The 115,343-nt window shown below is 38.0% G+C and carries 100 protein-coding genes and 2 tRNA genes (2 of these 102 only partly in view); 54 read left to right on the forward strand and 48 right to left on the reverse strand.

The window, feature by feature from the left end; translation table 11 throughout:
- Window positions 1–148 carry the 5' portion of a TonB-dependent receptor plug domain-containing protein gene (locus RI845_RS15245; protein WP_348387030.1) on the reverse strand. 2,480 nt of this gene lie to the left of the window's left edge, so the window shows 148 of its 2,628 coding nt (coding positions 1–148); it begins with the start codon at window positions 146–148; its stop codon lies off the left edge, out of view.
- Window positions 149–387: 239 nt separating this feature from the next.
- Here RI845_RS15245 and RI845_RS15250 point away from each other — a divergent pair, with 239 nt between their 5' ends.
- Window positions 388–1,227 carry a mechanosensitive ion channel family protein gene (locus tag RI845_RS15250; RefSeq protein WP_348387031.1) on the forward strand — a complete coding sequence of 280 codons (840 nt, stop codon included), beginning with the start codon at window positions 388–390 and terminating at the stop codon, window positions 1,225–1,227.
- A 66-nt stretch (window positions 1,228–1,293) separates the two neighbouring features.
- Here the strand turns inward: RI845_RS15250 and RI845_RS15255 are convergent, their stop codons facing one another.
- Entirely contained in the window at window positions 1,294–2,190 is an 897-nt protein-coding gene (locus RI845_RS15255; RefSeq protein ID WP_348387032.1) for a LysR family transcriptional regulator, read from the reverse strand.
- A gap of 166 nt (window positions 2,191–2,356) precedes the next feature.
- On the opposite strand from RI845_RS15255, the gene RI845_RS15260 reads away from it, so the two are divergent.
- Window positions 2,357–3,856 (forward strand): CoA-acylating methylmalonate-semialdehyde dehydrogenase, encoded by a 1,500-nt coding sequence (locus RI845_RS15260; protein ID WP_348387033.1) that lies wholly within the window; start codon window positions 2,357–2,359, stop codon window positions 3,854–3,856.
- Window positions 3,857–3,930: 74 nt separating this feature from the next.
- Here RI845_RS15260 and folD read toward each other — a convergent pair whose 3' ends face one another.
- Both folD and RI845_RS15270 read right to left on the reverse strand, forming a co-directional pair.
- Entirely contained in the window at window positions 3,931–4,794 is an 864-nt protein-coding gene (gene folD, locus RI845_RS15265) for a bifunctional methylenetetrahydrofolate dehydrogenase/methenyltetrahydrofolate cyclohydrolase FolD (RefSeq protein ID WP_348387034.1), read from the reverse strand.
- A gap of 129 nt (window positions 4,795–4,923) precedes the next feature.
- Window positions 4,924–7,113 (reverse strand): diguanylate cyclase, encoded by a 2,190-nt coding sequence (locus RI845_RS15270; protein ID WP_348387035.1) that lies wholly within the window; start codon window positions 7,111–7,113, stop codon window positions 4,924–4,926.
- A 196-nt stretch (window positions 7,114–7,309) separates the two neighbouring features.
- On the opposite strand from RI845_RS15270, the gene RI845_RS15275 reads away from it, so the two are divergent.
- Together RI845_RS15275 and RI845_RS15280 are read left to right on the forward strand one after the other, a co-directional pair.
- Window positions 7,310–9,409 carry a cation:dicarboxylate symporter family transporter gene (locus RI845_RS15275; protein ID WP_348387036.1) on the forward strand — a complete coding sequence of 700 codons (2,100 nt, stop codon included), beginning with the start codon at window positions 7,310–7,312 and terminating at the stop codon, window positions 9,407–9,409.
- Between the two features lie 132 nt (window positions 9,410–9,541).
- Window positions 9,542–9,760, forward strand: coding sequence for an EF-hand domain-containing protein (locus tag RI845_RS15280; protein WP_348387037.1), 219 nt, complete (start codon window positions 9,542–9,544; stop codon window positions 9,758–9,760).
- 562 nt (window positions 9,761–10,322) lie between these two features.
- On the opposite strand, the gene RI845_RS15285 is transcribed toward RI845_RS15280, so the two are convergent.
- The 11 genes from RI845_RS15285 to RI845_RS15335 all read right to left on the reverse strand — a co-directional run bounded on the left by RI845_RS15285 (window position 10,323) and on the right by RI845_RS15335 (window position 23,091).
- Window positions 10,323–11,906, reverse strand: a complete 1,584-nt coding sequence (locus RI845_RS15285) for a hypothetical protein (protein WP_348387038.1) — start codon at window positions 11,904–11,906, stop codon at window positions 10,323–10,325.
- A 90-nt stretch (window positions 11,907–11,996) separates the two neighbouring features.
- Window positions 11,997–13,787 carry a parallel beta-helix domain-containing protein gene (locus RI845_RS15290; protein WP_348387039.1) on the reverse strand — a complete coding sequence of 597 codons (1,791 nt, stop codon included), beginning with the start codon at window positions 13,785–13,787 and terminating at the stop codon, window positions 11,997–11,999.
- A gap of 711 nt (window positions 13,788–14,498) precedes the next feature.
- A tRNA-Phe gene (locus RI845_RS15295) sits at window positions 14,499–14,574 on the reverse strand.
- Window positions 14,575–14,750: 176 nt separating this feature from the next.
- Window positions 14,751–15,068 (reverse strand): DUF1289 domain-containing protein, encoded by a 318-nt coding sequence (locus RI845_RS15300; protein WP_348387040.1) that lies wholly within the window; start codon window positions 15,066–15,068, stop codon window positions 14,751–14,753.
- A 115-nt stretch (window positions 15,069–15,183) separates the two neighbouring features.
- Complete coding sequence (locus tag RI845_RS15305; RefSeq protein ID WP_348389548.1) at window positions 15,184–16,740, reverse strand: SulP family inorganic anion transporter; 1,557 nt, start codon at window positions 16,738–16,740, stop codon at window positions 15,184–15,186.
- A gap of 249 nt (window positions 16,741–16,989) precedes the next feature.
- Window positions 16,990–18,033: a ferrochelatase gene (gene hemH / locus RI845_RS15310; protein ID WP_348387041.1), complete on the reverse strand. Its 1,044-nt coding sequence runs from the start codon at window positions 18,031–18,033 to the stop codon at window positions 16,990–16,992.
- Between the two features lie 25 nt (window positions 18,034–18,058).
- Window positions 18,059–18,670 carry a glutathione peroxidase gene (locus RI845_RS15315; protein ID WP_348387042.1) on the reverse strand — a complete coding sequence of 204 codons (612 nt, stop codon included), beginning with the start codon at window positions 18,668–18,670 and terminating at the stop codon, window positions 18,059–18,061.
- A gap of 53 nt (window positions 18,671–18,723) precedes the next feature.
- On the reverse strand, window positions 18,724–20,022 hold the full coding sequence (ccmI, locus tag RI845_RS15320; RefSeq protein ID WP_348387043.1) for a c-type cytochrome biogenesis protein CcmI: 1,299 nt from the start codon (window positions 20,020–20,022) through the stop codon (window positions 18,724–18,726).
- 53 nt (window positions 20,023–20,075) lie between these two features.
- Window positions 20,076–20,537, reverse strand: a complete 462-nt coding sequence (locus tag RI845_RS15325) for a cytochrome c-type biogenesis protein (protein WP_348387044.1) — start codon at window positions 20,535–20,537, stop codon at window positions 20,076–20,078.
- A 1-nt stretch (window position 20,538) separates the two neighbouring features.
- On the reverse strand, window positions 20,539–21,087 hold the full coding sequence (locus RI845_RS15330; RefSeq protein WP_348387045.1) for a DsbE family thiol:disulfide interchange protein: 549 nt from the start codon (window positions 21,085–21,087) through the stop codon (window positions 20,539–20,541).
- Between the two features lie 3 nt (window positions 21,088–21,090).
- A complete protein-coding gene (locus tag RI845_RS15335) occupies window positions 21,091–23,091 on the reverse strand; it encodes a heme lyase CcmF/NrfE family subunit (RefSeq protein WP_348387046.1) in 2,001 nt (666 codons plus the stop codon).
- Window positions 23,092–23,317: 226 nt separating this feature from the next.
- Here RI845_RS15335 and ccmA point away from each other — a divergent pair, with 226 nt between their 5' ends.
- The 7 genes from ccmA to RI845_RS15370 all read left to right on the forward strand — a co-directional run bounded on the left by ccmA (window position 23,318) and on the right by RI845_RS15370 (window position 29,465).
- A complete protein-coding gene (gene ccmA / locus RI845_RS15340) occupies window positions 23,318–23,959 on the forward strand; it encodes a cytochrome c biogenesis heme-transporting ATPase CcmA (protein WP_348387047.1) in 642 nt (213 codons plus the stop codon).
- A gap of 15 nt (window positions 23,960–23,974) precedes the next feature.
- Window positions 23,975–24,655: a heme exporter protein CcmB gene (gene ccmB / locus RI845_RS15345; RefSeq protein ID WP_405054035.1), complete on the forward strand. Its 681-nt coding sequence runs from the start codon at window positions 23,975–23,977 to the stop codon at window positions 24,653–24,655.
- 1 nt (window position 24,656) lies between these two features.
- Window positions 24,657–25,400 carry a heme ABC transporter permease gene (locus RI845_RS15350; protein WP_348387048.1) on the forward strand — a complete coding sequence of 248 codons (744 nt, stop codon included), beginning with the start codon at window positions 24,657–24,659 and terminating at the stop codon, window positions 25,398–25,400.
- On the forward strand, window positions 25,400–25,609 hold the full coding sequence (ccmD, locus tag RI845_RS15355; protein WP_348387049.1) for a heme exporter protein CcmD: 210 nt from the start codon (window positions 25,400–25,402) through the stop codon (window positions 25,607–25,609). Before RI845_RS15350 ends, ccmD begins: the two co-directional genes overlap by 1 nt.
- A 1-nt stretch (window position 25,610) precedes the next feature.
- Complete coding sequence (gene ccmE, locus RI845_RS15360) at window positions 25,611–26,078, forward strand: cytochrome c maturation protein CcmE (protein ID WP_348387050.1); 468 nt, start codon at window positions 25,611–25,613, stop codon at window positions 26,076–26,078.
- A gap of 459 nt (window positions 26,079–26,537) precedes the next feature.
- Complete coding sequence (locus tag RI845_RS15365; protein ID WP_348387051.1) at window positions 26,538–29,147, forward strand: TonB-dependent receptor; 2,610 nt, start codon at window positions 26,538–26,540, stop codon at window positions 29,145–29,147.
- A gap of 78 nt (window positions 29,148–29,225) precedes the next feature.
- A complete protein-coding gene (locus RI845_RS15370) occupies window positions 29,226–29,465 on the forward strand; it encodes a hypothetical protein (RefSeq protein ID WP_348387052.1) in 240 nt (79 codons plus the stop codon).
- On the opposite strand, the gene RI845_RS15375 is transcribed toward RI845_RS15370, so the two are convergent.
- The 4 genes from RI845_RS15375 to RI845_RS15390 all read right to left on the reverse strand — a co-directional run bounded on the left by RI845_RS15375 (window position 29,462) and on the right by RI845_RS15390 (window position 35,710).
- Entirely contained in the window at window positions 29,462–30,181 is a 720-nt protein-coding gene (locus RI845_RS15375; protein ID WP_348387053.1) for a response regulator transcription factor, read from the reverse strand. The genes RI845_RS15370 and RI845_RS15375 overlap by 4 nt on opposite strands.
- 380 nt (window positions 30,182–30,561) lie before the next feature.
- A complete protein-coding gene (locus RI845_RS15380; RefSeq protein WP_348387054.1) occupies window positions 30,562–32,340 on the reverse strand; it encodes an acyl-CoA dehydrogenase C-terminal domain-containing protein in 1,779 nt (592 codons plus the stop codon).
- Window positions 32,341–32,567: 227 nt separating this feature from the next.
- The gene (locus RI845_RS15385) at window positions 32,568–34,217 is read right to left on the reverse strand and encodes an FMN-binding glutamate synthase family protein (RefSeq protein ID WP_348387055.1); all 1,650 of its coding nucleotides are present in this window, start codon (window positions 34,215–34,217) and stop codon (window positions 32,568–32,570) included.
- A gap of 110 nt (window positions 34,218–34,327) precedes the next feature.
- Complete coding sequence (locus RI845_RS15390; RefSeq protein WP_348387056.1) at window positions 34,328–35,710, reverse strand: PhoH family protein; 1,383 nt, start codon at window positions 35,708–35,710, stop codon at window positions 34,328–34,330.
- Between the two features lie 382 nt (window positions 35,711–36,092).
- Between RI845_RS15390 and rapA the strand changes: the two genes are divergently transcribed.
- Both rapA and RI845_RS15400 read left to right on the forward strand, forming a co-directional pair.
- A complete protein-coding gene (gene rapA / locus RI845_RS15395; RefSeq protein WP_348387057.1) occupies window positions 36,093–39,002 on the forward strand; it encodes an RNA polymerase-associated protein RapA in 2,910 nt (969 codons plus the stop codon).
- Between the two features lie 20 nt (window positions 39,003–39,022).
- The gene (locus RI845_RS15400) at window positions 39,023–39,691 is read left to right on the forward strand and encodes a pseudouridine synthase (protein ID WP_348387058.1); all 669 of its coding nucleotides are present in this window, start codon (window positions 39,023–39,025) and stop codon (window positions 39,689–39,691) included.
- Between the two features lie 6 nt (window positions 39,692–39,697).
- Here the strand turns inward: RI845_RS15400 and glnE are convergent, their stop codons facing one another.
- On the reverse strand, window positions 39,698–42,559 hold the full coding sequence (gene glnE / locus RI845_RS15405) for a bifunctional [glutamate--ammonia ligase]-adenylyl-L-tyrosine phosphorylase/[glutamate--ammonia-ligase] adenylyltransferase (RefSeq protein WP_348387059.1): 2,862 nt from the start codon (window positions 42,557–42,559) through the stop codon (window positions 39,698–39,700).
- Between the two features lie 173 nt (window positions 42,560–42,732).
- On the opposite strand from glnE, the gene RI845_RS15410 reads away from it, so the two are divergent.
- The 7 genes from RI845_RS15410 to RI845_RS15440 all read left to right on the forward strand — a co-directional run bounded on the left by RI845_RS15410 (window position 42,733) and on the right by RI845_RS15440 (window position 47,514).
- Window positions 42,733–43,713, forward strand: a complete 981-nt coding sequence (locus tag RI845_RS15410; RefSeq protein WP_348387060.1) for a hypothetical protein — start codon at window positions 42,733–42,735, stop codon at window positions 43,711–43,713.
- 14 nt (window positions 43,714–43,727) lie between these two features.
- Window positions 43,728–44,630, forward strand: coding sequence for a DUF350 domain-containing protein (locus RI845_RS15415; RefSeq protein WP_348387061.1), 903 nt, complete (start codon window positions 43,728–43,730; stop codon window positions 44,628–44,630).
- Between the two features lie 116 nt (window positions 44,631–44,746).
- The gene (locus RI845_RS15420) at window positions 44,747–45,160 is read left to right on the forward strand and encodes a YjfI family protein (RefSeq protein WP_348387062.1); all 414 of its coding nucleotides are present in this window, start codon (window positions 44,747–44,749) and stop codon (window positions 45,158–45,160) included.
- A gap of 58 nt (window positions 45,161–45,218) precedes the next feature.
- Window positions 45,219–45,908 (forward strand): PspA/IM30 family protein, encoded by a 690-nt coding sequence (locus tag RI845_RS15425; protein WP_348387063.1) that lies wholly within the window; start codon window positions 45,219–45,221, stop codon window positions 45,906–45,908.
- Window positions 45,909–45,987: 79 nt separating this feature from the next.
- Window positions 45,988–46,629 (forward strand): hypothetical protein, encoded by a 642-nt coding sequence (locus tag RI845_RS15430; protein WP_348387064.1) that lies wholly within the window; start codon window positions 45,988–45,990, stop codon window positions 46,627–46,629.
- Between the two features lies 1 nt (window position 46,630).
- Complete coding sequence (locus tag RI845_RS15435) at window positions 46,631–46,954, forward strand: hypothetical protein (RefSeq protein WP_348387065.1); 324 nt, start codon at window positions 46,631–46,633, stop codon at window positions 46,952–46,954.
- A 95-nt stretch (window positions 46,955–47,049) separates the two neighbouring features.
- Window positions 47,050–47,514 (forward strand): potassium channel family protein, encoded by a 465-nt coding sequence (locus RI845_RS15440; protein ID WP_348387066.1) that lies wholly within the window; start codon window positions 47,050–47,052, stop codon window positions 47,512–47,514.
- A gap of 34 nt (window positions 47,515–47,548) precedes the next feature.
- Here the strand turns inward: RI845_RS15440 and RI845_RS15445 are convergent, their stop codons facing one another.
- Window positions 47,549–49,054 carry a CYTH domain-containing protein gene (locus tag RI845_RS15445; RefSeq protein WP_348387067.1) on the reverse strand — a complete coding sequence of 502 codons (1,506 nt, stop codon included), beginning with the start codon at window positions 49,052–49,054 and terminating at the stop codon, window positions 47,549–47,551.
- Between the two features lie 218 nt (window positions 49,055–49,272).
- Between RI845_RS15445 and RI845_RS15450 the strand changes: the two genes are divergently transcribed.
- From RI845_RS15450 to RI845_RS15465, 4 genes are read left to right on the forward strand one after another with little or no spacing between them, the layout of a single operon-like run.
- Complete coding sequence (locus tag RI845_RS15450; RefSeq protein ID WP_348387068.1) at window positions 49,273–49,866, forward strand: TIGR04211 family SH3 domain-containing protein; 594 nt, start codon at window positions 49,273–49,275, stop codon at window positions 49,864–49,866.
- Between the two features lie 6 nt (window positions 49,867–49,872).
- On the forward strand, window positions 49,873–50,940 hold the full coding sequence (locus RI845_RS15455) for a CDP-glycerol glycerophosphotransferase family protein (protein ID WP_348387069.1): 1,068 nt from the start codon (window positions 49,873–49,875) through the stop codon (window positions 50,938–50,940).
- Window positions 50,941–50,960: 20 nt separating this feature from the next.
- Window positions 50,961–51,374, forward strand: coding sequence for an adenylyltransferase/cytidyltransferase family protein (locus RI845_RS15460; protein ID WP_348387070.1), 414 nt, complete (start codon window positions 50,961–50,963; stop codon window positions 51,372–51,374).
- Window positions 51,375–51,430: 56 nt separating this feature from the next.
- Entirely contained in the window at window positions 51,431–52,894 is a 1,464-nt protein-coding gene (locus RI845_RS15465) for a capsule assembly Wzi family protein (RefSeq protein ID WP_348387071.1), read from the forward strand.
- A gap of 106 nt (window positions 52,895–53,000) precedes the next feature.
- Here the strand turns inward: RI845_RS15465 and RI845_RS15470 are convergent, their stop codons facing one another.
- From RI845_RS15470 to RI845_RS15485, 4 genes are read right to left on the reverse strand one after another with little or no spacing between them, the layout of a single operon-like run.
- Complete coding sequence (locus RI845_RS15470; RefSeq protein WP_348387072.1) at window positions 53,001–53,762, reverse strand: glycosyltransferase family 2 protein; 762 nt, start codon at window positions 53,760–53,762, stop codon at window positions 53,001–53,003.
- 12 nt (window positions 53,763–53,774) lie between these two features.
- The gene (locus RI845_RS15475; RefSeq protein WP_348387073.1) at window positions 53,775–54,806 is read right to left on the reverse strand and encodes a CDP-glycerol glycerophosphotransferase family protein; all 1,032 of its coding nucleotides are present in this window, start codon (window positions 54,804–54,806) and stop codon (window positions 53,775–53,777) included.
- Window positions 54,806–55,204: an adenylyltransferase/cytidyltransferase family protein gene (locus RI845_RS15480; protein ID WP_348387074.1), complete on the reverse strand. Its 399-nt coding sequence runs from the start codon at window positions 55,202–55,204 to the stop codon at window positions 54,806–54,808. Before RI845_RS15480 ends, RI845_RS15475 begins: the two co-directional genes overlap by 1 nt.
- 22 nt (window positions 55,205–55,226) lie before the next feature.
- Window positions 55,227–55,829 carry a YrbL family protein gene (locus RI845_RS15485; protein WP_348387075.1) on the reverse strand — a complete coding sequence of 201 codons (603 nt, stop codon included), beginning with the start codon at window positions 55,827–55,829 and terminating at the stop codon, window positions 55,227–55,229.
- 273 nt (window positions 55,830–56,102) lie between these two features.
- On the opposite strand from RI845_RS15485, the gene RI845_RS15490 reads away from it, so the two are divergent.
- The 6 genes from RI845_RS15490 to leuD all read left to right on the forward strand — a co-directional run bounded on the left by RI845_RS15490 (window position 56,103) and on the right by leuD (window position 62,872).
- A complete protein-coding gene (locus RI845_RS15490; protein ID WP_348387076.1) occupies window positions 56,103–56,876 on the forward strand; it encodes a LicD family protein in 774 nt (257 codons plus the stop codon).
- Between the two features lie 12 nt (window positions 56,877–56,888).
- Complete coding sequence (locus RI845_RS15495) at window positions 56,889–57,788, forward strand: polysaccharide pyruvyl transferase family protein (protein WP_348387077.1); 900 nt, start codon at window positions 56,889–56,891, stop codon at window positions 57,786–57,788.
- A 401-nt stretch (window positions 57,789–58,189) separates the two neighbouring features.
- Entirely contained in the window at window positions 58,190–59,776 is a 1,587-nt protein-coding gene (gene leuA / locus RI845_RS15500; RefSeq protein WP_348387078.1) for a 2-isopropylmalate synthase, read from the forward strand.
- A gap of 4 nt (window positions 59,777–59,780) precedes the next feature.
- Window positions 59,781–60,869 (forward strand): 3-isopropylmalate dehydrogenase, encoded by a 1,089-nt coding sequence (gene leuB / locus RI845_RS15505; protein WP_348387079.1) that lies wholly within the window; start codon window positions 59,781–59,783, stop codon window positions 60,867–60,869.
- Between the two features lies 1 nt (window position 60,870).
- A complete protein-coding gene (leuC, locus tag RI845_RS15510) occupies window positions 60,871–62,265 on the forward strand; it encodes a 3-isopropylmalate dehydratase large subunit (RefSeq protein WP_348387080.1) in 1,395 nt (464 codons plus the stop codon).
- A 10-nt stretch (window positions 62,266–62,275) separates the two neighbouring features.
- Window positions 62,276–62,872 carry a 3-isopropylmalate dehydratase small subunit gene (leuD, locus tag RI845_RS15515; protein ID WP_348387081.1) on the forward strand — a complete coding sequence of 199 codons (597 nt, stop codon included), beginning with the start codon at window positions 62,276–62,278 and terminating at the stop codon, window positions 62,870–62,872.
- Between the two features lie 98 nt (window positions 62,873–62,970).
- Here the strand turns inward: leuD and RI845_RS15520 are convergent, their stop codons facing one another.
- Window positions 62,971–63,951: a general secretion pathway protein GspB gene (locus tag RI845_RS15520; protein WP_348387082.1), complete on the reverse strand. Its 981-nt coding sequence runs from the start codon at window positions 63,949–63,951 to the stop codon at window positions 62,971–62,973.
- Window positions 63,951–65,585 carry an ExeA family protein gene (locus RI845_RS15525; RefSeq protein WP_348387083.1) on the reverse strand — a complete coding sequence of 545 codons (1,635 nt, stop codon included), beginning with the start codon at window positions 65,583–65,585 and terminating at the stop codon, window positions 63,951–63,953. Before RI845_RS15525 ends, RI845_RS15520 begins: the two co-directional genes overlap by 1 nt.
- Window positions 65,586–65,720: 135 nt before the next feature.
- Between RI845_RS15525 and RI845_RS15530 the strand changes: the two genes are divergently transcribed.
- Window positions 65,721–66,971: a multifunctional CCA addition/repair protein gene (locus tag RI845_RS15530; RefSeq protein ID WP_348387084.1), complete on the forward strand. Its 1,251-nt coding sequence runs from the start codon at window positions 65,721–65,723 to the stop codon at window positions 66,969–66,971.
- A 167-nt stretch (window positions 66,972–67,138) separates the two neighbouring features.
- On the opposite strand, the gene RI845_RS15535 is transcribed toward RI845_RS15530, so the two are convergent.
- Genes RI845_RS15535 through folB form a run of 3 tightly spaced genes read right to left on the reverse strand, consistent with a single transcriptional unit; the run spans window position 67,139 to window position 68,841 of the window.
- The gene (locus RI845_RS15535) at window positions 67,139–67,936 is read right to left on the reverse strand and encodes an undecaprenyl-diphosphate phosphatase (protein ID WP_348387085.1); all 798 of its coding nucleotides are present in this window, start codon (window positions 67,934–67,936) and stop codon (window positions 67,139–67,141) included.
- Window positions 67,937–67,966: 30 nt separating this feature from the next.
- Window positions 67,967–68,458 (reverse strand): 2-amino-4-hydroxy-6-hydroxymethyldihydropteridine diphosphokinase, encoded by a 492-nt coding sequence (gene folK, locus RI845_RS15540; protein WP_348387086.1) that lies wholly within the window; start codon window positions 68,456–68,458, stop codon window positions 67,967–67,969.
- Window positions 68,458–68,841: a dihydroneopterin aldolase gene (gene folB, locus RI845_RS15545; RefSeq protein WP_348387087.1), complete on the reverse strand. Its 384-nt coding sequence runs from the start codon at window positions 68,839–68,841 to the stop codon at window positions 68,458–68,460. The genes folK and folB overlap by 1 nt, the downstream gene beginning before the upstream one ends.
- A 158-nt stretch (window positions 68,842–68,999) precedes the next feature.
- Here folB and plsY point away from each other — a divergent pair, with 158 nt between their 5' ends.
- On the forward strand, window positions 69,000–69,584 hold the full coding sequence (gene plsY / locus RI845_RS15550) for a glycerol-3-phosphate 1-O-acyltransferase PlsY (RefSeq protein WP_348389550.1): 585 nt from the start codon (window positions 69,000–69,002) through the stop codon (window positions 69,582–69,584).
- A 139-nt stretch (window positions 69,585–69,723) separates the two neighbouring features.
- On the opposite strand, the gene tsaD is transcribed toward plsY, so the two are convergent.
- The gene (tsaD, locus tag RI845_RS15555; RefSeq protein ID WP_348387088.1) at window positions 69,724–70,737 is read right to left on the reverse strand and encodes a tRNA (adenosine(37)-N6)-threonylcarbamoyltransferase complex transferase subunit TsaD; all 1,014 of its coding nucleotides are present in this window, start codon (window positions 70,735–70,737) and stop codon (window positions 69,724–69,726) included.
- A 202-nt stretch (window positions 70,738–70,939) separates the two neighbouring features.
- Between tsaD and rpsU the strand changes: the two genes are divergently transcribed.
- The 7 genes from rpsU (at window position 70,940) to RI845_RS15590 (ending at window position 79,226) form a co-directional block, all read left to right on the forward strand.
- Complete coding sequence (gene rpsU, locus RI845_RS15560) at window positions 70,940–71,155, forward strand: 30S ribosomal protein S21 (RefSeq protein WP_068544693.1); 216 nt, start codon at window positions 70,940–70,942, stop codon at window positions 71,153–71,155.
- 24 nt (window positions 71,156–71,179) lie between these two features.
- Entirely contained in the window at window positions 71,180–71,626 is a 447-nt protein-coding gene (locus RI845_RS15565; protein WP_348387089.1) for a GatB/YqeY domain-containing protein, read from the forward strand.
- Between the two features lie 231 nt (window positions 71,627–71,857).
- Window positions 71,858–73,618: a DNA primase gene (gene dnaG / locus RI845_RS15570; RefSeq protein WP_348387090.1), complete on the forward strand. Its 1,761-nt coding sequence runs from the start codon at window positions 71,858–71,860 to the stop codon at window positions 73,616–73,618.
- Window positions 73,619–73,744: 126 nt separating this feature from the next.
- Complete coding sequence (gene rpoD, locus RI845_RS15575; RefSeq protein WP_348387091.1) at window positions 73,745–75,586, forward strand: RNA polymerase sigma factor RpoD; 1,842 nt, start codon at window positions 73,745–73,747, stop codon at window positions 75,584–75,586.
- 349 nt (window positions 75,587–75,935) lie between these two features.
- Window positions 75,936–76,568, forward strand: coding sequence for an outer membrane protein (locus RI845_RS15580; RefSeq protein ID WP_348387092.1), 633 nt, complete (start codon window positions 75,936–75,938; stop codon window positions 76,566–76,568).
- A gap of 55 nt (window positions 76,569–76,623) precedes the next feature.
- Window positions 76,624–79,023, forward strand: a complete 2,400-nt coding sequence (locus RI845_RS15585) for a choice-of-anchor B family protein (RefSeq protein WP_348387093.1) — start codon at window positions 76,624–76,626, stop codon at window positions 79,021–79,023.
- A 126-nt stretch (window positions 79,024–79,149) separates the two neighbouring features.
- A tRNA-Ile gene (locus RI845_RS15590) sits at window positions 79,150–79,226 on the forward strand.
- An 89-nt stretch (window positions 79,227–79,315) separates the two neighbouring features.
- Here RI845_RS15590 and RI845_RS15595 read toward each other — a convergent pair.
- Both RI845_RS15595 and RI845_RS15600 read right to left on the reverse strand, forming a co-directional pair.
- The gene (locus RI845_RS15595) at window positions 79,316–79,771 is read right to left on the reverse strand and encodes a hypothetical protein (protein ID WP_348387094.1); all 456 of its coding nucleotides are present in this window, start codon (window positions 79,769–79,771) and stop codon (window positions 79,316–79,318) included.
- A gap of 168 nt (window positions 79,772–79,939) precedes the next feature.
- Window positions 79,940–80,335 (reverse strand): group I intron-associated PD-(D/E)XK endonuclease, encoded by a 396-nt coding sequence (locus RI845_RS15600; protein WP_348387095.1) that lies wholly within the window; start codon window positions 80,333–80,335, stop codon window positions 79,940–79,942.
- A 380-nt stretch (window positions 80,336–80,715) separates the two neighbouring features.
- On the opposite strand from RI845_RS15600, the gene RI845_RS15605 reads away from it, so the two are divergent.
- The 4 genes from RI845_RS15605 (at window position 80,716) to RI845_RS15620 (ending at window position 87,326) form a co-directional block, all read left to right on the forward strand.
- Window positions 80,716–82,437 carry a DUF262 domain-containing protein gene (locus tag RI845_RS15605; RefSeq protein ID WP_348387096.1) on the forward strand — a complete coding sequence of 574 codons (1,722 nt, stop codon included), beginning with the start codon at window positions 80,716–80,718 and terminating at the stop codon, window positions 82,435–82,437.
- Between the two features lie 607 nt (window positions 82,438–83,044).
- Window positions 83,045–83,443, forward strand: a complete 399-nt coding sequence (locus RI845_RS15610; protein WP_348387097.1) for a DUF3718 domain-containing protein — start codon at window positions 83,045–83,047, stop codon at window positions 83,441–83,443.
- 227 nt (window positions 83,444–83,670) lie between these two features.
- The gene (locus RI845_RS15615; RefSeq protein WP_348387098.1) at window positions 83,671–85,863 is read left to right on the forward strand and encodes a winged helix-turn-helix domain-containing protein; all 2,193 of its coding nucleotides are present in this window, start codon (window positions 83,671–83,673) and stop codon (window positions 85,861–85,863) included.
- Window positions 85,864–86,558: 695 nt separating this feature from the next.
- Entirely contained in the window at window positions 86,559–87,326 is a 768-nt protein-coding gene (locus RI845_RS15620) for a hypothetical protein (protein ID WP_348387099.1), read from the forward strand.
- Window positions 87,327–87,392: 66 nt separating this feature from the next.
- Here RI845_RS15620 and RI845_RS15625 read toward each other — a convergent pair whose 3' ends face one another.
- The 3 genes from RI845_RS15625 to RI845_RS15635 all read right to left on the reverse strand — a co-directional run bounded on the left by RI845_RS15625 (window position 87,393) and on the right by RI845_RS15635 (window position 90,423).
- Entirely contained in the window at window positions 87,393–87,896 is a 504-nt protein-coding gene (locus RI845_RS15625) for a DUF3016 domain-containing protein (protein WP_348387100.1), read from the reverse strand.
- 93 nt (window positions 87,897–87,989) lie between these two features.
- Window positions 87,990–89,657, reverse strand: a complete 1,668-nt coding sequence (locus RI845_RS15630; protein ID WP_348387101.1) for a formate--tetrahydrofolate ligase — start codon at window positions 89,655–89,657, stop codon at window positions 87,990–87,992.
- 190 nt (window positions 89,658–89,847) lie between these two features.
- Window positions 89,848–90,423 (reverse strand): SAM-dependent methyltransferase, encoded by a 576-nt coding sequence (locus RI845_RS15635; protein WP_348387102.1) that lies wholly within the window; start codon window positions 90,421–90,423, stop codon window positions 89,848–89,850.
- A gap of 308 nt (window positions 90,424–90,731) precedes the next feature.
- Between RI845_RS15635 and RI845_RS15640 the strand changes: the two genes are divergently transcribed.
- Window positions 90,732–92,651, forward strand: a complete 1,920-nt coding sequence (locus tag RI845_RS15640; RefSeq protein WP_348387103.1) for a metallophosphoesterase — start codon at window positions 90,732–90,734, stop codon at window positions 92,649–92,651.
- Window positions 92,652–92,678: 27 nt separating this feature from the next.
- The gene (locus tag RI845_RS15645; protein WP_348387104.1) at window positions 92,679–94,085 is read left to right on the forward strand and encodes an NTP/NDP exchange transporter; all 1,407 of its coding nucleotides are present in this window, start codon (window positions 92,679–92,681) and stop codon (window positions 94,083–94,085) included.
- A gap of 66 nt (window positions 94,086–94,151) precedes the next feature.
- Here RI845_RS15645 and RI845_RS15650 read toward each other — a convergent pair whose 3' ends face one another.
- Window positions 94,152–95,396 carry a DUF3667 domain-containing protein gene (locus tag RI845_RS15650; protein WP_348387105.1) on the reverse strand — a complete coding sequence of 415 codons (1,245 nt, stop codon included), beginning with the start codon at window positions 95,394–95,396 and terminating at the stop codon, window positions 94,152–94,154.
- Between the two features lie 242 nt (window positions 95,397–95,638).
- Between RI845_RS15650 and RI845_RS15655 the strand changes: the two genes are divergently transcribed.
- The 3 genes from RI845_RS15655 (at window position 95,639) to RI845_RS15665 (ending at window position 97,438) form a co-directional block, all read left to right on the forward strand.
- The gene (locus RI845_RS15655; protein WP_348387106.1) at window positions 95,639–96,187 is read left to right on the forward strand and encodes a YkvA family protein; all 549 of its coding nucleotides are present in this window, start codon (window positions 95,639–95,641) and stop codon (window positions 96,185–96,187) included.
- Between the two features lie 299 nt (window positions 96,188–96,486).
- Entirely contained in the window at window positions 96,487–97,134 is a 648-nt protein-coding gene (locus tag RI845_RS15660; protein ID WP_348387107.1) for a LiaF domain-containing protein, read from the forward strand.
- A 160-nt stretch (window positions 97,135–97,294) separates the two neighbouring features.
- Window positions 97,295–97,438, forward strand: a complete 144-nt coding sequence (locus tag RI845_RS15665) for a hypothetical protein (protein WP_348387108.1) — start codon at window positions 97,295–97,297, stop codon at window positions 97,436–97,438.
- Window positions 97,439–97,460: 22 nt separating this feature from the next.
- Here RI845_RS15665 and RI845_RS15670 read toward each other — a convergent pair whose 3' ends face one another.
- Both RI845_RS15670 and RI845_RS15675 read right to left on the reverse strand, forming a co-directional pair.
- Entirely contained in the window at window positions 97,461–98,648 is a 1,188-nt protein-coding gene (locus tag RI845_RS15670) for a GGDEF domain-containing protein (protein WP_348387109.1), read from the reverse strand.
- Between the two features lie 164 nt (window positions 98,649–98,812).
- Window positions 98,813–99,223, reverse strand: a complete 411-nt coding sequence (locus RI845_RS15675) for a VF530 family protein (RefSeq protein ID WP_348387110.1) — start codon at window positions 99,221–99,223, stop codon at window positions 98,813–98,815.
- Between the two features lie 160 nt (window positions 99,224–99,383).
- On the opposite strand from RI845_RS15675, the gene RI845_RS15680 reads away from it, so the two are divergent.
- Window positions 99,384–100,169, forward strand: a complete 786-nt coding sequence (locus tag RI845_RS15680) for a ribonuclease H family protein (RefSeq protein ID WP_348387111.1) — start codon at window positions 99,384–99,386, stop codon at window positions 100,167–100,169.
- A gap of 81 nt (window positions 100,170–100,250) precedes the next feature.
- Window positions 100,251–102,200, forward strand: coding sequence for a DNA topoisomerase III (locus RI845_RS15685; RefSeq protein ID WP_348387112.1), 1,950 nt, complete (start codon window positions 100,251–100,253; stop codon window positions 102,198–102,200).
- A gap of 63 nt (window positions 102,201–102,263) precedes the next feature.
- Here the strand turns inward: RI845_RS15685 and RI845_RS15690 are convergent, their stop codons facing one another.
- The gene (locus RI845_RS15690; protein WP_348389551.1) at window positions 102,264–102,725 is read right to left on the reverse strand and encodes an Lrp/AsnC family transcriptional regulator; all 462 of its coding nucleotides are present in this window, start codon (window positions 102,723–102,725) and stop codon (window positions 102,264–102,266) included.
- A 162-nt stretch (window positions 102,726–102,887) separates the two neighbouring features.
- Here RI845_RS15690 and RI845_RS15695 point away from each other — a divergent pair, with 162 nt between their 5' ends.
- Together RI845_RS15695 and RI845_RS15700 are read left to right on the forward strand one after the other, a co-directional pair.
- Window positions 102,888–104,057 (forward strand): PrnB family protein, encoded by a 1,170-nt coding sequence (locus RI845_RS15695; RefSeq protein WP_348387113.1) that lies wholly within the window; start codon window positions 102,888–102,890, stop codon window positions 104,055–104,057.
- Between the two features lie 7 nt (window positions 104,058–104,064).
- Window positions 104,065–105,183, forward strand: coding sequence for an aminotransferase class V-fold PLP-dependent enzyme (locus RI845_RS15700; RefSeq protein ID WP_348387114.1), 1,119 nt, complete (start codon window positions 104,065–104,067; stop codon window positions 105,181–105,183).
- 25 nt (window positions 105,184–105,208) lie between these two features.
- On the opposite strand, the gene RI845_RS15705 is transcribed toward RI845_RS15700, so the two are convergent.
- The 7 genes from RI845_RS15705 to RI845_RS15735 are packed head-to-tail and all read right to left on the reverse strand — an operon-like array spanning window position 105,209 to window position 112,533.
- Window positions 105,209–105,370, reverse strand: coding sequence for a DUF2986 domain-containing protein (locus tag RI845_RS15705; protein ID WP_348387115.1), 162 nt, complete (start codon window positions 105,368–105,370; stop codon window positions 105,209–105,211).
- A 14-nt stretch (window positions 105,371–105,384) separates the two neighbouring features.
- On the reverse strand, window positions 105,385–106,500 hold the full coding sequence (locus tag RI845_RS15710; protein WP_348387116.1) for a DUF3541 domain-containing protein: 1,116 nt from the start codon (window positions 106,498–106,500) through the stop codon (window positions 105,385–105,387).
- Window positions 106,500–107,603, reverse strand: a complete 1,104-nt coding sequence (locus RI845_RS15715; RefSeq protein WP_348387117.1) for a DUF3541 domain-containing protein — start codon at window positions 107,601–107,603, stop codon at window positions 106,500–106,502. The genes RI845_RS15710 and RI845_RS15715 overlap by 1 nt, the downstream gene beginning before the upstream one ends.
- A complete protein-coding gene (locus RI845_RS15720) occupies window positions 107,587–109,398 on the reverse strand; it encodes a M3 family metallopeptidase (protein ID WP_348387118.1) in 1,812 nt (603 codons plus the stop codon). Before RI845_RS15720 ends, RI845_RS15715 begins: the two co-directional genes overlap by 17 nt.
- Window positions 109,373–110,323, reverse strand: a complete 951-nt coding sequence (locus tag RI845_RS15725) for an alpha-L-glutamate ligase-like protein (protein ID WP_348387119.1) — start codon at window positions 110,321–110,323, stop codon at window positions 109,373–109,375. Before RI845_RS15725 ends, RI845_RS15720 begins: the two co-directional genes overlap by 26 nt.
- 9 nt (window positions 110,324–110,332) lie before the next feature.
- Window positions 110,333–111,829, reverse strand: a complete 1,497-nt coding sequence (locus tag RI845_RS15730; protein WP_348387120.1) for an inactive transglutaminase family protein — start codon at window positions 111,827–111,829, stop codon at window positions 110,333–110,335.
- A gap of 2 nt (window positions 111,830–111,831) precedes the next feature.
- Window positions 111,832–112,533, reverse strand: coding sequence for an ATP-dependent zinc protease family protein (locus RI845_RS15735; protein ID WP_348387121.1), 702 nt, complete (start codon window positions 112,531–112,533; stop codon window positions 111,832–111,834).
- A 239-nt stretch (window positions 112,534–112,772) separates the two neighbouring features.
- On the opposite strand from RI845_RS15735, the gene RI845_RS15740 reads away from it, so the two are divergent.
- Both RI845_RS15740 and RI845_RS15745 read left to right on the forward strand, forming a co-directional pair.
- Entirely contained in the window at window positions 112,773–112,931 is a 159-nt protein-coding gene (locus tag RI845_RS15740; protein ID WP_348387122.1) for a DUF2496 domain-containing protein, read from the forward strand.
- Between the two features lie 84 nt (window positions 112,932–113,015).
- Window positions 113,016–113,648 carry a lytic transglycosylase domain-containing protein gene (locus tag RI845_RS15745; RefSeq protein ID WP_348387123.1) on the forward strand — a complete coding sequence of 211 codons (633 nt, stop codon included), beginning with the start codon at window positions 113,016–113,018 and terminating at the stop codon, window positions 113,646–113,648.
- A 3-nt stretch (window positions 113,649–113,651) separates the two neighbouring features.
- Here the strand turns inward: RI845_RS15745 and RI845_RS15750 are convergent, their stop codons facing one another.
- Window positions 113,652–115,343, reverse strand: the 3' portion of a protein-coding gene (locus RI845_RS15750) for a multiheme c-type cytochrome (RefSeq protein ID WP_348387124.1). Its footprint extends 459 nt past the window's final position; 1,692 of the gene's 2,151 nt are visible here — the last part of the coding sequence; the start codon falls outside the window, past its right edge — the gene reads right to left on this strand; its stop codon occupies window positions 113,652–113,654.

Raw genomic sequence — 115,343 nt, forward strand, 5'->3', positions numbered from 1 at the left:
GAGGTGCGGCGCGTGAGCCTACAACTACAATTTGTTCAATATCTTCATCTGCTACAACTTCCGTTTCTTCTGCAGCATATGCAGGCATACCTACTAACGCCATACCTACAGCTAGCGCTAAGGTTTTTACAGGAAAATTCCTAGACATTTTTTCACTCCCTAGTGATTTTTTTTATATTATTATTGTTGTCAATTATTATAATATTTTTGACTAACTTACCTTTTATATACGACCACGTGTGCATTTACAACATATTAACAAGTTTGTTTACACTTTTTTAGTCAACTTGAACAATAGTACAAGCTCATGAAAAATCAATAAATTACAACCTTTGGAGATAAGTTACGTTATTATATTCACCCTTTTATTTATATGTTGATCCGAAAATGTCAGACGTTGTACAACAATTTTCCATATTAATTACCAATAAAATTTTCTTATCTATATGTGTAGTAATAGGTATGCAATTTATCTCGCATCAAATTGTGAACTTTATTCGCCGTGGTAATGACTTTTTAAATGAACGACATAGAACTTGGATTTCACGCACCAAAAATCTAACAGTAATGATCATTGCGATTATGCTGCTTAGTTTGTGGTGGGTAGAGCTTGAGACGTTCGCGTTATCTATTGCCGCCGTTGCGGTCGCAATCGTTATTGCGTCAAAAGAATTAATTTTGTGTCTTAGTGGTTCTATTTTAAGAGCAACATCAAATGCCTTTGTTATTGGAGATTGGATCAGAGCGGGTGACAATTATGGCGAAGTCATAGAGCACAATATATTGTCCACTGTGGTTCAAGAAATAGACTTTGCCAATAATAATTATAATTACACCGGCAAAACAGTAACGATTCCTAATAGCCAGTTTTTAACTGAGACAGTTAAAAATATGAATTTTATGAAACGCTATGTGTATCACACGTTTTCTATCACCACCGATGCTAGCATTAATGTATTTGCCGCACGCGAGCATATTTTTTCCAAAATGAACGAATACACTCAAGACTTTTTAGAAGTGGGTCGCCGTTATAATAATGTGATTGAAAAACACCTTGGCGTCGATTTACCCGGCGAAGAGCCGTATATACGGATTACGACGACTGACTTAGGTAATTTTAAATTTACCATCATACTGTTTTGTCCAACAGAACAAGCGGTATCATTAGAGCAACGTATCACCCAAGACTATATGGATTTTCGTTTTCAGCAATTGGATCAGAATTGATTTTGATTTTTTCTTACACATTCACTGCCATTAACGAGTTTAACCACTATTTATAGTGGGCCTTTATTAAACTCGTTTGTTGCCCATCAATAACAATTGATTCGCCTTCGCCGTTTTTTTAATAAAATTCCATAGCATTTCAACTCGTGCAATACGTTTTCGATCTGCCTGTGCCATTAAATAAAACTGCCTGACAATATCAATTTCATCATCAAGTAACGGTTTTAGCTCAGGGTCTAAATCAGCGACAAAACATGGTAGTACAGCAATGCCCAACCCACTTTTAACCGCTAAATATTGACTGATAACACTTGAGCTTTTCAAAATTGGAACCACATCGGGCGCCAGGTCTTTTACGTGTGAAAGTTGATCACTAAAATCAAGGTGCTCAACGTACGCTATCCAGCTTTGCTGATTCAAATCTGATTTTTTAGTGATTGGGTGATTTCTTAAATAGATATTACTGGCGTAAAGCTTTAAACGATAATCACAAAGCTTACTAACCACCATTGAAGTTTTATCAGGTTTACCAACATTAATGGCAATATCAGCCTCATAGCGAGTTAGATTTACCTGGCGCGAAAAAGTAAGGATATCAACATTGATTTTTGGTGCGAGATTAGAAAATTCACGCATTTTAGTCGCCAAAAAGAAACTACCAAATGCTTCTGTAGTACCAAGACGTACATTACCGGAATCGCCTTTATTAATGCCTTGCAATGATGCAACCGAAGATTGTAAGTTTTGCTCCATTCGCTTGGCAGTTTGCATTAATTGTTGGCCTTCTACGGTTAACAAATGCCCTTCTGCACCACGTTCAAACAAGCTGACTTCTAATGACTTTTCTAAATAGTGTAAACGCCTGGAAACCGTTGATGAATCAACGTTAAGGTTCCTCGCAGCCAATGCAAGCTTGCCAGTACGGGCAACTTGTAAGAATATTTTTATATCATCCCAATTCATTCATTCAATATAACAAAGCATCACGCCAATGTCTTGCAAATTTGCAAATAGACCTTGCACTAATGACCTTGTTATCACCACAGTATGCGACTATCCTAGATACAATTTTAAAGCCAAGGCATAAATGCAGTTGGCAATTAACTCATATGTTATAAGGGAGCGAGCAATGTCTATTCGCCAAATTCCACTAATTATTGGTGGTGAAAAAGTTATTTCAAAATCTGAGCAATGGCTAGATGTATTAAACCCAGCAACTCAAGAAGTTGTGGCACAAGTGCCAATGGCAACACTTGAAGAAGTAGATGCAGCAATTGAAAGCGCTGAACAAGCTTTCAAAACCTGGAGCAAAACATCAATTACCAAGCGTATGCGTATCATGCTTAAGTACCAACAGTTACTTGAAGCAAATACGGTTGAAATTGCAAAATTAATCACCCTTGAACACGGTAAAACACTACCAGATGCCGAAGGTGAAGTTGGTCGTGCCCTTGAAGCTGTTGAGAACGCGTGTTCTATTTCTCGTTTACAACTAGGTGAAATGGCAAACAACGCAGCCACAAATGTTGATGTTTACACATTAAACAAACCGTTAGGTGTTGGCGCTGGTATTACCGCGTTTAACTTCCCGGTAATGTTACCTGCCTTTATGTTTCCGGCAGCAATTGTTTGTGGTAACACATTTGTATTAAAGCCATCTGAGCAAGATCCATCTTCAACAATGTTAATGGTAGAGCTTGCATTGCAAGCAGGTGTACCTGCAGGTGTTCTAAACGTAGTACACGGCGGCCCAGAAGTTGTTAACCGTATTATTGAGCACGATGCCGTTAAAGCTGTTTCGTTCATCGGTTCTACTGGTGTTGGTACTCACGTTTATAACCATGCAAGTAAACACGGTAAGCGTGCACAATGTATGATGGGTGCAAAAAACCATATGGTTATCATGCCAGATGCAAACAAAGATCGTGCTATTAACGACTTACTAGGTTCGGCTTTTGGCGCTGCGGGTCAACGCTGTATGGCAAACCCAGTGACTATTTTAGTTGGTGAAGCTCGTAGCTGGTTACCTGAGATTGCTGAGCGAGCTAAAACGATGATTGTTGATGCTGGTACAAACCGTGATGCTGATTTAGGTCCTGTTGTCTCTCCTCAGGCAAAACAACGCATCATCAAGTTACTTGATTCGGGTGTAGAACAAGGCGCTAACTTATTAGTTGATGGTCGTAATGTAGTTGTACCAGGTTATGAAAATGGTAACTTTGTTGGCCCTACAATGTTCTCTGGTGTAACCACTGATATGGACATTTACACGCAAGAAATCTTTGGTCCTGCGTTATGTGTATTAGAAGTTGAAACATTAGATGAAGCTATTGCAATTATTAATGCAAACCCTAATGGTAACGGTACTTCAATCTTTACTTCATCTGGTTATGTTGCACGTAAATATGAAAATGATATTGATGTTGGTCAAATTGGTATCAATGTACCAATTCCTGTACCGGTAGCATTTTTCTCGTTCACTGGTTCTCGTGCTTCAAAGTTAGGTGACTTAGGACCTAATGGTAAACAAGTAATACAGTTTTGGACACAAACTAAATCAGTAACTGCTCGCTGGTTTGAACCGGATCACATTGAAGGTGAAAAAGTTCATACAACTATTAGCTTATAACATTTAGCTGGTAACAATAAAAAGCCCGTAACTGCATTGCAATTACGGGCTTTTTTTTTAAGTTAGTAGGTTATCTATTTGCCGTAAATTTTTGCCGCTTCTACGGTGTTTTTCAACAAGCAGGCAATCGTCATTGGTCCAACACCACCTGGCACAGGGGTAATAGCGCCGGCAACTGGTGAAACATCATTAAAGTCAACATCTCCAACAAGCTTAGTTTTACCATCGCTTAATTCAATTCGGTTAATCCCTACATCAATTACAGTAGCGCCAGGTTTAACCCAATCAGCCTTAACCATTTCAGGACGACCAACAGCTGCAACTAAAATGTCAGCTTGACGACACATATTGGGCAAGTCTTGAGTGCGAGAATGAGCAATTGTAACAGTACAATTTTCTTGTAAAAACAAAATGCTAACCGGTTTACCAACAATGTTCGAACGACCAATTATTACTGCATGCTTACCTGATAAATCATCACCTAGATGATGCTTGGCTAAAATAACACAACCCTGCGGAGTACATGGCACTAACGCACCCTTTTCACCATTTAATAAACGACCAGAGTTCATCGCATGAAATCCATCAACATCTTTTTCAGGTTTGATGGTTGCTATGATCTTCTCTTCATTAATATGTTTAGGTAGCGGTAATTGCACTAAAATACCATGTACGGTGTCATCAATATTAAGTTCGGCAAGAATGGTTAACAATGCCTCTTCAGTGGTGCTTTCATCTAACCGGATCTCATTTGAAATCATCCCCACTTCACGAGTTTGCTTTACTTTGTTACGAACATAAACTTGGCTAGCAGGGTCTTCACCAACCAACACAACGGTTAAGCCAGGAGTAATACCTCTCTCAGATTGAAGAGCGTCTACTTCTTTTGCTAATCTGACTCTAAGCTCAGCTGCAGCTTGTTTACCATCTATGTTCATTTTCTACTCCGATATAATCGCGTTCAACACACGTTGTGATAGTTAATATTATTTAAAGGAGTAAATTAACAATTTGTACAAGATTACACCAGTTGAAATTCAGGTCTAAAGTAATAAAACCTACGTCAGTTAAAATTGACCTAAGAAATTTTCTAGCTGAACGTTGTTCCGGCCAGACTTTTTAGCTTTATATAAGCATAAGTCAGCAACTTTTATCCAATCTTTAGCTTCAGTGCTAAAATCAGATGGCGCAATGACGGCACCTAAACTTGCCGTTATTTTAAAACCTTCGTGTTTTTGATTGTACATAACAGTACTAGCAATTACTTTTCGCAGCTTCTCTAGTTTATATGTTAAATTTTTCTCAGAAATTTGATTAATTAATAGAATGAATTCTTCACCACCATAACGAGCGATTAAATCTGTACTTCTGGAAAACTCTTTAGTTATGGTTGCAGCAATAATCTTCAAGCATTCATCACCGATCAAGTGACCATGAAGATCATTCACAAGCTTAAACTTGTCAATATCCAATAAAACAACGGCTAAATTATTATTGCTTCGAAATGCCATTTTTTGAAACAAAGCAAAATGTTCATCAAAATAACGGCGATTGTATATTTGCGTCAATCCATCTTTTTGAGCTAACTGTGTCAGCTTTTCATTAACCGCTTGTAATTCTTTAGTGCGTTGCTCTACTTTTTTCTCCAGTTTGTTGTGGTAATTATTGATTTCTATTTTACTACGCTGAAGTTCATCATAAAGAATGACAATTTCTTTAGCTGAATTATCGTATAGAGGTTTGAACCTGAATCTATTATTACCTTCAAAGTTTTGCAATTGTTTAATGATAAAGTTTAATGGCTTGGTTATTTGTTTACCTATTGTATTTGCCAAGCTGATTGAAATTAAAAATGCGAGAAATAGTAAGTTAAATATTAATAAATACTCTCGTTCGACGTTTGCAATTACCTTGTTTGAATCTAGGAGAACATAAATTTTCCAACCATTTTTAAGCGTATCTTCAGTCAAAAAATAATCCAAATTCTCTTCGGTATTTTGATCAGATAATGCTACTAACCCCGTATTTTCAAATGTTAAGTCCTTCTTTTCAGTATAATTAAATTGATTTAACACATTTAGATTTAATCTGGCAGAAGCATAAATAACCTGATTACTTTTACCCGTTATTACATAAGATACGTCATCAGCTAAATTATCTGGAATAATACGTTCAAATTTAGTTAAGTTGAGTGAGCCTTGAACAATGCCACTTTTATGCTGTTCGTCTTGAAAAGAAAACGACTTACTAATAGAAACGATAGGGTCTTGACCAAAACCTTTACCTAAAATTGCATCTGAAATGAACGCCTCGTCAGTTTCAATACTTACTTTGAAATATTCTCGAAAGTTTACATTAGGCATTTTATTTTTTTCTTTTAATTGCGCTAACATACTTAATGGCGACATGGTCGTAACAAAACCTTCGTTATTACTAATAAACATTGTTCTAAACTCAGGATATAAATCATGATATGTCGATAGAAAATCCTGTTGTTTAGCATTATCGACTTTGCGCTGTAACGATAAATTACTTGCCGCATTTTCAATAGCTTGAACATGTTTATCAATAAACCTATCCGCAGATAATTTTAAATATTGCTTATGCTCTGATATGCTTTTTTCAAGTATTTCATGTTGGCTATTAATCACACTCTGGGTAACAAATATTGAGGTTGCCATGATAGAGAAGGTAATAATAAGTGTTGTAGCATAAACCAGTTGTACTTTAAATGAACGCAACACTCTAGGCTGTTGCCGATATTTAATGGCAAATGTTTTTGGGAAAAAGTAAACAATCAATCCAGCTAAACAGGTATAAACCAATCCATTGAATGCTTGTTTAGTTATGGTTAACAAAAATAATTGATCAGGCATATCGCTTAACTGATTTAGCACAAATGCCGTTAATGGCATGCCTATTAACAACCAGTACAAGAGATCGCCATAAAGGACATACCAGCCACGCTTTCTCAATAGAGCGATAAATACAGCCTCTAGGCCATAAATGATGTAACCAAATGGATGTGCAAAAGAAATGACAAATGCAGTTGCAACTATCATTGCCGATAACAAGCTATATAGCGCACCAAAACGCATAGCAATTATGACAAAGGCAACATTACCAATAATTAAATGGATATTTGAGAATAATGGAATGGGATATAAATTTAATAAAAAACCGATGGCAGAAACCACCAAAACAAAAAGTAACGGCTTAACTTGTTCTTTAAATTGCTTAAATGAGAGAGTTGGCATTTAATTGATTTTCTATTTTATTATTCTATTTAGTATCAAAGGTTTACACCTTATTAAATAACATAGCAGAAAAGTAAACGTTGTTATAGTTAAATTCCTCTAACTTCCTTAAGCTATAATTAACTGTTTATAATAAAGAAAGTTACGTTCTCGTCCTATTAACGTGTATTTATATTGGAATTTATAAGGAAAATAATTGGCTAACAAAATAATAATAGCAATGTTTCTTGGTCTCCTTATAGGGTTTACCACGCAATTCACTTTACCTGTAGTTGAATTAACTGGCCAAGGTTTTGTGATGTTAATGCAGATGACTGCATTGCCGTATATTTCGGTATCTTTAATATACGGCATCGGTAGCATGAGTAGAAAGCAAGGAAAACAGTTAATAAAATTTGGTGGTTCAACTTTGCTTATTTTATCAACTATTGTACTGGTCTTTATTGGCTTATCTCCTTTAGCTTTTCCAGATTGGAGCGCCGCTGCTTTTTATAGCGCTTCCAATCAGGTGACAACAGATGAACAAAACATATTAGAACTATTTTTACCCGCAAACCCTTTCAATGCTTATGCACAAGCCATCATTCCTGCAGTAGTTATATTTAGTATATTTGTTGGACTTGGCTTTATCGGCATAGAAAGTAAAAGGCGTACACTGTATATATTTAAAGATTTACGTGAGGCTTTAACATTAGTAACAAATTTCGTGATGAAGTTTGCTCCAATAGGCGTATTTGCGATTGCTTTGCATGCGTCGGCGACAATAAAACCCGATGAATTAGACGGGTTGATGGTTTATATCGCTACCGCTGCTTGTGTTGTATTACTACTTAGTTTTGTCGTTCTACCTCTATTAGTTGCCATCATTACGCCTTTAACATATAAACAGGTAGTTTTAACGGCAAAAGATGCTCTGATAACCGCATTTGCGACTGGCAGCATTTTTATCGTATTGCCACTAATTGCGCAAAGCGTGAGAAAACAACTCTTTGATTACGCAAAACTGCATAACGACGCAAAACGCATACCTTCTGTTATCGTCCCTATTTCTTTTAGTTTACCTATTGGCGGTAAATTACTGGCGATTTTATTTGTGTTATTTGCAGGTTGGTTTTCTGGAGAGTCGGTACATGTAAGCGACTACCCTGAATTAATGATTTTTGCGGTTATGCAACTGTTTGGTTCGAGCATGATTGCCGTACCTAACCTGCTCGACAACGTGAACATATCAGCAAGTATGTTTGATTTATTTGTCGTTGCAGAGCAATTAATTATTTCTCGATTAGGTGCGCTGCTGTCTGTGATGTTTATCACTGTGATGAGCTTATTGGTTACCTTACTTGTACTAAATAAAGTAAAGTTTTACATAAAACCATTCACTATTTTATCGGTGTCGACCCCTATTGCAACAGCACTGATATTTTTACTATTAAGTTTAACCTTTAATTCTATTAGTCATCCATATCAAGGTTACGAAAAATTCATCAATCGAGACCTTTTATTACCTTCTGCCAAAGCGAGTTACTTAAAAGAGCCGGCCAATATTGCAGGCCCTTTCGGAAAACGTAACCTGACCCTGAATAACATTAAGCAACGCGGCATCATTCGTATGGGGTATTACCGTGACTCACTCCCTTACGCATTTCACAATAAAGATGGTGAATTAGTTGGCTTAGACATTGAGCTGGGCCATCTACTGGCACAAGAGCTAGGGGTAAACATAGAATTTGTTCGTATTTATCGCACGCAAACCAAAGAGTTATTATCGAATGGTTATCTGGATATAGTCTCTGGTATTCCAGTTACGCCGAAGAATTTATTGGAATACACGTTAACTTCCTCATATACAGCTGAGCCGTTTTCATTTTTAGTGCGCGACAAAGATAGACGAAAATTTACCTATTGGAAGGATATAATCGATAATAAAGCGTTAACCATCGGTATTCCCGAGGCTTATTTTTACGAACAATCAATTCAAAAAAACATGCCAAATAATAAAGTTTGGGAATTATCTACGCCAAGGTTGATGTTCAAGAAGCAGGGCGAAAATATAGATGCGATGATGTATGGTGCGGCTGGTGCCTCAGCTTGGACCTTATTGTACCCAGATTATGCTGTTGTTATGCCTAAACCTTTAGCTCCGGCCATTGACATAGCTTTTCCTGTTGCAACTGGTGATTTGGCTTTTGAACGATTTATTAGTCATTGGATTGCGATGAAGAAACGTAGTAAGACAATTGATGCGTTATTCGCATATTGGATTGAAGGCAAAGAGCCGAACATATTTATAAAATGATAATACCAAGTCTGTTAATTGAGCAAATTGGTATTATTTTACTGGTATAGTAAGAATTGTTACATAATCGCTATTCCAATTTATAATGAATCACTATACATTAAGAAAAAAGCATTATTGCAAGGATATAACATGCAAATTAAAGAATGGGCAGATGAATTATTTGAAGTATTTGATGAAGATAAAGACGGGGTAATTAACCGCTCTGAATTTGTTGAATTAATCGACTGTCTTTTAAAAGAAAAAGGTATTCGCATGTGCGAAACAATTTTCCACAAGTTTGATAAAAATCACGACAATTCAATCTCTAAAGATGAGTTGATCGAGATGCTCATCGACTTAGCGTTATAAAAGTCATAAATTTCAGCCAATAGTAGCCTATTGGCTTTAATCTGTACGACAAAATGAATAACTGCTAAACCAGTGTGGAAACCCTGATAAGCAATTTGCCACCTCACCTAAAACCAGCCAAATATAAAGCCAATAAACGACAAACCCTAAAAAGCTCACATAATGATACCAGGCATAAAACTTAATTTGCCGAGATGGTATTGGAATAACTAATTCCCTGTTAAAACATTTCTGATGAAGATAGTTCAACGGCACGTAGTACAGTTGATATACAAAAGGAATGCCTAATAGAACAAAAATTGCATGGTATATAGATAAATAGAAGCCTAATACCAATAAAGTGAAGCTCAATAAACCATAGCGTATTTTAGTAAACAGCATGCAGCTCCCTTATCATTATTATAAAGCGATACAAACTCTATTTAACCATAGGAAAATTTACCGTCTTTGTACACTTGGCATATGAAGTAAAGGCAAAGAGTGTATCAGAGCCTAACTCGTACAGATATAAAAAAACCAGCATAAATGCTGGTTTTTTGAACGTTCGAAATATCGATAAAAATTATTCTGGAGAACAACCTTCTGCTGGAAGAGAGTTAATCCAAGCTTTAACTAACTCAAGTCCTTCAGCATGTTTAGTACTGCGACCTAATGGTGCCATACGTTGGTTGGCATTAGATGTCGTTAAACGATATAACAAATAAGACTGTTCTGGTGCTTGTGGTACCACATCATACGTTAGCTCTTCTGGAAATTCGTCAAGAAACTCAGTACGGTTGGTATCATCACGATTTGCAATAGGTGCTTTACAGGTACCAAACTTTGACGTTTGCGTTGCATAATCTCGGTTATATTCAAGTTGTAACCCTGTGTACCCAGCAGCACCGGCATAATGTTCATGTCCAGCTTCACTTAGTGTCAATTCAGAACGATGACAATGCGCACAGTTAATATCTAAATAGCCACGAGCAGTTCTTTCTAGCTCTTCTGCTGATAATTGCGACAAAATAGTATCATCTCTAAATAACATCATTTTCTCTAAATTATCTGCCGCGTCAGGTAAACCAACTAATAGACCATTATCAGCCCAGTAGGTAAGTTGATTTTCACTGCCTGAATCATATGCATAATCTTTATTTAAATTACGAGCTTTAGGTCCAATTGGTTTAAAAACGTTTGGACGAATATCGTCAGAATCTTGCGTTACAGGTAAAATTTGATGACACGAATTACACGATGTAGCCTTAGGTACGTTGTAAGTAAATGCCAACTCTTCACCTTTGTGAGTTGTAGTCACATCTAAACTGGCACCGGTGATTGCAAGTTTCGCTGTATCACCAGACGACTCAATAGGATCCCAATAGTATGGTAATGCCATCCAACCATCTGGGCGATGTATAAGTAATCGAGTTTCAATTACCAACTCAGTACCTTCTCTATCGGCTGTATTAGCTGGCATAGTAAAAGTTTTAACAAGGACAGAGCCTACCGGAAAGTCTAAGACTTCATTAGCACTGTAGGTAACCGTCAAACCTTCAGGAATGAACGCATAACGATATTTAGTGGCATAATCGGTAAATAACGGTACCGCCAAATCGAATGGAACGCCACCTGCGTTAGGATTCGTTGTAGGATCGCTGCTATCTTTAAACAAATTGTAAGACGCAATGTCAGTACAGTTTTCTGTCATCAATGCGTTCCAGTTAACACCGTCAGTATTTGCATCACAATTACCATCAGAGCCGTCTGGTGCACCAGCACCATCATTGGGAGTCCAACCTAGATCAGGATCGTTATTATCACCAATGCCATTAGAATTCTCATCTAACCATTCTTCAGCATCAAGTGGAAATGCATCAACATTATCACCAAAACCATCGCTGTCGGAATCTAACCATTCTGTTGAATCATGTGGAAACACATCAGCATTATCACCAAAACCATCGCCATCAGTATCAAACCATTCAGCGGCATCATTTGGAAAAGCATCATTGTGATCGGCATAACCATCGCCATCAGCATCTTGAATAGTTGCTGGAGCATTCTTTGGCAAATCTTCGCTACCTGCGCCACAGGCAGACACTGTGATAGAGAAAATAGCAGCAAGTGAAATTATTTGAACTTGCTTTAACTTAGTTGTTTTCATAAAACACCCGTTACTTAAAATTAACAATTTAGGGTTCAAAAATAAGGTGGGCACAGCCCACCTTTGTTTGGGATACTTATTCGATTGACGTTATAGGTTACATGAGAATGATGATTGGTCATCACCATTACAGCCATATTTCATACCACGAAAAGTAACGGTAGGAGCAGGTAAACGCTCAGGTGTTGTTGCACAAGTAAACGAAGAGTTATCGCCGTGAATTACTTCAGTTTTAAAAATTGGCGCAGGTAAGCCACCAGCGATACCATTAACGGCATCAGCCATCTTCGATGGGAATACAGTACCAATTTTTGCTTCACCAAATTCGTTAAATGAAGCTACAGAATTTGCGTCAATGTTATTTGCTAAACACACACCATCATCAGCTTCATAAGGTAGGAAAGTATCACCAGTTAACGCATATAACGCGGCGAAACTATCGGTTTCGTTGATAACAAACTGACCAATACCATCAAATAAAATTGCAGGCATCTTATTTGCAGTATTATCGATAACTCCGCCAGTAGGAGTTGCTTCAAACGTCATTGGATCAGGAGCTAATTCTAGCGTCATACCAGTAAAACCATTCATAATAGTAAATTGAGGATATGCTTCGTCAATACCAGGAACAAGCACGTAATTTAATAAATTACCTCTTGGCATAGCCCCTGAACGCTCAATATAATTGTCATGAATATAATTTTTATTGTAGTTTGGATTCCAACCAGCCATCATTGTCGCAACATGCTTATCAGAATAGTTATCAAAGTTGTCATCAATTAAGAAATAGCTTGCTAGCTCCATTGAAGCGGTATGGTTATCTCTAAATTCATTATGATAAATTTCAACATTTGACGTGGCTAGATTTAAAAACCCTGTTCCAGGAGGAACTTTACCAACGGTAGAGTTTGGCGGAGCAACATTGTTACCGTTATTGGCGATCATTTTATTATTAAATACACGAACATTCTCACCAAATGCTTTTTCTAAGCCTGGTAAATCAAACACCAAGATACCCGCACTATTTTCTGTAGCAAAGTTTTCATAAACATCAGCATTGGTCGAGTTTTCAATTTCAATACCTGCTACGTTATTTTTAGCAACATTATGACGAACAACAATGTTATTTGTTTGACCTACATAAATACCAGCATCAGCTGAACCATATGAAAAGTTATACTCCATAATCACATTTTGTGAACTAACAGGGTATAAACCATAAGCACCGTTGCTTGAATCTAAAACACCTTCCCAAATAGCGCCCGTATAGGCCATTAAAACGCCATTTGCTTTTTCAACTTTGATGCCGTTCTTTTTAGCTTCAAAAACACTAAAGTCACGAATCTCTAAACCTGAACCACCTTCAAAGCGTACAGCATCGTCAGCCATTGTTGATTTACTGAAATCAAGTTGCGTTTCGTTAATACCATAACCGGTAAAAGTAACGTTCGTCATGTTTTGCAAAAGAATCGTATCATTTACAAAATAGCGCCCTTGTGGAAGCAGTAACGTATCACCACTTTTTAAATCAAAAATTGCCAGGTTAATCGCATCAGTAATGTCACTTTCACCATCAACCAGGTCTCCTTCAAAATAATCACTAACTAAAATAGCGTCATCATAAATTGGATGATCTGAAGTTGTATAAGCAAATGCCGCTGAACCAGAGCCATCTTCTACGCCACTTCCTGTTCCATCTTCACCTGTTGGACCCGTTGGTCCGGTTGGTCCCGTTGGACCTACAGGGCCTTGCATACCTGGAGTACCCTGCGCACCAGTATTACCATCTTCGCCAGCACAACCAGTAAGTAATAAAGCACTTGTGATGGCGGCAACCAATACTGATTTCTTTAAATTCTTGCTCTTGTCATTAAACTTCATTTTCACTCTCTTGTAATTTGTGTTCTAGGTCACTACTGGTTAAACGTGTGCCCAGTAATAATTTGTTAACAATACTGCAACAAAATAGACATTTATTATAATTATCATTGTTCCACTAAAGTTGGTGCGAACAACAACTCAGCCACCAACATGTTGAAATAAAACGAATTTTCAACAAAACCTTTTAAACCAGCATCATTCCCACTGATTCACAGTACTAATTTTAATTATAAATTTGTACAATTTATTTAAGATTTAAAAAGAAATTACCCTAAGTAACATTTAATTACAAACACTATCTGATCGGATGAGCCGATCAGCTGTAAAATAAATGTAAAATTATGATTAACTCCCACTAAATCAAAGCCATGTGTAACAACGTAAGTTTTAAAAATTAAAACAACGCAACATCACAACAAATTAGATTTTCTCTGATATAACAACAAGTTAAAGCTGAGTTTTCACTCAAATACAAACAAAGAAAAGGCAGTGCAAATATTCAACAAAGTGTTTACAAAACGAACAAAGTAGAAAAATAAAAAAAATTGTAACCGAGATAAGTTTTTACCTATAAAAATCAAATATATTTTTTATAAAGATGCATTGGCCAAACAAATACGACAGGTAAAAACATCAATGTAGAGAATTAATGCTAGAGATTAAAGGGGGGCAGAATGAAAAAAGGCCCTGCGTATGCAGAGCCTTAAAGTATGGTGCCCCGACCCGGATTTGAACCAGGGACACGCGGATTTTCAATCCGCTGCTCTACCAACTGAGCTATCGGGGCTTTCAAGTAAAAGATAAAATCTTTTTCTGAAAGAGCGCGTATAATATAGCGCATTTAACAGCTTATCAACTAATTTTTAGATAATAATGATTGCTTGCTTATTATTCAAACGAAGCGATGTATTTACGGCCAATTTAGATTTTCGTTATCAGCTTTCTGTTCATGGAGTATTGGCTTTATAATTCGAAGTCGCCAAAATCATCTTCATCGATTGCATCGCAAATTCGATTGTCTGGCTGGGGGTCTAACAAGGAAGGTTGAACAATGAGTGGTAGTGTTTCTTCAACTTTAGCTTTGGCTGGTGCTGTTCGTCGCTTTTCTCGTTGTAAGCATAACTTTATAACTCGCTGCTTTTCTGAATTATTCAACTCTTTCCAACCAAATCGCTCTTCTCTAGTACGAAAACAGCCCTGACAATAGCCTTTGTCATCTGATTTACATACGCCACGACATGGGCTTGGTACGTCAAAAAAGTCGAGTTGCAAATCTTGCATTAATGGCCTTAACTACTCATTCAGTGAACTGTTTAATTACTACATTAAAGTATAGCCAACAAAAAGGGGCATTAATAGCCCCTTTAAAATCAGTAATGTTCAGCACTTTAAAGCGTTAATCAAGCTTATCTGACATAACATGATAGCTAGGATCTTCAATATAGTTAACTTCAACCAAGTCCCCTGCTTTAGTAAGTAATGTACGACATTCTGCACTTAAGTGTCGAAGATGCAACGTTTTACCACGGCTCTTGTAACGCTCAGCGAGAGTATCGATTGCTTCAATAGCAGAGTGATCTGCAACACGTGAATTTTTAAATTCAACAATAACATCTTGGCTATCACTTTTCGGGTCAAATTGTTCCAAAAAGCTTGAAATAGCGCCAAAGAATAATGGGCCATTAACGTCATAAACAGTCCAACCTTTATCATCGGTTGAACGATTAACAATAACGTGTTTTGCATGCTGCCAAGCAAATACTAAAGCAGAAACAATAACACCAACAATAACGGCTACCGCTAAATCAGATATTACTGTGACACCCGATACTAAAATAATAACGAAGGCGTCAGCTTTTGGAATTTTGCCCATAATACGTAAGCTGGACCATTCAAAAGTACCAATAACAACAATGAACATAACCCCTACCAATGCGGCAAGTGGGATTATCTCAATGAGACCAGACGCAAACAATATAAAACCAAGTAATGCTAATGCTGCCGTTATACCCGATGCTCGACCACGACCACCAGAGTTAACGTTGATCATTGATTGACCAATCATCGCACAACCGCCCATACCGCCAAAGAAACCATTAACTGTATTGGCTGCACCTTGTGCAACACATTCACGGTTAGCTTGTCCGTGTGTTTCAGTAAGCTCGTCAATTAAGGTAAGTGTTAATAATGATTCAATTAAACCAATTGCCGCTAACACCAAAGCAAATGGCAATATAATCATTAACGTTTCAAGGTTAAATGGCACTGATGGAATCGCGAAACTTGGTAAACCGCCAGCCAATGTACTTGCAGGATCACCGGTCATATCGATTACATAATCAATAACCGTACGAGAATCTATATCTGTAAAGAATACAATTGCTGTAACGACAATAATAGCCACTAACGATGATGGAATAGCTTTAGTTAACTTAGGTAAAAAGTGAATAATTGCCATGGTTAAGGCTATTAAACCAACCATAGTGTACATCGCTGAACCTGTCATCCATTCTAACTCACCTACGTCATTTGTTACTTTAAACTGACCAAGTTGGGCAAGGAAAATTACAATAGCTAAGCCATTCACAAAACCGAGCATCACCGGATGAGGCACAAGTCGAATAAATTTACCTAATTTAAACACCCCAAAGATTATTTGGAAGATACCGGTAAGTACAACGGCGGCAAAGAGATATTGCACTCCATGTAATGCCACTAGGCTCACCATAACTACGGCCATAGCGCCAGTTGCACCAGAAATCATCCCAGGACGACCACCAAAGGCAGACGTAATTAGACCAACCATAAAAGCGGCATATAATCCTACTAAAGGATCAACACCAGCAACGAAGGCAAATGCCACGGCTTCTGGTACGAGTGCCAAAGCAACTGTTAAACCTGATAACACATCATTTTTCAGGCTAGTTACTTTACTTGCATGTAATTCAAACATCATAAACTCACGGTAGTGAAAGTAGGTATTAAGACATAAATATAGTCTTAAAACAGAAATATAAGTAAAACACTGTTATTCAACAGAAAGTTAATACCGAGTAGCATTAAAGTTTTTACTCAAAAATTAGTGGCGAGATGTTAAAGATTAATAACGATTTTGTCAATAAAACAGCAGAGAATGAGCAACAAATCCTCTGAACTGGATTTGTACTAATTCTCGCTGATGGGGCAATACTTAGAAAGTGATTTATATGTGTGGTTTGATTAACTCAACAATAGCGTCAATATGATCGTCTCTGTCGTTTAATGCTTTTATATAATTAAATTGTTCACCGCCAGCATCAATGAACACCTTACGGCTTTCAACTTCTAACTCTTCAAGCGTTTCTAAACAATCAACACTGAAGGCAGGGCTGATCACAGCAACCTTTTTAATGCCTTGTGTTGCAAACTCGCTCAAACAATTATCAGTATAAGGCTTTAACCATTCAGCCTTACCAAACCTTGATTGAAACGTTAGCTGATAGTCAGATTCAGTCAAACCTAATTGCTCAACAACCAAGCGTGTTGTTTTGTGACAAAAACAATAATAAGGATCGCCATTAGTATGGAATAACTTAGGCATACCATGATATGAAAATACAAGTTTGTCAGGCTTTCCGTGCTGCTCAATATGTTCACTAATGCTATTGCTTAGTGCATTAATATAGCCGGGATGATCGTGATAACTTGAGATAAAATGTAGTGATGGAACCCATCGCCATTGTTGAATTTCTTTGGTGATAGCATCGAAAGTGGAACCTGTTGTTGGCCCTGCATATTGTGGATAAAGTGGTAAAACAATTATTTTATTTACCCCTTTTGCTTGCATATTTTGCAAGGCCTGAGTAATACCAGGGTTCCCATAGCGCATAGCAATGACTACTTCTACGTCATCACCATACTGCTCGGCTATTTGTGCTGCGACTTTCACTTGCTGATCTTTACTTATACTAAGCAAGGGCGAACCTTGTTCGGTCCAAATACTTTCATATAACTTCGCCGATTTTGCCGGTCGAATTCTTAAAATAATTCCGTGTAAAATGATCATCCAAATAAATTTTGGAATTTCGACGACACGAGGATCTGACAAAAACTCACGTAAATAACTGCGTAACGCACTTGCCGTTGGCGCGTCTGGCGTACCGAGGTTGCAAAGTAACACTCCGGTTTTAACTGAGCCAGTATCTACTGGCCCTTTGGTGACATTGCCATTATGTATATTTTTATTATTAGCAGAAAAGCGCGACATTAAATTACTCTATTCTTTGCAAACGTTAAAATGAACTATCGACAGCCAATTGGGCTTCAATTGCTTTGATCAAGTGCGCTGATTGCGGCTCTGTTTTTGAATTAAAACGCTGAATGTTTTTACCGTCTGCGCTAACTAAATATTTATAGAAATTCCAGTACGGCGATGCGGTTTGTTCGCCTAAATGGGCAAATATAGGATGGGCATCACTACCACGAACCTCAATGGTGTTAAACATAGGAAAGGTTACGCCATAATTTACAAAACATACTTTAGCCGTGTCTTTTTCAAGGTCTTCTTCTTGAAAAAAGTTATCCGAAGGAAAGCCTAAAATAACTAAACCTTGTTCTTTATAATCTTGATATAACGCTTCAAGAGCCTTGAATTGCGGAGTAAAACCACAGTTGCTGGCAGTATTAACAATTAATAAGGTTTTGCCCTGAAACTGCTGACAAATATCAATTGACTGCTTTGAATTTAACTTACGAATTGTATGGTTTAAAAACTCAGGGCAATGGGTTGTAACTAACGTTTGATCTTTTAACGTTTCTACACTTTCATTATTAGCAAACACTTGTTGCGTGAGTGCACAAGAAACTACGCTAGTTGCTAGTATTAATGTAATAAACTTATTCATCTATCATCTCATTTGAAATCAGTAAACAATCTGACTTTATCTAAAGTACTTTATTATTGCACGATTGTATCGATTACTATATTCATCTCTACCGCAGATTTTAATACCACGTTGCTAATTTCGCCTTTAAAGTCGCCCGATTTCATCCCAGGTGTGCCAGAATGTGAAACTACAGCATATACATTTACAACATCTGTTGATGATAAGTTCATTTGTGGGCTCATTGCTTTACTGTTATCTAACGTAACCGATACAGGTAAATCACTGGCTCTTAATTTTACTGCCGCAAGTGGCATTCTTGGACCGTTTGCAGCCGTGGCATAAATAAATACGGTTTTATCTGCCCCTTTGCTGATTTCAGCAAATATATCTGTCGAAAAGCTGACGTTTAATTTAAAGCTTGGGCCTGCGACAGGTGCACTTGCTTGTTGTGCTGAATCTTCTGCCGATTGAGCTACTTGAGGATGCTCATGGTCATGACCTTCGTGCCCAGATTCACCTGCTTTGAGGTTTGCCTCATTTATTGCATCTAACAGTGGCTGAGTATTTGCACCTGCCCCACCATTATCAATAATTTTTTGCCATGAACTCGCAGCCAGCTCGAAACGTTCATTTAAGTAATGATCCATACCAATCAACATTAATGTTGTTGCATCGAAAGGGTCAATCAATAATGCTTTATCAAGTAATTCATCTATTTGCGCGTTACGTTGCTGCTTATTTTTGTAATACATAGACTGAGCTTGCAATGCTAAAACATCCGCCTGCTCACCTTCTATTTCGTTAACCTTGCCAAAAGCTACAAAGGCACTATCAAATTCACCAACTTGGGTAAGAATTTGCCCCATTTGGAACCAGGCATCCGCATTATTAGGATTATCTTGCACTTCTTTATGTAAGTTTTTAAGCTGCGCAATAACAACTTGAGCTTGAGATTGTTCACCTTGAGGATGATCTGCAGGCTGACTTGCTCTTACTTCTACAGCTTCGTAAGCACCATGTTGTAGATAATAGGTTGCAGAAAAGGCAACAATGAACACGGTTATAACGGCCGGCCAAATAAATGATGTAGCCTTATCCTTTGCTTGTTCTTCTTTTTCGGTTGCAGTCATATCTAACAATAGACTGTGATCAAGCTCTTCTTTTAAAAAATCAAAGTTTTCTTGGTCTATGCCACCTTCGCTCAAATCTTTTTCAAGTTCAGCTAAGTGCTCATGATAAAGGTCTTTATTAGTTTGACCACGCATATTGCTTTGATTAGCGCTGTACAGTGAGCTTTTGAAGAAGTGCTGCCAAATAATTGCAACTGCAGCAATAAGTAGTAAACCTGTGATAATCCAGAGTGTAGCCATAATAACTGTTACGTTCCCATAATATTAATTAGTAAATACTAATCAAATTGATATTAATCTTTTAAAATTGATTTTAATTGTTGTTTTTGCTCTTCAGATAAATGCTCTGGTTCGTCATCTTTTCTACGAACGAACATAAACACTACAAAGCCACCGATTAAAACAAATACGATTGGCCCGAACCACAAGGCATAAGTTATTGAACTAACTCTTGGGCGGTACAATACAAACTCACCATAACGCTCAACCATAAACGTCATTATTTCACCATCGCTACGACCATCAATAAGCATGTCATATACTTCTTTACGAAGATCTTGTGCTATTGGCGAGTTGGAATCGGCTAAATTTTGATTTTGACACTTTGGACATCTCAGTTCATAAGTTAATTCATTAAAGCGCTTTTTAGTTACTTCATCTGGAAATGTATAAGTATCTATAGGGCCCGCCTGCACAGCGAAAGCTAATAAACATGATATTGTCATTGTTGAAAAAAGTTGTAGCAATTTAGACATACTATTTACCCTGCATCATTTCAGTTTCAATGGTATTAATTAATGGTAAAAACTCTCGTTGCCATACTCTAGGTTCAAGTACACCAGCAAATCGTTTCCTGATCACACCTTTATGGTCAACAACAAAAGTTTCAGGCGCACCAAATACACCAAGGTTTAGCCCTAAACGACCTGCATCATCAAATATTGAAAATTGATATGGATCTTTATAAAACTTCAGCCATTTTTTTGCATCGCTGCGATTATCTTTGTAATTAATACCGTATAAACTAAAGCGTTTATCTTTACTTAGTTTAACTAAAAAAGGATGTTCTACTTTACAAGATGGGCACCAGGTAGCCCAAACATTGACAAGTTTGATGCCGGGCTTAAAATCAGCATTGCTTAGAGTTTGCTGTTGGTTGCTCAAGCGCGTAAGACTAAATTCAGGAAATGTTTTTCCTACTAAAGCCGACGGCATAGCCTGCGGATTTAAAAATAAACCGCGATACAACAATACCCCTAATAAAATAAATAGCACTAAAGGTATTAAACGAATCAATATTTTCATTAACTAAGCCTCGGCAACATTTGGAACTGCTGGAATTGCAGCTGATTTTTCAGCTTCTTTTTTTTCAACAGCAGTTTTACGACGACGATAGCGTTTATCCAGCATCGCAAATATAGCACCTAAAGCCATAAAGATTGACCCTAGCCAAATCCAACGAACAAAAGGCTTGTAATGCACACGTACCGCCCAAGCATCACCTACTAGTGGATCACCTAAGGCTACGTACACATCACGGAATAGACCTGGATCAATAGCTGCTTCAGTCATGCCCATAGTTTGTACGCGGTAACTGCGACGCTCTGGTTGCAATAAGGCAATGTGCTCTTTATCTTTATATAAATTTAACTGGCCTTGCTCAGCTGAGTAGTTTGGCCCTTCAACATTGGTAACACCGTTAAACTCTATCTGATAACCTGCAACTTCTACAATAGTGCCTGGTGCCATTTTCACATTGGTTTCAGACTCATATGTAGATACTAACGTTACTCCAACGATAGTAATTGCAATACCTGTATGCGCAACAGCCATTCCTAAGTGACTTAAACTCAAACGTGATAGTTGCCAACCACCTTTTGGTAGATGAATTTGGTTTTTAACATCTTTTGCTGCAACAAGTGCTACCCACATTGCCAGAGCCATACCAAAGGCAACCATACCGTTGAACTCACCAGCGTAGAGCACAGGGAATGCTAAACCAAAGATTATTGCAGAAATAGTGATCACATTAAGCTGTTTAGCTAACTCGCCCTTTTTGGCTTTTTTCCAACGAATCAGTGGCCCAATCCCCATGAAAACAAACAAAATACTCATGATAGGTACAAATACCGCATTAAAATACGGAGGACCTACAGAGATTTTCCCCATACCTAAGGCATCAATAAGTAACGGGTACAAAGTGCCTAGTAGAACCGTAACAGCAGCTGCAACTAAAATAACATTTGAAATTAAAATCGCGGTTTCTCGAGACACTAAATTGAAGCGCGAAAAACTGCCTACGTTCGAACCACGTATTGCGTACAACAACAATGAACAGCCAACAGCAATTGCTAACAATACAAGTATGAATGCCCCACGAGTTGGGTCTGCAGCAAATGAATGAACTGAGGTTAATACGCCAGAGCGCACCAAGAATGTACCTAATAAACTTAAGCTAAAAGTGAAAATTGCTAATAATACAGTCCAGTTTCTAAAGGCACCACGCTTTTCAGTTACCGCTAAAGAATGTATTAACGCCGTGCCAACAAGCCAAGGCATAAACGATGCGTTTTCTACTGGATCCCAGAACCACCAGCCACCCCAGCCAAGTTCATAGTATGCCCACCAACTGCCTAATGAAATACCTAAGGTCAGAAACATCCATGCACCTATCGTCCAAGGGCGTGACCAACGCGCCCAAGCGGCATCCATTTTGCCACACATCAATGCGGCAATAGCAAAAGCAAACGCTACAGAGAATCCAACATAGCCCATATATAACATTGGCGGGTGAATAATTAAGCCAACGTCTTGTAATAACGGATTTAAATCTCGACCTTCCATAGGAATATTAGGTAATAAGCGATCAAATGGGTTTGAAGTTAATAACGTAAATGCCATAAAACCAACGGCAATCATCCCCATAATAGCAAGTACACGAGATACAAATGCTTGATCAACATGTTTACTAAATGAAGCAACAGCCATTGTCCAAGCCGTTAATGAAAAAACCCAAAGCAACAATGAGCCTTCATGCCCACCCCATACGGCACTAATTTTAAAATAATAGGGCAAGTGTGAATTTGAATGACCAGCAACATAAGCAACTGAAAAGTCATCGACTACAAAACTGTAACCTAACAGCACAATACTTAGTGTGGTAAATGAAAACATGCCCAACGTTAATGGTTTGGCAAAAGTAATTAAGCGTTGATTTTTTTGGTACACACCAACCAATGGCACTATAGACAAACAAATGGCGAATGCCATTGCGATAATTAGTGCAAAGTGTCCAATTTCAGGGATCATTTAAAACTCCGCTCCTACTTTAATAGGAAAGCTATTTAATTTAGTTCAAACTGATTATACCTTTAATGTCAAAATAAAAAAGCGACATTTTATGACAAACATTGACTCAGATTAATTACTTGTAACTTAATATTTCAAAATGTAAATTATTTCTATATTCATCTTCTACTTCGAGTAACAAACAAGTAGAATCGAGATATTATAATAAATATTGTTAGGCAAAACTTTGACAAGCGAGCACCTACCCCTTTTAACAGCTCAGCAGTTAACCTGTATAAGAGAAGACCGACTATTGTTTGATGAATTAACATTCGACGTTAAGCCCGGTGATATTCTCCAAATAGAAGGGGCAAACGGTACCGGTAAAACAAGCTTATTACGTATACTCGCCGGATTATCACAGCCTTATAGTGGTGATGTACTTTACAAATCAAAAAAAATTGCACATTACCAAGAAGATTTTAATGGGGATTTGCTATTTTTAGGGCATTTACCCGGTGTAAAAGGTGAAATGACCAGTGAAGAAAACCTACAGTTTTATTTCAAATTGCACGGTTTAGACGCCAGTTTAGCTGAGCAGACATTACACGAAGTAAATTTACTTGGTTTTGAAGATGCCCTCGCCTCACATTTAAGTGCAGGCCAGCATCGACGAATTGCGTTAGCAAGATTATGGCAAACGCAAGCTAAAATATGGATTTTAGATGAGCCCTTCACTGCAATAGATAAAGCCGGCGTACAAAAACTTGAGCAACTATTTATAAAACATGCACAAAACGGTGGCATTGTTATTTTAACTACCCATCAAGATTTATCCATTAATAGCAGTGATTATAAAAAAATCATTCTTGAACATCAGTTTTTTTAGAGTGCTTTAATTTATATGCAAATTTCATACAGCCAAACATTTATAACCATTTTAAAGCGTGACTTGCTGATTGCATTTCGCCACCGTGACGACATAATAAACCCACTATTGTTTTTTATTATTGTTGTTTCCTTATTTCCATTAGGAATTGGACCAGCGAGCAACACTCTGATGAAAATAGCGCCGGGCGTTATTTGGGTAGCGGCTTTATTATCAACATTGCTTTCACTTGAACGATTATTTAAAAATGACCATAGTGATGGCTCTTTAGAACAAATGCTATTAAGTCCGTGCCCAACCTTTATTTTAGTACTAGCTAAAATAACGGCTCATTGGTTAATCACCGGGTTACCACTGATCATCATTGCACCATTTTTAGGGGTATTACTTAACCTACATCAAGAAAGTTATGTAGCCCTGATGTTAACGTTATTGCTAGGTACTCCGGTACTAAGTTTATTAGGTGCTATAGGTGTAGCGTTAACCGTAGGTTTAAAAAAAGGTGGTGTATTACTCAGTTTATTAGTACTGCCTTTATACATTCCAGTACTAATTTTTGCGACCAGCGCCATTGATGCTGCGAGTATGAATTTACCTTATAACGGACAACTTGCTATAATAGCAGCGTTGTTTTTTGGGTCATTAACTTTGGCCCCATTTGCTGTCGGTTCAGCATTAAAAGTGAGTACAAATTAAAATGTGGAAATGGCTTCACCCATATGCAAACCCTGAAAGATCCTATCATTTTAGCGGTAAACTAATACCTTGGTTTAGCATTATTAGTGGTTTATTACTGATAATAGGACTAACAATCGGCTTGGCATTTTCACCAGCGGATTATCAACAAGGCGAAAGTGTTCGTATCTTTTATTTGCATGTTCCTGCGGCAATGCTGTCGATGGGCATTTATTTAGGTATGGCGATAGCTGCGCTTTGTGCGTTAGTTTGGCAATTAAAGTTGGCCGAAACTTCAATAGCAGCGCTGGCGCCAATTGGCGCAACCTTTACCGCTATCGCATTACTTACCGGTGCGGCATGGGGAAAACCAATGTGGGGCACATGGTGGATTTGGGATGCAAGATTAACATCTGAATTAATATTATTATTTTTATATCTTGGCGTTATTGCTTTGCAAAATGCTTTTGAAGATAAATCGTTAGCCGGCAAAGCAGCCAGTGTCTTAGCGTTAGTTGGTGTTATAAACTTACCAATCATTCATTACTCAGTGGAGTGGTGGAATACATTACATCAAGGCGCAACCGTATCAAAACTTGAGAAGCCTTCAATGTCTACAGATATGTTAATTCCGTTTGCAATTAGCTTTTTTGGTTTTGCATTTTTAGTGGCTAGTTTAGCCTGTATAAGATTTAGAGCCGAAATAATTGCCCGCAACTCAATGCGACCTTGGGTCAAAGCTTTGGTTAATGGAGAAAGCAAATAATGGTTTTTAATTCTTTTGCCGAATTCTTAAATATGGGCGGTTATGGATTTTACATATGGCTGTCTTATGGTTTTACAGCATTATTACTAATAGTTTTAACCTTTAATAGTGTTAAAATGGAAACTCAAATTATTAAACAAATTAAACAACGATTAAAACGGGAAGCTAAACTTAAACAAGCAGCCCAACGTCGTAAAGAAGGTATGTAGTATGAACCCTCGTCGTAAAAAGAGACTCACTATTGTAACAAGCATCGTTGCCGGTGTAGCAATTGTTGCAGGTTTTACATTGTATGCACTAAGTCAGAACATTGATTTATTTTACACGCCATCAGAAATAGTCAACGGCAAAGAAGACAGCGGCATTAAACCTGTTGTGGGCCAACGCATTCGTGTGGGCGGTTTAGTTGTTGCCGGCACAGTTGAACGTGACAATGAAAGCTTGCATGTCGAGTTTAAGCTTATTGATACTGGACCGATGATCACAGTGACCTATGACGGAATATTACCTGACCTATTTCGTGAAGGTCAGGGTATTGTCGCGCAAGGTATTCTAACGACCCCTACGACGTTAGAGGCTAGTGAAGTATTAGCCAAGCATGACGAAGAATACATGCCAAAAGAAATCGCAGAAGCGGTTGGAAAGAACCACAGCAAACCAACATACGATAAAAACTAACTACTATGTTATTTAAAAAAGCCCGTAAAACTTCGGTTTTACGGGCTTTTTTCTTTACAAAATGTAAAATCCCGCCAATTAAGTGTTGCAAGTTTGCAACAGCACTACTGTTACATTACAAACTGCAACATCTTCCAAAATAAACCAACACTCATTTAACCCCTTGTATTTATTGAATTAAATCAATAGTCACGAAAACATCAACTTGTAACAGATTGTTCATGTGCAATAAATATTTTTGATAATTAATAATAATTACCTAGTTACATTAAATATTAAGCACTTACAAAACAGATACTTACCAACAAAAACAAGCATGATTAACATGCACTTAACAGACCTTGCGCAACTGTTACACCCCATTCTATTCAATAACACTTTCACCATAAGATGTGACCAAGTCGTAACGAGCACATACAAAAAATAAGCTCAACACTAAACTTTCCCCAGGAGTTATATATGTTTAAGAAAAATTCAATCGCATCGGCGATTATGTTTAGCGCAACTGCTTCAACAGCAATGTTTGCTGTTAATGCAAAAGCAGAAGTTACAGAACAAGACGTTGCTGATGTAGAACGTATCGAAGTAACCGGTTCACGTATTAAACGTGCCGATATGGAAACTGCCAGCCCAGTAACAATTATTGGTGCCAAAGAAATCTTAGCGTCAGGTGCTACGTCAATTGACCAAGTATTACAAAAAACAACTGCTGCAAGTGGTGCTATGACCAACCCAGGAATTAACAACGGGTCAGGTGGTAACGCTAGCATTAACCTTCGTGGTTTAGGTTCACAACGTACCTTAGTACTTGTAAACGGTCGTCGTATGATCAACTCAGGTACAGGTGCAGCGTCAACTGTAGATTTGAACTCTATCCCTGTATCAATGATCCAACGTGTTGAAGTTCTTAAAGATGGTGCTTCTGCGGTTTACGGTTCAGATGCTGTAGCCGGTGTTGTAAACATTATCCTTAAGAAAGACTTTGAAGGTTTTGAAATCAACACTAAAGGTGGAATTTCAGGCGAAGGCGATGCGGAAGAAGTAAGCATTGACTTAACTATGGGTACTTCATTCGACAAAGGTAACATTGTATTAGGTATTCAATACATGGACCGTGGTGAAGCGAGCATGGCTGACCGTGACGCAACTAAGTGTGATTACACTGAAGTAACTGGCCCAGACGGTAAACCACAAAAAGTTTGTGGTGGTTCAAGCTACACACCAAATGGCCACATTTGGTCAGGTGATAAGAGTCTACAAGGTAACCCAGATGGTTCTTGGCATGAGTTCAGCAACGATGATAAGTACAACTACAACCCAGTAAGTTACTTATACACACCAATGAAGAAGTTAAACATCACAGGTTTAGGTACTTATGAGATGTCTGACACAACAACATTCTTCGCTGAAACTATGTACGCTAAGCGTTGGTCAGAGCAACAAATGGCACCACAACCAGTATGGTTTGATTTTGAATACACTGAAGAGATGGGTGATTCATTATTAGAGCACGGTATTAACTACGGTGATGATATCTCTTACGGTCGCCGTATGACAGATACAGGTCCTCGTGAGTTCTCTCAAACAGTTGATACTGTACGTGTTGTTGCTGGTCTTGAAGGTGAGTTCGACAACGGTTGGACTTGGGACACAGCGATTAACTTTGGTCGTAACGATTCAGTTGATGAGTTAGCTAACTTACACAACATGGGTCAAATTCAAATGGATATTGAAGAAGGTAACTTCAATCCATTAGATCAAGACGCATGGTCACAAGAAAACCTTGCGGGTTATGTTTACACTGAAGTAAACAGTGGTGGTAGTGAGATGTTAGTTTTATCTGCATCATTAGCCGGTGAAGCGTTTGAACTTCCAGCAGGTTATGTAGGTTTTGCTGCGGGTGTTGAAACTCGTACTGAAAAAGCATGGTTCACTCCAGATTCATTAACTTCACAAGGTATGGCAAACGACCCTAAAGTTGAGCCAACAGCTGGTGAGTACGATGTAAACGAAGCATTTTTAGAAGTTGCTATTCCAGTATTGTCAGATGCTCCTTTAGCTGAGCATGTTGAAATTAGTGCTGCGGTACGTGCATTTGATTACAGCACATTTGGTAGCGATTCTACTTGGAAATTAGGTTTAACTTGGAAACTTAACGAACAGTTAATGTTCCGCTCTGTAGCGTCAACGGCTTTCCGTGCGCCATCAGTTGATGAGTTATACGGTGGTGCTTCACCATCATTTGATAAAGTTGTTCACGAAGCAACTGATCAAGACCAAGCAGAAGTAACTGTTGGTGGTAACGAAAACTTAACGCCTGAAGAAGCCGATACGTTCACTGTTGGTATTGTATATGAGCCATCTTGGTTAGACGGTTTCTCTGTAACAGCCGATTACTACCAAATCGACATTACTAATGCGATCACTAAAGTTGACTCACAGTATGTTGCTGACCAATGTTTAGGTGCTGACGGTTCATTAATCAATACCGACACTGCACTTTGTCAATCATCAAACATCGCCATTGATAATTCAGGTCGTATTAGCTTCGACAATGGATTACAAAATATCGGTGCAGAAAATACATCTGGTGTTGACTTAAACTTTGCATACAACTTTGAAGCATTAGGTTTAGACTGGAGAACTGGTTTAGATACTACGTTCTTAAATGAGTACGAAATCGAAGCAACTGGTGAAGCAGTAGATTACGCAGGTATGATCACTGGTGGTATTGGCTCATACGCTGAAATCAAATCAAACTTATCAGTTAATGTAAGTGGTTCTGATTGGGATGCTGGCTACAAGCTACGTTACATTTCAGGTATGGACAGCGCATCTTGTGTTGATGACCCATCAGCTTGTTATGCACCGACAACACCAAGTGTTGTTTACCATGACGTAACTGGTGCTTACCACTTCAACGAGACTGTAACGTTCTCTGGTGGTATCAACAACGTACTTGATAAAGAAGCGCCTTACTACACAGGTAATAACGACGCAAACACTGACCCGTACACGTACGACACATTAGGTCGCTACTTCTTTGCAAGAGCAACTGTTAAGTTCTAATCAACGATTAGAATGACAAACTTAAGCGATGGCTTCGGCCATCGCTTTATTATTTAAATAACGGCTAAGGCCAAAATCATGATGTTTTTCAAAAAGATCAAGCAAGAAGAAAGCAAGCGTTTTAATACGGCGCCTTACTCTTATGCGATATCTTTATTTTTAATGCTGTTTGGTTTAACGGTATGTACTTGGACAATTTGTGAAGTGTTATTCATAACACAAACTGCACCTAGCTATAGTATGGCGAGTATCATTTCTTTAATTATTAGTTTGCTGATCCTCATTACATTAGATAATGAAGCGAGTAAAAATATTTAGTCATTGGCAGACAATAAATAGCCTTTACCCCAAATTGTTTTAATTTCAGTTTGTGCAACACCTTGGTTAATTAGTTTATCACGTAACCTTGATAAACGAACATCAACCGAACGCTCTGAGCCATCATACTCACGACCCAACAGCAATTTATAAATATCATCTCGAGTTAGTACTTTGCCTGCATTGAACATGAGCAAAGACAATAATTCAAATTCAAAAACACTTAATGAAATTTCATCACCATTGACTTCACACTTCTGCTCGCTTGGTGTCACAGATATTTCACCAACGGTAAGCTTTTGGCGACTACTACCTTGCTTACGATCTTTGGTTCTTCTTAGCAGTGCATCAATATTCGCAGAGATAAGCTGAGGACTTGCCGGTTTTACCAGATATGCATCACCGCCAACATTAAATGCGGCTAGATGCTCAGCCTCACTATTATTGGAAGTTAAAAACAGAATAGGCCCACTATAAGTAGCCCGTAGTTCGTGGCAAACTTTATACCCATCTTTTCCTGGTAAGCCTACATCAAGAATAACCAAATCAGGTTGAATTTTTATTTGGCTTCTAGCAGCATGATCGCCCCTGAACACTTGATGAACAACGTGCGCGGAGTTTTCTAAATATGATTTAAGCAAAGATGATAAAACCTTATCATCTTCAACAATCATAATTGTTGAAAATTCACTAACTGTGTTTGCTGCATTATTCATAAATAAATGTTCGACCTAATAAACCAAAATTGTACAGGTTAAAAATCAACCTATTACAGTATAGACCTGATGGTAATAGAATTTATTCAAAAATACTGTTCTTAATTGTAACCTGAATGTTAATCGTGAAATATTCTAAGCTCTATACTCGTCAGGAGGTCCCACATCTCGCTAGTGCTCGTGATGGGATGACGGGGTTAATTGTTTCTTAGTTATGCTCTGATATGAGTCGACTTATTTGCCATGATTTACATGGATGTAATGAATGCCGTGTTTATAGGATGTGAAGGAACGGTCCATGGCAAGTCGACATTCCATCGTCCCTGATGTAAAAAAAGCACCCGAAGGTGCTTTTATAAGAAGTAATAAGCTATTGTTATTTAGAACAAATCGTCTTCAATGTTGTATAAATGCTCTGCGCCACTTAACGCTGTTGCAGCTAATGAAATACGACGTGGTAATAAACGGGCAAAGTAATGACGAGCTGTTAAGACTTTACTCTTGTAAAAATCATCACTGTCAGCTTTATCTAATGAAGCTTCCGCCATTTTTGCCCACATATATGCAAGAGCAGTGTAACCAAATACATGTAGATAATCAGTCGCCGCAGAGCCTAATTCATTTTGATCATTTGCCGCAGCAGCCAATATACCTGCAGTCAATGTTTCTAAATCGTCAATTGCTGCCGTTAACGGTGCAATAAATTCAGCCATTTCAGCAGATGATGTAGCACTGATGTATTCACGAACTTCTTCAACAAAAATATTCATGAATTGACCTTTATTAGCCGCAACTTTACGACCAATTAAGTCCATCGCCTGGATGCCATTAGTACCTTCATAGATTTGTGCGATTCGAGTATCGCGTACTAGCTGCTCTTGTCCCCACTCACGAATAAAGCCATGCCCACCAAATACTTGCTGACCGGCAATGGTATTTTCTAAACCAATATCAGTGAAGAAAGCTTTTGCTAAAGGTGTCATTAATGCCGTTAACGCATCGCCTTTTTGTTGTACTTCACCGGTCGCGTATTTACTTAAATCTAACTGCATAGAAATGTAAGTTGCTAATGCACGATTACCTTCATTTAAGGCCTTCATGTTTAATAGCATGCGACGAACATCTGCATGTACCATGATAGAGTCTGCTGCTTTATCTGGGTTTTTAACACCAGTTGCGCTTCGACCTTGAATACGATCTTTTGCGTATTCTAGTGCATTTTGGTAAGAGCGCTCACCAGCACCTAAACCTTGGATACCTACACCAATACGTTCATAGTTCATCATAGTGAACATGCACGCTAAACCTTTATTTATTTCACCAACTAAGTAACCTTCAGCGCCATCAAAGTTAATCACACAAGTAGATGAAGCATGGATACCCATTTTGTGTTCAATTGAACCACAAGTTACATTATTTGCTTCACCAAGTGACTCATCTTCATTGACTTTAAATTTAGGTACTACAAATAAAGAAATACCACGAGCACCAGCTGGTGCATCAGGCAGCTTAGCTAATACTAAATGTACAATGTTTTCTGTCAGGTCGTGCTCACCACCGGTGATAAATATTTTACTACCAGTAATGTTATAAGAGCCACTGTCATTCGCGACTGCCTTAGTACGAATAATACCAAGATCTGTACCTGCATGCGCTTCTGTTAAACACATAGAACCAGCCCATTCGCCAGAATACATACGTGTTAAGTAACGTTGCTTTAATTCTTCGCTACCGTGTTTAACTAACGATAAACCAGCACCTGCGGTTAAACCTGGGTATAGTGAAAATGAAATATCGCCAGCACATAACATCTCTTCATGTAATGCGGTCAGCATTTTTGGCATGCCCATTCCGCCGTACTCAGGATCACCACCCAACGCAGTCCAGCCACCTTCAGCATAGGTCTTAAAAGCTTCTTTATAACCCGGTGCAGTTGTTACTACACCATTGTCAAAGCTCACACCAACTTCATCGCCTTCACGAGATAAAGGTGCAATAACTTGTTCAGCAATCTTTGCACACTCTTGCAAAATGGCATCGGCCGTTTCTTTATCTACAGATTCTGCTAATGCAGGAATGTCTTGCCATAACTGTTCCGCTTTGAATACATCAAACAAAACAAAGTTCATATCTCTTAACGGTACTTTATATTCAGCCACGTTGCTCTCCGGTATAATTTAGTTGGTTATTGCTAGTATCGTTGGGAAGAATTAGGTTTTCATAAAGCCAATTCAAACTAACAATTAAAACACTTGTTTGAATCATGCAATATATTTTAAAAAGAGTAAAGGATAAAACTAGGTAATTAGAGAATAATTGTTAAAAAAGAATGAAAAAAATCCTTTTCAGACTGATTATTCTCTGCAATTCGTTGCAACATCAAAGTTCAACCTTGACGTTTAATTCTAAGCTCTGCAGGTGATAGAACATATATATCATCGGCAAAAAAATGATCACTGTTTGCTTGTAACCACCATTCCTTCCACGGTGACTGCAGTTTTTCTTCTGATAACAAATTACCTTGCTCAAGCGGTCCAACTAAACTGCCGGTTGACATTAATAAGCCGTAGGGAGTTCTACGTTTTAGCATTTGCGGCATCAATTTAGCTGGATCATCAAGCCCCATGCTGCCTACTAATTCAAAAAAGCTTTCTAGGGTATTGTGATGGAAGTTTTTAACTCGCTCACTTTTTTCAGCAATATTTATTGCCTTACTTCTTACCGGATCTTGAGTGGCGATACCAGTAGGACAGGCATTGGTATTACAATGACGTGTTTGAATACAACCGATTGACATCATCATAGTACGAGCGGCATTTACAGTATCGGCGCCTAAAGCAATTTTTGATAATAAATCAAAACTTGATGCAGTAATGCCAGAGCCAATAATTTTGATGTTTTCTCTCATGCCAATACCAATTAATGCATTATGAACAAAGCCGACACCTTCAAGGCATGCCATTCCTAATCGATTACTAAACTCTATCGGCGCTGCCCCCGTGCCACCTTCTGAACCGTCTACCGTGATAAAATCTGGGCTTATTCCCGTTTCAATCATCGCCTTACACAAGCCGAGAAACTCAACAGGGTTACCTACACAAAGTTTAAAACCGATAGGTTTGCCGCCGCTTAACTCTCGTAATTTCACCACAAAATTTAATAGTGCTTTTGGTGTTGTACATTCGGGGTTTATTGCAGGGGAGACACAATCTTTATCTTTAGGTATTTGCCTGATCTGGGCAATTTCATCGGTAATTTTAGCCGTAGGTAATACCCCGCCGTGACCAGGTTTCGCACCCTGTGACAGTTTAATTTCAATCATTTTAATTTGCGATTTCGTCGCCATTTTTGCAAAACTATCACCATCAAAGTTTCCATCCTTATCACGGCATCCAAAAAAACCTGAGCCAATTTGCCAGACGATGTCACCACCATGTTTTAAATGATATGGGCTTGCACCACCTTCACCGGTATTGTGAAAACAACCGGCTTTCAATGCCCCTAAATTTAACGCCTCTATTGCATTTGCGCTTAATGAGCCAAAGCTCATCGCTGAGATATTTAGATACGACGCGTTATACGGCAGAGAACACTCTGGGCCACCAAAGCAAACCTGTTTTGCGGAATCGACAACCTCTGTAGGGTGCATAGAGTGCCAGAGACTAAGATAATTTTCTTCAAGGACGTTTCTTTGCGTACCAAATGCAATGGTATCTCTTACATTCTTCGCGCGTTGATAAACCAAAGATCGTTGTTCACGATTGAACGGCCTTTCTTCGGTATCATTGGCGATAAAGTATTGTTGGATTTCTACCCGGTATGACTCAAGAAAATATCGAATGTAAGCAACTACAGGATATAAGCGATTTAACGTGTGCTTACTATAATTGATATCATAATAGCCAATAACGGTATAACTGAGCGTTAGAACTAAAAAGATTGTTGGAATGTGTGAAGAAGAGGTAAGGAAAAAATAAACCGATAAAATATTACCAACGCTTGCTATTAGCCAATAGCACTTTTGCATTATAGTCATACAACCGCTCTTTTATTAATAAGTGTTCTTTAATTATGTTCACAACCAAAAAAAACTCCACTTTAAGTGGAGTTTTTATTTATGACAATCAAACAATTATAAGGCTAAAGTTATAAGTTCTCTTCGGCAAACTGTGCTAATGAACTTCTTACAACACCATTTAAATTAACCGTAGTACTGCCCGGAAAATCTTTAAATCGTTCAACAATAAAGGTTAAACCTGAGGTAAGAGCAGTTAGATAGTTACTATCAATTTGCGCTAGGTTACCAGAACAAACCAGCTTAGTGCCTTCACCACAACGAGTAATAATAGTTTTTAGTTGTGCTGCGGTTAAATTTTGACATTCATCGAGCAATACAATGGCGTTTTGAATGCTTCGACCGCGCATAAAGTTAACGGACTTGAACTGAATATTAGCTTTTTCCATGATGTAGTTCATGCTGCCACTCATACTCTCGTCTTGTTTATGTAACACTTCTAAAGAGTCGGTAATCGCGGCCAACCAAGGCGCCATTTTCTCTTCTTCTGTACCCGGTAAAAAGCCTATAGACTCAGCAATTTCTGGGGTAGAACGCGTTACAATAACCTTATCATAAACGCCTCTTTCAACAACCATTTCTAATGCTGAAGCTAAGGCCAATAAGGTTTTACCACAACCTGCTGGTCCGGTTAAAATAACTAAATCAATATCAGGATCGAGTAGCGCGTCCATCGCCATGCCTTGATAGATATTTTTCGGGTGTATCCCCCAGGCATTACGGCCCATTAGGCGTTCATAACCTAAATCCATAACGGACATTTTGTCATCATCGACGCCAATAATTTTGCCAGCAAAAGTTTCGTCTTCATCAATCAAGTATTCATTAATATAGGCAGCAGGGATTAATGACTTATCCATCATATGTTGTGTATAGCGGCCATCAGTTTCACTTTCGCAATTCGTTACTTGCTGCCAAAAGTCGCCAGAAAATTTATGGTAACCCTTAGTTAAAAACTTAATATCATCAACGAGTTGGTCAGTGCGGTAATCTTCAACAAATGCAAGCCCGGCACCTTTCGCTTTCAAGCGCATATTAATGTCTTTAGTAACCAGCACAACACGCATATCTGCGCGATTTTCTTGCAGGTATAGAGCGGTATTAATGATACGATTATCATTTTCATTGTCGGACAGCGAGCCTGCTTTTTGCTCTAAATTAAAGTCATTAAAGATGGCTAATGTGCCGGGTTCGGTTTGAGTTTCAATTTGGTTGGGTAAGGGTACGCCGGCTAATACTTCTTCAGGACTGGCATCCCTTAATGTATCTTCAAGTGCTCTTATAGCAACTCGAGCATCGCGGCTTACGTCTTTGTTTCTATCTTTTATACTATCGAGTTCTTCCAAGACAGTCATTGGGATCACGACTTCGTGTTCTTGGAACGATAAAAATGCAAATGGTTCGTGGAGAAGAATATTGGTGTCTAAAACATAGATAGTGCTTTCATCATTCATAATTTGTCCTACAGCTGGCTATTGTTTCAACTGAGCATTGTTGCGTAAGATTCATTTATTTCAATAACTTACACATAGCATCACTCGCTAAATTTATTGTTGCGCGTCTGTATCATCACTCCTTTTCCAACATATCCTTAAAACCACTTTCGCAGATTATTTACTTTGTTTCAACACTGAATTATGAATATTTTTCATTTAAATCTATCCTTATATAACGAGTACTTTACTCACACTTTTTAACAGTGAATAACTTATTCAATAAATACAGATAAATGGGGTAATTAATTGATGAAATAGCGATGATAAATCGTTAACATAGCGCCCTTTCCAACCCGAGCAAATACTTTTTTGGGTTAGTGTTTTCATTTGGAGTATATTTATGTCATTTTTTCTAGGTCAACGTTGGATCAGCGATACTGAATCAGATCAAGGATTAGGTACCGTAGTTGATTTAGCCGGGAGATTTGTCACTATTTTATTCACCGCGACCGGTGAGTCTCGCCAATATGCCATAAAAGATGCGCCATTAACTCGCGTAGTATTTAACGAAGGTGATGTTGTACCTTCACATGAAGGGTTTTCAATTACCATCAATGAAGTAGTTGAGAATAATAACTTATACACCTACATTGGCCATCGAGTTGACACCAACGAATTGGTCGATCTTAAAGAAATGATGCTTGATCATTTCATTAAATTTAATAAACCTCATGATCGTTTATTGAATGGCCAGTTTGATCGCTTGGATTGGTACCAATTACGTAAGTCGTCACTAAATTTTCAATACCAACAACAGCAATCTGAATTAACCGGATTAACCGGCGGACGAGTAAGTTTAATTCCACACCAATTATACATCGCCGAAGAGGTTGGTAAGCGATTTGCACCAAGAGTATTACTGGCCGATGAAGTAGGGCTTGGTAAAACTATTGAAGCCGGTTTAATACTGCACCAACAGCTCGTTTCTGGACGTGCCAAACGCGCGTTAATTGTTGTTCCAGAATCATTAATGCACCAATGGTTGGTTGAAATGCTGCGTCGTTTCAATTTGAAATTCAGCATTTTTGATGCCGAGCGCTGCCAGCAATATGAAGAGGGCGAAAACCCGTTCAGTAGTGAACAATTGGTATTAGTTAATTTAGACTTTTTAGCAAATAACCCGGATCAATTTGAAAATATTGCTAATGAAGATTGGGACTTAATGATTGTTGATGAAGCACATCACTTGTCATGGTCGCAAGCTACACCATCGATTGAATATCAGTGCATTGAAATTTTAGCAGAGAGTATTCCAGGCGTTTTACTGTTAACGGCCACTCCTGATCAACTTGGTCATGAGAGTCACTTTGCGCGCTTACGTCTGCTCGATCCGGACAGATTTTATAACTACAGTGAATTTATTAAAGAAGAAGAGCAATATGGCGCAGTTGCCGATGCCGCTAATTCAATATTATCGGGTGATAATTTAAATAGTGCTCAACAACAAACTCTGACCACGTTATTAAGTGAGTCGGATGTAAGCAGTGCGATTAAAACGCTAAGCAATGATGGTGATGATGACCTTAAACAAGCGGCACGCAAACAGTTACTTTCGCAATTGCTTGATCGCCATGGTACCGGCCGAATTTTATTTAGAAACTCTCGTAATACCATTAAAGGGTTTCCAGAAAGAAAATTATTTGCCACCGAATTAGAACTCCCAGAGCAATACCATCAGTGCTTGCAAGAATATATTTGCAGTGACGATGATGAGAGTTTAATCGAGAGCGCTGTAAGTAAAAACATCTTCACTCCTGAAGCCTTGTTCCATTTAAATCATCAAGAGCAAGAATGGATAGACTTTGATCCGAGAGTAGAATTCTTAATTGATTTACTCAATGAAAATCGCCAACAAAAAGTATTAGTGATTTGTGCTCATGCGCAAACTGCAAAAGATTTAGAGCAAGCGTTACGTGTTAAAGAAGGTATTCGCGCGGCAGTATTTCATGAAGGTATGAGTATTTTTGAACGCGATAAAGCCGCCGCCTACTTTGCTCAGGAAGAAGATAGCGCACAAGTACTGTTATGTTCTGAAATTGGTTCTGAAGGACGAAACTTCCAATTTGCTCATCATTTAGTACTGTTTGATTTGCCTCGTAACCCTGACTTATTAGAACAACGTATTGGCCGTTTAGACCGAATTGGTCAAACTGAAACAATATGCTTGCATGTGCCCTACTTTGCTAATTCACCGCAAGCGCTGCTGCTTAATTGGTATCACCATGGTCTGAATGCATTTGAGCATACTTGTGTTACCGCAAGAGCTGTATACGACGAGTTTGGTACAGCGATGATGCAAACTGCTCTGCAAGGATTATGGCAAGAAGATGCTATTAGCAACATTATTAATGCTTCACATGAACTGCATTTGAAAATTAAAGCTGATTTAGAGTCTGGCCGTGACAAGTTACTTGAGCTGAATTCTTCGGGCCAAGGAAAAGCCGAACAGCTGGTGCTTGATATTGACAAGCTCGATAACCAACACGAATTAGCACAGTACATGTTTTCTGTGTTTGATGTATTTGGTTTAGAGCAAGACGATAAAGCCGATAATGCGATTGCCTTACAACCGAGCGAACATATGCTTAGCGCAAACTTCCCGTGTTTACCTGAAGATGGTGCAACAATTACGTTTGACCGCCAATCGGCACTAAGTAATGAAGATTATCAAATGCTGACTTGGGATCACCCTATGGTACGTGGCTCTATGGATTTGATCTTAAGTGATGAGATTGGTAATGCCAGCATCGGTATTTTAAAAAATCCTGCAATTCCAGTGGGCACATTCTTCATTGAGAACATTTTTACCCTTGAAGCGATGGCACCAAGTCAATTGCAATTAGGCCGTTATTTACCAACCACACCGGTTCGTATCCTGTTAGATAAAAACGGCAATAATTTATCAGATAAAGTTGGTGAGAGTGTGTTAGATAATCAGCTGTCACCCGTGAAAAAGCAAACTGGTTTGCAATTGGTTAAGGCCCTTAAGGGACAAATTCCAAATCTTGTTGAAAAAGCAGAAGGCTTTAGCCAACAAAAGATAAATGATATTCAACAAAAAGCATTGGCTGCGATGAACACGGCCTTAGACGAAGAGCACCAAAGACTTACAGCGTTGGCAAAAATAAACCCGAACATTCGCCAATCTGAGCTTGATTTTATTCGTCATCAGCAAACCGAATTAACTCACTTTATCAGCAATGCGCAATTAAAATTTGAAGCGATTCGTTTAATTGTTGTTAGTCATTAGAATATAAGAAGTATCTAAACATGAGCGCCAACCCTGATTTTATTTATGAGCCGCCAATGGATCCTTATCTTGATATTATTTATCAGGATGAGGATATTGTGGTATTAAATAAACAAAGTGATTTATTGTCTGTAACGGGCCGTTTGCCTGAGCATCAAGATTGCTTACAAACACGTGTTTGCCGTGTATTCCCAACCGCCACCATAGTGCACCGTTTAGATATGGCCACATCTGGCATTATTATCATGGCACTTAATAAGCCAAGTCATGTCGCTATCAGCAGACAATTTGAACAGCGTCAAACTGAAAAGTATTATATCGCCAGAGTACTTGGTCACATTAAAGAGCCTACAGGTGAAATAACCCTACCATTAATATGTGACTGGCCTAATAGGCCAATGCAAATGGTGTGTTATGAGCGAGGTAAGCAAGCACAAACTCACTATCAGGTATTAAGTCAGGATGAACACACTACCTTGGTAAAATTAAAGCCGGTAACCGGCAGGACTCATCAATTAAGAGTACATATGCGCGAGCTTGGCCACCCTATCATTGGTGACCGATTATATGCACCAATTGAAGCAACAGAAGGTAGAGAGCGAATGTGTTTACACTCGCAATTTTACGCAATATTTCACCCAAGAACCGGTGAAAGAATTGAATTTAATGCCGACTGCCCTTTTACATAGGCCTTTCTAATAAAGGTGTTTTTTCCAAATTTTACTTACTTGCTCACGCTCTTTAAGTAATTGATCGTCGGCCATTTGAACCGGTAAATTTTGCAATACCAAAGCATGGCCGCTATCTCTTAATTCGCAGTAAGTCGACACTAGCAGTGTTTCATCTTCAGTGCTGATCAACTGCTGCTGTCTCAGTAACTCAAAGATCCTGACATTATCAGGAAAAGTCGTTAATTGTGGGACTTGGTGACTGTTATTTAGCACTAAAAACTGTGCTAAAAATTCAATATCAGCCATCCCACCAACACTTTGTTTAATATCAACAAAATTATTAGAGCTGCTGTCTAAATGATCTCTCATGCGGGTTCGCATTTTAATAACATCTTCTCGTAGCGAATCTGAATTCCGCTTACGAGTTAAAATATTGTGTCTGATTCTGGCAAAGTTTTCGGCAAGTTGCTCTTCACCATAAACAACTCTTGCCCGTACCAGCGCTTGATGCTCCCATGTCCAAGCGTCGGTTTCTTGATAGTGTTCAAACGTATCAATGTGTACCACCATCAAGCCCGAATTACCCGATGGCCGTAGACGCATATCGGCTTCATACAAGGTGCCATTGGCCGTACGAGTATTAAATAAGTGTAGAATTCTTTGCGCCATTTTTAAATAAAAATGGTTCGCACTAATCGATTTTTCGCCATTGGTTTGATCGTCCTTATTACGATTATGAACGAATACTAAATCGAGATCTGATCCATACCCCAGCTCGAAGCCGCCCAGCTTACCATAACCTATCACCGCAAAGCCTTTATCAGTTGTTCCTAAAGTAGAATTTGGCTGACCGTATCTATGTACCATCTGTTGCCAAGCCATATTTACAACGTCACCAATTATCGCCTCTGCAACGGCTGTTAAATGATCGCTCACTTTCATGACCGGCAAAATACCGGTAATGTCTGCAGCAGCAATTTTTAATTGTTTAGACTGTTTAAACTGTCTTAAGCCTTCCATTTGCGCTTCAAGATCATCTTCTGGAATACGCATCATATGTTCATTTAACTGCTGTTTATAATCACTAAGTAAAGGGATGGAATATAATATTTTTGGATCGATCAATTCATCAAGCAATATTGGAAACTTTGATAAATACTCACTTATCCAAGCACTGGCACGACATAGTTTTAGTAGCTGTTTAAACGCAGGAGGGTTTTCATAAAGTAATTCTAGATAGGCCGTTCTGGTAACAATTTTACTTAACACTTGGAGCGTTCTTTCAAGTGTTATTGCGGGCTTTGGCTCGGTCGTTAATTGCTCGATAATTACCGGCATTAGTTTATCAATAACCAAGCGGCCACGATTACCAATACTGCGCTTTTGTATTTCAGCTTTAAAATGAATTAATTGTTTATTAATTTCTTCTGCAGGCCAGTCCGGTTGTAATTTTAATATCCAACTTATCGATTCTGCATCTTCCCAGTTTGCCAACCACAGCGTTACCCAGTGCTGATTGACACTATTGGTTTGTTCATTATCTTCGCCAATAAGTAAACTAAACTCATGATTAACGGCCTGCATATGGTGCTGACACTGTGCTAAATAATCATCCCATTGCTCAAACCCGAGTAAAAGACACAGCCGAGCTTGGTTTTTTTCATCCATTGGCAATTGTTGAGTTTGCTGATCGTTAAACGCTTGAATGGCATTTTCACTGCGCCTTAAAAAGTAATAGGCATCAATAAGTACTTGTTCCGATGTTGCTTCTATACAGTCATGTTTAACCAATAAGCTCAGAGCGGTTAATAGACTGCGTTGTTGCAGTTCAGGGATCCTGCCGCCACGGATCAGCTGAAAAACTTGAGCAATAAATTCAATTTCTCTAATGCCACCTTCGCCCAATTTAATATTGTGCTGTAATTGTCGTCGGCGCGCTTCTTGGGCGATCATAAGTTTCATTCTGCGAAAACTTTCAATTACGCTGAAATCGATATAACGACGGTAAATAAAGGGCCTAAGTAAATCATTGAGTTGTTGCTGATAGGGCGTATCACCGATGATCCTGGCTTTTAGCATCGCATAGCGCTCCCAATCACGCCCCTGATCTTGGTAATAATTCTCCATTGCAGCAAAGCTGAGTACTAAAGGCCCACTGTCACCAAAGGGTCTTAAGCGCATATCGACTCGATATACAAAACCATCTTTTGTCACTTGATCGAGCGCTGAAATTAGCTTTTGCCCTAACCTGGTAAAGTATTGCTGATTGTCAATGCTGCGCCTTGCACCTTGTGTTTGCCCGCTAGAAGGGTAAACAAATATTAAATCTATATCTGATGAAAAATTTAACTCTTTACCGCCGAGTTTACCCATACCGTAAACCAGTAATGGTTGCTCTTCACCTTGAGCATTTTGTGGTTGACCCCAAAGTGTCTTGCAATAGCTTGATAGCCAGTTTAATGCCGCTTCAATAAGTGTATCGGCTAGATGGGACAAATTAGCTAGGGATACTTTTAAATCACATCCCTGGCAAAGATCTGCAACGGACATTGCCATCAAGAATTTATTGCGTATTTGCCTTAATGCTTGGTGCAATTCATCTTCGTTCTTACATTGTTCAATTTGTTCAAATATATAAGACTTGGCATTAATCACTTCGCTAAAGTTAAATGAAGTTTGACAGATAATATCCGTAACCCAGTGTGGTTTGCTAATGAGGCCTTCAGCAACAAAGTCACTCATCGAAAAAGCATGCTTTAATAAGGATATTTGCTCAGCGGTTAATGACTGCAAAACCTCAGGAGCATTTTCAGCAAATCGTGAAAAGTGGGCGCTTTGTTGTTGAAGAAGTATGTCTTGTACACTATTTGAACGTAAACTTGGCACTGTTGAATTCCATAAATGATAAATTTTGCTAACAATTGAAACCTATTGAAACAATTGAAAATAGACATATTATGTCGTTAGTGGTATTAATACCAATTCTCGCTAAGTGGGTAAACCTAAGAGATTTGGTATACACCCTTTACCTTAGCATTTTTGAAGGAAAGAGAGCAGGAATGCAATCAATAAAAATTATATTGCTGATGATAGCCATAACGTTAACTGGTTGTGGCGACCCATATATTGAGCAAGTTAAAGGCCAAACGCCTATTACCGAACAACGCATTGCACAACTTGGCAATGCTCTTGAAAACGGTCAAGTACGTAACGCAAACTTGATCAATCAATACGCAGAAAAAATACTATCCATAAATCCAGATATGGAGCCACTTGTTGAAGAATTTAAAAAAGACGCAACAATTAATGGCCCGATGTATTTGGCATTGTTAGACCGTATACAAACGGTTAAAAGTCAGCCTCAGATGTTTGAGAGTAATCAGGCAGTTTATCAGGAATTGCTTAATATTTATCAAGCTGGTGACCCGGTTTTATATTCAGATGCATTAAGTGACCCATTAAACGTATTAGCGGATATGTCAGCTGGCGCTTTGCCTAGAATTAATTCCGTGAGTAAAGAACAAGGCTTAGCCGCAAATAATGCCCAAGATTTTGGGGTTGGATCGCAGCTAGTGGGTAACCCATCTTATGGTAGCTGGCAAACCGACAGTTCTGGCATGTCGTTTTGGGCTTGGTATGGCATGTACTCAATGATGGGTAATATGTTTGGCGGTAATCGTATTTATTATGATAGTTGGGGCCGAAATAGAGGTTACAGTTATTACAATGACTATGGTCGTAGTCGATACACCTCACCAAGAGATATGCGTAAACAATCGCAGGTTGAAACCAGAACGCGTAAATCATTTGAAAGTAAAGGTCAAAAGTTTACCAGCACTTACAGCAAAAACCGTAAGGGCTCTTCAGGTTTGTCAAAGCAAAGCCAAAATGCACAAAAAACGGCGAGCAAATTTCGTAGTAATGGCTCGAGTAAATCTAAATTTAGTAAAAAATCGAGATACTCAAAACAAGCCACCAAACCGCGTTTTCGTCAAAAAAGAAAATCATTTATATCTCGCGGTTTTAGACGTAGAAGATAATAGGAAAAATACATATGGATAACTTATTAAATTTTGCTGCAATTGATCAGCACATACTCATCATTCTTGCTATCGATATTGGCATTGCAATATTGTTGCTCTCAGCAATGCGCTTTATCGCCGGATTGTCAGCTAAGGTAAATACTACTGACGAACTGGCTAAAGAAGACAACTTTGCCTTTGGCATTAGTGTAGCTGGCTCTGTTGCTGCGTTAGGTATTGTAATGACAGGGGCAATTACCGGTGAACATGCTTCAAGCTATGAAGTAGAAGCTATTGGCATGTTTTCTTATGGTTTATTTGGTCTGATATTGATCAAACTAGGACGTTTAATTCACGATAAAATTGCACTCAATCAACTGGATAAAATGGCCGAGATTAAAAAACGAAATATTTCGGTAGGTATTGTTGACGCTGCTGGCGTTATTGCTACGGCAATCGTTATTCGCGCGGTACTAATTTGGGTTGATGGTTTAGATGTATATACCTTTGTCGCTATAGGCAGCGGCTTTGTCGTATCGCAGGTGATATTGGTGCTGGTTACTCGCATTCGTGAAGTGCATTTTGCTAAAAATAACCAAAAGGACTGTATGCAAGAGGCGTTAACTGACGGTCAAATAGCTTTGGCGATTCGTTACAGCGGTCAAATAATCTCAACAGCGCTTGCTGTTACAGCCGCCAGCTACTTTTTAATTTATACGCCAGAAACCATTGTTGAAAACTTAATGGGTTGGTTAGTATTTGGCTTGATAATGACTGTGGTTGTATCGGTACTAACATCAATTGCCAAGCGCATCGTTTTATGGGGAATTAATATGGCAGAGGAAGTAGACCAACAACATAATGTTGGTGTTGCCAGTGTTGAAATGGCGGTAAGTATTTCTATCGCATTAATTTTAACTGCCTTAATGTTATAGAAGATAATAAATTACACCTTGACATATTATGTCAACATGCTAAATTTACATTACTCGACATAATATGTCAGACAATATTAACTGTCTGACTTTTGTCTTGATTAAAAAGGATAACCATGAACATTCATAAAATAGCTGATCATCTAAATGCATTAGCTGACCAATCGGCAACTGGATTAATGTTTGATTGCCAACCTATTTCAGGTGACGTTGATGTTTTACAAATAACCATCACCGATCGTGAAGAGTTACCAATTTTTGTTTCAGTTACTGATGATCAAATTCTTTGTATTACCTATCTATGGGCAGAAACGGAAGTAAAAAGCAATAAACGCGTAGACATGTTAGAAGCAATGCTTGAAATGAGTATACCGATGCCATTGTCATCATTTTCGAAAATAGGCGATAAATATGTCATTTTCGGCGCACTTTCAATTGGCTCTTCATTTAATGATATTGAACATGAATTAGCCGTGCTTAGTAATAATGCAATTGAAGTAATTGACGATATGGATGAATTTTTAGTTTAAACGCAGATGCGATAAACAAAAATCTATCAATATCCAGTACAGAATTAATGGAGTACTTATGAGTATTTTTAAGAAAATTATGACCGCGATTCGCGGCGGTGCAACTGAAATGGGTGAAGGCATAGTTGATGCCAACGCTACCCGTATTTTTGAACAAGAAATTCGTGATGCAGAGAATCATTTAACTAAAGCTAAACGCGACCTGACTGCGGTTATGGCACAACAAATGGCTTCAAGCCGTGATGTTGATAAAGTAAAGCGAGATATCGCCGAGCACGAAGGCTACGTAGCGCAAGCGTTAGAAAAAAACAATGAGGCTTTAGCTCTACAAGTTGCAGAAAAAATTGCAAGCTTAGAAAACGAATTAACAACCGGCCAACAAGCATTAGATAGTTTTAGTGCTAACGCTGATAGATTGAAAGATCTGGTTAAAAAAGGTGAGCGTCAGGTAACTGAGTATAAACGCCAACTTTCTATGGTTAAAACCACCGATAGCGTGCAAAAAGCGACATCAGCAATAACGGATAATTTTTCATCAAGCAGTTCAAAATTGCTGAACGCAAAAGACTCGCTTGAACGCATTAAAGCAAAACAACAAAAATTTGATGACCAACTAAAAGCCGCAGAAGTACTTGATGCTGAAAACTCTGACAACTCGTTAGAAGCACAACTTAAAGCCGCTGGAATTGGTAGCCAAGACAATAGTGCAAACTCTGTACTTGAACGTATTAAAGCGAAACAAAAATAGTAACGTTTCTATAAATAAAACGTGTACAGGCATCAGTGATCTGATGCCTGCTAAATTACTCTAAATTTACTGGTGGCAGATGAGCTTTTTTAAAAAGCTGTTTAATAAAGACAGCAATACACAACGTCAATTAAACCAACCCCAAGATCTAATGATTAACGATATCATTATTTTTTCTGACAGCTTTGCCCTACCGGAAAACCTGCGCAATAGTCAATTTCAAGTCGCGCATATTAATACTCATGAATTTGAGCATAGTCAAATTACTGAATGGCAACTCGATGGCTCCGCCAACCAGCAGATTTATTTAAGCCTTGAACAAGGTCAACAGCAATACTTGAAACTTACCATGAAAATTGCTGATGGTTGTATAGAAGAATTGTTTAACCTTGATGAATTTTCTGAAATATTCGACGCCCCTGGTAATGCATTGTTAAGCAGAATTGCTGAGACATCACCAACACTTGGATGGACGAGCGAGCAATATCAACAAACTACCTTTGCGCAAATGGGTTACTTTCATCGTCAAGATCATCGCACTAATAAACCGTCAGAATTTGAAGGTGAAGACTCGGGCGAAGTATTTGAATTTTATAGCTTACGCGGTGTTGATGATCAATACTCTATTGACATTCAAATATGGCAAGATGGCGACACCGATGTATTTTTGAATTTATACCGCCCAACATCCGATATCAAAGAATATTATCCAGGAAGCTAAGATGACGACTAGGAAAGTACCTGACAAATGGCAATCAAATGTAAACGCAGTTAAAGCTGTACAAGTTGCATTTGATATGGATGAAAAAGTACAGAAAGAAATACGAAAAGCGGCAGTTGAAGCTAGCCTAAGTCCTTCAGATCAAATCAGAATGATATTAGGGCTACCAGTTCATAAAAAACCTAAACGTCCTCGTTTAACAGTGTCTCTTAGCGGTGAAGACTATCAAGTATTAGGTGAAAAGTACGGTATAGAGCCCACGCAACAATTGGAAATAAAACGCAAATTAATGGATGAATTAATCGACTTTGTTAATAACAGTTAAATTTAACGTTAATTGATTACAACTCGTTACTACATTATTCAGCGAATGAGAGTAGAATGGCTGAGTATTCGTCTGTTTAGAGAGTGTCAATTTCTATGCTAGTTTTTATCCGCAAAGTACGTTTTTATAAAGTCGATGAATTCGGCGTTAAGAATTATCACAACAGTTACCTTATTGCTATGGCCTTTGTCATGCTATACGCAATTATGTTCTTATTTTCTGGTGCATTATTACATTTCGAAAGCGCTTATAGCGACGCCAACATCACCACATTTTATGAAGCCTTTTGGACATTACAAATGACTGCTAGCACGATTGGCTATGGCGATTTTCATCCGGTATCAACGGGCGGCAAAGTCATAGCAACGTTAACGTTTTATATCGGCTTCGGTTTAGTAGGTTTTATTGTTACCAAGGTAGTAGGCTCGTTTATTGGTTTTTCAAATACCGATGTAAGGAACCGAGAATTACGTAAGCAAAATGCTGAAATTATTGAGCGTAATAAAATGCTTGAGAGAAAAGTAGACTCGTTAGTAAAAGTGTTAGAAAAAATCAGCTAAACGTATCGTTAGCTGATTTAGCTTTTCAAGTGGGCTATTTTAGCCAGTAAGGTTGTAAATTTAACGCCGCGGCTTTGCAATGCTCTAAAGCACATAACAAGTTTTCAACTTTGTCATCTAACCAACAAATAAGTTTTTGTGGAACCTCTTCACTACTCTGCTGTAAATGGTCTTTTAACAGAGTTAATGTTTCTAGTTCATCAATTCCTAAATGAATGTCCAACCAAGGACCTCTAAAGTCCATTCGTTTATCTACATTGTACAAGCCACCAAACCAACTACCGGTTAGTAAACTTCTAATGATTAAATGATGCTTTTCAATATATTCATCAACGGTTAAAGGCTTATCATGATGAATGGCTTTATCTAACGTGCCCAAATTTAACGATAACCAACTAGGCGCGAGATCTAGAAGTTCGGTTTCATGCTGTTTTTCTTCTAAATCATTAACAATAAATTCAAGCATACTTAATTGTAATAAATTAAACGCCTCACTATGCAGTAATATACCCATTTGCTCGAAGTCGATTAACTGATGTTTTTCATTTTTTAGTTCAGCTAACAGGTTTTTACTGTACTCAATTTTTTTCCGGTAATTGCCTTTCTTAGTGGTTAATTCGCGAATTTGGCGGGCTGGTTCAACCCAAACTAATTCAGCTAAAATCGTTTTAATTTGGCTACGAATAGGATCAGCTTTATCGCAAGGCAAATAGTCTTGATATAACCACAAGCCATGCCTTGCTAATGCCAAAGAATCTGAAATATCTTTCAACACCTGCAAATTCGGCTTAGCGACAAATTGACTTACTAACTGCTGCAATTGCGTTAAACATTCACTAAAACCAGCTTTAAATGATTCAGCGATGGTCATGTCATTGTCAATTGCTAACACGGTACTGCCGCTGCTGATATGCGACTCTGTTTGGCCAAAAACTAAACCATAGCCTCTTGCTGCTTTGCTCAGCGTTCCTGGTCGCATTTCTAAAACAGAAATCAACGAATGCGCAAGAGTAAAAATAGAATTAGCATTACCACTAACTAACTCTAATTCTATTTCATTAATAAGTTCACTGCTTTGACTTGAGCGCACTTCACCTTGATCAAATGCCAGTTCAATTTGACTTTTATCAGGCATGGTGATCAACCATGTCATGCGGGTAAAATTAGTATCAAATAACGGCGTTAATTGTTCTTGCACTGATGTAACATCAAAGTCGGTAGGCCATATTTCGTGACTAAATAATGCTAAGTTAACATCAGCAGAATCTAAAGCAATGTTGTATTCAGGTCGCTGATGTAACCCGCCCACAGTAACGCCAGCCGTTTTAATCGTTTGTTCAATCTCCCCCTTATTATTTTGCCGAATACGCAGGCCAATATCTGCCTTTCTAAGAGCTAAATTTGGCGTATCAAAATAACAGTTAGCGAGAGTTTTAGTTTCGCAAGAAAACGGAAGTTTTAATTGGTTTAAAAGGTTAGTAATAACAGCAGGTATATCGTCACCTAAAACTAAATATTTCAGTTCTATTTCAGTGTCCATTAAAGTTTGTATGCATTCTTATATTTTAGTTAGTGGATTGTTAACCATACAAAAGCTTAAACTTGCTTTCAATCAAAAAATGTACAATTTTACAATTACCGCAATATATTTATAAATTAAATCAAAAAATAAGCACAGATACAGTGAGTTAATCTTGCTATCCCTTGCACAAACACCTAATATTTAATGCAAATAATTACCGTATTTAGAAGTCAGTAATGAACACTATTCAAAAAATAATCAGCCTATTGATCCTTACAATTTCTTGCTCAGTAACAGCACAAGAAAGCGCTGAAAATAAAACAGGTTTCATCAGTGATGACTTGTTTATTTATTTTCACTCAGGCCCAGGTACTCAATATCGAATTTTAGGTAGCATTAACGCTGGCGAAGAAGTGCAATTGCTCGGCGCTGTTGAAAACGAGTATCAACAAGTTCAAGATGCACAAAACCGCACCGGCTGGGTGGATGCTAAATATATTTCTGCGACACCAGGTTTACGAGTTGTGCTTGCAGAGCTTAATGAAGAATTGGCAGATAAGACCGCACAACTTGGTAACTTGCAAAGCAAAATGAGTGAAACCAATAAACAACTCAATGCGTTAAAACAACAAAACCAACAAATAACAAAAGAAAATCAAGAAATCAGTCAAAAATTTGAACAAGCCAGCAGCGAGTTGGATGAAAAAGATTTAGATTTAAAACTCACTTGGTTTACTTATGGCGCAGGCGTTCTAGTATTGGGTTTGATCCTTGGATTGATATTGCCACGATTTGCCAGTCGTAAAAGTAGCTATTCATCTTGGGGATAAACGTAGATGAATATTTTTTTTGATACCAAGCAACTTTATTTTATTCCTCAATACTTGCCCGTATACCGTGAGTTGGAAAAGCGTGGTCACAAGGTTACGTTAGCAATTTACCCAAGTACCCATGATAATATAATCGAAGATATCGCTAAAAAAGAAAATTTAAACATTATCTGGGTTAAAAACAATGAGGAATCATTAAACGCATACAAAGAAGGCAAAGCAGATTGGGTATTCTTTGGCAACCGCTGTAAATTTTTAGATGAGTTACATTCGTTTGCTAAATCTATTCAACTAGGCCATGGCGTAGGTCCTAAAACGAGTTATTACAGTAAATCAAGCACCAACATGACGGTTAGGTTTGTTGAAGGCGCATATCGTTGTAAAAGACTGTATGAGTTATTTCCCGAAGGTAACTTCTTTGATGTAGGTTTCAGTAAGCTTGACCCTATATTTAATAAAGACCCGTTACCTTTTGATATCGAATCGTTAGGGTTAGATCCGAATAAAAAAACCATTGTTTACGCCCCAACCTTTTACCCAAGTAGTATAGAAAAATTTCATAAAAATTGGCCAGAACATTTTGATAACTTTAATATTCTAATTAAGCCTCATTATTTCTCTATTTCTAAGAAGAAACTGCGCAAACAAAAAAAACTGTTAGAGCATTGGGGAAGTTTTTCAAACACATATTTAGCCAAAACAGAGGACTACTCACTAGTCCCTTTTCTTGCTTTGGGTGACATTTTATTAAGCGATGCGTCTTCAGCGATTATAGAGTTTGCCGCACTGAATAAACCAACAATACTGTGTAAATTCTTAAAGGTGAGGCTAACCTATAGAGGCCCTTTCAGGTATCGCTTTGAACGCAGAATGGATGAAGATTATAAGCTTTATTCTGAAATCGCAGAGCCTGTTGAACACTATAAAGACTTAAAAAACGTTGTTGAGAAACATTTATCAACACCAGAGTTAAAAGAACAACAACGGCTACAATTAACTGAAAAGTTAGTTGGTACAATTGATGGACAAGTTAGTGTCCGTATTACCAATTACCTAGAAAATTATAAAAAATAAAGTAAAGACGAAGGCATCTCATGAAAAAAATAGGCTATACCACAGGGGTTTTTGATTTATTCCATATTGGCCATTTAAATGTACTAAAACGAGCCAAGTTAGAATGTGATTACTTAATTGTTGGTGTCACGAGCGATGAGCTATCAATATCAGCAAAAAATAAGAAACCTGTTATACCATTTAGTGAGCGAATGGATATTGTCGAAGCAATTAAATTTGTTGACGAAGTAGTGCCACAAATGAATTATGACAAAGAAGAAGCATGGAATAATTTGAAATTCGATATGATGTTTGTTGGTGATGACTGGAAAGGTACTGACAAGTGGAATCAGATCGAAAAAGATTTTGCTGAAAAAGGAGTGGAAATTTTCTATTTTCCTTATACAACCCACACATCTAGCTCCATATTGAGAGAAGCATTAAGTAAAATTTAAAGCTTTCACCTATACTAATTAACTTAATAAGAAAAAGAACTGGAGTACCACATTTAATGTTTTTCAAATCATTAAAGGCTTTTATTTTCACCTGCACGTTGTTGAGTTCGTCAGTTTTTGCTGGCGGCGTGTCTCCTTATTTACCATTAAAAACAGATCCGTTAATAGAACTTGAAATTGAACGTTTGGCAAGCTTGGCTAAAATGCCAGTTTTGAATAAACCTTATCATGCGGCTACGGTGTTAGAGTACTTATCAAAGATAGAAGAATCTCATCCAGTATTACATCATAGGATCAATAGTTACTTAAAACGATATAAGAAGGAGGCTTCAATTACACATTTTAGCCTTTCTGGTGCGAACTCTTTTGAGGACAATAAAACATTGGCTAATGCTCGAGGTCAGCAAATAGACAGCCATTATCAAGTTTCTGCAGCTGCGTTTTGGCAATTCAATAAGTACATTATCGCCAACGTCGGCGGTACTTTCTACGAAGACGGGGACTTTATCCCAAACCATAGTTACTTAAGCTTTGGCGTTGATTGGTTACAAATAGACGTTGGTTTTCGAGAGCACTGGCTTTCGCCTCATCAAGACAGCGCCCTATTGGTATCTACACACGCTCAACCACCTTTGAACATTACCTTTAGTAATGTAAAACCATTTGAATGGTTCAACATTAGATATGAATTATCTGTAGGTTTATTGGATGATACTGACAATATTTTATTTGAAGATGGATATACCAGTGGCGAGGTAGGGTTTATTACCATGCACGGCAGTTTACAACCATTGGATTTTTGGACAATTGGTTTCAATAGAACACTTATGTTTGGCGGTGGCGACAGAAGTATCTCTTTTGATGATATTTGGAATGGCATTACTGATCCAGCTGGCTCAGATAACTGCTTGGACGACACAGATAACCCAGATATCACCTGTGGCAAAGATGATGAAATTGGTAATCAAATGGCTTCAATTACTAATAAGTTTGATTTAACTATATTTGATATGCCAATGAGCTTTTATCATGAATATGCCGGTGAAGATACCAAGCAACACAAAAACACCCAACTTGGTAATATTGCACTAAACTATGGTCTATTCTTCCCCTATATTACTGAACAAGTATCACTAAATATCGAACATGCTAATTTTATGCACGGCTGGTATGTTCATAGTATATATACGGATGGCTACACAAATAATGGCAGTATCATGGGCCATTGGTGGGGCGGAGCAAAGCCAACTGATGAAAAAAATGGTGGTACGGCTTGGAGCGTGCGCGTCGATTACGATATTGACCAGCAGTCACAATTACAAGTAATGTATCGAACAGCCGATATTGAAACAGCTGAGAATAATTTTATTCCTACCCAACATGACTATGAACGCTCACATGAACTCGAGTTTACGTTAAATAATGCTCATAAAACGTATTTTTATACCAGTAAGCTGCATATTGGTAAAGATACTTTAGGGGAAGAGTTTTTGCGTGCCAGTGTGGCCTTTAGGTATTAACCGTTTCTAACAAACTCTTAGAAAAAGCCCCTAAAAAACTAAGGGGGCTTACGATAGAACAAAAGTCACAAATCACAAATAACAAAAAGTAGCTTATTAAATGAAGCTACTTTTTCGCTTCATTTTTCAGCACTAACAACATGTATTTATTAAACGTATATTGCATCTGAATGACAGAAATTAACAATCCGGTTCTGCCGTCTAAAAAACCTCGGCGAAGAATATAGTGTCGAATAAATGCAAATAACGCTGAAGTTACAGCTTTAAGGGATGATGAGCTTTTACCTTTTTTGTAACGCTCTTCCGCCCATGCTTCCGCGTATCCACACCTTTTAACCAGATAGTCTTTTAAATTATCAAACGTGTAGTGCAACAGATCTTCTTTTAATTGAATTTTCTTAGAGCCTTTACAGCTTACTGATTCGTGAACTAAATTTTCGTTGTAGCGATATTTTGTACGATTATAAATACGCACAATAGGATCAGGATACCAACCACTATGGTGTACGAACTTTCCACAAAAGCTGGTAAGTCGATTAAGTACTAATACGTCATCATCATTTACTGATTGCATATGAGCTTTAATTTCAACTTGCAGCGCCTCTGGAACGACTTCATCTGAATCAATGGCTAATATCCAGTCATTGGTTGCCAATTCTTCAGCTCTTCTGCGCTGCTCGCCAAAGCCCAACCAATCCTCACGAATAAATATTTTATCGGTGAATTTCTTAGCAATGGTTAACGTTTCATCAGTACTACCTGAATCTAAAAGCACAATTTCATCCGCAAAAGTCAAAGAAGATAAACAGCGTTCTATTTTGTCTTCTTCGTTTTTACAAATAATACATACTGATAATTTTTGAACCATAATAATTCCTAATTAGTATTTCCAATAATGCAATTTCTTACGAAGCTTTAAATTTCGAAACAAGTTAAGCGGCTTGCTTCGTTTAGCTTGAATACCATTTTCTAATTTATCGACTACAGCGGTTAATATTCGCTCGGACGCTAAACCATCAATTAAAGGGTGAAGTTCTAAGGCATAACTTTCTATATGCTTTTTAAGTTCATCACTAGGTGATAATGCTTTAAGAATGGAGTCTTCAAGTGTGGCTACTTCTGTAATATTTATCAGGTATTCACCTGGAGCTGAATTGTTAAAACTAACAATGGGCTTGTTTAATAAGGCAAACTCGCCAATTACTGATGAAGTATCCGATAACATAACATCCGCAACTTGCAATAAAGAAGCAATATCAGATGTTTCAATGACTTTGAAGTTATCAGATTCGATGCTTTGATATAACGCCACCAACTCTGAATCCATTTTAGGATGAAATTTTGCCAGCCAAAGCCAGTCTTGTTTGCCGACTAAATCTTTTATTTGTTCAAATAAAGCACCAGCACACGTGAGTTTCGGTGAAAATGTAGGTGCAAATAAAACAACGGGCTTATTTTTTACATCAAGCTCGAATGGCTTGGTCGTGAATAAAGGGTCAAGTTTAGGCCAACCAGTTTCAACCACATCAAAATACCCATGTTCAGCTGCTAACTGATTAAATCGTTCAGTCGTCGCAGGTCCATGAGTACAATACAAATCAAAACAACCACGAATAACAAAGTGACCTTTTTTCTTCCATTCCAAACCATGAAAAACTTGTACTTTCAAACCCGATAAGAAATTAGGGATTATATTGCCCGGGACAAAACAGGCATCTGGTTGGTATTCAATAGCAGAATTTATATCATCAAGTACTTGTTCTTCAGGGTGAAACAGGCTGGTATTGACTTCATTCCCTACAGCAATCCATGCAACCGAATAGCCTTTGCCTTGCATAACACTTTGTAACGGGCGTAAAATTTCAAAAGAATAATTCTGTTCAATATAAAATAAAAACTTAAAGCTCGACATTAACTAACTCGATGAGTTTTAACTATTTCAATAATTTCTGTGGTAGAAACAGATGGAGTTCGCGGTAAATAAATCACTTCGCAAAGATCTTTTAAGTGATCAAACTTTCCTTCCCAATCATCTCCCATAATTAAAATGTCAGCATTGTAATGCTTAATGTATTCGGCTTTTAATTCAAGTGATTCTTCTAGAAACACCTCATCAACACAACGCAAAGAGCGAATAATATGGGTCCTGTCATTCTCGGCATAAACAGGGTAACGCTGCTTTTTAGACATATTTAATTGATCGGAAGATACACCAACTATTAAATGACTCCCATGTAATTTTGCACGTTCTAAAATATTAACATGACCAACGTGAAACACATCAAAGGTGCCAAAAGTTATAATTCTCATAGTTGTCCTTATATGATCAAACTTATTTTAGATCTTTAATTTTATTAATCAAAGGGTTCTGCGGATATTGATTTTGTAAATGGTCAATAAAGCGTACCCATTTACGATTTACTTTTTTAACGGCCAATGCAGAAGACATTTCAGAAAAACGGATATATTCAGTATTTCCGATATCATCAATAATCACTAGCTTAGGTTCATTTGTTAATTTAAGTACTAAATTTCGAGGATACAAAGTTAAGGTTAAAATTTGCTGTTCAAACAAGTAATCCTTCAACTTTTTCAAGCTGGCCATTATTATATCCTGATATTGCAATGACATCTCGTCAGACTCTAGATAATTATCTAATGATAATGAAACGTCTCCGTTGGCATCACAGATAAGTTCATAAACATGAGCTCTACCCATATTTGTTTGCACTTCTTCAACATACTTGGATAACATACTAAAGCTAACATCACGCTTTTTTAAACGCTGATAATATTCTATTTCACGACGAATAGCCTTTTGATTGATGTCTTGGCGAAAAAGCACTTTAATACATAAAGAATCATCACTTGGATGATGGTAGCATGCTCGGTGTGCACCTTTACCAATTAATAATGATTCGTCAATCGTTATCACAAAGAAGCCTTAGGTTTCGTATTTTCAATTATGAAATCAATTATATCCACGCAAAACAAATAAAGAAATATTAATAGTAACTTTAAATTAAAAACATAATTCAGTTTATAAAAAAATTTATTGAATTTATTAGCTTTCCTTTCCCTAACAGGGCAATTTCAGCTAACATCTACACTTGTAAACTAAGTACATCAATAATTTATTTATTAGCGAACAAGATCTCATAAATTGGCATTTCCGAAAACACTAGCTATGGAAGCGAGAAACTATATTTTGGATAGAATCAAAGAAATACAGCAAGTTCAGTTACAGATATTAAAACAGGTTCTAAGTGTTATAAATCAGCATAACTTAAGTTATATTGCCGTTGGAGGAACAGCACTGGGTGCTTTACGTCATCAGGGGTTCATCCCTTGGGACGATGATATTGATATTGCTATGCCAAGGGCAGATTACGACATATTTTTAAAGTTGCAAGATGAGTTACCTGAACAGTTATTTATTCAAAACTTTAAAACTGATAAACATTACCCATTATACTTTACCAAAGTCAGATTAAATGGAACCCTATTTGTTGAAGAGCGATTTCAAAATCAGCCCATGCATCACGGTATTTTCATCGATATATTCCCTTTAGATACTTTAGATATCAATGAGTCATTAATTAAAAGTGTTAAAACCAAGGAAAATATATTTCGCCGTTTGGTAAAGAAATCTTATAAAAGTTGGTTATATAAGTTTAGATATAGTTTTAAAACTGCGCAGCAAGCTTATAATGATCTTGAAGATACTATTTTGCAACATCAAAAAACGAACGGTGCTGTTATAGGCTCTATTCAAGCAAATGATATATTTAAAGAAGAAAATTTATTTCCGATAACAACATTGCCTTTTGAAGATATAGATATCTGTGTTCCAAACAACATTGAGCAGTACTTGGAAGATAAATTTGGTGATTACATGCGTATTCCACAATTGCATGAAAGAAAATTGCACAAGTTAGTCTCATTAGATTTTGGTAATACTAAAGCAACACAACAAAGTTAAAAAAGGGTCATTATGAAACTCGAATATTGTCGATTAACACCTCCAAACTTTGGAGATGAGCTTAATGCTTGGCTATGGCCTAAATTAGTCCCTGAACTGTTAGAGCAAGATGACAATAGTTACCTTATTGGCATTGGTACTATTTTTTCTAAACGGTGTGATCATTTACCAATCGATTCTAAAAAAATCGTCTTCAGCTCAGGAACTGGCTACAGCGAAAATACCGATATTGATGAAAACTGGGATATCATTGGCGTACGCGGGGAACTTACCGCTAAAGCGTATAACTTATCTGATGAAAAAATACTCTGCGATGGTGCTTACTTATTACGTAAAGTGAGTTTACCCAAAATTGAGCCACATAACCGAACAGGGTTTATGCCGCACTACTCCAGTTTAGATATGGTAAATTGGCAAGACGTTTGCGAAAAAGTTGGCTTAGAATTTATTTCTCCTTATTGGCCTGTAGATACAGTTTTAAGTAAAATGCAGGGTTGCAAAAACATCATTACAGAGGCAATGCATGGTGCGATAGTCGCTGACGTTCTACGTGTGCCTTGGTGTGCAGTGTCATTTGGACCTAAATTTTTACCTTCTAAGTGGCAAGATTGGGGAACAGCACTGAACATTGTGCCAAAAATCCAAGCAATCCCATTCGTTATTAATCAGAAAATAAGTAAAGGCCGTGTAGTTGAGTGGAAAATCAAGCGTATATTAAGCAAAATGTCATTAGGTAAGAAAAAGTGGCAATCAATTCCTAAGTTTAAAAACAATATTAATGATTTAATTCATGGTTTACAAAATGTCAAAGTTCAAAATACGTATCAGCTGAGCAGTGATGAAAGTATATCTAACGTTGATAGTAAACTTGATCATGCTCTAGAATATTTAAAATCTACTTATAAAAAATAATCTAAAGTTTATCTGAATATAATGTTGACAGGGAAGATGAAACATTTTAATGTTAGAACAATTACACTAACAAATATAAATTCAATAAAACTGAATAAATATTAATGACTATATATATTAAACAACGCATTTTACTTAACCTCCTGCTAGATTCAAATAGCGGGCGTTTTTCTATTGTTTAAAATATACTGATTGAATAACAAAAACCCGCAAATCACATTGCGGGTTTTTTTTTACTTCAGGGAAGAAGGAATGTCAATTTGCCATGGATGGCAAAAAATTGACTCACTTCATGGATGATGGAATGCAAATCACCATGGATGGTATTAGATTTGTTACTCGAATGTGACAGTGCGAATATCAACACAAAGAACCAAGCAGCTTAACAAAAGGCCAACACTATGAACAACAATGTAACTATTTTCGATACCACATTACGAGATGGTGAACAGGCATTAATTGCCAGCTTATCTGTGCATGAAAAATTACAAATTGCTCTAGCTATTGAACGCCTGGGTGTTGATATTATGGAAGTAGGTTTCCCGGTTTCGTCGCCAGGTGACTTTGAATCGGTGCAAACCATTGCCCGTACATTAAAAACAAGCCGAGTTTGTGGCTTATCAAGAGCGGTAAAAGGTGATATACAATCCTGTGCCGATGCTATGAGTGTCGCCGAGGCATTTCGTATTCATACCTTTATATCTACGTCTGATGTTCACGTTGAGCAAAAATTAAAGCGTGGTTTTGACGATGTATTAAATATGGCTGTTGATGCGGTTAAATTTGCTCGAAAATTTACTGACGATGTTGAGTTCTCTTGTGAAGATGCTGGCCGAACGCCAAAAGATAACTTATGCCGTATGGTTGAGTCTGCAATCAAAGCTGGTGCTACTACAATTAACATTCCAGACACTGTTGGCTATACCCTTCCACACGAATTTGGCGGCATTATCACTGACTTATTTAATCGTGTGCCAAATATCGATCAAGCGGTTATTTCAGTACATTGTCATAACGACCTGGGGTTAAGCGTGGCCAATTCGATTGCTGCGGTTAATGCTGGTGCTCGGCAAATTGAATGTACTGTGAATGGTATCGGTGAACGTGCCGGTAACTGTTCCCTTGAAGAAGTGGCGATGATAATGAAAACGCGCGCTGATATTTTAGGACTTACCACTAATATTAACCATAAAGAAATTGCTCGCACCTCTAAAATGGTCAGTCAAATTTGTAATATGCCAGTACAGGCAAATAAAGCTATTGTCGGTGCAAATGCGTTTAGTCATTCATCAGGCATCCACCAAGATGGTATGTTAAAAAGCGCAAACACTTATGAAATTATGACGCCTGAAAGTGTTGGTATCAGTAAAACTAAATTAAACCTTACTTCCCGCAGTGGTCGTCATGTTATTAAGCACCGCATGGGCGAGTTGGGTTATCAAGAAAATGATTTCGATTTAGAAGAGTTATATCAAGACTTTTTAACGTTAGCCGATAAAAAAGGTCAAGTATTTGATGATGATTTAGAAGCACTATTATTCAAAAACCAACAACAGGCAGATGCTGACAGCTACCGTATAGAATACTTAAGTGTACATTCAGGCAGTGGCGAGTTTTCGACAGCAAGCATTAAACTTGCCTGTGGCGATAATACTCAGATTCAATCAGCAACGGGTAATGGCCCTGTAGATGCACTGTACCGAGCAATTAAACAAGCGGTAGATATTGATTTTGAAGTTGCTGACTACAAGATATCAAATAAAGGTGAAGGTGAAGATGGTCTTGGTCAAGCGGATTTGGTAGTCAACTGGCAGGGCAGAAATTTTCATGGTTATGGCATTGAAACTGATGTGATTGAAGCGTCAGGTAAAGCATTAATTAATGCTATTAACAGTATTCAGAGAGCGCAAAACGTTGCCGAATTAAAGCAGCAAGCAGCTCAAACAGACTCTAGCACAAATTTAGATACAAAAATTCAAGGAATTTAAAGTAATGGCGAACATAGCAGTATTAGCCGGTGACGGTATTGGCCCAGAAGTAATGGTTGAAGCAGTAAAAGTATTAAACGCTGTTGCTGACAAATTCGATTTTGATATTAGCACTAGAGACTATGATGTTGGTGGTGCAGCAATCGATCTTCATGGTAACGCATTACCTGATGAAACTATGCAGGGATGTGAGCAAGCTGACGCTATTTTATTTGGTTCTGTTGGCGGACCTAAATGGTCTAACTTACCACCGACAGAGCAACCAGAACGTTGTGCTTTATTAGGATTACGTGGCAAGTTTGGTTTATTTTGTAATATGCGCCCAGCGCAATTGCAACCGGCAATGTCTTCATTATCTACATTGCGTAGCGACATTTCAGAGCAAGGCTTTGACGTATTGGTTATTCGTGAATTAACCGGTGATATCTACTTTGGCGAACCAAAAGGTCGTAAAGGTGAAGGTGATGAAGAAACCGGTTTTGACTCAATGTTTTATTCACGAGCTGAAATTAAACGCATCACTCACCTTGCCTTCCAAGCTGCACAAAAGCGTGACAACAAGGTAACCTCAGTAGACAAAGCCAATGTTTTGGCAACCAGTCAATTATGGCGTCAAGTGGTTGAAGAAGTTGCCGTTGAATACCCTGACGTTAGTTTTGAACATATGTATGTTGATAACGCGGCAATGCAACTGGTTCGCGATCCAAACCAATTTGATGTGCTTTTATGCCCTAACCTGTTCGGTGACATCCTTTCAGATATTTGTGCAATGATCACCGGCTCGATGGGCATGCTACCTTCGGCTAGTTTAAATGAATCAGGCTTTGGTATGTATGAACCTGCCGGTGGTTCTGCGCCAGATATCGCAGGCTTAGGTATTGCGAACCCTATCGCACAAATATTATCTGCGGCATTAATGCTTCGTTATAGCTTAAACCAAGATAGCGCCGCAAAAGCAATTGAAGATGCTGTAGCTAATGCCTTGGATAACGGTATGCTAACCGGTGATTTACTAGCCGCTGAGCAAAGAAGTAATGCAAAAACCACCAGCGAAGTTGGTGATTATATCTGTCAAAAAATTAAGGAAATGTAACATGGCTTCCACTTTATATGAAAAATTATGGCAACGACACTTAGTAGAAGACAAAGCAGGCGAAACGCCATTGATCTTCATTGATCGCCACCTTGTACATGAAGTGACTTCGCCACAAGCGTTTGCAAATTTAAAGTTTCATGACCGCCCAGTTCATAGTCCAAATAGAACGATTGCGACTATGGATCATAATATTTCAACTAAAAAATGTGATATTGATGCTGCTGGTGCAAATGGGGCAAACCAACTAAAAACCCTAGAACAAAATTGTGACGATTTTGGCGTAAAATTATACGGCATGGGACATAAAAACCAGGGTATTGTCCATGTTATGGGACCGGAACTTGGTTTTACTTTACCTGGCCAAACAATTGTATGTGGAGATTCTCATACAGCCACTCATGGCGCATTTGGTGCGCTAGCTTTTGGTATAGGTACGTCAGAAGTTGAGCATGTATTAGCAACGCAAACATTACGCCAAAACAAAGCTAAAACCATGAATATCTCAGTTGAAGGTAAGGCTAATGTTGGCATCAGCGCAAAAGATATTATCTTAGCCATTATCGGTAAAGTAGGTCATTCTGGCGCGACTGGTTATGTGATTGAATATACTGGCCAAGCTATCCGTGATTTAACCATGGAAGAGCGCATGACGGTGTGTAATATGAGCATCGAATTTGGCGCGAAAGCAGGTATTATTGCTCCCGATCAAACCACATTTGATTACCTTAAAAATAAAGAAAATGCGCCACAAGGTGAGGTGTTTGAGCAAGCCGTAGCTGACTGGAAAACATTGCAAACAGATAGTGATGCTCAGTTTGATACAACCGTTGTTATTGATGCGACTGACATAAAACCACAAGTTACGTGGGGAACTAACCCTGGGCAAGTTACTGCTATTGACTCTGTTGTGCCTGCCCCTGAAGACTTTAGCGACCCTGTTGAACGTGAGTCTTGTGTTAATGCCCTTAAATATATGGATTTAACACCTGGCACTAAAATTTCAGATATTGCTATCAATAACGTATTCATCGGTTCTTGTACAAATTCTCGTATTGAAGATTTACGTGTTGCAGCATCAGTTGTTAAAGGTAAAAAAGTTTCAAACTCAGTTACTGCTATTGTCGTACCTGGCTCTTACCGTGTTAGAGAGCAAGCTGAAGCTGAAGGCTTAGCGGATATATTTAAGACTGCAGGCTTTGAATGGCGCTTACCTGGTTGCTCAATGTGTTTAGGTATGAATGATGACAAATTAAAAGAAGGTGATCGCTGCGCCTCTACCAGTAACCGTAACTTTGAAGGTAGACAAGGCCGAGGTAGTCGCACCCACTTAGTAAGTCCAGCAATGGCAGCTGCTGCGGCAATCGCAGGCCACTTTACTGACGTGAACGCATAAGGAGTAACTCATGGAAAAATTTAGCCAACATACAGGCAGTGTTGTCCCTTTTGATCGCGCCAACATAGATACCGATCAAATAATACCAAAGCAGTTTTTACAAAAAACCACTCGTACTGGCTTTGCCCAGCATTTGTTCCACGACTGGCGTTTTTTAGATGATGATGGTCTGCAGCCGGATCCAAGCTTTATTTTAAACAAACCAGAATACCAAGGTGTAAGTATTTTACTTGCACGTGAAAATTTTGGCTGTGGCTCTAGTCGTGAACATGCGCCTTGGGCTATTCAAGAGTTTGGATTCAAAGTCGTTATGGCATCAAGTTTTGCCGACATATTTTACGGTAATTGTATAAACATAGGCATGTTACCGGTTGTCTTGGAAGAGTCAGTAATTGATGACTTATTTAACCAAGCTGCGCAAGGTCCACTTACGCTTACTGTAGACATAATGAAAATGCTGGTGATAAATGGCGACAATGAATATCCATTTACACTTACGGAGTTTCAAAAATATTGTTTAGAAAATGGCGTGGATAGTGTTGGCTGGACTCTAGAAATTTCAGATAAGATTAATAGTTTTGAAAATAAACTGCCTGCTTGGCAATAAACAAATAATACTGTTTAAATAAAATAAAGGGTGTCTTAGCACCCTTTATTTTTATATGTTAGCTAAACGTTAACTATCTGCTTAGTGATTAGTTAATGCTACCAACTCGATAAAGCTTTCAAACTAAAACGCTGTCCTTGAAATTGTAATACAACTGTCTGCGGCTGTATTTCTTCAATCACCAAACCATCTTTTGTAATACCGCCAGTATAATAATCTTTGCCATTTAATCTTACCCAACTGCTTGCAACGTCTGAAGTATACATATGTAATGAAAAGTGCAAACTAGGCACCTCGTTTTGCAACCATTGTGGCATTTGTGCTAAAGGTTTTACAGGCACTGATTTGGACTTGCGTAAATCAACATCTGGCTCAATAAAGCGCTTACTTAAATCAACTACCGGCTCCTCGACTTCCTCACTCTCTAATGGCTTATTGCTATCATCTAATGCACTTTCAAACGCTTCTAGCAACTCAGGTGATACGCCGCCAAGTTCATCTTTATTAAGGCTGAACTTCACTGGTTCAGTTGTGTCAGTTACTCGCGGCTTTTCTGTAGGTATGCTAGCGGTTTGATTAGCTATCATTGCCTGTTGAATACTTTTCTGACTAAGTAAGCTTTGAATTTGCTGTTCCATTAGTTGCTTGCTAGCTTTTTCTTCAGCCTCTTGCTTGGCAACAGCCTCATTTTTCAACTGCTGCGCTTGCTTAGTTTTAAGTGCGACTAATTGCTTATTATATGCTTCAGGAGTAGCAAAATATTTCGCGCTGTCATGCATTGGTCCATAAAACGGGATCAAAGCTTCATCACGAACAGGTTCTACAGGGGCAACTTTATTGGTGTTTGAGTCTGCTTGGTAGTGCACAACAATCTCTGCACCATCGCCGAGAACAAAGCCTCCAAGAATAAACGCGAATGCTAGCAATATATAACTAGCCAACGCTTTAGGCAGCTTTCTAGATGAGGGCTGTTCAGTGTCACTCAAACCTAGTTGCTTCTGTAAATCATCACTATTTAACTTTGGTTCATTTGAGTTGACTTGGGTTGCCTTTTTAAGCGCATCGAGTAAATAAGACATTAATTACTCCCCCCAACAGTTACTTGCTCGTTTGTATTGGTTGCTGCTAAAGCCATCACGGTTTCAGTATCGGCTAAGTGGTTAACATTCAGCCCAATTTCTTGTTGATATTGACCTAATTGATTCATTAACAATGGATCTATTTTCTCAATATTTCGTGCTTCTCGCTGCTGTTTAACACTTAATTTTCCTTCCAACCACTGTACTAAGTTCGTTTGGCTATTTTCATCGACCCGATCAATAAAGCCATCAGGACTACGCCACAACAGTACTGCACTGCCTTGATAATGTTGCTCAATGAACGCAGCATCTAACCACTTTGAGTTTTTATTAAAATTAAGTAATAGCTTGTCGCCTTGCTGCTTAGTGATCGTGGCATAATAAGCATCACCATTTTCATCAAACAATTGTAATGACGCCGGATAGCCGAGCGCCAGTAAGCGTTTAAAATCGCCTTGATACCAATAACACTGCAACTCATAGTTTAAAGCAATTTCGCAAGGGGTGTTTTCATTATTCGCCAAACTACCCTTTTGATTAAGCGCTTGGATTTTCCAGTTTGCAAACAAATGTGAAAATGCATCGTCAAGATTTCGGCTGCTGTTAATTAGAGTATTTTCTATAGTATTTAATTGCTCTTTTACCGCTCGTTCATTATTTAATTCGACACTTCTTTGCTGAGCTATTTGCACTTGCGTAATTTTTTCACTTTGTTGTTTAGCTACGGTAAATCCGGTAAGTGCAAAAACAACCATCGAAGCTGTAACCAGCAGTTTTCTCACTATTGGTTTATGCCAAAAACTGAATGTTTTAGCATCTAAACCTAAAGTCTCTTTAGCTGATTGAGCGACCATGGCTTTATCAACTTGTGATTTTTCCTGCGAATACGCTCCCAAAAGCGCCCGATCACATAACAAGTTCACTAACCGTGGAACTCCGCCAGTAATTTTATGAATTAACGTAATAGCTGATGGTTTAAACAGCGACTTAGTACACCCAGCAATGCTTAGCCGGTGTTTAATATATTCAGAAACTTCTTTTTGGTTTAAAGGTAATAGGTGATATCTCGCAGTAATACGTTGCGCGAGTTGTCGCAAATCTCGACGTTTTAATAGTTCTTGTAATTCAGGCTGACCAATTAAAATAACCTGTAATAATTTTTTAGTATGAGTTTCTAGGTTGGTTAGTAATCTTAATTGTTCTAATACTTCAGCTTGTAGGTGCTGTGCTTCATCAATAATTAATAATGTATTTTTACCTTGCTGATGATTCATCAGTAAGTGATCTAAAATGATGTCAGTAAAGTTTTTTAAAGTCGCAGTTTGACTGTTATAGTCTATTGATAATTCATCACATACCGTCGCCAATAACTCTTTAGCCGATAATGTTGGGTTCAAAATAAATGCCGCTTGAGTATTATCAGGAAGCTGTTCTAGCAAACACTTTGATACTGTTGTTTTACCTGTGCCTACCTCACCAGTAAGCAACACAAAACCGCCGGCGTCACCCAACCCATAGGTTAAATGAGCAAGAGCCTCTTGATGGCGACCACTCATAAATAAATAATGCGGATTTGGCGCGATTGAAAATGGAATATCGTTCAGGCCAAAATAACCTGTATACCCGTTATACATAAAGAAAAACTATTTTAATGAACACTTTAGGGAAACTACCTTGAGTATAGACATAAGTCAAAAATAGTGGCTATTTTAACGCGTATTAATGCGATAGACTTACAAACTATAAACAAACAGCTGCTTTATTAAATAATGACTCAAAACTATACATCTACTTTAAATACCTACCTCGTCGGTGGTGCTGTTAGAGATCAGCTACTCGGCAGAGAGATTGTTGAACGCGATTATTTAGTTGTGGGTGCCAGTGTTGATAAAATGTTATCGCTTGGCTTCATGCAAGTTGGCAAAGACTTTCCGGTATTTTTACATCCTGACACCAAAGAAGAATATGCACTTGCCCGTACCGAAAAAAAACAAGGGTTAGGTTACACCGGGTTTGTTTGTTATGCAGAGCCTGACGTTACCATAGAAGAAGATTTACTGCGTCGCGATCTTACCGTTAATGCAATGGCACAAGACAATCACGGCAATATTATTGATCCTTTTAATGGCCAACAAGATCTAAAAGAAAAGATATTGCGCCATGTCTCTTCAGCTTTTTCAGAAGACCCTCTTAGAGTTTTGCGAGTTGCTCGTTTTGCCGCAAGGTATCATTACCTTGGCTTCACTGTTGCAGGCGAAACTATTAAATTAATGCAAGAGATGGTTACAAAGGGTGAACTTGAAAACTTAACCCCAGACAGAGTTTGGAAAGAATTTTCACGCAGCCTGAGTGAAGATAATCCAGAAGTATTCATTAATATTTTACGTGAAACAGGTGCTTTAAAAGTACTTTGGCCTGACTTAGACAAGCTTTGGGGAATACCAAACCCAGAAGCCCACCATGGTGAAATCGATACCGGTGTACATACGTTAATGGTGTTACAACAAAGCGTAAAACTGAGCCAAGATATAGGCGTTCGTTTTGCAGCTCTTACTCATGACTTAGGTAAAGGCTTAACGCCAAAATCAAAATGGCCTACTCATCACGGCCATGAAAAATCCGGTTTACCTTTAGTTGAAAACATATGCAGAACTCTTAAAGTTCCTAATCAGGTTAAACGCATTAGCTTGCTGGTTTGTGAATATCATTTACATAGCCATAGGGCGTTCGAACTTAGAGCAGATACAATTTTGGGCATGTTCAACAAACTTGATGTGTGGCGAAAGCCAGAAGACTTTGAATTGTTTTTATTAAGCTGTGAAGCCGATTGCACAGGTCGATTAGGACAAGAAAACACTGATTACCCGCAAGCGAACTATTTACGAGACGCATTTCACGCGTGCAAGCAAATTAGCCCAAAACAATTTGTTGAACAGGGATTAAAAGGTAAAGACATTAAAGATGCGATAGATAAAGCAAAAATAGCGGCTATTACACTAGTGAAGAAGCAGAAGTTGTGAAAATGTAAACTGAAACGATGGCGCTGTCATTCCCGTGTATACGGGAATCCACAGTGGATACCCGAACAAGTCGGGTATGACGTAGCTGTGCTCACTTCACACTTCAGCAGCCTAGTTTCTCGTTTCTCGTTTCTCGTTTCTCGTTTCTCGTTTCTCGTTTCTCGTTTCTACATTACAAACCAAATCAAAAACGCGCCAAGCAGCAATCTGTAAATTACGAATGGCATCATGCCAAGCTTATCCAATAAAATTAGAAAATAATGAATACACGCGTAAGCGCTGATAAACGCCACTATCGAGCCAAACGCTATCGCTTGCCAATCAACTCCATTAGCCTCTAACACTAATTTGAATGTTAAATAGCTGCCCGCCATAGCAATAGCAGGAATTGATAATAAGAACGAAAAACGAGCCGCTGCATCGCGAGTTAACCCTAGCATCAAACCCATCGTCATGGTAATACCTGAGCGTGATGTACCAGGAATTAACGCAACAGCTTGTGCTAAACCAATGTACATAGCGCCTTTAAAACCTAAACTTTTTATGTCTTTTGTTTGCTTGCCTTTGATGTCGACATAACCCAGTAATAAACCAAACACGATGGTTGTTATTGCAATTACCGCTGCTGAGCGTAAATGTTCTTCGATAAAATCTTTACCAAACAAACCAAACAAACCTGCTGGGATTGTGGCAAAGATGATCCACCAGGCTAAGGCACTTTCACCATTATGTTCTTTCTTTACAATAGAATTGCTCCAGGCAAAAAACATTGCGCCAACATCTTTGCGAAAATAAAGCATTACCGCCAGCAAAGTGCCTACATGCACAGCCACATCAAATGCCAAACCTTGGTCTGCCCACCCTAGTAATTGTGAAGGCAAAATTAAATGGGCCGAGCTTGAGATCGGTAAAAATTCAGTTAAGCCCTGAATTAACGCTAAGATAATAATTTCTATCGTTGACATGTTATTGTTCTTTTCCTTGTTGAACTTTGGTTAAGTTGGCCATGTGAAAGGGACTTTTTTTAAATACTGCTTACTCTTATCAAAACCTTGCCACATTTGTTGATAAGTGATTTGTAATACCGGATGAAGTGTATTTGGTGCTAACTCAGCAAGAGGTTCTAGAACATAAGCATTTTTAGGTATTTCATCTCTAGGTATTTGAACGGGATTATCCATGATCAAATCATCATAAAGTAAAATATCCAAATCCATTTTACGAGCACTAAACTTTTTAGAAAAGTCGACTCTCCCCTGCTGTTTTTCTAATTGCTTTAATAACTCACCTATATACGCTGGTGGTTTATTAGTATCAACTTTGGCAACCAAGTTGTAAAAATTATCGCCATTAAACCCGACAGGTTCGCACTCATATACTGATGATAACTCTACCTGTTCAAACTCGTGCTTCAATGCATTAACCGCAACTACAATTTGTGTATCGCGATCAATATTGCTGCCAATTGAAATATAAACAACTGCCATTACGCGCAACAACCATTACTTGACGAAACTACTTTGCTGCCACGTTCAATAATAACCCCAACGGCACTTGCTTCTTTAACAGCTGTTGGTTTAGATATTTTCAGCCTAAGCCACTTTATCCCATACTCTGTCATTAAGTGACTCGCTAAACGTTCAGCCAACGTTTCAATCAAATCAACTACGTTGGCATTGGCAAATTCATCAATTAATGTTGATATTTCAGCATAATCTAACGTTTTCGCTAATTCGTCACCATCAGCGGCTTTACTTATGTCAGTGCCCATTTGTAAATCAAACACCAAAAGCTGTTTGATCTTCTTTTCCCACTCGTAATAACCAATGGTGGTTTGTACTTGCAAACCTTCAATAAACACTATATCCATGCGAAAAATCACCGACAATTTAATATTAATAACAAATAAGTCTAAATTTTACCTCATTGTATAGTAGAAAAACTACTAAATAGATTGCTAGAATGGCAGAATAAAGCAAGTGATGTTTTTTTAACCATAAAAATTAGTAATAATAGGGAGCAATTATGATGTTATTTTTGGCACTATGCATATTTATTGCTGCTTATTTTTTCGGTTCAATCTCAAGTGCTATTCTAATTTGTAAATTACGAGGGTTACCTGACCCTCGCACTCAAGGCTCTAAAAACCCTGGAGCAACAAATGTTTTAAGAATGAGTGATAAGCCTACTGCCTTGGCGGTGTTAATTTTTGATGTATTAAAAGGCGCTATTCCAGTATACGGAGCCTACAAGTTAGGCGTAGAGCCTATCTATCTTGGCTTTATTGCCATTTCGGCCTGCCTCGGCCATATGCATCCAATATTTTTTAACTTTAAAGGTGGAAAGGCTGTAGCTACTGCCTTTGGTGCATTAGCGCCAATGAGTTGGTGGTTTGCCTTAGCATTGATCGTTACCTGGGTGTTTGTCGCTAAAACCACACGATACTCTTCACTCGCAGCAATAGTAACGGTTTCACTCGCACCACTCTACACCTGGATTTTAAAACCTTTATATACTAATTCAGTAACAATGCTTTCTTTACTAATTCTGTTTAAACATCGCAGCAATATAGTGCGTTTGATAAAAGGCACTGAAGATAAACTATCAAGTTAAGGGCTACATCCGCTCTTCAAGCATAACATCCGAATAAATTCGGACTAACCAATATATTAGAAACAATAAACAACGTCATTCCTGAGGAGCTCAAGCGACATCAGGGACCTCCCTGCTTGACAGCGAGCAGCCATTAGAATTAAACCGGTGGCAAACTATCTAACGGCCAGCGCGGATTTGCTTTAAAGGTTAAATCTGAACTCACACCAGACTTCAACCGTTGCATGCCAGCGTAAGCAATCATAGCGCCATTATCAGTACAATATTCAGGACGAGGGTAATAAACTTGGCCGCCAAGCTTTTTAGTTACCACGGCTAATTGTTCGCGCAATGATGTATTTGCACTAACCCCACCAGCAATAACCAAGCGTTTTAACCCGCACTGTTGTAGAGCACGTTTGCACTTAATCGCTAGTGTGTCAATAACGGCTTCTTGAAAGGCATAGGCGATATCCGCTTTCGTTTGAGCACTATCATCTTCTTGTCGAATTGTTGTAGCAGCAGCGGTTTTAAGTCCTGAAAAACTAAAATCTAAACCGGGTTTATTGGTCATTGGTCGTGGAAACTTAAACCTGCCTGGTGTCCCCTGCTCTGCCATTTTTGCCAGTACAGGGCCTCCGGGATAATCCAAACCTAATAATTTGGCGGTTTTATCAAATGCTTCTCCCGCGGCGTCATCTACAGACTCCCCGAGTAATTCATATTCACCGATACCATCAACTCGCACTAACATAGTGTGCCCACCTGAAACTAACAATGCAATAAATGGAAATTCAGGCACATCATCTTCAAGCATAGGGGCTAACAAATGCCCTTCCATGTGATGTACAGGTACAGCTGGTAAATCCCAACCATAGGCAAGGGAACGCCCTATTGAGCAACCGACTAATAATGCACCAACTAAACCAGGACCTGCAGTATACGCAACGCCATCCAAATCTTGTGGCGTTAAGCCGGCTTCTTTTAATGCTTCTTCTATTAAAGGGATCGTTTTTCTAACATGATCCCTTGACGCTAATTCAGGTACAACTCCACCATAATCGGCATGTACGGCAATTTGAGAATAAAGGCGATGCGCTAAAATACCTTTTTCTTCATCAAAGATAGCTATACCAGTTTCATCACAAGAGGTTTCAATACCTAAAATTCGCATAAATTGTTAACCAAAAATTACATTAATAAGGAAATTATGCGGATCATAGCGCTCAAATCAAAATTTAACCACCGTTTTAAATAAAAAAGCCATTTAAAACTTTACATCTACTTAAGGTTCAGATTAAAATGCTGCACCAATTTTAATCGGCTTGGTTAAATATTACCAAGTATCGCAGTATTCACTAGAGGTGAGGGCAAAAATGCCAGTAATTAAAGTAAGAGAAAACGAACCGTTTGACGTAGCATTACGTCGTTTTAAACGTTCATGTGAAAAAGCAGGTATCCTTTCTGAAGTTCGTCGTCGCGAATCTTTCGAAAAACCAACTTGGGAACGTAAGCGTAAGAAAGCAGCCGCTGTTAAGCGTCACGCTAAAAAAGTTTCTCGCGAAAACGCTCGTCGCGTTCGTTTATACTAATACTTAGGTAATAAGTTTTTAGTTATGAGTTTGCTAAGTCAACTCAACGAAGAGATGAAAATTGCCATGCGTGCCAAAGACAAACCTCGTCTTGGCGTTATTCGCATGGCATTGTCGTCTATTAAGCTTGCTAAAATTGACAATCAAAAAGATATGTCAGAAGCAGACATTCTTGCGCTGATCACTAAAATGATCAAACAACGCAAAGAATCTGTAACCATGTTCACCCAAGGTGGTCGTGACGAATTAGCAGCTAATGAACAAGCAGAAATTAAAGTGTTGGAAGAATTTCTTCCACAAGCACTTAGTGCGGATGAAATAGCTCAGCTAATTTCAACTGCTATTACAGAAACCGGTGCAGCTTCAATGGCTGACATGGGTAAGGTAATGGCAATATTAAAACCGCAAATGCAAGGTAAAGCAGACTTAGGCCAAGTTAGTGGTCAGGTAAGAGCCACCTTAAACGCATAAAACAGTTTCTAATTTATAAAAGCCGCAATAACTCGTTATTGCGGCTTTTTTATACATGGACGTTTAATTTTCTGTTTTATACACGGAAGTATTATATGTCGTGGATGCAGGGAATGGCTTTACCCTTCAATACACAAAATAAAAGTAATTTTATATATCAAAAATAACAGTATTTGATATAGTAAATTTAGATAACAATTTCTTAACCCTCTTGGATATTTCCCTTTTTTTATGGCCGGTTTGATCCCACGTACTTTTATCGATGATTTATTAGCTCGTACTGATATTGTTGATCTTGTTGATGGCAAAGTGCCTTTAAAAAAAGCCGGTAAAAATTATCAAGCATGCTGCCCTTTTCATGGTGAAAAAAGTCCATCTTTTACCGTAAGTAGAGATAAGCAGTTTTATCATTGCTTTGGCTGTGGCGCCCATGGCAATGCCATTAGTTTTATCATGGAATATGACAGGCTAGAGTTTGTCGATGCGATTGAAGAGCTCGCCAGTTATAACGGCGTAGAAGTTGAACGAGAGCAAAATACACAATCACCTGCAGAACAAAAACGTCAGCAATTAGCTCATAAACAAAAGCAGGACGATTACGAATTTTTGGGTAAAATAAGCCAGTTTTATCAAAAGAATATCAAAACCCATGCCGATTCAAAAACAGTTATCGACTACTTAAAAGGGCGTGGGCTTACCGGTGAAATTGTTAAGCAGTTTGGCATAGGTTATTGTGCCGATAGCTGGGACGATATGATGAATGTGTTTGGTAACTCAAGCCAAAACTCAAAACAGCTCGTTGATTTAGGCATGGCCATTCAAGGTGACAAAAACCGTCCTTACGATCGTTTTCGCGGTCGTGTGATGTTTCCAATTAAAGATAAACGCGGTCGTGTTATTGGTTTTGGTGGCCGAGTGTTAGCAGATGGTACACCCAAGTATTTAAACTCTCCAGAAACTCGAATTTATCATAAAGGCCAAGAATTATATGGCCTTTATGAAGCAAGGCAGCATTGTAAAAACCTCAATCGACTTGTGGTTGTTGAAGGTTATATGGACGTCGTTGCTTTAGCTCAACATGGCATCAATTATGCGGTTGCATCGCTTGGCACATCGACGACTGAAGAACAATTACAAACCATGTTCAGAACCGTAAAAGAAGTAATCTGTTGCTACGATGGCGACCGTGCTGGCAGAGAAGCGGCGTGGCGCGCAATGGACAATGCTCTACCACTTATACGAGATGGCATTTCATTAAAGTTTGTGTTTGTTCCCGATGGTGAAGACCCTGACACATTAGTGCGTAAAAAGGGGCAAGAAGAATTTGAAAAAATCCTTGATGAGGCCAAACCGCTATCACAGTTTCTATTTGAACACCTGCTTAGCCAAGTCAACGTTAATTCATTAGAAGGTAAAGCCGCGCTACTGGAATCTTTTCAACCCTACTTACAAAAGCTGCCAGACAGCACTTTAAAAGATTCTATTTTAAATGAATTAGCAAATAAATTTGGTACCGGCTCGGAACAGCAGCTTGCAAAACTGAATAAAAATCAATCACCTGCAAAACAACAAGCAAATAAAACAAAATCAAAAGCAACTCCTATTCGTTTAGCCATTGCATTATTGCTTGAGCATCCCCATTTAGTAGAAGTTCTACCAGACTTATCTATTTTAGATCCAATAGAGTTACCTGGTATAAATTTATTTAAAGAGCTTATGCAGCAATGTAAAGCCAGGAAAGGCATCACCAGCAGCCAAATAATCGAAAGTTGGCGCGGTACTGAGCAAGGAAAGATATTAGCGAAGCTACTCGTATGGGAACACCATATCGATAGCAACGCTGCTGAAGATGTGTTTAGTGACATTTTAGAAAAAATAATAAACACATTTGTAGAAAATCGTACAGAATTACTGTTACAAAAAGCCCGGTTGGGACAATTAAACTCGTTGGAAAAACAAGAACTTCAGTCATTGCTCAATGCACAGAGCTAAATATAGGTTTTTAAACTATTTTATAAATAGTTTTCAATATCTAAACTGGCGTTTCTTTATTCTACTTGCTATAATTTCGTCCTTTACTGTTCGTATTTTGATAGCCAAATAGGTGGACTTTCGTCAATGGTTCAAGCCCCACAATCTAGACTAAAAGAACTTATCACAAAAGGTAAGGAGCAAGGGTACTTAACTTTTGCTGAGGTGAATGATCACCTTCCTCAAGACATAATAGATTCTGATCAAGTTGAAGATATTATTCGCATGATTAACGATATGGGTATTCAAGTGTTTGAAAACGCACCTGATGCCGATGAGTTAATGATGGCCGAAGCCAACACTGATGAGGATGCAGCTGAAGCTGCCGCACAAGCATTAGCCACTGTAGAAAGTGAAATTGGTCGCACAACTGACCCAGTTCGCATGTATATGCGTGAAATGGGTACGGTAGAACTTCTTACTCGTAAAGGCGAAATTGTTATCGCCAAACGTATTGAAGAAGGGATCAGAGAAGTACAGCGTAGTGTTTCTGAATACCCACCTGCAATTAACTACTTGTTAGAGCAGTGGGATAATTTCGAAGCTGAAGAGTTACGTTTAACTGATATCATCATTGGTTTCTTAGACCCAGATGCACCAGACGAGGTTGCCCCAACAGCAACTCACGTTGGTTCTGAACTATCTCAAGAAGAGCTGGATGATGAAGATAAAGATGCTTCTGATGACGATGAAGATGAAGAAGAGGAAGATACAGGTCCAGATCCTGAACTTGCTCGTGAACACTTTACCGAATTACGTAAACGTTACGAAGCAGCAAATTCAGTAATCGAAGCAAAAGGTCGTAACCATAAAGATTCGATCGCAGCAATTGATGAAATCTCTGAATGCTTTAAAGAATTCCGTTTAATTCCAAAATTATTTGATCGCTTAGTTAAAAGCATGCGTGATGTAATGGACCGAGTTCGTGTTCAAGAACGTTTAATTATGAAACACTGTGTTGTTGGCGCTGGTATGCCAAAAACTCATTTCATCAAGATTTTCCCTGGTCATGAAACCGAAACCGAATGGTTAGAAGCTGAAATTGCAGCCGGTCACTCATATTCAGAAAAATTAAAAATGGTTTCCTTCGACATTGAGCGTTGTGTGTACAAGCTTACTCACCTTGAAGAAGAAACGTTTTTAAGCGTACAAAGTATTAAAGACATCAACCGTCGTATGTCAATTGGTGAAGCGAAAGCTCGCCGAGCGAAAAAAGAAATGGTTGAAGCTAACTTACGTCTTGTTATTTCAATTGCTAAAAAATACACCAACCGTGGTTTACAATTCTTAGATTTAATCCAGGAAGGTAACATCGGTTTGATGAAAGCCGTTGATAAGTTTGAATACCGCCGTGGTTATAAGTTCTCAACTTATGCAACTTGGTGGATCAGACAAGCAATAACTCGTTCAATTGCCGACCAAGCACGTACTATACGTATTCCGGTGCATATGATTGAAACGATCAACAAGCTAAATCGTATTTCACGTCAAATGCTTCAAGAAATGGGTCGTGAGCCTACTCCTGAAGAATTAGCTGAACGTATGGTTATGCCTGAAGATAAAATTCGTAAAGTATTAAAAATTGCTAAAGAGCCTATCTCAATGGAAACACCAATTGGTGATGACGAAGATTCGCACTTAGGTGACTTTATTGAAGATGGTAGCGGTGAATTGCCAGTTGATGCGGCAACTACTGAAAACCTTAAAAATGCTACCCACGAAGTATTAGCTGGTTTAACAGCCCGTGAAGCGAAGGTTCTTAGAATGCGTTTTGGTATCGACATGAATACTGACCACACATTAGAAGAAGTTGGTAAGCAATTTGACGTTACACGTGAACGTATTCGTCAAATCGAAGCGAAAGCTCTTCGAAAACTTCGCCACCCTTCTCGCTCTGAGCAACTTAAAAGTTTCTTAGACGGCGAGTAAGCTGGCAAGTAACACGAATCCAAAAGCCTGCAATTTGCAGGCTTTTTTTTACTTCAAGGATGATGGAATGCAAATCGCCAGGGATGGCTTTAGATTTGTAATTCATGGAAGAGTTATATACCGAAAAGCGATATACTGGGTACTTGCAGCTTTATTGCTTGATATGTATGTCAGCCCACCTTACTGACATATTTTCTCCATACAAATATTTACGTCCCCCTGATAAAAATCAAGTTCTTACTTTTCTTTCAGCAACCAACTTTAACAACATTAAACTTGCGGCATCCGAAATCACTGCATATCATAAAGTCATAACACATTAATATTCCCAACAATAAAAATAATGCTAATGAAAAAATACTTACTTGCCTTACTCACCTGTGTGCTTTTTTCTTCTCACTCATTTGCTCAATCTGATTCTAACGAATATTGGGATATCACTGTTTTTGCAGGTGAAAGAACTTCTGATAACTTCGAAGATGATGAAGACTTAGAAGAAGGAGAAGAGGCTTTCGAAGTTGATTTTCTGAATGATTCAAGTGCGGGAATAATTCTTGGTTGGGAATTCGATTATAACCGTACTGGTGAATTGCTTTTCAGTCATTCATCAACTGAATTTGATGGCGATGTTGAGCTGGACGACATGGAAATAAGCATTAGTTACTTGCACATTGGTGGTACCGTAACGGTAAGTGAAGGCAAGGTACCTATTTATATTGGCGGTGGTTTAGGCGTAGCCCATCTTGAACCAGGTGATGATACATTAGACTCTGAAACTAGACCTTCTGCTAATTTAGGTATTGGCGCAAAATTCGAGTTTGCTGATAGCTTATCTCTTAGATTAGACGCTAGAGGGTATGCTACATTTTTCGACAGTGACGGCTTTCTTTTTTGTTCTGGTAATAAGGGCTGTGTAATAAGAACAGAAAGCAACATGTGGTTACAAGGTGAGTTCACAGTAGGCTTAACTTACCGATTCTAAACAGCATGACTTTTTCCGATTAGGAGTTAAAGCAGAATACAACTAAACTGATAGTATGATGAATCTCGGAAAAATATCCTCCATTTTATTTGCTATTGTTTTGACTATTTACAGTCAAACAACCTTTAGCCATGCAGAACATGATAAGGCTCGGTATGTAGCACCAAACGGTAATGATTCGGGTCGTTGTGATAATGCTACCCTGCCCTGTAGAACCATAAATTACGCGGCTCAACATGCTAACAAGGGCGACCAAATACGACTTAGTAAAGGCAGTTATCACATAGAAAATGTGGATACATTGTTTTATTTATTAAGCGATTTAGTCCCCATTCGCGGCAATTATCAAGTTAATGACAACTTTAGTAACAAGCACGCAAATAATATTACTTACCTTACCGGTGTACCTTTAGATTATGTTCAAGCACTTACCGATAAAGGTTTCACAGTTATTACCGATAAAAAATCAATTGATAACACCGCTTCAAAAAATAAAACCTTAATTAAAGAAAAACTTGCAGCGTATAACCGTTTACAAGAAAAACAAATTAATGTTGCCTGTAGTAATGGTTATGCAGGAGATCATGCATGTAATAACTTGGATTTACTTGCCCACATTCCACTAAATCAATTTTCAACGAATCCTGCAGAAGGGAATGATATTTGGGGGCATTACGATTTAAACAATAATAAAGAATACGCTTTAATTGGCTTAAGCAATGGTATTGGCGTTGTTGATGTAACAGTGCCAACAGCTCCTATTGTTATCACCACTATAGCAAGTCAGGAAACAATTTGGCGCGACATAAAAGTGTATCAATATTTCGATACTGCCATTAATAAATGGCAAAGTTATGCTTATGTTACTGCCGACAACGCTGCGGTTGGTTTGTTAATTTTAGATTTAAGCCAGTTACCTCAATCGGTTACGATAAAAGCTAGTGATAAAACAGATTTAAGCGCCCACAATGTTTATTTAAGTAATGTCGATTACTCAACCGGTGTCACAATTACAGGTATGCGTCCCTACCTGCACATCGCGGGTTCTAATCAAAATGGTGGCGGTTTTAATACCTATAGCCTTGAAGATCCTATCGATTTAATCAGTATTTACAAACCGGCAAACGATCGTAGTCAATATACACATGATGCTTCTTCTATGGTCATTAATGATCAACGTAAAGACGACCAATGTGTAAACGGTAACCATCATTGTGAAGTGATGTTCGATTTTAATGAAAACAACTTTCAGTTATGGGATAAAACATTAAATAACGCGCCTGCAAAGTTAAGTTCAACAACTTATAACAATGCTTCTTATGTGCATTCAGGTTGGTACACTGAAGATAAATTATTAATGTTGGTGCACGATGAACTTGATGAACAAGACTATCAAATAAACACGACGTTACGATTGTTTGATATCACTGATTTAACCGCGCCAAGTTTATTATCTACATGGACCGGTGACACCCGTGCAATTGATCATAATGGCTATGTTCGTGGCAATCGCTACTATATGTCTAATTATGAGCGTGGCATTACAGTAATTGATATTACCGATCCAACTCAACCACTTGAAGCTGGTTTTTTTGATACTTACCCTATATCAGATAATTCATCATTTCATGGTGCTTGGGGGGTGTATCCATTTCTGCCTAGCGGCAACATATTAGCCAGTGATATCAACAGTGGTTTGTATATTTTAAAAGACAACACCTTAAATGTTGAACAAGGAAGCTTAAGTTTTACTAATCAAAACTATTCGAGCTCTGAAGGACAATCCATTCAAGTTAATGTACGTCGAAACAATCAGGCGAACGATAATATAGAAGTACACTGGGAATTAGTAAGTGGCTCTGCAAGCACCGATGATTTTACCTTGGCAAATGGCACACTGTCATGGGAGGACCAAGAAACTACAGACAAAATTATTAGCATCGACATTGCAAAGGATAATCTAGCTGAGCCAAACGAAATATTTTTCATCCGCCTGTTTGACCCTAAAAATGGTGCAACATTAAGCCAGCCAAACATTGCGACTATAACAATATCGGCAACTGATGGGGAAAACACTCCACAAGTAAACGCAGGAACAAATCAAGATGCCCAGGCAGGTGCCAATATAAACCTAAGCGCAACAGCCAGCGACTTAGATAACAATATACTAACCTATCAATGGCAACAGATATCAGGCACAGAAGTTACTATAAACAACAGTGACCAATTACAAGCTAGCTTTATTGCCCCACAAACAAGTGACTTATTAACTTTTTCTTTCACCGCAACAGATGCTACAGGTTTAACTGCTAGCGATTCCGTGAGTGTTAACGTAGAAATAGAAACCATTATTATAACGCCCGACTTACCAAGCTCGGGTGGCGGCAGTTACTACTACGGATTATTACTTATAGCGGCAGCATTTTGTAAACGAAAAGCAAAAATTTGCTCATAAAAACAACAAACAAACTAAAACTAAAACTTTTTAATCGACAAGTGGTGACAATAAAATAAAAAATGCTTATACTTGCCGCCGCTTTTGGTTATTATCATTAATAACACTCAAGCAGCACATCTAGATGGCCCCTTAGCTCAGTTGGTTAGAGCATCCGACTCATAATCGGCAGGTCCCCTGTTCAAGTCAGGGAGGGGCCACCATCTAGAAAAAATAAAGACGCCTTTAATCGTCTTTTTTTATGTCTGAAACTTTTCCAAGAATTCAAATAATTTCACATACTACTTATTCGTTATTTGAAATCGTAAAGCAGATAATAGAAAGTTCCACTCATAATCGTATCTTTCCCCATGTAGACTTGCTCATAAACACTCTTTTGGAAAATGTAATCCTCAGTTAAATCACCCATTCCGTTATCCATCTCAATTCCAATAACTTGCTCTCTCCACTCTTGAGGAGTCACCTTATCCTTAAATAACAAAACCATTAATTCTAGTTGTTTTCTCGGAGCACTTATCAGTTCATCCCAACAGTTGAAATCCATCATGTTAGCGAATACTTGCTGAGCTTGCATAAGAGTATAGTTTTGACGAGGTTCTTCATCTCCGTCAAGGAACCATTGGTCTAGGTCGAAAAACTTAGGTTTAAAACTCGTAAACGTATAGCCATTTTCTTTGTATTCATACCGAGTTTTCAGATCTTTGTGGAGATTTTTAACTTGCAGCTTAAAAAATTTGATAGGGTCCATAATATAATCCTAATTAGCAAATCAAGCTTATTATCTTTTATCGTGGCACTCGTACTTCTGTCGTTAGATAATAGACTTGATATAGGTTTATATTATCTGGTTGGCTGATAAAATCTTTACACGAGTGAGCAGGCTTGCCAACGAGCACACTCTTACTATAACTTTTTATTAAATTCTTTTAAAGGCCTTTAAAAAGTTACTTGGGTGTTGGTGAAATCGAATATGTCCTTTCGACTGTAATTTGGCTTTGTTCGTTGTAAATGGTTTAACAATATAGCCCCAGCTCCCCTGCATTGAAAAATATATTACGTAATCAATAATTTTATCTTGCCATTTATTTTCAACATCAATGTCTTCATCCATTGAGTTTAAAGCCTTCACCTGTATGCGATAAAAACTGGTATCATCAGCAATAAGTAGATCTGTTTTCTTATCGTGATCAACCAAAGGCATAAAAACTTCCCAGCCATCTTCAGTTAGCCAACTTGCAGCGAGAGTTTCATATGAAATATGTTTGTAATGATTTAAAGCAGGTTCTGTACGGTTTACATTTTTGATAGGCATAATTGTATCCAATATAAAATTGATGCCATAGGACAATGAAAGGCCTTTTGTCTATGAACCGGGCATCCTATATGGAATTACCCCCAATTAAATATCACCATACAACCGTGCGTTATTGTACCTAATAACAAAGGCTGCCAAGCCCTGCATTCGCCCTATATGAGATCCCTGCATGAAGTTACTATCGGACCTAAATAGCCTGTGATAATGATTAAATATAAGTTAAAGGTTTTACTTTTAAAACGCAAGTAGCTTCGTGTACTGGCATACGACCTGCCATTCGAGGAATTAAGTGAAAGTTATTTTACTTATCTTGTAACTAGTTTTTATATATAGTGGTATGAATTTTAAAAAATAATGTTAGTAGGTATAGATCTCGCATGAAAATAGAAGCAAACGACAAGGAAATCCAAGATATATTTTCATTAGGATATTTTAAAATTCCACGATTTCAAAGACCATACTCGTGGGAAATAGAAGAAGTAGCTAGCTTCTGGAGTGATGTTGTTATTGAGAATCCTGAAAACTATTTCATAGGTTCAATGGTAGTTTATCAAACTAAAAAGCCATATTTTGGAATTGTAGACGGGCAACAGCGCTTAACAACTATTACCCTAATATTGGCGGCGATTAGAAACGCATTTAATAAAATAGGTGAGGAAAACCTAGCAAAAGGTGTGCATAAATATGTTGAGCAAGCAAATATTGATAATGAAGATGAATTTGTTTTAAAAGCTGAAACATCATTCCCATATTTGCAAGACCATATTCAATCTTTTGATGGCTTTAAAATTCAGTGTGATGTTGGGACGGAAGAACTAAAACTAAAAAAAGCTTTTGATTACCTAGAAGAGAGATTAGTTAGAGAAGTACCTGAATTAGAGGCTTTCACAACGGATGAAGCACAAACATCATTATTTACAAATCATGATACCGCGGTGGTACAAAAATTAAAATTCATTCGAGATAAAGTACTGGCGTTAAAATTAGTATTTATTCAATTAGATAACGAAGACGATGCATATTTAATTTTTGAAACACTTAATGCTAGAGGGAAGGATTTAACAACTCCCGATTTAGTCAAAAACTTACTATTGAAAAAACTTCAAAGTAAAAGTGTTGCATTAGATCAAGCAAAAGAGTCTTGGAATATTCTGGTAAAACAATTTGATGATATTAGTGATAGTAATATCCTTGAGGCTTATCTAACGCATTATTGGATGTCCAGGTACGAATACACGACAGATAAAAAATTGTTTAGTAAAGTTAAAGTGCATATTGGTCATAACGACAATACAGCAAAAAATTTAATCACTGATTTAAATACATCGGCATCCCACTATTGCAGGATGATAAAACCTGACAATTACTCTTGGACAAAAGATGAAACTCAAACCAAAGAATACTTGAAATCTTTAAATATTTTTAAAGTTAAGCAACAATCATCTTTAGTTTTATCTTTGCTTAGAGCTTATTTCAATAAAAATATTACTTTAAAGAACCTTAACTCAGCACTACATAAAATTGTCAATTTTCATTATTGTTTCAATGCAATTACCTCATCAAGATCATCGGGAACAATAGCGTCTAACTATTCAAAATTGGCTATAAAACTATCAAATATTGATAACAGTAATGACTTTCAAGTGATTCTTAATGAATTGAGCTCATTTCTGAAATCCAAGCTCCCAGAACAGAATGAATTTGTCGTGAAATTTCACGAGTTAAACTATTTATCAAATATAACTAAATTTAAAAACATTATCAGGTATACGTTAAACTATCTTTTACCTAAAAACGGTAATGGATTAGCTGTAGATTTAAATAGTATGACTATCGAACATCTCATACCGCAAAGTTTTATAGGTACCGAATATTCTTCTGACATTGTCGCTAGCATCGGGAATCTAATTTTAACTAATAAGGAAATTAACTCTGGTACGTTAGCTGATAAACAACCATCAGAAAAAATACAAATACTTCAAAAGTTAAGGTACCCATTAAAAGACGTACTAATTACTAAACCTGATTGGAATTCAGATTTAGTAAAAGATAGGGCCGAGTTAATGGCAGTTAAAATATACCAATCTTTAAAATTATAACTAATTACCTAATTTTCAAACATATATTCATTTCCTGACATTAACCACCAGGAAATGAATTTGCTAAAAATAAAAACCAACTAATATACCTAACCTACCCAGGCTTCAAGGAATAACTCATTCATTGCTGCAACCAAACATCCCCAATCCGGCGTTGCAACGGCTCCGTTTTGGAGCGCTCAAGAGAAACTTCGGGAAAATGTTAAAAACAGCACCAATATCTTGGCTAACGCTGGGATGGCGGTGCTATTTTTTTTTTTAATTTTAAATCGAAGATCCCATGAGGACTGGAACTCTTAAAAATTTAGGTCAATCAGCACCTCTATCCCAATTTCAAGCCTTACAAGAACCGACCTACTTTGTCACCATACCCCATATTTGTATGCAACCAATCTAGTGTGAACTAATTATGAGAAAAAAGTGAGAAAAATATAGAAAAGTTCAGTGAGTAGATAGCGCATTTAAACTATATAGTTTCTGCAGTTGCAAACAATTTAATATTCGATACTGCAACGAGTAAGTTTAAATCATTTTATCAACTTACGTTAAGGCGAAAATAAGCATCATCTATTTTCATTATATAAATCAATTTAAAAGGTGCATTACAATGAAAACATTTACATCATTATTAATTTTATTTTGTTTTTCAATAAATACTCACGCATCCGAATTCAAATTTATTGCAAGTGATAATAAAATCACAACAAAGATATGTATGGCTGCGGTAACTGATAATACGAAAGTTATGATAAGCAAATTACGAATGCTAAGTCGAAGAGGATCAGCACTAAGCTTCCGCACATTTGTTAATTCGATGCAGTGTAATAATCAATACATTGGTAATTTTGCGAAAACATATGATGCCCAAAATACGTCTGATTATTTAGACCGATACACAAATAAATGGAACAAAAATCGTCAAACTAAGGTCACTATGAAAGACTTAGCAAATGAGCGAAGGAAAGATAAGGATAAAACCATTGTTGTATTAGTTGCCAGCAACTAGCTATTTCGATTTAGAGAGGACTAGTCTTTTATGACAATAGTGACAGTAAACATATATTCTAAAGTAACAGTGAAAAGTCGATGAGTTTGAGGGCATAATTTAGGCTAGATTTGATGGTGATGATTAGATTTAGCTCTGGAAGGAATTGATATAGTGTTTTTTTGACTTATACTTTGACTGTATGAACTGGAATAAATACAAGCTGAAGTAAAGGGAGTCCAATAGGCGTGGCTAACAAAGAAGGCTCATTCATGGTTGACGAATGGTCAGTAGAGCCTGCGCTAGATCGGATTATCGGTTATTCCAAGAGCACCTATTTGCGACCTCAAGTAATGGAACTTTTGGTTTACTTAGCTAAACACCAGGGTCAGGTAGTTAGCTTGGAAGACCTTCTTAATGATCTTTGGAGGGGGAAGGTTGTAACAGTTGGTACAGTCTATAACTGTATTGCTGAACTTCGAAATGCTCTTGAAGCAGGGGTTGATCAACCCACCCAAATAAAAACTATTCCGAAAAAGGGCTACCGATTAGTAGCTACAGTCAGAGGACTGACTGATCCGCTAAGTACTATTAGAGGTAACAATACGACACCATCGATATTTGCTATCGAACCTCCATTTATACGCTTAAAACTTCGTAGGTTAGTGGTGGCCATATTGCTATTGCTATTGCTATTGCTAATCATCCTATCGATGGTCAACCGTTGGTCGACAGAGCAGAGTGAAAACACTAAATCCGACAATTTTGTGCGCCGTTACACCATCGACCTTCCTCTAAGCATGCGAGCCGATAATTACGAGTTTCGTCCTGTCACCATTTCAACGGACGGACGCCGCGTAGTTTTTCACGCCGTAATGAACGGACAAAAACAGATTTATTCACGTTCACTCGACAGCCTAAATGTCCTTCCTATCAAAGGTACTGAGAATGCGTCGCTTAGTTTAACTTTATCACCCAACGGTAAGTGGATAGCCTTCGTTGACGAACGTGATGGTATGCTAAAGAAGATTTCAATAAGCGGGGGGACTCCAATTACTTTGTGCGATCCTGGCGCACAGATCTTAGCCTTAAGTTGGGGCGCTAACGGAACTATCGTATACGAGAGTAATTCATATGCTGGACTCATGCAGGTGTCGTCTTTGTCTGGAATACCTGAAAAGCTAACCTTTCCGGCGAACGGCGAATTCCATAAACATCCAAATGTTTCACCTGATGGTAACTCTCTGTTTTTTACTATTGGAGAAAGAGGTGTGACAACACGAAAAACCGATCGAATTGCCGTATTATCTCTGCAGTCAGGAAAGAAAAAGGTTTTGATGGAGGGGGCCACACCACAGCTAACAATCAACGGATATCTTATTTACTACTGGAACAACGTGCTTTGGGCCGCTGAATTCGATGATAAACATCTGAAAGTCAATGTTCAAAGTATCCCCATTGCGGAAGGCGTTCACTACGATCATGCTGCACATTACAGCATCGCAGCTGACGGAACATTATTGTACGTTCTTGCCACAGCCCTTCAGCCAAAAAGCCTAGTTTGGGTTGATCGCTACGGAAAAGTGGATAACCTTAATCTGGATAGACGGGCCTATTTACAGCCAAACATATCGCCGAACGGTGAATACGTTGCTGTAATAGTCGACTCCAAAAATGGTGCGGATCTCTGGACATATTCACTGGAGCACGGCACGAGCACCCGCTTGACCTACGACCAGTCCCGAGAGGCTAGTCCCGTGTGGAGTCCTGACGGGAAATACATTTATTACTCATCAAATCGAGTTGATGACCTATTTCGAGTAACAACAGATGGCAGTGGAGTGATTGAACAGCTTACAGATAGTTCAAGTTATCAATTTGGCTACTCCATTACACCAGATGGACAGCATTTACTGTTCGATGAACGGGACGGAAACTTCATCTCTGGAGCTCACTTGGCAGTGCTTCCTGTATTCCATGAAACAAAGTCAGATGTCTTGCTAAAAACAGAATTTAACGAGACTGAACCCGAGCTTTCTCCAGATGGTAACTGGCTGTCCTATACATCTGACCGTTCCGGTGAAACTGAGATATACGTCAGACCATTTCCTAACACCAAAGATTCAGTTTGGCAGGTATCAATAGATGGCGGCCGAAACCCTCGATGGAATCCAAACGGGCAGGAAATTTTTTATTGGGGTCCAGAAAACCTAATGGCCGTCGATATTAAGACAGCGCCGAATTTTGAGAATGGGCGACCCAAGGTATTATTTAGCCATCAGAACTACCTATCCTACGACCTTCGAAATTTTGATATTGATCCAACAGGTGAGCGATTCTTAATGATCAGGAAACCTTCTGATGATAAATCCCCCAACAACCGGGTCGTCATTGTTCAAGACTGGCTTAATGATCTTGTCTACAAAGACCAGATCGAGTAGCTCGAGCATCGAGGTGCATCATCAAAGCTAAAAGCATGTTGACGATTGTCACCAATTTGTCTTCGTGCCGTTCAAAAGTCGTCGACTCAGCCTCATTTCGCAAGTTTTCAGTCTTAGCATGGCTACCACACTTCGACTGGCCGTTTACCTCAACGAGGCCAACTGTCGAGCACTCTAAACACGTCACTAAGTCAGACACACCAACACCGATGTTCGGTAAAAGCTCGGAGTTCGGTCGACAAAAACGCATAAAATTCTTCGAGTTAGCATATCGGTTTCGGTGTGCCGCGCGGTTGAAGTTCGGTAGGGTTTCGGTGGCGACTGGGCTTGCATTTTGAGATGACAAAACTCGTGATTTTTCTTACGCTTACGACACATAAAAAGGCCATTCCGTTGGCCTCATAATCGGCAGGTCCCCTGTTCAAGTCAGGGAGGGGCCACCATCTAGAACATCAAAGTCTACCTAGGTAGGCTTTTTTGTGTCTGCTATTTACTGCCTAATATTAAATACTTCCTGTCTAAATCCGTTTTTAAATTCCCTATAATTAAAGCTTAGGCGGAATCATAAAGTACATATTCAAGATAATGTTGGAGCCAAGAATTTCATATTAAATAGCTACAATACTGATAATTTATTGACAAAACTCATTTGGAGGTAACAATTTTATAATTAGTTAATTTATTTGAGGGACGCTATGAGAATATTCAATAAACAACGAAAATTTTTTGTAGTTGCAAAAAAGGTTCGCCAATATTCAGCCTATGCTCTAGGAGAAATTGTATTAATAACTGTTGGTATACTGTTAGCACTGCAACTTAATAGCTGGGATAAAGCTAGAAAAGATAGTGAAAAGGAAGCTATTTTAATTAACAAGCTGAAAATTGAGTTCATCGATAACCAAAAGTATTTAGACGATTCTATCGTTAATGTTGGAACGGTAGTCAGCAAAATGACTCATTTTTTGACATTAATGGGGCCAGAGCCAAGCATGGTAGACGATAATTTGGTACATGATTATGTAGCTGCTTATTATTGGAATCCAAGTTATGCGCCAAGCAGATCAGTGTTTGACGCTTCATTAAGTAGTGGGGATATAAACTTAATAAAAAATAGAGTTCTACAAGAGAAGCTGCATGAATGGTCCGAACTGCTTAGCTCTAAAGAGCATTTAGAGGCGAGTATTGGAACGCATCAACATAACTATGCAAATGCTTGGTTAGGCATGCACTCTTGGAAAAGCGCTATTGCTTTAACTGGAGAAATGGAAGGCATAGGGCCGAGTAACTTCCCTTTTGATCAAAAGAAATTTTTGTCTTTACCTGCATTAGAACATGCGGTTTCCTTGAAACTTATTTTAGTGAATATACAAAAAAACTTACTAATAGATACAAGTACACTGCAAAAAGAAATAATCGACCTTTTACATAAAGAGATCTCATCCTTGCAACAAGATGAAACTTAAATCAAACATAAGAAAATCCAAACCTGTTCTACAAATCGTTAGCTCTAATCTTCGACTGTTGAAAACTTATTTTAATGCTTTCTCAAAATATTCTATTAGCATACGTATGTCGTACCCTAATGAGTCATTAGCATCTAAACCTGTTAGTCTTCTAGACAGATAACCCATGTCTTTAATAACAGCTGTATCAGACAATATTAGCTTTCCTGCTGCATCTTTTATTACATACTCGAACGACATTCTTGGGATATATAAATCCTTTAATATGCGTATTTCTTGCGTATTGAATTTAGTTTCACCTGCTAAATCAATATCTGAGAAAGTAATATCAATAGACATGCCAGATTCTTTAAAGTGGTCATCTAATGCCTCAGCCAACTTATCAGCTACATTCTGCTCGAAATTAGACTGTATACCAATATTACCAGTATCTATGTCACTAAAATCATGAGGATTAACCAGTTTTATAGTAGCTGAGCCAGCAGTTGCTGAAACTGTTTTTGGTTCTACAGTAGTGTTTGAACACGATGCAAGGAGCATAGCGAGTATTATTGTTATTAGTGTTTTCATAATTATTCTCCTATTTATAAGTATAATATTAGTACGCTATATATCAGTAGTACATAATTAAGTAGCCTTTAGCTCTTCAAGTTATAACTGAATTCAACTAACCCCTACAATTTCGCCACTTTCTAACAGTTTAATTTTGGTCGCTGATGGCTCTTTAGGTAATCCAGGCATACGCAGGATATTTCCCGTTAACACGACTAAAAATCCTGCGCCGGCATTCACTTGTATATTTCTTACAGTAACCTGAAAATCTCTTGGGCGACCGTGTAAAAGCGGGTCATCCGATAGTGAACTTGGTGCTTTTGCAATACAAATAGGCAAATGCTCAAGTTGTAAATGCTGCACATGGTGTAAGTCTCGTTCCGCATCTTTGGTCAAGGCAATGTCTTTCGCGCCATACATGGCCTTACAAACTTTGCTGATTTTATCAAACACTGAATCATCCAGATCATACATAGAAGTAAATGGTTGCGACTTAGCTGCAGCAAGTTTTATTTTTTCTACTAAATCAATAGAGCCTTTGCCACCTTCGGTGTAGTGGTTGCTCTCAGCAAACAAAATCCCCTTTGCTTCAACATGCTTTCTAATAATGGCAATCTCTTCATCGCTATCATCAGCGAATCGATTTAATGCAACAACAGGCTCTTTATTGAATAATTCAACGCTTTCAATGTGCTTATCAAGGTTATCTAAACCTTGTTTTACAAACTCTAAATTTACTGTTGTTAGATGGTTCTTATCCATACCACCATGCATTTTTAACGCCCTAACTGTGGTCACCAATACTACTGCCGCTGGATCAAGTTCAGCAATTCGACACTTTATATCAAAGAATTTTTCTGCTCCTAAATCAAAGCCAAAGCCGGCTTCAGTAACAGTCCACTCGGCGTGATGCATTGCCATTTTGGTCGCTAAAATGCTATTACAACCATGGGCGATGTTGGCAAATGGACCTCCGTGAATAAAGGTTGGAGTCCCCTCCAAGCTTTGTACTAAATTAGGATGCATTGCGTCTTTTAACAATGCTAATAGAGCACCGGTAATGCCTAACGCTCTTACAAATACCGGTTCACCAGTGTAACTGTAACCTAAAAGAGTATTATTTAAGCGACGCTCTAAATCTTTAAAACTATTTGTTAAACATAAAATCGCCATAATTTCAGAGGCGGCGGTAATATCAAAGCCCCCTTCCCTTGGTGTACCCTGCATTTTACCACCAAGACCAAGTACGATATTTCTCAGGCTTCTGTCATTCATATCCATAACTCGACGCCAAACGATTTGACGAGGGTCGATATTAAGTGCATTGCCATGAAATACATGATTATCAATGGCAGCCGAGATCATATTATTGGTGCTGGTTATGGCGTGAAAATCTCCGGTAAAATGAAGATTAATACGTTCTACAGGTAACACCTGTGAATACCCTCCACCAGTTGCCCCACCTTTCATACCCATACAAGGGCCTAAAGATGGTTCGCGTAGTGCGAGACAAATTGAATCTCCAAGCTGTGTAAAAGCTTGGCCTATACCAATTGTTGTTGTGGTTTTACCTTCTCCGGCCGGTGTAGGAGTGGTAGCAGAAACTAAAATTAGCTTACTGTTTTTTTGTTTTGATTTTTGTTTTAGCGCATCGATATTAATTTTAGTAATGTCACGTCCGAAGGGAATTAAAAACTGCTCGTCTATATTCAACGACTTGGTAATTTCTCTTATATCTTTAGTCTGACATTGCTTGGTAATTTCATTATCGGTAAGCATAATTCTTTCCTATATTGTAATTCTTGTTGAATTATTATCGATGCCAATGATCTACCTCTAATACCAAATACAAGGCACAAAATAATTAATACAATTTTAGTATATAACCAACTAATCACCATGATTAGTAAAAATGGACTTGAATCATAGTAAGCTATTAACAAATATAGTAAAAATTACACTTACAAGTTTACGGTTTGCGAGCAACAATTTGTGCTATCGCTTTTGAACCTTGTCCATCAACGTTACTCACAACACCTTCAAAGTAGTGCAATACTTCCCATCCAGAAAACAACTGCAAAAGTTCATTGTGTTTCAATAAAAAGTTGGGATTTTTAGGCCGTCCAAATTGAATATTTTCAGTTGTGAAGGTTTCATAGATAACAAGTCCACCAGATTGGATTGATGTTTTGATTTGTTCAAATAACGGACGATGTAGATAGTTATAAATGATAATTGCAGAAAAGCATTTACCATATAAAGGGCTCGTATTTTCATCTTCAAAGTCTACCTGCCATAGCTCTGCTAACTCAGATTTTTCAACAGGTAGTGAATTAGCATTTGCCTCTAAAATTTTTTCTAGAGACATCTTATTTATATCCGCAAAAGTAACCGGTACGCCACTCCCAATAAGGTACAGACCATTTCGGCCGTTACCACAAGCCAAGTCTAATACTGAATGTTCAAAGCTTGCCTGTTTAATTTCAGTTAAGAATTCAGTTAATAATGGGGAATGCAGTTGCGGGATGTCGTTATTAGATATCATATATGTGACTCTAGCTTTTTATTGTTTGCAAAAGAGTGATAATTGCAAGAAATTTTCAGCCTATATTACCCTTGAAATATTAATCATTATAAACACCCAATAGCTGAAAAATAAAGAGCAGTAATGTTATTCAGTTTAAAGTTTTAATTAGACGATTATACCGCAGTCACATAAAACTCCGCCAAAAGTCTCCTGTTACTTAACAACTTGTTTTTGTTTGATAATCCTAAATATTTATCAGTTTGCAACACTCAATATCTTTGTCTAAGCTTTGAAGTAAACAATAACATGTGAGTGGAAAAAATATTGTGCTGAATAAATTATGGCTTAGTAAAGTTTTGTGCCTGCAATTGGTTATTCTTACCTTTTTTGTAAACACAGTTTCAGCAAAAAATAACTTTTCAGCTACCTATAAAACCGCAAATAAAGTTGTTGCTATTGGTGATGTCCATGGTGCTTATCCAGAATTGCATGCCCTCTTAACAAAACTCAAATTGATTAATGATAATGATGATTGGGTCGGTGGTAATACTTATTTAGTCAGCTTAGGAGATTTACTCGATCGAGGCGCTGATTCTCGAAAAGTTATGGACCTACTGATAAAACTTCAGCAACAGGCGCCTAAAAGTGGCGGTATGGTGTTGCAGGTGCTGGGTAATCACGAACTTATGGTGACAACAGGCGATCTTAGATATGTATCAAAAGAAGAGTTTGCCGCATTTACAGCTGAAGAAACTCAGCAGCAAAGAGCCAGTTTACAGGCACAATTTAATGCCCAACACCCAGACGAAAATGAAGATGCTTTGGCAGCAAGGTTTGCCAAACAATACCCTCCAGGTTTTAGTGCTTTTATTGCAGCCTTCTCTCCTAAAGGTAAATATGGCAGCTGGCTAAGAGCGGCAAGACCGGTCATTCAGGTCAATGATTCTGTGTTTGTTCATGGTGGTTTATCATCGGCGTTGCACGACATGGACGTAACAGAGATAAACCAAATAATTGAGCCTGTTTGGGAATACCAAGACATTGTCGCTGATTTGCAAACAAAAAGAATACTTGCTGAAACGGCCGATTTTTGGAGTCGGATAGATTACCTCAACAAAGCGATAAAACCCTATATAGACAAGAATAAAAAAAACTCTCGAAATAAAATACCTAAATGGCACAAAGACTTAATTCGACTGCACGAATTGCAAAGCAGCTTTGCGTTTTCTGATAGCAGTCCAATGTGGTATAGAGGTAATGCATATTGCCACCCCTATAGTGAATCTTTCAACACTGAACGTGTATTAAAAAAACTCGACGCAAAACGCATAGTAGTTGGACATACGCCACTATATAAGGAAATAAAAAGCCGATTAGCTGGACAAGTCATTCTTGCCGATACAGGCATGTTAAAAAAAGTTTATAGAGGCAATGCTAATGCCGTTGTTATCGAGCAGGGTATGATAAAAGTTCAAACACTAGCCGCGAATAGTTTAGAACCCATATTGGCCGAGGAAAAGCGCTTTAGCGTTGGCTCAAGCTCGATGACAGATGAACAAATAAAAGACTTTTTATTAACTGCCCAAGTCACCAATTCAGAGCCTATCGGTGTCGGCATAACCAAATCCGACAAATTAACTTTAACAAAAGGTGGCAAACAAATTCGTGCACTGTTTAAAACTCACGATTCCGATCCTCAGTTAGACAACACAAGCAGGTATCCAAATTATAGATATATAGCAGATCGATATAAATATGAAATAGCCGCCTTTCGTCTTGATCGTATGCTCGACTTACACCTTGTACCTGTAGCTGTGCAAAGAAGAATCGACGGAAAAAATGGTCTGCTGCAATATTGGGTTAATGATTTACTCAGCGAAAAGGAAAGAGAAGAGCAAAATATTGCATTCAACAGTTATTGCCCGCAACTCGAACAATATATCAATCGCTACATTTTCGATGTATTGATATATAACGATGATAGAAATCAAACCAACTTAAACTTCTCTAAAAAAGATTTTATGCTCTACCTTATCGATCATTCCATCGCCTTCGGAGTATCAAAAAACCCGCCAAAAATGTACAGAAAAGCAACCTTAAAGTTATCGTCATTGTTTAGAGAAAAATTGGCAAGTCTTACCTATGATCGGCTCGATGAAGAGCTCGATGGTTTATTAAGTAACTCTCAAATAAAAGCAATTATCAAGCGCAGAGACTTGATATTAAAAACCGCTACCAGTCCTTAAAAATGATAATAATAGGCAGTGCAGTTAATGGATAACTCCAACACCTCACCATCGCAAAATCCTCCAGAAACATTAACTTGGATTGAACGATTATTAGCATCCGGTGCAGACATTAAACCGGGTGAAGGCTGGAATATTATCTTGCTGATGGGCTCACTGTTTTTTTTACTGCTCACAGCTTACTTATTAAAACCCGTGCGGGATACATTGATATTAGTTGAAGGGGGCGCTGAAGTTCGCAGTTATGCAGTAGCACTGCAAGTAGTGGTGCTTGTTATTCTACTGCCCATTTATGGGATATTTTCACGTCAATTTAGCAGTCGTAAATTCATGATTTACATTGCAGTATTCTTTTCCTTCAATCTTTTCTTGTTTTATTTCCTAGGACAAAAAGGCCATCAGCTCTCAATTCCTTTCTTTCTTTGGCTTGGTGCTTTTGGGGTGCTCATGGTGTCTCAGTTCTGGGCATTTACCTCCCAAGTATACAACAAAAAATCTGGAGAAAGGTTGTTTGCTTTGGTTGCCGTAGGGGCCAGTTTAGGCGCCTGGGTCGGTTCGGCAATATCAAGGGGATTGATGGATTATTTTAATAGTTTTCAAATGCTCCTTATCAGCATCATCCCATTACTTATCTCTGCATATTTAGCGGCAAATGTAAAAATTCAAGATAGCGCAGGCTTTATTGAACCGCCAACATCTACTGAAAAACAGCCCTCCCTGTTAAGTGGTTTTTCACTCGTTTCTAAAAGTCAGTACTTACTGCTAATTGCAATTTTTGTCATTTTAATGAACTGGTGCAGTAGTATTGGAGAATACTTAATGGCTGTACTGGTTGAAACGTTTTATCAACAAGGGGCTGAGTTAGGAAACATAACTGACTCAAAAGAAAGTTATATTGGCAAGTTCTACAGCGAATTTTACTTTTGGGTGAATTTAATTGGTTTATTTATGCAGTTTTTCATCGTTTCACGGTTGATAAAATGGGCAGGATTTAATATTGCTTTCATTTTAACACCTTTGTTGATATTTATGGGCTATGGCTTATTAGCCTTTTTTCCTTTGGTTGCGTTATTTAAAGTCATAAAGGTATCTGAAAACGGGCTAAATTATTCACTGCAAAAAACCACATTGCAAATACTGTTTTTGCCAACCACACGCCGTGAGCAATATGAAGCTAGAGCAGTTATCGATACTGTTTGCTGGCGAATAGGCGATTTATTGCAAGCAGCTACGGTATTTATTGGTTTAAACCTGTTGAATATCTTGCCGCAAAAATTTCTCTACTTGAACCTTATATTAACTTTACTGATGATCATTTTAGCTTATTTTATCGGTAAAAATTATCTACAAAAAAGCAGAAATGAACGTTCAAATACAGTCTCTAGCCCTGAGGAAAACTTAATAGCGAACAGAAATAACGTGCCCATTAATTGAATATTAATCTAGCGCTTTTTTGGTGACTGAGAATTCTTTCAACCTAAGAACATGCTCTTTACTGATTTATAAAGATGTTAAGCCCCAAACAAAGGCGATCATAGCTGTGATACTAATCAAAGCGGTATATGCCATACCGACGATGGTGTATTTTATACAGGTAACAATGTAGCCTTGTTTGTAAACACGCTTTTGCATGATGAATAAATAAATAGGTATCCACATCAAAAGAATTACCGAAATAAGAGTAAGAATGGAATCTAACCAAGATATATTCTTAAACAATGAATCCTGCACCATATCTATTATTTCAATTTGTAAAATAATAAAAAACACAAAGCTGTGACTATGCAATGCAACCGTCAAGTGCTCCATATAAAATCGGCTACTAAACATATACATAATTTTTAGTAGTGCGGCAAATAAGGGTAATAACACAAACATTAATTGTGGAAGCTTACTGATTGTTTGTTGTAACAATGGACCAGTACCCGTTTGAAATGCTTTGGTAGCTTTTTCTTCTAATTGGTTAGCAAAATTATTAATTTTTAGGTTTTGCTCTGCTGATAAGAATTCAAAAGATATTGTGCCGTCACTACTATTACCTAAACTCAGCAAATTAACTTTTTCTCCTTTTCTTACTTTTTCTATTTGTTTTGTAAGGGCTGTATACTGTTTTTGGTATTTATCGGATAAAGGCTTGTTTGATTCAAGCTTTCTTAATTCCAAAGAAACCAATTCGATGGCGATTGCTTTTAGTACTTTGTTATCTGGGTTAGACAAATCTTGTTGATAATTATTGAATGTATCCAGCTTATGTTTTACTTGCTGAATTTCTTCAGTCGATTTTCCTAAGGTGAGCATCACCTCATACTGTTGCTCTAGTTCAGCGATCTGTTCGGTTACTTGGGTAAGTGCCCTTTCTTCATTAGTAATACGAATAATATTGCTATTTTCACTGGCAGCGAAAAACTTCAAGGTGATAAAAAAGATAATACTAATAAATAAGTACAGCCTTAGCGGCGGCACATAATGTACTCTGCGCCCCAGTATATATTCATTAGTAAGAAATCCTGGCCGAGTTAACAATGGCCAAATGGTTCTACTGGCTCGTGAATCGAAGCTAAAAATATCATCAAGCAAATGTAATATTACGGTCCAAAAATATTTTATGTTCGATTCAGAACTTTGACCACAATGGCTACAATAAGAACCTGTTAACACCTCCTGACAATTACTACACGTTGTTTGCAACGTTGCATTTTCGTCTATGGTGTTTAATTTTTTATCGTGTATTTCTGTATTCGACATAGTGCAATAATGACTCAATTTATACATATCTAAGCAGTTAACATTAAAACTAACTGAATAAATTACAATGATTTTATCCAAAATAGCAGATTTCATTATTGATTAAAAAATAACTTATTCATACCAAGATACAAATAAACTGAAATATATCGCTAAGTTGGGTGGTTAAATGTAAATTCTCTGTTAAATTTAAAGGGTTAGCAAATTATAATAAAACGATATTAATAGTAAGGAGAGCCATCATGGCATTTGAAGTTAGCTTCGAATTACAAGAATCAGATTTAGAGCATTTTCGAGGGGTAATGCGTAAAGCCCAAGAGGGTGCGAAAAAATTAACTGACCAGGCCATTTTAGCCAATGCAAAAAAACTCATTCAAGATGTAGAGGGTAATGTTCCACCATTTGTAAGTGATCGCATTAAAAAATTGGAAACGTTAATCGCAATGATTGAAGATGCGGAATGGAAAATTCCAAGCGAAGAGCGTGCAGACGTATTAAGTGCATTATCTTATTTTAGTGACCCAGAAGATTTAGTACCTGACGATATTCCTGTTTTGGGCTTTTTAGATGATGCCATCATGATCGAGTTGGTCGCTGAAGATCTAAAGGATGACATAGAAGCGTTTGATGAATTTTGTGCCTACCGCATCAGAGAAAAAGATCGAGCAGGAGATCAAGACATCACCCACGATGATTGGCTCGATGCTAAGCGCCGTGAACTACACTCTCGAATGAGAAATCGTCGTTCATCTCGTCGTCGTCGAGGCTCATCATTCCGTTCTATTTTTTAATTAGTTCGCTCATTTAGCCCAAATTTCGTGTCCTTACAAAATTGGTAAGGACACCACTTCTTCATTATCTGCAAGACATTAAACTATCTAGTCATTAACAACCCATTGATGATCATAAAAACTAACTACGAAAGTGATCGGTATCACAATTAACGACGATTTCTGTTAATATTTAGTTAAAATAACCAACACATCGTTTCATCACTCTTTCAACACCTTGAAAAATAAAGAAATAAATGTTGGTGTCAATCTTGCTTATTTTATAAATCTTAATAAAGAATTGATAACAGGAGTATTTTGTGGAAGTTAAATTAGAAGACCGTCCTATCGAACAGGTACGAGAAGAAACAATCGATCAATTAATTTATAATTATAGCCATATGATTATCTCTGCTGAAGCCTTCGAATATAGATTAGATGAGGCCATGCAAACTAATGATGCACACAAAATTGTCGCCTTGGTTGAAGATCTGCCATTAAAAGTCGATACAAAGTATCAAAGCGAAAAAGAATCTCAATTTACCCCAAATTACAGCCATCAAGTAAGCGATGAAGAGGTGAGCCTTAGTAGCATACTTGGTTCTAACGAGCGTAGTGGCAAATGGCTAGTTCCAAAAGAAGTAACTATTTATGACATCCTTGGTTCAACAAAGCTCGATTTTACCGATGCGGTATTTCAGCATCAACATGTCACGATAAATTTATTCTGCCTAATGGGCTCTGATAAAATTTATATCCCTGAAAATGTGAATGTGGTTACGCAACTTCTTGACGTTATGGGAAGTGTTGAAAATAAATCAGCCTCTATGGCCAACCGACAAGCGCCAACAATCACCATCAAAGGTAAAGTTATTATGGGAGGGCTGGTAGTAAAAGTGAAACGAACTACTAAAGAAAAATGGATGGGGTTTGCCGATAGTTTAAAAAGCTTTCTTGGCACCTCATAAATACAAAACCATAATATATTGGCATCATTATCAGTAGCTCCTCTATTCGTTTCAGGGGCTACAATTTTCATACTATTTAAACACTATACTTAACTAACTCTCCCATTTTATATTTTTTTGTGCATAATGAATTTAACAAAAATAAAAATGAGGAATGATTGTGACCGCTAAAAAAAGACAGCCAAAGAAAAAGCCAACAAAACACAAAGAAGTAAAATCTAAAGCAAAGTGGTCAGATAATGTATTTCTTTATACGGTATTTATTGTTGTACCACTGCTTGTTGTGTTGCTATTAGTTCTCTAAGGTCTATTTAAGGGGTAAATAGTTAAGTGCTCACGTTATTACGGCCCGACTTCTTAGCCTTATACAACGCCTGATCGGCCACTTTCAGTGTTTGCTCAAAATCTTGTTTAAGAGTTCTTTTAGCAACGCCGATAGAGATCGTAACACTTACTTTTTTGTTGCTATTTTTGCCATTAGCTCGTTCTTCTTTTGTTTGTCTTTTAGGAGCACGAATCACCATTTTATAGTTAGCAATTAGCTTACGAATGCGTTCTAACTCTTGTTTGCTATGAGCAAGTGATTTTCTTGGAAATACTATAGTAAACTCTTCTCCGCCGTAACGAAAAACCTTCCCCCCCTTTTTCACTTCCGTTAGTTTACTGGCAACCAACTTTAATACTTGATCACCAATATCATGACCATATTTATCATTGAAGCTTTTAAAGTGATCTATGTCTACCATAGCAACGGTATACGAGTTACCTAAGGATAAAGACAGTTTTTTTAATGCTCGCCTGGAAGGTAAACCGGTTAACTCATCGCGATAAGCTAGGGAGTAAGAATCGACAACAACCACAAGAATATAATAACTAACCAACAGCGTTAGAATAATGCTCCATGGCAAATTTAAAAATTGATAATGTTCAAATCCCCACACAAGCGCGCTCACCAATAGCGCGACAACTGACAAGCTTGCGGTGCTTATACTTCGCCATAACAATAATACAATAACGCTGAATAAAGGCACTTCTATGGGTAAATAAGCGCCCCATGTTTCAGGATACTGATTGACCGCTAAATATTGCATTAATATATCGGACGTAATTAACCATAAATAGGCGGTTACACCACAGAGTCCAAGTAAAATTATTTGATTAAAACCATGAATCGATAGCACGCCGCGATCTTTAATTAACCCCAATAAACCACAAACTAGAAAGCCATTCACCACCAGCCAATTTTCATTTTCAACAAGCCAAGGAGACCAAGCCATATTGGAATTAATGGTGAGGTAAAATAATCCTAAAATTGCGCTAAGAAAAGCAATGCTACTGTGACTAAAGTATGAAGAAAATAATATGGTGATAATGAACAGCCCATATAACGACTGTTCAAAGATAGAAATTTTGGCAAGCCAATACTGCTGAGTTTCAATTACCCCTAAAAAAATAGCTCCGATAATGAGCAAACTACTTAATGTGGCTTTTAATCCTTTAGCAACATCTACCAAGCAAAACCCCGTATTAGCAACTTAAAAGTATTTACGATTATTTAACATTATCATAATGTTGCTTTTGTTTAGAGGTTAATTTTAGCTTAATTTTCAAAAACAGTAATAAAATTAACGTTTAAATCCTCGTTCACATAATATTGCGATTAAATAAGAATGCTGCACTATCTGTGCTTTGCCCAAGGGTCAAATTTACCAGCATTACGTTCGCGGGTCTTTTCTGCTTTCTTCACTCTAACTTCTTCCGCATGTTCAAGTGTCAGCTCCATTGGCTCTCTCGGCTCTAGCCCATCTCGAAAACCTCTTGCCCTTGGTGGCATTTCAAACTCTTTATCGTCAGGCTTTGGCATTCTTTTAAATTTATATAAATAAAAGTCTTCCAGTTTTTCCCGAGCCCATTCCGTTTTCTTTAAAAACTTTAAACTTGAAGCAATACTTGGGTTTGTTTTAAAACAATTAATATTGGTATAAGCGGCTAAAATTTCAAAGCCATAATGATCAACCAATTCATTAACCAGCACATCAAGCTTTAAACCGTGTAATGGATTATTTTGTTGTTCTTCAACTGTACTCATGTAAGTTCCTGACAGATTTGCTACTAATAACAGATTATAAATTCAGTAAGCCTAATTTGATAGTTTTATCCGTAACATTAAAATTAAAGTGGCAATGTAGATATAGCCACTTTATTATCTCTGTTAAGTTAACAGTAAAAGAAAGCATCAAGAAAAATAAATGGCTAAAAAATATTACGTAATTTGGAAAGGCGAAAAAACAGGTGTTTTTAATGACTGGTCAACAGTGCAATCATTAACTTCTGGTCGAGCAGATGCGCAGTTTATGGGGTTTGTGTCAAAAGACGAAGCAGAGGCCGCTTTTCAGTCTACCTACAGTAAAGCATTGATGAAGCGCTCCTTACAAAAAACGCCGAATCAAACCTCACCTCCTACCAATAAAACAAAACCTGCAACCAGAAAAAAAGTAGCTCCACCAACAACAGTTGCTGATATCAATATTTATTGTGATGGTGCTTGTTCACCAAACCCAGGTAAATCGGGTACCGGTATGGCTGTTTATTTCAACAATGAGCTAAAAGAACTTTGGTTTGGTTTACATCAAGCAATGGGAACCAATAATACTGCTGAATTAAATGGCATGTTAGAAGCCTTTCGTTATGCTCAAGCTTATATCGCCAAAGGGCAAACTGTACAAGTATTGTCAGATTCAAAATACTCTATTGATTGCATCACAAAATGGGCAAAAGGCTGGCAGGCTAAAGGTTGGACTCGTGGCAAAAATGAAGAAATTAAAAATCTTGAGATCATCAAAGAATGTTTTGCCTTATATGAGCAACTAAAAGAAAATTTAATTATTAGTCACGTAAAAGGTCATGCCAATATTGAAGGCAATGAGCTTTCTGATCGCATGGCTGTAATAGCAAGAAAGCAAAGGGAAGTTGGTTTTATCAGATACCAAGACACCTTGGATATTGACAAAATTTTAGCGATGGAATCAGGTTAATTGATACACCATCACTTTAACTGTATAAAAACACAGTTATAGGGTAGTATTAATTTAGACGCTTATTTCCGAGTTTTAAAAATGAAACTATACATAGCCGAAAAACCAAGTCTTGGTCGGGCAATCGCTGATGCCTTGCCAAAGCCACATAAGAAACAACAAGGCTTTATAGAAGTCGGTAATGGCGATGTCGTCAGCTGGTGTATAGGGCATATTCTTGAACAGGTTGAACCTGATGCTTACGATCAAAAATATAAAAAGTGGGATATGCAGCACTTACCCATTGTTCCTGATGCTTGGCAATTAAAACCTAAATCGCAAACCCGCTCACAACTTACAATTCTTAGAAAACTGGTTAAACAGTGTGATGCTATTGTGCACGCCGGAGATCCGGACCGAGAAGGTCAGTTACTGATTGATGAAGTAATTGATTATTTAAAGGTAAGCAAAACTAAAAAAGCCCAGATAGAGCGCTTGCTTATCAGTGATTTGAACCTGGCTGCAGTTAAGCGCGCTTTAAATGCATTAAAACCAAACAGTGACTTTATTCCGCTGTCTATTTCAGCTCTTGCTCGCTCGAGAGCGGATTGGCTTTATGGTATTAATTTAACCAGAGCCTTTACCATAGTAGGAAAAAAGTCAGGTTACCAAGGTGTTTTATCTGTTGGCAGAGTGCAAACACCAATATTAGGCTTGGTTGTTTCCCGCGATAATGAAATTGATAATTTTGTCAGTAAACCCTTTTATGAAGTACTTGCCCAAATTGAAACAAAATCCGGTGATACATTTAAAGCAAAATGGCAACCAAGTGAGGCCTGTCAGCCCTATATGGATGATGAAAATAGAGTATTGGTTAAAGCACTAGCAGAGAATGTGGTCACTAGAATTAATAACAAGCCTGCAGTCGTTAGCGAAATTAAAACAGAACAAAAGAAGCAATTTGCACCACTTCCTTATAATTTATCAGCTCTGCAAATAGATGCTGCAAAAGCTTTCTCGATGAATGCGAAATTGGTCCTAGATATTTGCCAGGGTTTGTATGAAAAACACAAGCTTATAACGTACCCTCGGTCTGACAGTAGGTATTTACCTAAAGATCAATTAAAGCAAGCTCCGCAAATCATTAACCTAATGGCTCAATCAACTTTGCCTTTTGCTGAACATGCCAAAAACGCTGATAAAAGTATTGTCAGTAAGGCATGGAATGATAAAAAAGTAACGGCTCACCATGCAATTATTCCAACCGAAAAATCAGCCAACAATATTAATTTAAGTTCTTTTGAAAAAAATATTTACCAACTTATAGTTCGCCAATATTTAGCTCAATTTTTTCCAGCCTTTACCTATGAGCAAACAAAGCTTTCATTAGATATTAGTGGTGGAGAGTTTAGGGTTAATTGCAAAAATCCACAGCAACAGGGCTGGAAAGTATTATTCAAAAAATCTTCTGGCCAAACAAATAGTAATAAGCAAACTCAAACTAATGAGCAAGAGGAGCAAACATTACCTGCTTTAAATAAGGGGGATATTTTGCATTGTCAACGGGGAGAGCTTGTTGAGAAAAACACTCAACCACCGCAGAGCTTTACTGATGCAACACTACTACAAGCCATGACTGGAATTGCCCGTTACGTTACCGATACTGACATAAAAAAAATATTAAAAGATACTGATGGTTTAGGCACAGAGGCTACCCGCGCAGGTATTATTGAACTTCTATTTAAACGAGGATTTTTAGAGCGCCAAGGTAAACAAATTAAAGCAACATTGGTCGGTAAATCTTTAGTTAAAGCATTGCCGGATTTGGCAACAAAACCTGATATGACAGCTCAATGGGAAGCGACCCTGAATGCAATTTGTGAGCAAAAAAGTAACTATCAAAGTTTTATGACGCCTTTAGTGTCTGTGATAGAAAACATGGTAAAACAGGCAAGTAGTTTATCTTTCAGCGGTTTACCTCAAGGAAAAGCCACCAATAACTTTAAAAAGAAACGCTTTAGCCGTAAAAAGAAGTTCGCTAAAACAGCTTAATTAAGACTATTGTCCCGTATATTAATATTCAAAAAATGAATTAAGAAATTACTTTGACCAACCTTAAGCTTTGATCGGTAAGGTGTTTCTTGAAAAGGTTTGTTTTAAAACAACGGTAGATTCTATAGTCGAGATGAAATCTAATCGACCTAATGATTTCTTTACGAAGCTTTCATAATCTTCAAGATCTTCTGCAATTATTTTTAATAGGTAGTCGTAAGCACCGGTAACAACAGAACACTCTAACACTTGCTCTAATTGCTCAACCGTTTGTTCGAATTGGTTAGCCAACTTATCTGAATTAGCACTTAAGCGCACAAAAGCATAGACCAATACGTTTAAGTTAAACGCTTGTCTGTTAAGCCTTGCTTGATAACCCTCTATCACGCCAGCTTGCTCTAACTTTTTTACTCGTCTTAAACAGGGAGTGTCCGACAAACTTACTTCTTGAGCAAGTTCTGACATAGGTATACGACCATTCTGTTGTAACTTTTCGACAATTACTTTATCTTTTTTATCTAAAATCACTATTAAAACCCCATCAAAGTAGTTAAATCCAACAACATAGTAACACCATTCGGTATTTATAACTAAAAACTACAACTTTACAGCGATATTTTAGCGAATTACTGTTTTACCATTCTGATAGCATTAAGGTAATTTAGTCATGCAATACAGGATAAGAACGTGACCGCAAATACCCGCGCCTTTGATCATTGGATCAGAACTAGCTTTTGTGATTTAAACACAGAGTTAGAAGACCTTTACTGGCAACAAGATGATAAAGCAAATGTTGTCAATATTGGCGATGATCTTAAACAGCAACTTGAAGCTGAAGGACGAGAGTTAATATTACCGTTACTCAATGAAGGTAATACCGATAACGGCTTTGATAATGCATTTGATTTATTAGGCAACGTCGGACTTTATATGGCCGCTTGTCGTCGCCACGAAATCACTGAGCCATCAAGAGAGCGTTCCTCTCCTTTAATTGAAGCATCTGCCCTTGCAATGCATATTGGCGCTTCAATTGGTGTTACCCCGCGTTTTGCTACTGCACACTTAACCACGCATAACAAAGCATTTAATGGAACCTACAAACGGTTTACTCACCTAGAAGATGAAAAAGTATTTATTGATTACAATACCAAAGGTATTTTGGCCTATAAGCGAGCGGCTGATGCGTTAATTAAAATCCAACCATTAGGCATATCTCACCCTATTACCGCAGATTTATTGAATGTTGCAAAGCAGGGCCTTAAAGATGTTATCGACTCAAATAAATTGCTCTTTGATAAACTTGATACCGATCGCTTCTTTAATTGTGTACGTCCATATTACAAGCCATATCGAGTAGGCAAAGAAGTTTATCGTGGTGCTAATGCGGGTGACTTTGCCGGTATTAATGTTATCGATTTACAGCTTGGTCTTTGTTTTGCCAATGAGCCTTCCTATTCACAAATGCTGGTAGATAAGTTTTTATATATGATGCCAGAAGATCAATTGATTTTGCGCGATACAATGCGCAGAAGCAGTATTATGGACGACTTTCTGAATGTGAACGCATGTCATAAACAATCGTGGTATCAAGAAAATTTAAGTTTGTTTCTAGAGGTTTGTAAGCTGCACGGCACTACAGCGATTCAGCACCATAACCAATTAGTTGGAAAGTACATCAGCAAACCATCTGCAGGCATGGCAGAGCAACATATGGATAAAATTACCGCCAGTGGTCCTCCATTACATGTATTATTAGATTCATTAGAAAAACTGCGTGATAGACGTGCTGCGCACAAACGCGATGACATTCGTACTCGTTACGCTGATATTCAAACGTTAAAAAACAGCATTAATTAGGATTTTCATGAGCCAATTCAAAAATGATTTTTTATTAGCTGACAGTAATTACTTACTAAATCACTCGGTAGGTCGCCCATTAGCCACAGTAGAGCAAGCATTTAAAGATAGTTTTTTATCGCCATGGCAACATTCAGGCAAGGAGCCCTGGGGCAGTTGGCTAGAAATAATAAATAACTTTCAGTCGGCGTTAGCTACGCTTTTTAATGCCCCCGCAGACCAGTTTTGCCCGCAAGTAAACCTGTCGAGCAGTTTAACAAAAATTGTGATGTCGTTAGGTGCGTTAAATAAAACTAACGTTGTAATTTTGATGAGTGAAGCTGACTTTCCCAGCATGGGATTTGCATTGCAAAAGTCACTACCTTCAGGCGCTGAAATTCGTTTTATAAATAAAACATTAGACATTGCTAATGCGAATGTTTGGCATTCGCATTTATCTAAAGATATTGATTTAGTCTTTATATCAAACGCCTATTCCAACACCGGACAATTAGCCCCGGTTGGTGAAGTAATATCGCTTGCTAAAGAGCTTGGCGTTATATCAGTTTTAGATATTGCTCAATCGGCTGGCGTTATACCACTAAACTTACAAAGTGTAAGCCCTGACTTTATGATTGGTTCGAGTGTAAAGTGGTTATGTGGTGGCCCCGGTGCAGGTTACTTATGGGTTAACCCTGATATTATTGAGCAATGCCAACCAAAAGATGTGGGCTGGTTTTCTCACCAAAACCCTTTTGAATTTGATATTCATAACTTTAATTACCATCAATCGGCAATGAAGTTTTGGGGTGGTACACCATCGATAACACCGTTTGCTTTAGCAAGCCATTCAATAGAGTACTTTGCCAAATTAGGCTCTACTAATATTAGAGCTCACAACCAAAGTATGATCGACTTGATTGTTAATGAATTCGATAACGAGGTTAAGTCACCGCTTGATAAGCACACCAGAAGCGGTACGGTTATTTTAGATTTTTCAGATAAACAAACTAGGATCATGGAAGAGTTGGCAGCGGCGAACATCAGTGTTGATGCTCGCCATTTAGGTATGCGTGTATCCGCTCATATTTATAACGACGCCGATGACATTCAACACTTTATTGATGTGGTAAAACAACACTACTAGCCCTGAAGTTTCAACCTCATCCTATTTATTCACTGGTATTTGTTTCGTTATTTTCCTGCTGCTCGAGCTCTAACTTGGCTCGTTCAGCTTTGGAAATATACTTGGGCTTATTAGACTTTTGCAACTTGGCTTTTTGACGTTTAAGCTGCGCCTTCAGTGTTGATTTTACTTTCTTTTTTCTATTCATCTTTTATGCTTCGATTATTGTTGATAAACCAATGGAAGGTTTGCTTTCATTTTTTTATCTTTCATTAGATAAGGACCAAGGTGTAGTTTTTCAGGCCAATTTAGCAGTGCGTATGCTAATACATTTCGATGCTCACCTAAACTTAAATTATCACTACCGCTAATTGACAGCACCATATTTTTATCTGGATGGACTGCATCATTAATAACCTGCTTCATTGCATTTAATGTTGGATGGTCATCAACCCCGGCAAGTAGAAAACATAAGCCAATTTCAGCTTGAATATCTTCCTTACTTTTTTCAACAATTCTGTCTTGGCGCATTTCAAAATAATCTAATATCCAGGCATGCTCACTCAGGCTCACTTTTTGCTGATAGTAATTGCTATCGGCAAGTACGATATGGGTTAAGCCATAAAGTTTATTGTTAAATTCATTTTTACTTAATTCATCATCTTGATGATCTGGATAGGCATTTTCAAATGCTGGCTTTAAATCTTCGGTCCAATCGACAACATTTGTATATTTTAACCAATATACATAATTGGCCACTTGCGCCGCATAGGCATGGATAAAATCTGCAGACATCAGTAAGTCATGTAAATCAGCTTGCTTTAAATAGGCGACAAATTTTTCATGACCAGGGTGTTCAATACCATACTCATCCAGTTTAGCCATTTGATAAACCAGATATAAAGCAAAACGTCTATCTTCAGTGCCCTTTAATGCTTTTTGTCTAAGTTTACCACGACGGGTATTAGGTAATGCATCAATCATCGCTTGTGCTTGCTTATTGCGCCAAGTTTCTGAATCCAGGTTTTGCAAATAGAAATTTAATCTATCGGTAATTTGATAAACTTCTGTACCCGATTGCTGAGCATAATATTTCTCACCGGTTAAACGATACATACGCACCGCATAATGGTTTTGCGCACTGTTACTGAGCTTTACATAATTACTATCATAATTACTGCGTATACGATTTGCCGTTGCCAGGTATTTATCTTTTATCTCTTGCGCGCTAACATCTTTATTATCATTGTCAGATGCTGCTGGCATTGATAACAGGCTTATAGCTACAAAAAATATTGCGCCTATTTTCTTGGTTAATAACATTTTACTAAGCTCCATTATCGATCCCCGTCGGTTTCATTTTCATGCTCTTCAAGGTCATTCGTTGGTAAGTACTTTTTAACTGAGTTAATTTCATGAAAATAAGGCCCTTCAGTCATTTTTTCAGGCCAAGTAAACAACATATACGTAAGTACATTCCGATGCTCACCAGTGGCTAAATCTATCTTTCCCGACACCGATGGCACCATGCCGGCATCGACATTAAATGCTTTAACCAAGCGATCTTTAGTTTCAGTAACCATAGGGTGATCTTTTTTCTGCATCAATAGGTAACTTATGCCAACTTCTGCAGTGATATCATCGGTTGCATCCTTTAAGACACGCTGCTGATTTTCCTCAAAATAATCTAATATCCAACCAAATTCGTCGGTTGATACATAGTGTTGATAGTAACCCGAAGCGGCAAATATAAAGTGTGTTAATCCATACAATTTATTTCTAAAGTGCCACTTGCTTAACTGCTCGTCTTCACTGTCAGGATAAGCTTCTAAAAAAGCTTTTTTGTATTGTTTTGAGTAATCTGCAATGCCTAATTGTTTTAGCCAGTACACATAATTTGCCAATTGCGCCGCCCAAGCTCTGATCATGGTTTTGTCGGTTAGCCCGGGCAGAAAATCGTAGCCTTTTAAGGTATCCATCACGGTATCAGGCAATTCAACCCCAAAGGCATCAAGGCGAGAGCTATAACGCAGCAATTCATCGGCGTAAAATATAAATTCAGGAAACTTCTTTAGTGCTTTTCTACGCGCCTTTCCACGCGTGCCTTTACTCATCGCATCGGTTAAACGTTTAGAGCTGGTTTCAATATATCCTTCATCATTTAAATACGGCACTATAGTGTGCATTCTGTCGCTTACCACATAGTAATCATACAGTGCGGCAGGCAAATATTTTTTATCACCAGTCATTCGATATAAACGAATACCATAATGCCCCTGGGTTCTTGGCGGCAATTGGTATAAGTTGTTTTCGAAAGTTATTTGTATACGCTCAGAGACGTCTTCATAACTCAACAGTGTTGATTCTTCACTATTATCTGCACTACATGCAGTGCCAAAGAGAAAAAGCGAAACGATTAGTGCATTACAGAGTTTTTTCATAAGACACCCATTTAATAATATCTTGTAAGGTCAGAGGTTTTTTATACAATTTGGCAAACATTTCCGTCATGGCAATACTACCGCCCTGTTCAAATAATGAATGTAAATAATCTCGTCCACTAAAGCGGCCAGCAAAATAATCTTCCAGTAAACGACGCGCCACAACTTCAGACCAAATGTAACTATAATACCTCGGGCCATATGTGCCTAAGTGACTAAAACTGTACTGGCTTGATGAACCTTTAGCATAAGGATGGCCTAAGTATTTTAGGGCGAGTTTGGCGTTAATCTTTTCAATATTTTCACCATTAACATCTTGAGAGAAATACGCTAACGCCATTCCTGCGCGGTAAAGTCGAAGATTAAAAGTAGTCCCAGAATCTGGTGCCTCTCCGGCAAGTACAACTTTGCCAAACATTCGTTGCTGCATTTTTGGGTCAAAGCTTAACCATTCGAACCATTTAGCCGGCATTTCAACCAGGTCATTCTCGATGCTAATGCCAGCAATGATATGGTACTTTTGCGTTGCAACTAAGTTATGGATAAGGTGGCCAAATTCGTGAAAAAAAGATTTTACATGGGTTTGTTTCCACTCTTTCTCAGGTAAATTTAAAATAAGCGCACTGCTTGGCATTTGTACACCAGTTACACCTCGTTTAATTGCTCGATGACGATTTTTAGTGTATTTATTCGCGCGAGAATACAAGTCCAAATAAAACTTACCAATATTATTATCGCCTTCTTTGAGCATATAAACTGCAACACTGTTGTGCCATGCTGGCTCATCTAATTTAACTACGGTTAACCCAAACTCAGACTCTAACAAGGTAAATAAGCCTTGATGAGCTTCTTTAGGCGTTAAAGACGGTGAAGCTTTTTTGTTCGTTGTTTTTGCATAAGGTATATAACGATAGTCCCAAGGGGCATAGGTGGCTGGTTGTGCTTTGGCAATATTTGATAGAAATGCATCAACATCGTTAATGTTATCTATCATAGTATCTTGCAACGATAACTCGGCAAAGTTGCGGTAACCTAAACTCTTAGCACTATTGTTGCGTGCCGCTAATAATGCCAATAAATTGTCTTTATTGGTTTTTGTATGACGTCCCTGGTACTGGCTATATGCTAGTTTTCGGCATGATTCCTCAGGCAATCTTTTTATAAAAGTGGCATAATTACTGCCTTTTAATTCAGCCACCATCTGACCGTCTTTTAAATAACGTTTTTGATATTTCTTCTCTAAACCATCGGCGCATTCCCCAGGCAATACGAAGGTATCTTTAACCTTCACACTAACGCCTTTACGAAAGTCCGCGCCAATTGTTTTTGCTTCAGCTTTAAGCTTTGCATATTGCTTATTTGAAAGCTGTTGATTTAAACGTTGATACTTTTCTTGGACACGCTTTTCAATATCGGTATTGGCGAGTGTATTAGTTTTCTTTAACAAAGCGCCAACTTGCTCTGAACCGATAAAACTATCTATGTTAGCACTGGTAGTAAGTTGGCATTGCTCCGCTGCAGCTATTATTGATTTGTCTGGGGAAACATTGGCATATAAGTAACTTTCAAATAACAAATTATTTGCCGGAATTAAAACCCCTTCAAGTTGCTGGATATTAGCATCAAAGTCAGCTTCTGTAGAAAATGCTTTTGGCTTAGTCAGGGTTGACGTCATTTGCAGGCATCGTTGTTCAATATCGGCCCCAAAAGCAGCGTCTTTGGATACAGAATCAGCGAAACATGTTGCACTTAACGTTAAAGTAATAACGCTAATCGTTAAAATGAGTTTTTGCATAGGCGACTCTATCCTCAATACTTGCAGTGCGGCGGTGATCCAAAGATTCCAAATGTTTCAATCGTGGCAGCATGCCCATCCCATTAGCTATTTGAATAGCAAGTCCAGGTCTAGCGTTAAGTTCTAAGACTAACGGTCCCTTTTCTTTATCAAGCACAATATCGGCGCCTAAGTATTTCAACCCAGACATTTCATAGCAGCCTGCGGCAAGCGTGAGCATTCGGTCCCAATTACCAATAGCAACATCTGCAAAGCTCTTACCTGTATCTGGATGATGTGTTATTGGCCGATCAAATTGTACCGCCCGCTTTGCTTTACCAGTGGCTATGTCGATACCAACACCAACAGCGCCCTGATGTAAATTCGCTTTACCATCACTGGCATGAGTCGCTAAACGTAGCATTGCCATCATTGGGTAGCCTTGAAAAATAATGACACGGATATCGGGTACACCCTCATGACTTAAGCCTTTAAAGGTTGGATCAAATTGAATCAACGCTTCAATTACGGCAACATCCGCAGCTCCGCCCAAACTGAAAAGACCAGCAAGAATATTAGTAATATGACGAACAACCTCTTCTCTTGGTACATACTCACCGCTGGCTTTCATATAGCCATTTTCATCGGTTTTTAAAATAACCAAAATGCCTTTGCCGCCACTGCCCTTGGCAGGTTTTATACAAAAACCACTGTGTTCGTTAAGAATGTCAAAAACCCGATTTACTTCATATTGAAAGCGCACTACACCGAGTAAGTCAGGTACAGAAATGCCACTTTCGATGGCTAAATTCTTAGTCTTTAATTTGTCATCTACGTTTGGATATAACGCTCTATCGTTATAACGACCAATGTAAGAAAAGTTTCGCTGGTTCATCCCCATAATGCCACGTTCACGCAATTTAAACGGGCTAACAAAATCAAACATGTTATCCCCTTAATCTTCCGCTAATGGTTTAAAGCGACGCAGCTCTAGTAATCGGTAACCTGTATATTGGCCCATTAACAAAATGGCAGCCATTATCAGGGCATGTACACCCAAAAAGTTAAATGCCCAATGTCGTATTAAATAGTTGTCCATCATTAAATACGCGATAACAGCAACAATTAAGCTGCCTCCACCTTGAATCAGTACTTCTTTACCCCCCTCTTCTTCCCATAAAATAGACATGCGCTCGATAGTCCACGCCATAATAATCATAGGAAAAAAGGTAATGGTTAATGCTTCGGTTAACCCCATTCTAAAAGCAATAACGGTGAATAATACGATAATACCGATAACGACTATGACTACAGCTGAAATCCTCGAGACCAAGAGCAAATTCAAATGCGACAGATACGATCTAATAATGAGGCCAATTGACACAATTAATAAAAAGCCGACAACACCATTAACTAATTCTGTTTGAATAAACGAGGTAGCAATCAAAATTGGCATAAAAGTACCACTACATTTTAGGCCAATAAGTACTCGTAAAAACACCACTACTAACGCGCCTATTGGTAAAAGTAAAATACCTTTAAACAGGTTTTGTTCATCAATAGGTAAGTGATATAAACCAAAGTCAAAAAAGTCCCCCTCAGTCGCCGAGCTGTTCGCTTCTTGTAATGCGCTTTGCGTGCTGTGACTTATTGAGAAGAGAATTTTAGAGTTCCTGCCGCCTACTACGTCCAGCAATGAAGGCGAATCTTGTTGCCACACTAAAATAGGCAATTCATCGCCTAGTTCACCATTTTCAACATCAAACATTTGCCAGTCATTGTTAATATAGACCTTCAATAACGGGATCAGCTGTTGGTTGCGGCGACTGTCTTCAAGTACTAAACCACGTACCATCATTGCCGGTATTTTCGCCATTTGCATGAGTTGAACAAAAATTTCAGTTTTTGAATATTTTGATAGCAATAGCGCAACATTTTGATCATCAGACTTTATGACATTTAAAATTTGTAACACCAAAAACTGTTGGTTGCCTGATTTTTCAATGGCACTATTCAATAAGGTTTGTGCAGAGCTTTGATAAGGCTCTGACCATAGTTCTGCTACAACCTCATCGGCCGGTGCAGGCTCTTTTACAGGGTTAAGTGTATGTTTGTACGATGCCTGGTAATACAGCGTTTGCTTGCCTTGTACCTGTCGCTTACTCCATACAACTTCTGACTTATCTTCTTCTCTAAAGACATGTACGCCATAGGCGGGAGATGCGGTAAATTCATCAACAAGTTCAAACTTTGGATCTTTAGGCAGGGTTAGCTTGGCATTTACCGGTTCATTTTTTCCAGTAAACTCTATCTCCGCTTCGATTTGCCAAATATCTATTTGTTCACCCGCAGTTAGTGGTACTCCCATTTCAACATGGCGATAATATATGCTACTGATCCCAGCAACGATAAGAGCAAAAACAATGATTAAAAATGGTGTTCTAGAGGTCAAGATTATTCTCCTCCTAGTAAATATTTTTTACTCACATCAACCAAGGCAATGTCTTTTAAAAAATTACGACCAATTAACACTTGGAACTCCAAATGGCTTCGATCTGCAAGATTAAACGTTTGATTGCGATATTCTTCACGACCAACTTTTATCGATATCTTAATCTCAAGACGCTCTTCTGCTTTCATATTACTTTGCTGTTTAATTCTTACCGTGTCATAAATTGGGTACTCAAAGATTTTTGAATTTTTGTCCGCTAGCAAAGAAAACTTAACCCACTTTTTACCATCACGTTCAAACTTAGTGAGATTGTAAACTCCTAATGAAGAGGTATCTGCGCCTGTGTCTATCCTAGCGGCAAAAGTCGTTTTTTCTTTTACTAAAAATACATTTTCAACTTCACCGATTAATATTTTATCTGACGGGTATGCTTGTTTATTTTTCACTGTACATCGCTCAACATATACCACCTCTTTTTCTGTATGTACTGAAGCATTATTTTTGTCGACAATCATTGCCGCTTTTAAATCTGCAATAAGTTGTTGATTATCTTGTTCACAACGTTCGTTAATTTGTTTTGAGAGAGATTGTTCAAGGTTAGTAATATTACTATTTACCTGTTCTAGTTGAGCAGTGGAATTCTCTGTTGCGACACAACCGGAGAGAGCAATAATTGAAATTGCTAACATTATGTTTTTGAACATATTGATAACTTTTGAATATAATTGAAATTGGTCTCTTAATTTTAAGACATATTGAGCAAAATGTTATTTTATTAACTGTAATAAGTTGTACGAAAGCTTTACACTAAATTGATACATTTGCTCCATTCCTTTTAAAAATAAGGGCTGGGAGTAATCGAGAGGAAAAGGCTCGACTAAAAGCCTTACAAAGCTTTGTATATTTTTAATACAAAACAGTTAGTTATAATAAGAGAAATGCCATGACGCTTAAAAATGCCCCAGCTTATATTCAATTGGCGGTCGATTTAATTCAAATACTCGAAGAGCATGAATTAGACAATGATACTGTGTTAAAAGCCTTAACGCTTGTAACTCAAGACTTTGAAAACAAGAGAGATAATGTTTCAATTGCACCTTAGTTTCTGCAAGTTACGATTAACTTGCTATAATTAAGTGCTCAGTATTGAATTTTAAACATTAAAAAATACAAAAAGAATAATAAATTGCGAACTAACTCATCAACAATTAAAGCATGGCTAACGACAGCACTTACATTGAGTGGCCTATTGTTGATCCCTGCAAGCTATGCCAATAGTCCATTGGTTTATAAATATAAATCAAAACAAGGCATCCCTTCTTTTTCTGATATTGAGCCGCAAAATGTACGTTATAAAATCGTCCAAGTAGGCTGTTTTGCCTGTAATGTTAACTCTATGGTTAACTGGTACAAAACCCCATTAAATACCATTTCATATAATGACCTAATTTTAAAAAATGCATTTTTGCATAATGTAGACCCAGCATTAATCAGAGCAATCATTCATGCAGAATCACACTTTAAAGAGAACGCCACATCTAAGGTTGGTGCCCAAGGTTTAATGCAATTAATGCCTGCAACCGCGAAAGAGTTAGGTGTTAAAGATTCTTTAAAAGCTGCAGATAATATTCAAGGCGGTGTAAAACATTTAGCCAAACTGTTAAAAAAATATCGGGGCAATATTAAATTAGTCGCCGCGGCTTATAATGCCGGCGAAGGTGCAGTAAAAAAATATGGTGGCGTACCACCATATGGAGAAACGTTAGTTTATGTTGATAGGGTTAAAATATTACATTCTAGATATCGACAAAATGGCTAGCACTTACCTGAGCGCCATAAAGTAATCAAAGTCTACTCTACTTTTTGCCTTTTGAGACAACGACAATCCCAATTCAACTAATTGTTGGTTTTGTGCGTAAACATTAACCATCTCTCTTAATAATTTAATTGCTTTTACCGTATCGCCACTCCCATCTATAGCAAGAGCATAAATATAGGCATACTGCTGTTCTTGAGGTGATAACGTCATTGATTTTTTAAACAATGACGTTGCTTTGTCTAGTTGTTTTTGTCGGACAAAATGTAAGCCATAACCATAATGTAATACCGCCGAGGTAGGAATATTTTTTAATGCCTTGTTGTAAACGGCAACGACTTGGTTTGTTTTCCCTTGAGTTCGGTATAATTCGGCCAAATTTGAATAAGCAGAATCGAAATAAGGATCGACCGAAATTGCTTTCAAATAAGCTTTTTCAGTGGCAACTATGTCTTCTTTGACCATAGATAACATGCCTTGGTTTAAATGACCTTCACCACGCCAGCTACTTTGCTCATTAGAAAAGATAAGCTCATTTAAGGCTTTTTTAAAGCTCGCTTTGTCGCTGTCTGGAATATACACATCCATCAGCGAGCGAGCTGCTGCAACACGAACTGCTGCTAGCTCATCATTAAGTAATGGGCTTAATAACTCTGCTCTAAAGCCTGGATTTATCAATGAGGCGGTGCCTGCGGCAGCAAGACGAAGTAAGTCTTCGTCATGTTCAACAAATGGTTTGAGCAATTGATGGCTTAACTGCTCAGTACTGAACCCTAGCATCTGCAATGCCGTTGCTCTGCTGATGACATCAATGCCTTCATCGTTAACAATTGCAAGGTGCTGCTCTAGGGTAATGGATTGGCCTTGCTGTAAACGCCAAAAATCTTTTCTAGTTTTACTGTCGACTCTTGGTTTAACTTTCCAAGACTTAAGTAAGTTAACTGCCCATTTATTATCTTGGCTTTCATGACATGTGGTACAAGCATTAGGACTGGCGAATTTTTCTGATAAGTCTGGACGAGGAATTTTAAAACTGTGATCGCGTCTATCATCTACACCCATGTAAGTATTTTCGGGCATATGACAACTTACACATTGTGCGCCATCACTGCCTTGTTCATGGTGGTGATGTTCAGGTTTATCAAACACTTCGCTGGCATGACATTGCAAACATAAACCATTATCTGGAATTTTAATTTTCATGGTGTGTTGATCATGACAATCAATACAGTTTACGCCGTTAGCATACATTTTACTTTGTAAAAATGAGCCATAAACATACACTTCTTCTTTAATTTGACCATCTACATGATACATAGGAGCTTGTAATAATTGTGGCGCAAATTGATCGAGGAACTTCTTACTTGGGTCAATACCGTCAGTTAATGGTGCACGTAACGCATGACAAGAGAAACATTGATCCATAAAACTGTTATCACGTTTTTCACCAACCCAATGAGCGGTGCTTTCGCCTGCAGTTCTCTGCCATCCCCCTTGTGCTATTTTAGTCGGTTTCTTCTTGTTTTCATGGCCATTCATATTTGCATGACATGATACACAGCCAACATTAATACCGGTAAAGGTTGAATCAAATTTGTTGTTATCAATGTCATAGTTTCGTTTCAAGCCATCTGAATGGCAATCGGCACACATACCGTTCCAATTTTGCAGCGGTTGACGCCAATGCAGCCTATCTTC

Origin of the sequence: Thalassotalea nanhaiensis, from assembly GCF_031583575.1 — a bacterium.
Taxonomy (GTDB): Bacteria; Pseudomonadota; Gammaproteobacteria; order Enterobacterales; family Alteromonadaceae; genus Thalassotalea_A; species Thalassotalea_A nanhaiensis.

Bases quoted from the DNA above. Each gene is read 5' to 3' on its own strand.
- RI845_RS15250 (WP_348387031.1), top strand. From the start codon at position 388: ATGTCAGACGTTGTACAACAATTTTCCATATTAATTACCAATAAAATT.
- RI845_RS15255 (WP_348387032.1), bottom strand. From the start codon at position 2,190: ATGAATTGGGATGATATAAAAATATTCTTACAAGTTGCCCGTACTGGC.
- RI845_RS15260 (WP_348387033.1), top strand. From the start codon at position 2,357: ATGTCTATTCGCCAAATTCCACTAATTATTGGTGGTGAAAAAGTTATT.
- folD (WP_348387034.1), bottom strand. From the start codon at position 4,794: ATGAACATAGATGGTAAACAAGCTGCAGCTGAGCTTAGAGTCAGATTA.
- RI845_RS15270 (WP_348387035.1), bottom strand. From the start codon at position 7,113: ATGCCAACTCTCTCATTTAAGCAATTTAAAGAACAAGTTAAGCCGTTA.
- RI845_RS15280 (WP_348387037.1), top strand. From the start codon at position 9,542: ATGCAAATTAAAGAATGGGCAGATGAATTATTTGAAGTATTTGATGAA.
- RI845_RS15285 (WP_348387038.1), bottom strand. From the start codon at position 11,906: ATGAAAACAACTAAGTTAAAGCAAGTTCAAATAATTTCACTTGCTGCT.
- RI845_RS15290 (WP_348387039.1), bottom strand. From the start codon at position 13,787: ATGAAGTTTAATGACAAGAGCAAGAATTTAAAGAAATCAGTATTGGTT.
- RI845_RS15300 (WP_348387040.1), bottom strand. From the start codon at position 15,068: ATGCAAGATTTGCAACTCGACTTTTTTGACGTACCAAGCCCATGTCGT.
- RI845_RS15305 (WP_348389548.1), bottom strand. From the start codon at position 16,740: ATGTTTGAATTACATGCAAGTAAAGTAACTAGCCTGAAAAATGATGTG.
- hemH (WP_348387041.1), bottom strand. From the start codon at position 18,033: ATGTCGCGCTTTTCTGCTAATAATAAAAATATACATAATGGCAATGTC.
- RI845_RS15315 (WP_348387042.1), bottom strand. From the start codon at position 18,670: ATGAATAAGTTTATTACATTAATACTAGCAACTAGCGTAGTTTCTTGT.
- ccmI (WP_348387043.1), bottom strand. From the start codon at position 20,022: ATGGCTACACTCTGGATTATCACAGGTTTACTACTTATTGCTGCAGTT.
- RI845_RS15325 (WP_348387044.1), bottom strand. From the start codon at position 20,537: ATGTCTAAATTGCTACAACTTTTTTCAACAATGACAATATCATGTTTA.
- RI845_RS15330 (WP_348387045.1), bottom strand. From the start codon at position 21,087: ATGAAAATATTGATTCGTTTAATACCTTTAGTGCTATTTATTTTATTA.
- RI845_RS15335 (WP_348387046.1), bottom strand. From the start codon at position 23,091: ATGATCCCTGAAATTGGACACTTTGCACTAATTATCGCAATGGCATTC.
- ccmB (WP_405054035.1), top strand. From the start codon at position 23,975: ATGCAAATTTCATACAGCCAAACATTTATAACCATTTTAAAGCGTGAC.
- RI845_RS15350 (WP_348387048.1), top strand. From the start codon at position 24,657: ATGTGGAAATGGCTTCACCCATATGCAAACCCTGAAAGATCCTATCAT.
- ccmD (WP_348387049.1), top strand. From the start codon at position 25,400: ATGGTTTTTAATTCTTTTGCCGAATTCTTAAATATGGGCGGTTATGGA.
- ccmE (WP_348387050.1), top strand. From the start codon at position 25,611: ATGAACCCTCGTCGTAAAAAGAGACTCACTATTGTAACAAGCATCGTT.
- RI845_RS15365 (WP_348387051.1), top strand. From the start codon at position 26,538: ATGTTTAAGAAAAATTCAATCGCATCGGCGATTATGTTTAGCGCAACT.
- RI845_RS15370 (WP_348387052.1), top strand. From the start codon at position 29,226: ATGATGTTTTTCAAAAAGATCAAGCAAGAAGAAAGCAAGCGTTTTAAT.
- RI845_RS15375 (WP_348387053.1), bottom strand. From the start codon at position 30,181: ATGAATAATGCAGCAAACACAGTTAGTGAATTTTCAACAATTATGATT.
- RI845_RS15385 (WP_348387055.1), bottom strand. From the start codon at position 34,217: ATGACTATAATGCAAAAGTGCTATTGGCTAATAGCAAGCGTTGGTAAT.
- RI845_RS15390 (WP_348387056.1), bottom strand. From the start codon at position 35,710: ATGAATGATGAAAGCACTATCTATGTTTTAGACACCAATATTCTTCTC.
- rapA (WP_348387057.1), top strand. From the start codon at position 36,093: ATGTCATTTTTTCTAGGTCAACGTTGGATCAGCGATACTGAATCAGAT.
- RI845_RS15400 (WP_348387058.1), top strand. From the start codon at position 39,023: ATGAGCGCCAACCCTGATTTTATTTATGAGCCGCCAATGGATCCTTAT.
- RI845_RS15410 (WP_348387060.1), top strand. From the start codon at position 42,733: ATGCAATCAATAAAAATTATATTGCTGATGATAGCCATAACGTTAACT.
- RI845_RS15415 (WP_348387061.1), top strand. From the start codon at position 43,728: ATGGATAACTTATTAAATTTTGCTGCAATTGATCAGCACATACTCATC.
- RI845_RS15420 (WP_348387062.1), top strand. From the start codon at position 44,747: ATGAACATTCATAAAATAGCTGATCATCTAAATGCATTAGCTGACCAA.
- RI845_RS15425 (WP_348387063.1), top strand. From the start codon at position 45,219: ATGAGTATTTTTAAGAAAATTATGACCGCGATTCGCGGCGGTGCAACT.
- RI845_RS15430 (WP_348387064.1), top strand. From the start codon at position 45,988: ATGAGCTTTTTTAAAAAGCTGTTTAATAAAGACAGCAATACACAACGT.
- RI845_RS15435 (WP_348387065.1), top strand. From the start codon at position 46,631: ATGACGACTAGGAAAGTACCTGACAAATGGCAATCAAATGTAAACGCA.
- RI845_RS15440 (WP_348387066.1), top strand. From the start codon at position 47,050: ATGCTAGTTTTTATCCGCAAAGTACGTTTTTATAAAGTCGATGAATTC.
- RI845_RS15445 (WP_348387067.1), bottom strand. From the start codon at position 49,054: ATGGACACTGAAATAGAACTGAAATATTTAGTTTTAGGTGACGATATA.
- RI845_RS15450 (WP_348387068.1), top strand. From the start codon at position 49,273: ATGAACACTATTCAAAAAATAATCAGCCTATTGATCCTTACAATTTCT.
- RI845_RS15455 (WP_348387069.1), top strand. From the start codon at position 49,873: ATGAATATTTTTTTTGATACCAAGCAACTTTATTTTATTCCTCAATAC.
- RI845_RS15460 (WP_348387070.1), top strand. From the start codon at position 50,961: ATGAAAAAAATAGGCTATACCACAGGGGTTTTTGATTTATTCCATATT.
- RI845_RS15465 (WP_348387071.1), top strand. From the start codon at position 51,431: ATGTTTTTCAAATCATTAAAGGCTTTTATTTTCACCTGCACGTTGTTG.
- RI845_RS15470 (WP_348387072.1), bottom strand. From the start codon at position 53,762: ATGGTTCAAAAATTATCAGTATGTATTATTTGTAAAAACGAAGAAGAC.
- RI845_RS15475 (WP_348387073.1), bottom strand. From the start codon at position 54,806: ATGTCGAGCTTTAAGTTTTTATTTTATATTGAACAGAATTATTCTTTT.
- RI845_RS15480 (WP_348387074.1), bottom strand. From the start codon at position 55,204: ATGAGAATTATAACTTTTGGCACCTTTGATGTGTTTCACGTTGGTCAT.
- RI845_RS15495 (WP_348387077.1), top strand. From the start codon at position 56,889: ATGAAACTCGAATATTGTCGATTAACACCTCCAAACTTTGGAGATGAG.
- leuA (WP_348387078.1), top strand. From the start codon at position 58,190: ATGAACAACAATGTAACTATTTTCGATACCACATTACGAGATGGTGAA.
- leuB (WP_348387079.1), top strand. From the start codon at position 59,781: ATGGCGAACATAGCAGTATTAGCCGGTGACGGTATTGGCCCAGAAGTA.
- leuC (WP_348387080.1), top strand. From the start codon at position 60,871: ATGGCTTCCACTTTATATGAAAAATTATGGCAACGACACTTAGTAGAA.
- leuD (WP_348387081.1), top strand. From the start codon at position 62,276: ATGGAAAAATTTAGCCAACATACAGGCAGTGTTGTCCCTTTTGATCGC.
- RI845_RS15520 (WP_348387082.1), bottom strand. From the start codon at position 63,951: ATGTCTTATTTACTCGATGCGCTTAAAAAGGCAACCCAAGTCAACTCA.
- RI845_RS15525 (WP_348387083.1), bottom strand. From the start codon at position 65,585: ATGTATAACGGGTATACAGGTTATTTTGGCCTGAACGATATTCCATTT.
- RI845_RS15530 (WP_348387084.1), top strand. From the start codon at position 65,721: ATGACTCAAAACTATACATCTACTTTAAATACCTACCTCGTCGGTGGT.
- RI845_RS15535 (WP_348387085.1), bottom strand. From the start codon at position 67,936: ATGTCAACGATAGAAATTATTATCTTAGCGTTAATTCAGGGCTTAACT.
- folK (WP_348387086.1), bottom strand. From the start codon at position 68,458: ATGGCAGTTGTTTATATTTCAATTGGCAGCAATATTGATCGCGATACA.
- folB (WP_348387087.1), bottom strand. From the start codon at position 68,841: ATGGATATAGTGTTTATTGAAGGTTTGCAAGTACAAACCACCATTGGT.
- plsY (WP_348389550.1), top strand. From the start codon at position 69,000: ATGTTATTTTTGGCACTATGCATATTTATTGCTGCTTATTTTTTCGGT.
- tsaD (WP_348387088.1), bottom strand. From the start codon at position 70,737: ATGCGAATTTTAGGTATTGAAACCTCTTGTGATGAAACTGGTATAGCT.
- rpsU (WP_068544693.1), top strand. From the start codon at position 70,940: ATGCCAGTAATTAAAGTAAGAGAAAACGAACCGTTTGACGTAGCATTA.
- RI845_RS15565 (WP_348387089.1), top strand. From the start codon at position 71,180: ATGAGTTTGCTAAGTCAACTCAACGAAGAGATGAAAATTGCCATGCGT.
- dnaG (WP_348387090.1), top strand. From the start codon at position 71,858: ATGGCCGGTTTGATCCCACGTACTTTTATCGATGATTTATTAGCTCGT.
- rpoD (WP_348387091.1), top strand. From the start codon at position 73,745: ATGGTTCAAGCCCCACAATCTAGACTAAAAGAACTTATCACAAAAGGT.
- RI845_RS15580 (WP_348387092.1), top strand. From the start codon at position 75,936: ATGAAAAAATACTTACTTGCCTTACTCACCTGTGTGCTTTTTTCTTCT.
- RI845_RS15585 (WP_348387093.1), top strand. From the start codon at position 76,624: ATGATGAATCTCGGAAAAATATCCTCCATTTTATTTGCTATTGTTTTG.
- RI845_RS15595 (WP_348387094.1), bottom strand. From the start codon at position 79,771: ATGGACCCTATCAAATTTTTTAAGCTGCAAGTTAAAAATCTCCACAAA.
- RI845_RS15600 (WP_348387095.1), bottom strand. From the start codon at position 80,335: ATGCCTATCAAAAATGTAAACCGTACAGAACCTGCTTTAAATCATTAC.
- RI845_RS15605 (WP_348387096.1), top strand. From the start codon at position 80,716: ATGAAAATAGAAGCAAACGACAAGGAAATCCAAGATATATTTTCATTA.
- RI845_RS15610 (WP_348387097.1), top strand. From the start codon at position 83,045: ATGAAAACATTTACATCATTATTAATTTTATTTTGTTTTTCAATAAAT.
- RI845_RS15620 (WP_348387099.1), top strand. From the start codon at position 86,559: ATGAGAATATTCAATAAACAACGAAAATTTTTTGTAGTTGCAAAAAAG.
- RI845_RS15625 (WP_348387100.1), bottom strand. From the start codon at position 87,896: ATGAAAACACTAATAACAATAATACTCGCTATGCTCCTTGCATCGTGT.
- RI845_RS15630 (WP_348387101.1), bottom strand. From the start codon at position 89,657: ATGCTTACCGATAATGAAATTACCAAGCAATGTCAGACTAAAGATATA.
- RI845_RS15635 (WP_348387102.1), bottom strand. From the start codon at position 90,423: ATGATATCTAATAACGACATCCCGCAACTGCATTCCCCATTATTAACT.
- RI845_RS15645 (WP_348387104.1), top strand. From the start codon at position 92,679: ATGGATAACTCCAACACCTCACCATCGCAAAATCCTCCAGAAACATTA.
- RI845_RS15650 (WP_348387105.1), bottom strand. From the start codon at position 95,396: ATGTCGAATACAGAAATACACGATAAAAAATTAAACACCATAGACGAA.
- RI845_RS15655 (WP_348387106.1), top strand. From the start codon at position 95,639: ATGGCATTTGAAGTTAGCTTCGAATTACAAGAATCAGATTTAGAGCAT.
- RI845_RS15675 (WP_348387110.1), bottom strand. From the start codon at position 99,223: ATGAGTACAGTTGAAGAACAACAAAATAATCCATTACACGGTTTAAAG.
- RI845_RS15680 (WP_348387111.1), top strand. From the start codon at position 99,384: ATGGCTAAAAAATATTACGTAATTTGGAAAGGCGAAAAAACAGGTGTT.
- RI845_RS15685 (WP_348387112.1), top strand. From the start codon at position 100,251: ATGAAACTATACATAGCCGAAAAACCAAGTCTTGGTCGGGCAATCGCT.
- RI845_RS15700 (WP_348387114.1), top strand. From the start codon at position 104,065: ATGAGCCAATTCAAAAATGATTTTTTATTAGCTGACAGTAATTACTTA.
- RI845_RS15705 (WP_348387115.1), bottom strand. From the start codon at position 105,370: ATGAATAGAAAAAAGAAAGTAAAATCAACACTGAAGGCGCAGCTTAAA.
- RI845_RS15710 (WP_348387116.1), bottom strand. From the start codon at position 106,500: ATGGAGCTTAGTAAAATGTTATTAACCAAGAAAATAGGCGCAATATTT.
- RI845_RS15715 (WP_348387117.1), bottom strand. From the start codon at position 107,603: ATGAAAAAACTCTGTAATGCACTAATCGTTTCGCTTTTTCTCTTTGGC.
- RI845_RS15720 (WP_348387118.1), bottom strand. From the start codon at position 109,398: ATGCAAAAACTCATTTTAACGATTAGCGTTATTACTTTAACGTTAAGT.
- RI845_RS15725 (WP_348387119.1), bottom strand. From the start codon at position 110,323: ATGTTTGATTTTGTTAGCCCGTTTAAATTGCGTGAACGTGGCATTATG.
- RI845_RS15735 (WP_348387121.1), bottom strand. From the start codon at position 112,533: ATGTTCAAAAACATAATGTTAGCAATTTCAATTATTGCTCTCTCCGGT.
- RI845_RS15740 (WP_348387122.1), top strand. From the start codon at position 112,773: ATGACGCTTAAAAATGCCCCAGCTTATATTCAATTGGCGGTCGATTTA.